General features: G+C 70.1%; 108 protein-coding genes, 1 tRNA gene and 1 pseudogene (1 of these 110 only partly in view). 85 read left to right on the top strand and 25 right to left on the bottom strand.

Annotated elements, in window-relative coordinates; translation table 11 throughout:
• Positions 1-21, bottom strand: the beginning of a protein-coding gene (locus tag CEY15_RS03305; protein WP_095717290.1) for a pyridoxal phosphate-dependent decarboxylase family protein. The gene continues 1,470 nt to the left of window position 1, outside the view; 21 of the gene's 1,491 nt are visible here — the first part of the coding sequence; its start codon is at positions 19-21; the stop codon falls past the left edge of the window.
• 210 nt (positions 22-231) lie between these two features.
• Here CEY15_RS03305 and CEY15_RS03300 point away from each other — a divergent pair, with 210 nt between their 5' ends.
• The 5 genes from CEY15_RS03300 to CEY15_RS03280 are packed head-to-tail and all read left to right on the top strand — an operon-like array spanning position 232 to position 5,319.
• Positions 232-1,323, top strand: coding sequence for an iron-siderophore ABC transporter substrate-binding protein (locus tag CEY15_RS03300; RefSeq protein WP_095717289.1), 1,092 nt, complete (start codon positions 232-234; stop codon positions 1,321-1,323).
• Positions 1,324-1,326: 3 nt separating this feature from the next.
• Positions 1,327-2,445, top strand: coding sequence for a FecCD family ABC transporter permease (locus CEY15_RS03295; RefSeq protein ID WP_095717288.1), 1,119 nt, complete (start codon positions 1,327-1,329; stop codon positions 2,443-2,445).
• Complete coding sequence (locus CEY15_RS03290) at positions 2,442-3,506, top strand: FecCD family ABC transporter permease (RefSeq protein WP_245847179.1); 1,065 nt, start codon at positions 2,442-2,444, stop codon at positions 3,504-3,506. The genes CEY15_RS03295 and CEY15_RS03290 overlap by 4 nt, the downstream gene beginning before the upstream one ends.
• On the top strand, positions 3,506-4,399 hold the full coding sequence (locus tag CEY15_RS03285; protein ID WP_245847176.1) for an ABC transporter ATP-binding protein: 894 nt from the start codon (positions 3,506-3,508) through the stop codon (positions 4,397-4,399). The genes CEY15_RS03290 and CEY15_RS03285 overlap by 1 nt, the downstream gene beginning before the upstream one ends.
• Positions 4,396-5,319 (top strand): siderophore-interacting protein, encoded by a 924-nt coding sequence (locus tag CEY15_RS03280; protein ID WP_217987071.1) that lies wholly within the window; start codon positions 4,396-4,398, stop codon positions 5,317-5,319. The genes CEY15_RS03285 and CEY15_RS03280 overlap by 4 nt, the downstream gene beginning before the upstream one ends.
• Before the next feature lie 13 nt (positions 5,320-5,332).
• On the opposite strand, the gene CEY15_RS03275 is transcribed toward CEY15_RS03280, so the two are convergent.
• The 3 genes from CEY15_RS03275 to CEY15_RS03265 all read right to left on the bottom strand — a co-directional run bounded on the left by CEY15_RS03275 (position 5,333) and on the right by CEY15_RS03265 (position 7,932).
• Complete coding sequence (locus CEY15_RS03275) at positions 5,333-6,076, bottom strand: phosphodiesterase (RefSeq protein WP_245847174.1); 744 nt, start codon at positions 6,074-6,076, stop codon at positions 5,333-5,335.
• A 99-nt stretch (positions 6,077-6,175) separates the two neighbouring features.
• A complete protein-coding gene (locus tag CEY15_RS03270; RefSeq protein WP_095717285.1) occupies positions 6,176-6,997 on the bottom strand; it encodes an ABC transporter ATP-binding protein in 822 nt (273 codons plus the stop codon).
• Positions 6,997-7,932, bottom strand: coding sequence for an ABC transporter substrate-binding protein (locus tag CEY15_RS03265; RefSeq protein ID WP_245847170.1), 936 nt, complete (start codon positions 7,930-7,932; stop codon positions 6,997-6,999). The genes CEY15_RS03270 and CEY15_RS03265 overlap by 1 nt, the downstream gene beginning before the upstream one ends.
• A 60-nt stretch (positions 7,933-7,992) precedes the next feature.
• Between CEY15_RS03265 and CEY15_RS03260 the strand changes: the two genes are divergently transcribed.
• Positions 7,993-9,066, top strand: coding sequence for a FecCD family ABC transporter permease (locus CEY15_RS03260; RefSeq protein WP_095717283.1), 1,074 nt, complete (start codon positions 7,993-7,995; stop codon positions 9,064-9,066).
• Complete coding sequence (locus CEY15_RS03255; RefSeq protein ID WP_095717282.1) at positions 9,063-10,133, top strand: FecCD family ABC transporter permease; 1,071 nt, start codon at positions 9,063-9,065, stop codon at positions 10,131-10,133. The genes CEY15_RS03260 and CEY15_RS03255 overlap by 4 nt, the downstream gene beginning before the upstream one ends.
• 36 nt (positions 10,134-10,169) lie before the next feature.
• On the opposite strand, the gene CEY15_RS03250 is transcribed toward CEY15_RS03255, so the two are convergent.
• Genes CEY15_RS03250 through CEY15_RS03240 form a run of 3 tightly spaced genes read right to left on the bottom strand, consistent with a single transcriptional unit; the run spans position 10,170 to position 12,177 of the window.
• Positions 10,170-10,769, bottom strand: a complete 600-nt coding sequence (locus CEY15_RS03250) for an energy-coupling factor transporter transmembrane component T family protein (RefSeq protein WP_095717281.1) — start codon at positions 10,767-10,769, stop codon at positions 10,170-10,172.
• A complete protein-coding gene (locus tag CEY15_RS03245) occupies positions 10,770-11,549 on the bottom strand; it encodes an energy-coupling factor ABC transporter ATP-binding protein (RefSeq protein ID WP_176475003.1) in 780 nt (259 codons plus the stop codon). It lies immediately after the preceding gene.
• A 25-nt stretch (positions 11,550-11,574) separates the two neighbouring features.
• Entirely contained in the window at positions 11,575-12,177 is a 603-nt protein-coding gene (locus CEY15_RS03240; RefSeq protein ID WP_095717280.1) for a biotin transporter BioY, read from the bottom strand.
• Positions 12,178-12,348: 171 nt separating this feature from the next.
• Between CEY15_RS03240 and CEY15_RS03235 the strand changes: the two genes are divergently transcribed.
• On the top strand, positions 12,349-13,593 hold the full coding sequence (locus CEY15_RS03235) for a hypothetical protein (RefSeq protein WP_095717279.1): 1,245 nt from the start codon (positions 12,349-12,351) through the stop codon (positions 13,591-13,593).
• Between the two features lie 98 nt (positions 13,594-13,691).
• Here CEY15_RS03235 and CEY15_RS03230 read toward each other — a convergent pair whose 3' ends face one another.
• Complete coding sequence (locus CEY15_RS03230; RefSeq protein WP_017836088.1) at positions 13,692-14,150, bottom strand: Hsp20/alpha crystallin family protein; 459 nt, start codon at positions 14,148-14,150, stop codon at positions 13,692-13,694.
• Positions 14,151-14,397: 247 nt separating this feature from the next.
• Here CEY15_RS03230 and sfnG point away from each other — a divergent pair, with 247 nt between their 5' ends.
• The 3 genes from sfnG (at position 14,398) to CEY15_RS03215 (ending at position 18,077) form a co-directional block, all read left to right on the top strand.
• Positions 14,398-15,573 carry a dimethylsulfone monooxygenase SfnG gene (gene sfnG, locus CEY15_RS03225; RefSeq protein ID WP_095717278.1) on the top strand — a complete coding sequence of 392 codons (1,176 nt, stop codon included), beginning with the start codon at positions 14,398-14,400 and terminating at the stop codon, positions 15,571-15,573.
• A 72-nt stretch (positions 15,574-15,645) separates the two neighbouring features.
• On the top strand, positions 15,646-16,869 hold the full coding sequence (locus tag CEY15_RS03220; protein ID WP_095717277.1) for an acyl-CoA dehydrogenase family protein: 1,224 nt from the start codon (positions 15,646-15,648) through the stop codon (positions 16,867-16,869).
• The gene (locus tag CEY15_RS03215) at positions 16,869-18,077 is read left to right on the top strand and encodes an acyl-CoA dehydrogenase family protein (protein WP_095717276.1); all 1,209 of its coding nucleotides are present in this window, start codon (positions 16,869-16,871) and stop codon (positions 18,075-18,077) included. Before CEY15_RS03220 ends, CEY15_RS03215 begins: the two co-directional genes overlap by 1 nt.
• Positions 18,078-18,166: 89 nt before the next feature.
• Here CEY15_RS03215 and CEY15_RS03210 read toward each other — a convergent pair whose 3' ends face one another.
• From CEY15_RS03210 to CEY15_RS03195, 4 genes are all read right to left on the bottom strand, one after another.
• Positions 18,167-19,681, bottom strand: coding sequence for a lamin tail domain-containing protein (locus CEY15_RS03210; RefSeq protein ID WP_095717275.1), 1,515 nt, complete (start codon positions 19,679-19,681; stop codon positions 18,167-18,169).
• A gap of 169 nt (positions 19,682-19,850) precedes the next feature.
• Complete coding sequence (locus CEY15_RS03205) at positions 19,851-20,537, bottom strand: YceI family protein (protein ID WP_095717274.1); 687 nt, start codon at positions 20,535-20,537, stop codon at positions 19,851-19,853.
• A gap of 69 nt (positions 20,538-20,606) precedes the next feature.
• Positions 20,607-21,236 carry a response regulator transcription factor gene (locus CEY15_RS03200; protein WP_095717273.1) on the bottom strand — a complete coding sequence of 210 codons (630 nt, stop codon included), beginning with the start codon at positions 21,234-21,236 and terminating at the stop codon, positions 20,607-20,609.
• Positions 21,233-22,459: a sensor histidine kinase gene (locus CEY15_RS03195; protein ID WP_095717272.1), complete on the bottom strand. Its 1,227-nt coding sequence runs from the start codon at positions 22,457-22,459 to the stop codon at positions 21,233-21,235. Before CEY15_RS03195 ends, CEY15_RS03200 begins: the two co-directional genes overlap by 4 nt.
• Before the next feature lie 154 nt (positions 22,460-22,613).
• Here CEY15_RS03195 and CEY15_RS03190 point away from each other — a divergent pair, with 154 nt between their 5' ends.
• Both CEY15_RS03190 and CEY15_RS03185 read left to right on the top strand, forming a co-directional pair.
• Positions 22,614-23,654 (top strand): FtsX-like permease family protein, encoded by a 1,041-nt coding sequence (locus CEY15_RS03190; protein WP_095717271.1) that lies wholly within the window; start codon positions 22,614-22,616, stop codon positions 23,652-23,654.
• Positions 23,655-23,719: 65 nt separating this feature from the next.
• On the top strand, positions 23,720-24,466 hold the full coding sequence (locus CEY15_RS03185) for an ABC transporter ATP-binding protein (protein ID WP_095717270.1): 747 nt from the start codon (positions 23,720-23,722) through the stop codon (positions 24,464-24,466).
• Here the strand turns inward: CEY15_RS03185 and CEY15_RS03180 are convergent.
• On the bottom strand, positions 24,463-24,822 hold the full coding sequence (locus tag CEY15_RS03180) for an Rv2640c family ArsR-like transcriptional regulator (RefSeq protein WP_017836078.1): 360 nt from the start codon (positions 24,820-24,822) through the stop codon (positions 24,463-24,465). The two genes, CEY15_RS03185 and CEY15_RS03180, sit on opposite strands and share 4 nt — an antisense overlap.
• A 101-nt stretch (positions 24,823-24,923) precedes the next feature.
• Between CEY15_RS03180 and CEY15_RS03175 the strand changes: the two genes are divergently transcribed.
• The 24 genes from CEY15_RS03175 (at position 24,924) to CEY15_RS03060 (ending at position 47,678) form a co-directional block, all read left to right on the top strand.
• Positions 24,924-25,382 (top strand): ArsI/CadI family heavy metal resistance metalloenzyme, encoded by a 459-nt coding sequence (locus CEY15_RS03175; protein WP_095717269.1) that lies wholly within the window; start codon positions 24,924-24,926, stop codon positions 25,380-25,382.
• Positions 25,383-25,523: 141 nt separating this feature from the next.
• Positions 25,524-26,864, top strand: coding sequence for a histidinol dehydrogenase (gene hisD, locus CEY15_RS03170; protein WP_095717268.1), 1,341 nt, complete (start codon positions 25,524-25,526; stop codon positions 26,862-26,864).
• Positions 26,861-27,997 (top strand): histidinol-phosphate transaminase, encoded by a 1,137-nt coding sequence (locus CEY15_RS03165; RefSeq protein WP_095717267.1) that lies wholly within the window; start codon positions 26,861-26,863, stop codon positions 27,995-27,997. Before hisD ends, CEY15_RS03165 begins: the two co-directional genes overlap by 4 nt.
• Positions 27,994-28,617, top strand: a complete 624-nt coding sequence (gene hisB, locus CEY15_RS03160) for an imidazoleglycerol-phosphate dehydratase HisB (RefSeq protein ID WP_017836074.1) — start codon at positions 27,994-27,996, stop codon at positions 28,615-28,617. The genes CEY15_RS03165 and hisB overlap by 4 nt, the downstream gene beginning before the upstream one ends.
• Positions 28,618-28,624: 7 nt before the next feature.
• Entirely contained in the window at positions 28,625-29,872 is a 1,248-nt protein-coding gene (locus tag CEY15_RS03155; RefSeq protein WP_095717266.1) for an MFS transporter, read from the top strand.
• Complete coding sequence (gene hisH, locus CEY15_RS03150) at positions 29,869-30,531, top strand: imidazole glycerol phosphate synthase subunit HisH (RefSeq protein ID WP_095717265.1); 663 nt, start codon at positions 29,869-29,871, stop codon at positions 30,529-30,531. Before CEY15_RS03155 ends, hisH begins: the two co-directional genes overlap by 4 nt.
• A 22-nt stretch (positions 30,532-30,553) precedes the next feature.
• A complete protein-coding gene (locus CEY15_RS03145; protein WP_095717264.1) occupies positions 30,554-30,871 on the top strand; it encodes a hypothetical protein in 318 nt (105 codons plus the stop codon).
• Positions 30,871-31,626, top strand: coding sequence for a bifunctional 1-(5-phosphoribosyl)-5-((5-phosphoribosylamino)methylideneamino)imidazole-4-carboxamide isomerase/phosphoribosylanthranilate isomerase PriA (priA, locus tag CEY15_RS03140; RefSeq protein ID WP_095717263.1), 756 nt, complete (start codon positions 30,871-30,873; stop codon positions 31,624-31,626). The genes CEY15_RS03145 and priA overlap by 1 nt, the downstream gene beginning before the upstream one ends.
• Positions 31,627-31,686: 60 nt before the next feature.
• On the top strand, positions 31,687-32,601 hold the full coding sequence (locus CEY15_RS03135) for an inositol monophosphatase family protein (RefSeq protein WP_095717262.1): 915 nt from the start codon (positions 31,687-31,689) through the stop codon (positions 32,599-32,601).
• Positions 32,602-32,608: 7 nt separating this feature from the next.
• Positions 32,609-33,382 (top strand): imidazole glycerol phosphate synthase subunit HisF, encoded by a 774-nt coding sequence (gene hisF, locus CEY15_RS03130; RefSeq protein WP_095717261.1) that lies wholly within the window; start codon positions 32,609-32,611, stop codon positions 33,380-33,382.
• Positions 33,379-33,732: a phosphoribosyl-AMP cyclohydrolase gene (gene hisI / locus CEY15_RS03125; protein WP_017836067.1), complete on the top strand. Its 354-nt coding sequence runs from the start codon at positions 33,379-33,381 to the stop codon at positions 33,730-33,732. The genes hisF and hisI overlap by 4 nt, the downstream gene beginning before the upstream one ends.
• Before the next feature lie 4 nt (positions 33,733-33,736).
• The gene (locus CEY15_RS03120) at positions 33,737-33,916 is read left to right on the top strand and encodes a tautomerase family protein (protein ID WP_017836066.1); all 180 of its coding nucleotides are present in this window, start codon (positions 33,737-33,739) and stop codon (positions 33,914-33,916) included.
• Positions 33,913-35,481, top strand: a complete 1,569-nt coding sequence (locus tag CEY15_RS03115; RefSeq protein ID WP_095717260.1) for an anthranilate synthase component I — start codon at positions 33,913-33,915, stop codon at positions 35,479-35,481. The genes CEY15_RS03120 and CEY15_RS03115 overlap by 4 nt, the downstream gene beginning before the upstream one ends.
• Positions 35,478-36,149: a TIGR02234 family membrane protein gene (locus tag CEY15_RS03110; protein ID WP_245847168.1), complete on the top strand. Its 672-nt coding sequence runs from the start codon at positions 35,478-35,480 to the stop codon at positions 36,147-36,149. Before CEY15_RS03115 ends, CEY15_RS03110 begins: the two co-directional genes overlap by 4 nt.
• Before the next feature lie 72 nt (positions 36,150-36,221).
• Complete coding sequence (trpC, locus tag CEY15_RS03105; protein ID WP_095717258.1) at positions 36,222-37,034, top strand: indole-3-glycerol phosphate synthase TrpC; 813 nt, start codon at positions 36,222-36,224, stop codon at positions 37,032-37,034.
• Positions 37,035-37,101: 67 nt separating this feature from the next.
• The gene (trpB, locus tag CEY15_RS03100) at positions 37,102-38,397 is read left to right on the top strand and encodes a tryptophan synthase subunit beta (protein WP_095717257.1); all 1,296 of its coding nucleotides are present in this window, start codon (positions 37,102-37,104) and stop codon (positions 38,395-38,397) included.
• Positions 38,394-39,185 carry a tryptophan synthase subunit alpha gene (gene trpA / locus CEY15_RS03095; RefSeq protein ID WP_095717256.1) on the top strand — a complete coding sequence of 264 codons (792 nt, stop codon included), beginning with the start codon at positions 38,394-38,396 and terminating at the stop codon, positions 39,183-39,185. Before trpB ends, trpA begins: the two co-directional genes overlap by 4 nt.
• Complete coding sequence (gene lgt / locus CEY15_RS03090) at positions 39,182-40,075, top strand: prolipoprotein diacylglyceryl transferase (RefSeq protein WP_095717255.1); 894 nt, start codon at positions 39,182-39,184, stop codon at positions 40,073-40,075. The genes trpA and lgt overlap by 4 nt, the downstream gene beginning before the upstream one ends.
• Before the next feature lie 46 nt (positions 40,076-40,121).
• Positions 40,122-41,540 carry a pyruvate kinase gene (gene pyk, locus CEY15_RS03085; protein WP_095717254.1) on the top strand — a complete coding sequence of 473 codons (1,419 nt, stop codon included), beginning with the start codon at positions 40,122-40,124 and terminating at the stop codon, positions 41,538-41,540.
• A gap of 177 nt (positions 41,541-41,717) precedes the next feature.
• Positions 41,718-42,440, top strand: a complete 723-nt coding sequence (locus CEY15_RS03080) for a M23 family metallopeptidase (RefSeq protein WP_095717253.1) — start codon at positions 41,718-41,720, stop codon at positions 42,438-42,440.
• A gap of 184 nt (positions 42,441-42,624) precedes the next feature.
• A complete protein-coding gene (locus CEY15_RS03075) occupies positions 42,625-43,710 on the top strand; it encodes an S-(hydroxymethyl)mycothiol dehydrogenase (RefSeq protein WP_095717252.1) in 1,086 nt (361 codons plus the stop codon).
• Complete coding sequence (locus tag CEY15_RS03070) at positions 43,707-44,366, top strand: MBL fold metallo-hydrolase (protein ID WP_017836056.1); 660 nt, start codon at positions 43,707-43,709, stop codon at positions 44,364-44,366. The genes CEY15_RS03075 and CEY15_RS03070 overlap by 4 nt, the downstream gene beginning before the upstream one ends.
• Before the next feature lie 17 nt (positions 44,367-44,383).
• Positions 44,384-47,152: a cation-translocating P-type ATPase gene (locus tag CEY15_RS03065; protein ID WP_095717323.1), complete on the top strand. Its 2,769-nt coding sequence runs from the start codon at positions 44,384-44,386 to the stop codon at positions 47,150-47,152.
• 76 nt (positions 47,153-47,228) lie between these two features.
• Entirely contained in the window at positions 47,229-47,678 is a 450-nt protein-coding gene (locus CEY15_RS03060) for an SRPBCC family protein (protein WP_095717251.1), read from the top strand.
• A 114-nt stretch (positions 47,679-47,792) separates the two neighbouring features.
• Here the strand turns inward: CEY15_RS03060 and CEY15_RS03055 are convergent, their stop codons facing one another.
• A complete protein-coding gene (locus CEY15_RS03055) occupies positions 47,793-49,640 on the bottom strand; it encodes an MDR family MFS transporter (RefSeq protein ID WP_245847165.1) in 1,848 nt (615 codons plus the stop codon).
• Positions 49,640-50,107, bottom strand: a complete 468-nt coding sequence (locus CEY15_RS03050; RefSeq protein WP_176475002.1) for a MarR family winged helix-turn-helix transcriptional regulator — start codon at positions 50,105-50,107, stop codon at positions 49,640-49,642. The genes CEY15_RS03055 and CEY15_RS03050 overlap by 1 nt, the downstream gene beginning before the upstream one ends.
• Before the next feature lie 406 nt (positions 50,108-50,513).
• On the opposite strand from CEY15_RS03050, the gene CEY15_RS03045 reads away from it, so the two are divergent.
• The 19 genes from CEY15_RS03045 to CEY15_RS02960 all read left to right on the top strand — a co-directional run bounded on the left by CEY15_RS03045 (position 50,514) and on the right by CEY15_RS02960 (position 70,313).
• Positions 50,514-51,188 carry a GntR family transcriptional regulator gene (locus CEY15_RS03045; RefSeq protein WP_095717249.1) on the top strand — a complete coding sequence of 225 codons (675 nt, stop codon included), beginning with the start codon at positions 50,514-50,516 and terminating at the stop codon, positions 51,186-51,188.
• A 34-nt stretch (positions 51,189-51,222) separates the two neighbouring features.
• Positions 51,223-52,119 carry an isocitrate lyase/PEP mutase family protein gene (locus CEY15_RS03040; protein WP_095717248.1) on the top strand — a complete coding sequence of 299 codons (897 nt, stop codon included), beginning with the start codon at positions 51,223-51,225 and terminating at the stop codon, positions 52,117-52,119.
• On the top strand, positions 52,116-53,537 hold the full coding sequence (locus tag CEY15_RS03035; protein WP_095717247.1) for a dihydroorotase: 1,422 nt from the start codon (positions 52,116-52,118) through the stop codon (positions 53,535-53,537). Before CEY15_RS03040 ends, CEY15_RS03035 begins: the two co-directional genes overlap by 4 nt.
• Positions 53,534-54,217, top strand: a complete 684-nt coding sequence (locus tag CEY15_RS03030; RefSeq protein WP_095717246.1) for an isochorismatase family protein — start codon at positions 53,534-53,536, stop codon at positions 54,215-54,217. The genes CEY15_RS03035 and CEY15_RS03030 overlap by 4 nt, the downstream gene beginning before the upstream one ends.
• 236 nt (positions 54,218-54,453) lie before the next feature.
• Complete coding sequence (locus CEY15_RS03025; RefSeq protein WP_095717245.1) at positions 54,454-54,840, top strand: cupin domain-containing protein; 387 nt, start codon at positions 54,454-54,456, stop codon at positions 54,838-54,840.
• Positions 54,837-55,697: an MBL fold metallo-hydrolase gene (locus CEY15_RS03020; RefSeq protein ID WP_095717244.1), complete on the top strand. Its 861-nt coding sequence runs from the start codon at positions 54,837-54,839 to the stop codon at positions 55,695-55,697. Before CEY15_RS03025 ends, CEY15_RS03020 begins: the two co-directional genes overlap by 4 nt.
• Positions 55,698-55,723: 26 nt before the next feature.
• Positions 55,724-56,869 (top strand): sugar ABC transporter substrate-binding protein, encoded by a 1,146-nt coding sequence (locus tag CEY15_RS03015; RefSeq protein ID WP_095717243.1) that lies wholly within the window; start codon positions 55,724-55,726, stop codon positions 56,867-56,869.
• Positions 56,870-56,871: 2 nt separating this feature from the next.
• Complete coding sequence (locus CEY15_RS03010) at positions 56,872-58,428, top strand: sugar ABC transporter ATP-binding protein (protein ID WP_095717242.1); 1,557 nt, start codon at positions 56,872-56,874, stop codon at positions 58,426-58,428.
• On the top strand, positions 58,425-59,462 hold the full coding sequence (locus CEY15_RS03005; RefSeq protein ID WP_095717241.1) for an ABC transporter permease: 1,038 nt from the start codon (positions 58,425-58,427) through the stop codon (positions 59,460-59,462). The genes CEY15_RS03010 and CEY15_RS03005 overlap by 4 nt, the downstream gene beginning before the upstream one ends.
• A 102-nt stretch (positions 59,463-59,564) precedes the next feature.
• A complete protein-coding gene (locus tag CEY15_RS03000) occupies positions 59,565-60,377 on the top strand; it encodes an alcohol dehydrogenase catalytic domain-containing protein (RefSeq protein ID WP_342744884.1) in 813 nt (270 codons plus the stop codon).
• 17 nt (positions 60,378-60,394) lie between these two features.
• Positions 60,395-60,607: a hypothetical protein gene (locus CEY15_RS19055; protein ID WP_342744883.1), complete on the top strand. Its 213-nt coding sequence runs from the start codon at positions 60,395-60,397 to the stop codon at positions 60,605-60,607.
• Between the two features lie 82 nt (positions 60,608-60,689).
• The gene (locus tag CEY15_RS02995) at positions 60,690-62,171 is read left to right on the top strand and encodes an aldehyde dehydrogenase family protein (protein WP_095717240.1); all 1,482 of its coding nucleotides are present in this window, start codon (positions 60,690-60,692) and stop codon (positions 62,169-62,171) included.
• Entirely contained in the window at positions 62,168-63,280 is a 1,113-nt protein-coding gene (locus CEY15_RS02990) for an alkene reductase (RefSeq protein WP_245847163.1), read from the top strand. The genes CEY15_RS02995 and CEY15_RS02990 overlap by 4 nt, the downstream gene beginning before the upstream one ends.
• 21 nt (positions 63,281-63,301) lie before the next feature.
• Complete coding sequence (locus CEY15_RS02985) at positions 63,302-64,057, top strand: SDR family NAD(P)-dependent oxidoreductase (protein ID WP_095717239.1); 756 nt, start codon at positions 63,302-63,304, stop codon at positions 64,055-64,057.
• Entirely contained in the window at positions 64,054-64,809 is a 756-nt protein-coding gene (locus tag CEY15_RS02980; protein ID WP_095717238.1) for an SDR family NAD(P)-dependent oxidoreductase, read from the top strand. The genes CEY15_RS02985 and CEY15_RS02980 overlap by 4 nt, the downstream gene beginning before the upstream one ends.
• Positions 64,810-64,896: 87 nt before the next feature.
• Positions 64,897-66,291 (top strand): FAD-dependent oxidoreductase, encoded by a 1,395-nt coding sequence (locus CEY15_RS02975; protein ID WP_095717237.1) that lies wholly within the window; start codon positions 64,897-64,899, stop codon positions 66,289-66,291.
• Positions 66,288-67,658: an MmgE/PrpD family protein gene (locus tag CEY15_RS02970; RefSeq protein ID WP_095717236.1), complete on the top strand. Its 1,371-nt coding sequence runs from the start codon at positions 66,288-66,290 to the stop codon at positions 67,656-67,658. The genes CEY15_RS02975 and CEY15_RS02970 overlap by 4 nt, the downstream gene beginning before the upstream one ends.
• Positions 67,655-69,070 (top strand): MmgE/PrpD family protein, encoded by a 1,416-nt coding sequence (locus tag CEY15_RS02965; RefSeq protein ID WP_095717235.1) that lies wholly within the window; start codon positions 67,655-67,657, stop codon positions 69,068-69,070. Before CEY15_RS02970 ends, CEY15_RS02965 begins: the two co-directional genes overlap by 4 nt.
• Positions 69,071-69,266: 196 nt before the next feature.
• Complete coding sequence (locus CEY15_RS02960) at positions 69,267-70,313, top strand: pentapeptide repeat-containing protein (RefSeq protein ID WP_176475001.1); 1,047 nt, start codon at positions 69,267-69,269, stop codon at positions 70,311-70,313.
• An 89-nt stretch (positions 70,314-70,402) separates the two neighbouring features.
• On the opposite strand, the gene CEY15_RS02955 is transcribed toward CEY15_RS02960, so the two are convergent.
• Positions 70,403-70,479: transfer RNA gene (locus tag CEY15_RS02955), tRNA-Leu, on the bottom strand.
• A 79-nt stretch (positions 70,480-70,558) separates the two neighbouring features.
• Here CEY15_RS02955 and polA point away from each other — a divergent pair.
• Positions 70,559-73,342: a DNA polymerase I gene (polA, locus tag CEY15_RS02950; protein ID WP_176475000.1), complete on the top strand. Its 2,784-nt coding sequence runs from the start codon at positions 70,559-70,561 to the stop codon at positions 73,340-73,342.
• Positions 73,343-73,407: 65 nt separating this feature from the next.
• Here polA and CEY15_RS02945 read toward each other — a convergent pair.
• A pseudogene (locus tag CEY15_RS02945) lies at positions 73,408-74,205 on the bottom strand (IS630 family transposase); the annotation flags it as partial.
• A 135-nt stretch (positions 74,206-74,340) separates the two neighbouring features.
• Here CEY15_RS02945 and CEY15_RS02940 point away from each other — a divergent pair.
• Genes CEY15_RS02940 through CEY15_RS02930 form a run of 3 tightly spaced genes read left to right on the top strand, consistent with a single transcriptional unit; the run spans position 74,341 to position 76,990 of the window.
• Positions 74,341-75,243, top strand: coding sequence for an ABC transporter substrate-binding protein (locus CEY15_RS02940; protein WP_095717233.1), 903 nt, complete (start codon positions 74,341-74,343; stop codon positions 75,241-75,243).
• An 8-nt stretch (positions 75,244-75,251) separates the two neighbouring features.
• On the top strand, positions 75,252-76,232 hold the full coding sequence (locus tag CEY15_RS02935; protein WP_095717232.1) for an amino acid ABC transporter permease: 981 nt from the start codon (positions 75,252-75,254) through the stop codon (positions 76,230-76,232).
• On the top strand, positions 76,229-76,990 hold the full coding sequence (locus tag CEY15_RS02930) for an amino acid ABC transporter ATP-binding protein (protein ID WP_095717231.1): 762 nt from the start codon (positions 76,229-76,231) through the stop codon (positions 76,988-76,990). The genes CEY15_RS02935 and CEY15_RS02930 overlap by 4 nt, the downstream gene beginning before the upstream one ends.
• 27 nt (positions 76,991-77,017) lie before the next feature.
• Here the strand turns inward: CEY15_RS02930 and CEY15_RS02925 are convergent, their stop codons facing one another.
• Positions 77,018-77,872: a class I SAM-dependent methyltransferase gene (locus CEY15_RS02925; protein ID WP_095717230.1), complete on the bottom strand. Its 855-nt coding sequence runs from the start codon at positions 77,870-77,872 to the stop codon at positions 77,018-77,020.
• 43 nt (positions 77,873-77,915) lie between these two features.
• On the opposite strand from CEY15_RS02925, the gene rpsA reads away from it, so the two are divergent.
• Both rpsA and coaE read left to right on the top strand, forming a co-directional pair.
• Positions 77,916-79,397 carry a 30S ribosomal protein S1 gene (gene rpsA, locus CEY15_RS02920; RefSeq protein ID WP_095717229.1) on the top strand — a complete coding sequence of 494 codons (1,482 nt, stop codon included), beginning with the start codon at positions 77,916-77,918 and terminating at the stop codon, positions 79,395-79,397.
• 159 nt (positions 79,398-79,556) lie between these two features.
• Positions 79,557-80,639 (top strand): dephospho-CoA kinase, encoded by a 1,083-nt coding sequence (gene coaE, locus CEY15_RS02915; protein WP_095717228.1) that lies wholly within the window; start codon positions 79,557-79,559, stop codon positions 80,637-80,639.
• A gap of 144 nt (positions 80,640-80,783) precedes the next feature.
• Here coaE and CEY15_RS02910 read toward each other — a convergent pair whose 3' ends face one another.
• Together CEY15_RS02910 and CEY15_RS02905 are read right to left on the bottom strand one after the other, a co-directional pair.
• Positions 80,784-82,334, bottom strand: a complete 1,551-nt coding sequence (locus CEY15_RS02910; RefSeq protein WP_095717227.1) for a DUF4185 domain-containing protein — start codon at positions 82,332-82,334, stop codon at positions 80,784-80,786.
• Positions 82,334-83,752, bottom strand: coding sequence for a DUF4185 domain-containing protein (locus CEY15_RS02905; RefSeq protein WP_095717226.1), 1,419 nt, complete (start codon positions 83,750-83,752; stop codon positions 82,334-82,336). Before CEY15_RS02905 ends, CEY15_RS02910 begins: the two co-directional genes overlap by 1 nt.
• 120 nt (positions 83,753-83,872) lie before the next feature.
• Between CEY15_RS02905 and uvrB the strand changes: the two genes are divergently transcribed.
• On the top strand, positions 83,873-86,008 hold the full coding sequence (uvrB, locus tag CEY15_RS02900; protein ID WP_095717225.1) for an excinuclease ABC subunit UvrB: 2,136 nt from the start codon (positions 83,873-83,875) through the stop codon (positions 86,006-86,008).
• A 92-nt stretch (positions 86,009-86,100) separates the two neighbouring features.
• Positions 86,101-86,550 (top strand): universal stress protein, encoded by a 450-nt coding sequence (locus CEY15_RS02895; protein ID WP_095717224.1) that lies wholly within the window; start codon positions 86,101-86,103, stop codon positions 86,548-86,550.
• Between the two features lie 51 nt (positions 86,551-86,601).
• On the opposite strand, the gene CEY15_RS02890 is transcribed toward CEY15_RS02895, so the two are convergent.
• From CEY15_RS02890 to CEY15_RS02875, 4 genes are all read right to left on the bottom strand, one after another.
• Positions 86,602-87,033, bottom strand: coding sequence for a DUF732 domain-containing protein (locus CEY15_RS02890; RefSeq protein ID WP_095717223.1), 432 nt, complete (start codon positions 87,031-87,033; stop codon positions 86,602-86,604).
• Positions 87,030-89,396, bottom strand: coding sequence for a HelD family protein (locus CEY15_RS02885; RefSeq protein ID WP_095717222.1), 2,367 nt, complete (start codon positions 89,394-89,396; stop codon positions 87,030-87,032). The genes CEY15_RS02890 and CEY15_RS02885 overlap by 4 nt, the downstream gene beginning before the upstream one ends.
• Before the next feature lie 162 nt (positions 89,397-89,558).
• The gene (locus tag CEY15_RS02880) at positions 89,559-90,587 is read right to left on the bottom strand and encodes a DoxX family protein (protein ID WP_095717221.1); all 1,029 of its coding nucleotides are present in this window, start codon (positions 90,585-90,587) and stop codon (positions 89,559-89,561) included.
• Positions 90,588-90,768: 181 nt separating this feature from the next.
• Entirely contained in the window at positions 90,769-91,470 is a 702-nt protein-coding gene (locus CEY15_RS02875; RefSeq protein ID WP_095717220.1) for an MBL fold metallo-hydrolase, read from the bottom strand.
• A 146-nt stretch (positions 91,471-91,616) separates the two neighbouring features.
• Between CEY15_RS02875 and uvrA the strand changes: the two genes are divergently transcribed.
• Positions 91,617-94,655, top strand: a complete 3,039-nt coding sequence (uvrA, locus tag CEY15_RS02870) for an excinuclease ABC subunit UvrA (RefSeq protein WP_095717219.1) — start codon at positions 91,617-91,619, stop codon at positions 94,653-94,655.
• A gap of 58 nt (positions 94,656-94,713) precedes the next feature.
• Here the strand turns inward: uvrA and CEY15_RS02865 are convergent, their stop codons facing one another.
• Positions 94,714-95,124 (bottom strand): DUF1844 domain-containing protein, encoded by a 411-nt coding sequence (locus CEY15_RS02865; protein WP_095717218.1) that lies wholly within the window; start codon positions 95,122-95,124, stop codon positions 94,714-94,716.
• 317 nt (positions 95,125-95,441) lie between these two features.
• Between CEY15_RS02865 and infC the strand changes: the two genes are divergently transcribed.
• The 20 genes from infC (at position 95,442) to tyrS (ending at position 114,688) form a co-directional block, all read left to right on the top strand.
• Positions 95,442-96,062, top strand: a complete 621-nt coding sequence (gene infC / locus CEY15_RS02860; protein ID WP_095717217.1) for a translation initiation factor IF-3 — start codon at positions 95,442-95,444, stop codon at positions 96,060-96,062.
• A gap of 93 nt (positions 96,063-96,155) precedes the next feature.
• Positions 96,156-96,350 carry a 50S ribosomal protein L35 gene (gene rpmI / locus CEY15_RS02855; RefSeq protein ID WP_007630819.1) on the top strand — a complete coding sequence of 65 codons (195 nt, stop codon included), beginning with the start codon at positions 96,156-96,158 and terminating at the stop codon, positions 96,348-96,350.
• A 67-nt stretch (positions 96,351-96,417) separates the two neighbouring features.
• On the top strand, positions 96,418-96,798 hold the full coding sequence (gene rplT / locus CEY15_RS02850; protein ID WP_095717216.1) for a 50S ribosomal protein L20: 381 nt from the start codon (positions 96,418-96,420) through the stop codon (positions 96,796-96,798).
• 11 nt (positions 96,799-96,809) lie between these two features.
• The gene (locus CEY15_RS02845; protein ID WP_095717215.1) at positions 96,810-97,652 is read left to right on the top strand and encodes a TrmH family RNA methyltransferase; all 843 of its coding nucleotides are present in this window, start codon (positions 96,810-96,812) and stop codon (positions 97,650-97,652) included.
• The gene (locus CEY15_RS02840) at positions 97,649-99,310 is read left to right on the top strand and encodes an ABC-F family ATP-binding cassette domain-containing protein (RefSeq protein WP_095717214.1); all 1,662 of its coding nucleotides are present in this window, start codon (positions 97,649-97,651) and stop codon (positions 99,308-99,310) included. The genes CEY15_RS02845 and CEY15_RS02840 overlap by 4 nt, the downstream gene beginning before the upstream one ends.
• A gap of 129 nt (positions 99,311-99,439) precedes the next feature.
• Complete coding sequence (gene pheS / locus CEY15_RS02835) at positions 99,440-100,495, top strand: phenylalanine--tRNA ligase subunit alpha (RefSeq protein WP_095717213.1); 1,056 nt, start codon at positions 99,440-99,442, stop codon at positions 100,493-100,495.
• A gap of 41 nt (positions 100,496-100,536) precedes the next feature.
• On the top strand, positions 100,537-103,026 hold the full coding sequence (pheT, locus tag CEY15_RS02830; RefSeq protein ID WP_095717212.1) for a phenylalanine--tRNA ligase subunit beta: 2,490 nt from the start codon (positions 100,537-100,539) through the stop codon (positions 103,024-103,026).
• Positions 103,019-103,843, top strand: coding sequence for a bifunctional hydroxymethylpyrimidine kinase/phosphomethylpyrimidine kinase (gene thiD / locus CEY15_RS02825; protein WP_095717211.1), 825 nt, complete (start codon positions 103,019-103,021; stop codon positions 103,841-103,843). The genes pheT and thiD overlap by 8 nt, the downstream gene beginning before the upstream one ends.
• A gap of 80 nt (positions 103,844-103,923) precedes the next feature.
• Entirely contained in the window at positions 103,924-104,661 is a 738-nt protein-coding gene (locus tag CEY15_RS02820; RefSeq protein ID WP_095717210.1) for a DUF2786 domain-containing protein, read from the top strand.
• 69 nt (positions 104,662-104,730) lie between these two features.
• Complete coding sequence (gene argC, locus CEY15_RS02815; RefSeq protein ID WP_095717209.1) at positions 104,731-105,768, top strand: N-acetyl-gamma-glutamyl-phosphate reductase; 1,038 nt, start codon at positions 104,731-104,733, stop codon at positions 105,766-105,768.
• Positions 105,765-106,247: a hypothetical protein gene (locus CEY15_RS02810; protein ID WP_095717208.1), complete on the top strand. Its 483-nt coding sequence runs from the start codon at positions 105,765-105,767 to the stop codon at positions 106,245-106,247. Before argC ends, CEY15_RS02810 begins: the two co-directional genes overlap by 4 nt.
• Positions 106,244-107,179: an acetylglutamate kinase gene (argB, locus tag CEY15_RS02805; protein WP_095717207.1), complete on the top strand. Its 936-nt coding sequence runs from the start codon at positions 106,244-106,246 to the stop codon at positions 107,177-107,179. The genes CEY15_RS02810 and argB overlap by 4 nt, the downstream gene beginning before the upstream one ends.
• Positions 107,176-108,390 (top strand): acetylornithine transaminase, encoded by a 1,215-nt coding sequence (locus CEY15_RS02800; RefSeq protein WP_095717206.1) that lies wholly within the window; start codon positions 107,176-107,178, stop codon positions 108,388-108,390. Before argB ends, CEY15_RS02800 begins: the two co-directional genes overlap by 4 nt.
• A complete protein-coding gene (gene argF / locus CEY15_RS02795) occupies positions 108,387-109,328 on the top strand; it encodes an ornithine carbamoyltransferase (RefSeq protein WP_095717205.1) in 942 nt (313 codons plus the stop codon). Before CEY15_RS02800 ends, argF begins: the two co-directional genes overlap by 4 nt.
• On the top strand, positions 109,328-109,822 hold the full coding sequence (locus CEY15_RS02790; protein ID WP_176474999.1) for an arginine repressor: 495 nt from the start codon (positions 109,328-109,330) through the stop codon (positions 109,820-109,822). Before argF ends, CEY15_RS02790 begins: the two co-directional genes overlap by 1 nt.
• 53 nt (positions 109,823-109,875) lie before the next feature.
• Positions 109,876-111,075 carry an argininosuccinate synthase gene (locus tag CEY15_RS02785; RefSeq protein WP_095717203.1) on the top strand — a complete coding sequence of 400 codons (1,200 nt, stop codon included), beginning with the start codon at positions 109,876-109,878 and terminating at the stop codon, positions 111,073-111,075.
• Complete coding sequence (gene argH / locus CEY15_RS02780; RefSeq protein WP_095717202.1) at positions 111,072-112,511, top strand: argininosuccinate lyase; 1,440 nt, start codon at positions 111,072-111,074, stop codon at positions 112,509-112,511. Before CEY15_RS02785 ends, argH begins: the two co-directional genes overlap by 4 nt.
• A 5-nt stretch (positions 112,512-112,516) precedes the next feature.
• Complete coding sequence (locus tag CEY15_RS02775; RefSeq protein ID WP_095717201.1) at positions 112,517-112,738, top strand: Trm112 family protein; 222 nt, start codon at positions 112,517-112,519, stop codon at positions 112,736-112,738.
• Positions 112,735-113,385, top strand: coding sequence for a DNA-3-methyladenine glycosylase (locus CEY15_RS02770; protein ID WP_095717200.1), 651 nt, complete (start codon positions 112,735-112,737; stop codon positions 113,383-113,385). The genes CEY15_RS02775 and CEY15_RS02770 overlap by 4 nt, the downstream gene beginning before the upstream one ends.
• A 31-nt stretch (positions 113,386-113,416) precedes the next feature.
• A complete protein-coding gene (tyrS, locus tag CEY15_RS02765) occupies positions 113,417-114,688 on the top strand; it encodes a tyrosine--tRNA ligase (RefSeq protein ID WP_095717320.1) in 1,272 nt (423 codons plus the stop codon).
• The last annotated feature ends 317 nt before the right edge of the window (positions 114,689-115,005 follow it).

The raw sequence follows: 115,005 nt of genomic DNA, 5'->3' as shown, positions 1-115,005 counted from the left end.
ACTCAACAGATGTTCGTTCACGGGCGCTCCGACCGATCGGGGACATGGATACCGGCGAACCGTAGAAGGCAAGGCTAGCCTAATCAACCCCAGGGTGATATGAATCACGTTGTGGCCCAGGCCTGGTGGGACTGCAGAGGGTCGCCCTTGCGCCGCGGTACTCCACGGCCCTACTGTTTCCCCGATAAGGTAAGCCATGCCTAACGGCCACGAGCCCACTTCGGAGACCCCATGAGTTCAACCGCCCTCCCGTTCCGTCAGCGAACGGTCGACACTCCAGGCCGCGCACGGGTGGTGCTGATCCTGACCGCGATCGTCGCCGTACTGGCGGTTCTGGCCGGGTGCACCACCGGTTCAGTGGGTGAGTCGCACGACTCGGGCGCGGCATCCGAGGTCGAGCGGGACGGGGAGTTCCCCCGCACCATCACTCACGCCTACGGACAGACGGAGATCACCGAGCCGCCCCAGCGGGTGGCCACGATCTCCTGGGTCAACGCCGACGTCTCGCTGGCGCTGGGCGTGGTGCCCGTGGGCATGCCGCGGAATTCGTTCGGCGGGAACGCCGGCGGATCGACCGATTGGTTCGACGCCGAGCTCGAGGCTGTCGGGGGCCAGATGCCCGAGCTGTACTCGGAGACGGACGGCATCAACACCGAGGCCATCGCCGCCCTCCAGCCCGACATCATCCTGGGCGCCTACTCGGGGATGACCGCCGAGGAGTACGAGACCCTGTCCAAGATCGCGCCCACCATCGCGATGCCCGAGGGCGACGTCGCCTTCGGCACCCCGTGGCAGGAGTCCACGCGCCTGATAGGCGAGGCGCTCGGTCGCTCGGAACGCGCCGAGGAGCTGATCGACGAGGTCGAGGGCCAGATCGCCCGGGTCGCCGACGACAATCCGGGTATCCGGGGGACGACCTTCATCTATGGGACGGTCGACCCCGGCGCGGCGGAGAAGATCTATGCCTTCACCGACGTGGACAACCGACCACGGTTCCTCGAGCAGTTGGGGATGGTCCAGGCCCCCGTGATCTCCGAGGCCTCGACCGGCGCCGCCGACCAGTTCGCCGTGACCTGGTCGCCTGAACGGGCCGACGAGCTGGTCTCGGACATCCTGGTCACCTACGCCGCCTCCCCCGATGTCCGCGCGGCGATCGAGGCGGACCCCTTGCTGGGCCGCATCCCCGCGATCGAGGCGGGCCGGATGGTGGTCCAGACGGACGAACAGCAGGTGTTGTCCATCTCGGCCGCGTCTCCGCTCAGCCTGCCCTGGGCACTCGACAACGTGGTCCCGGACATCATCACCGCCGCGGAGCAGAACTGACCGATGCAGGTGACCGCGACGAGCCGGGTCGACCCCGCCACCGCGGGGCCGTCCGCGGTGCCCGCGAGACCCACTGCTCCGGGGCGCCGCCGCGTGGTGGCGGGCTGCGTGACCGCGGCGGTGCTCTTCGTCGCCTCGGTGGCCGCGTCACTCTTCCTCGGTTCCCGGTCGGTCGATCCCGCTGTCGTCCTGTCGGTACTGGCCGGACTGCCGTCCCAGGTGATGTCCGGCGATCTCGCGGCGGCCGTGGCGCCCGGGGCCGGAGCGGGAATGGACGAGGCGGTGGTGAGCGCGCGCGTCCCCCGCACGATCACCGCGATCGTCGTGGGTGCCGCACTCGCGGTCGCCGGCGCCGGGTTGCAGGGCGCCACCCGCAACCCGCTCGGTGACCCGGGACTTCTCGGCTTGACCGCGGGAGCCGCCCTCGGAGTGGTGCTCGGGTTGGCTCTGGTGCCCACCGCCGGCCCGACCTCGGTCGCGATCTTCGCCGTCATCGGGGCTCTCGCCGCCGGGATGGTGGTCGTGGGGGCCGGGAGACTCGGTGCCGATTCCGGCACCGGCCTGGTCCTGGCCGGAGCGGCCGTGACCGCCGGGTGCACGGCGATGACCGCGTCGTTGGTCATCGCGCTCCCCGGGGTGCTCGACCGGTTCCGTTTCTGGGGACTGGGGTCGGTGGCCCGCTCCGGCGCCCCGGAGATCACCGCCGCGTTGCCGTTCATCCTCCTGGGCCTCGCCCTCGTCCTCGCCGGGGCGGCGTCGCTCGACGCGCTCGCGCTGGGCGACGACCTGGCGCGCGGTCTCGGGGTGGGGCCGGTGGCCGGCCGGGCGGTCGTCCTGGGGGGCGTGGTGATCCTCTCCGGGGTCGCCACCGCGTTGGCGGGCCCGATCGCCTTCCTCGGGCTCCTCGTCCCGCATCTGCTGCGGCGGCTCGTCGGCGTGGGTAATCGGGTGGTCCTGGGATTGTCCGTGGTCATCGGCCCCGTCGTGTTGCTCCTCGCCGACACCGCGGGGCGCGTCATCGCACCACCGGGCGAGATCGCCGTCGGGGTGATGACCGTGGCGATGGGCGTGCCGTTCCTCATCGCGATGCTGCGCCTGAACCGGGGGGTGAGCGCCTCATGAGTGCCGCCGTCCTCGACCGGCCTGCAGACGAGGTGGCCGACACGGAAGAGGTCATCCGTCGACTCGCCGCCACCCGCCGCAACCGCACCCTGCTCGTCGTACTCGGGCTCGTCTTCGCCCTGTTGGCGGCCATGGCCGTGCGCGTGCTCCTGGGCAGGTACACGGTGACCGTCCCGGACTTCCTGGCGATCCTCGGTGGCGCGACCATCCCGGGCGCCACCTTCGTGGTGATGGAGGACAAACTTCCCCGAGCGGTCCTCGGCGCCCTGGCCGGTCTGGCGTTCGGCGCCTCGGGGGCGCTGTTCCGGCGAGTCCTGGGCAACCCGCTCGCCAGCCCCGACATCCTGGGCATCTCCCACGGGGCGTCGGCCGGGGCGGTCGCGGGGATGGCGTTCTGGGGACTACGCGGGGTGGCGATCATCCCCGCGGCGCTCCTCGGGTCCGCGGTGGCCCTGGCGATCGTCCTGAGCGCGTCCGCGGGGCGCCACACCGGAATCGTGGGCCAGCGGTTCCTCCTCGGCGGGGTGGCCGTGGCCGCGCTGGGCACTGCTGTGGTGACCCAGCTCATCGCCCGGTTGCCTCTGGCGGGTGCCCAGGAGGCCGCGGTCTGGACCGTTGGTTCTCTTTCCGGTGCGTCCGGCCAGCGGATCGTCTGGCTCACGGTCGCCCTGGTGTTCCTCCTGCCCCTGGCACTCTGGCTCCACTCCGCCCTGCGGCCCGCGGAACTGGGCCCCGAGCTCGCGGTGGGCCTGGGCTCCCGCCCCGTACCCACGCGTGCGGGCGCCCTCGGCGTGGGCACCCTGCTCGCGGCCGCCGCGACCGCCGTGGCGGGTCCGCTCGCCTTCGTGGCCCTGTTGTCCACGCCGATCGCCACCGCCCTCGGCCGCGGACGCCCCCACATCGTGGCCGCCGCACTCACCGGCGCGGTGATCGTGGTGGTCGCCGACATCGTCGCCTCCGAGGCCCTGGCCACGGTGGACCTGCCCACCGGTGTGGTGACCGGCGCGCTCGGCGCCCCCGCCATGCTCTGGATCCTCCTGCGCTCCCGAAAGGTCGCCTGATGAGTGTCACCACCCACGTCACCCCCGACGCGACGACGATGCCCCACGGTGTCCCGCCCGACCCTGACCCCGCGTTCCGCCTGCGCGGGCTGACTCTGGGATACGGCACTGACCCCGTGATCCGCGAGCTGGACCTGGACATCCCCAGCGGCCGCACCACGGTGTTCATCGGGGCCAACGGCTGCGGCAAGTCCACGATCCTCCGGGCGCTGGGCCGGCAGCTCACCCCACTGGCCGGATCGATCGAGGTGGCCGGGCGGGACCTGGCCGGCGTCAGAGCTCGCGAGCACGCCAGGGCCGTGGCGTTCCTTCCGCAGTCACCGCTGGTTCCGGAGGGCCTCACCGTGGCCGAGTTGGTGGCGCGCGGTCGCCACCCGCACCGACGCTGGTGGGGGCCCGGGGACCAGGACGAGCCCGCTGTCGCCGAGGCACTGGCACTGACCGGAACTGCGGGTTTCGCCCATCGTCGCGTCGACGAGCTCTCCGGCGGCCAACGCCAGCGGGTGTGGGTGGCGCTGGTTCTGGCCCAGGCGACCCCGACCCTGCTCCTGGACGAGCCGTGTTCGTTCCTCGACCTGGCCCACCAGATGGACGTGTTGGACCTGGTCCGGGATCTCCCGCTACCCGCGGGGTACGAGCCGGAACCGGGTACCCCGGGGCCGGGACGCCGAACGGTGGTGGCCGTCCTGCACGAACTCACCCTGGCCGCCCGCGTGGCCGACCACCTCGTGGCCGTGGCCGAGGGCGGGGTCGTGGCCGCGGGCCCGCCCGACCAGGTGATCAACCCCGAGACCCTGCGCCGGGTGTTCGACCTGGAAGCCGACATCATCAGCGACCCGCTCACCGGCCAGCCGGTGGTGCTGCCGCGGGGACGACGAAAGGGGACAGTATGACAGCGATGGCCGTGGAGGCTCCGATCCTCGTCGCGCAGACCCGGGTGGTCCGAGTACGTGCGCTGGGGGAGTCGTTCCTCCGACTGGTGTTGGCCGGCCCGGACCTGACCAGGTGGTCGCGGGAGGTGGTGGACCCGGGGACGGTACGCGACGCGTACTTCAAGGTGTTCGTCCCCCCGCCTGGCGGGCAGGGGATCGTCCCCGACCCGGACGGCATCCGCGAGTGGCTGGCCCTGCCCGAAGAGGACCGTGGGTGGATGCGGACCTACACCGTGCGCCGGGCCGACACGATGACCCTCGACGGTGCGCAGGTCCCCGCGTTGACCGTGGACGTGGTGGTCCATCCCGGAGAGGACGAGGGGCCGGGGTCGGGATGGGCGCGGTCGGTGCAGGCCGGGGACACGGTGCACATCGCCGGTCCGGGGCTCGGACACGCTCCGTGGGCGGCGTGGAACCCGGGTGCCGCAGGTCGGGTCGTGTGTGCGGGAGACGAGACCGCGGCGCCGGCCCTGTTGTCGATCGCCGAGGAACTCGCCGCGGAACCCCGGGGGGCGAGGGACGTCCAGATAGTTCTCGAGCTGCCGACCTCGGCCGACGTGCTCGCGTTGTCGGCCGAGGCACCCGAGTCGGTCACGCTGCTTGCGCGATCCGGCGAGCGGGGACACGCCCTCGTGCACCACCTCGCCGCAGTGTTAAGCGTGGGTCAGGAGTGCGTCGAGTCGGTCCTCGACGGACGCCGCCCCGCCGAGCGGGAGTGGCAGACCGCCACCACCGTCACCGCCGGGGATCCCTACGTGTTCCTGGCAGGGGAGGCAGCACTGGTCCGGGCGATGCGACGACTCGCCGTCGACGGGGCGGGGATGCCCAAGCGGGCCGTGTCGTTCATGGGGTACTGGCGCCGGGGCGCGGCCGAATCCTGAACCGGTCGACCGATCAGGTCGCCTCCGGCCCCTCGTCGGGTGCGGGATACGACGGGTGCCGCAGAGCGCCGAGCAGGCGCGGATACCGCGATCCGGGCAGGCGGTTACCCACGGGGTCGAAGTGCAGGTTGTCGTCGTCGTCCTCCCAGGTGTCGACCGACAGTCGACCCAGGGTCTCCCACCTGCCCAGGGGGGTGGCGTGCTGGAGCGTCCACGTGCCGCCGTCGCCCGTGGGGATCGCGGCCAGCAACAACTGGCGGCCCGCGATCCGCACGGGGAACATCGACGTCATGGTGCGCCCGGTCGTCCGCCAACCCGCGGTGAGCACATAGCGGGTGAGCGGACCCATGCCCGTGCTCGCGAGCAGGATGTCCACCGGACTATCCGCGTGGACGCGGATGGCCATGCCGCCGATGTCGGGGACGATGTCCGGCAGACCCACGGCGCGCGAGAACCGGACCGTCGCGGGCCACCTGCCCGTGATGTCCAGGAGCGGCGAACCCGTCCGACCCACCCCGGTGACGCTCAGGGTCGCGTGAGCGACGACGCCCCGGGGGTGCAGAGCCTTGGGGCGGGCCAGGCGCGTCACCGCCGCCGCGGCCCCGAACGCCGAGCCGACCATTCCGGCGACGGGCGACGAGCGCACGGCCAGCTCCGTGGAGGGCCTCGTGGACTGCTCGACGGAAGGCTCCGGGCGAGGACTGCCGGGAACGCGAATGGAGCTGTTGCGGGTGGCTCTCCGATGGGTGCGGGGCATGATCGCCACGATACTCAGCGGCGGTCGGGTCCGGCCCGCCTCCGGACCGTCGGTCTCGCCCACTCACCGGGCCGAGGACCCGCGCGGCTAGGTGGGGGGTCAACCACGGCGACGTCGGTCGAGGGGGACGACGGTGGGGGTCCCGGTGACCGCGTCGGGGACGACGAGGCTGGGCAGATCGAACACCTCCTCGACCAGTGTCGCGGTGAGCACGTCGCCCGGCGGGCCGGCGGCGACCACACTCCCGTCCTTCATGACGACCAGGTGCGAGGCGTAGCGGGCGGCCTGGTTGAGGTCGTGGAGGACCGCGACGACCGTGCGACCGGACTCGTGTTGGTCGCGCAGGAGGTCCAGCACGCCGTACTGGTGTGAGATGTTGAGGTAGGTCGTCGGCTCATCGAGCAGCAGTACCGGCGTCTGCTGGGCCAGGAGCATGGAGATCCACACCCGTTGCCGCTGGCCGCCCGACAGTTCGTCGACGAAACGGTCTGCGAGCTCGGTGACGGATGTGGCGGCCATCGCCTCCGCCACGGCGGCATCGTCTCCCAGACTCCACTGGCGCAGCGGGCTGTGGTGTGGATGCCGACCACGGGACACCAGGTCACCCACGCGGATCCCCTCCGGCGTGACCGCCCCCTGCGGTAACAGGCCCACCCTGCGGGCGACCTCGCGGGTGCGCAGACGACTGATGTCCCGGCCGTGCAGAAGAACCTGGCCCCGGTCAGGTGTGATGACCCGGGCCAGTGCCTTGAGCAGCGTCGACTTGCCGCACGCGTTCGGCCCCACGATCACCGTGAAGGCGCTGTCGGGGATACTCAGATCGAGATCCGTCGTCACGACCCGGCGCTCGTAGGCCAGCCGCGCCCCCTCGGCCGTCAGGGGAGCCGGGTGGTCGAGTGGGGTCGAGACAGCGCGTGACATCACCCCAGGGTCTGCTCGACGTCGTCGAGGATCTCGGCTGCGCCGAGGACGCCGATGCCGATCATCCACGTCTCGTCGTCCACCTCGTAGGTCTGACCGTCCTTCACCGCGGGGATGTCGTTCCACAGGCCGGTCACCGTCGCCATCGTGGTGGCCGAGGGATCGCCACCGGGGTTGGTGAAGAACACGACCTCGCCGTCGATCTCTTCGTACAACTCCGGGGAGAGCTCTGCCATCGAGTATTCGTTCAACTCACGGTCGCCCAGTTCGAAGCCCATGTCGGACAAGATCGAGCCCGAGAACGTCTCCGGTCCGTAGAGACGGAAGTTGTCCGGCCGGAAACGGACGATCGAGAGCGTCGTCCCCTCGGCCCCCACCGCGGTCCCGACCTCGGCAATCCGGGTGTCGAGGTCGCCGATCAGCTTCTCCATCTCGTCCGATTCGTTCATTGCGGCGGCGGTGATGCGGGCCTGCTCCTGCCAGTCGGTTCCGGAGTTCTCGGAGAACACCGTCGGAGCGATACCGGAGAGCTCGTCGTAGATCGCCTCGTGCCGCACCTTCGCGCCGATGATCAGATCCGGGGCGAGGGCCGCGATCCTGTCGATGTCGGGTTCCGAGGTGAGACCGACCAGCTCGGCGTCGACCTCGCCGAGGTAGGGCGGGGCGCCGGTGCCGGCGCTGGACTCGGTGATGCCGACCGGAGTGTGCCCCAGAGCGATCAGGGCGTCGAGGTGCGGGGAGTCGAGCACCACGACCCGCTCAGGGGCGGCCTCGACCGTGGTCTCGCCCATCGCGTGGGTGACCGTGTACGCGTCCTGCGCCGAGGATTCGGGGGAGTCCTCCGTTCCCGAGCAGCCGGCGAGGGTGACGACGGAGGCGACGGCGAGGGCGAGGAGGGACGGCACTGCACGGCGCCGTCGGAGGAAAGTGCTCATGAAAGAGAATCAAACCATAGCGAGGAAAGGCTTACCTAAGCGGTCGGATACAGTTCCACCGTGGCTGTGAGACCGACGCGGAGTGACCCCGCCGTCCCACCGGAGATCGACGGGGGACCCCGGGGCCGCATACGCGGTGAGGTCGTGGTCGTGGTCGGGGTGCTCGTGGCGCTCGTCGTGCTCGCACTCGCGGTGGTGGCCAGTTTCGCGATCGGGGCCCGCTCGATCCCGCCCGATGAGGTGGTCGAGGCGCTCCTGGGGCGGGGATCGCTGAGCGTGGTGGGGATCGTGGGCGAGCTCCGCGTCAACCGGACCGTGCTGGGGCTGGTCTGCGGGGCCGCGCTGGGGGCCGCCGGGGCGCTGATGCAAGCGGTGACGCGCAACCCGATCGCCGACCCCGGAATTCTCGGTGTCAACGCCGGTGCGGCACTCGGGGTGGTGGTCGGAGCGGCCGTCACCGGAGGCCTGGGCCTGGCGTCCACCGTCTGGTTCGCCCTGGTCGGAGCAGGCCTCGCCTCGGCCGTGATCCTGGTTCTGAGTGCGTCGTCGATGGCGGCGTCGTCACCGGTGAGACTCACGCTGGCCGGCGTCGCCCTGGCTGCCACCCTGTCCGGCATCAGTCAGGCGTTCGTCGTCCTCGACGAACAGATCCTCGACGCATACCGCTACTGGCAGGTCGGCTCGCTCACCGCTCGACCCGTCGACGAGGTGCTCGGCGTGGTCCCGCTGATCGTGGGGGGCGGGATCATCGCACTGCTCCTCCTACGCGGCCTGGACGCCATCGCGCTGGGGGACGACTCCGCCATCTCGCTCGGAGTCCGCCCCGGGTGGGTGCGGGTCTGGAGCCTGGTCGCCGTGGCGCTGCTGGCCGGGACGGCGACCGCGCTGGCCGGCCCGATCGGTTTCGTGGGCTTGATCATCCCGCACCTGGCGCGGGGGTTGGTCGGCCCCAGCCTGCGGCGGGTGGTTCCGCTGTCGATGGCGCTCGCACCCGCGCTGCTCCTCGTCGCGGATGTGATCGGCCGCGTGATCGGAGGCGGCGCCGAGACTCCCGCGGGCGTCGTGACCGCCTTCATCGGCGCGCCGCTACTGATCGTCTACCTGGCGTCCGGCCGACGGGTGGGGGTGACGTGAGGGCATCGGCCCCGCCCCGCGGTGCGACGGGCACCGCCGCCTTGCCGACGGGCGAGAGGGTCCTGCGGCTGGGCGGGTACTCGGTGCGGTGGGATGGCAGGACCGCGTGGGTCACGGTGGTCCTGGCCTTGGCGACCTGTGTCCTGATCGCGGGGTCGCTGCTCATCGGGGAGTTCCGGGTCACCGCCCCGGACGCGGTCGCTTCATTGTTCGGTGACGCCCCCGACAGGACGACCGGATTCTTCGTCACCGAACGCCGGCTGCCGCGGGCGCTGATCGCCGTCGTCGTGGGCGCCAGCCTGGCGGCGTCGGGAGCCGTCTTCTGCGCGCTCACCCGCAACCCCCTCGCCAGCCCGGACATCATCGGCGTCACGCAGGGAGCCTCGGCCGGTGGCGCCACAGTGATCCTGGTGACCGGGGGATCGATCGCCCAGGTCGGGCTGGGCGCGCTGATCGGCGCCGCGATCACGGTGGGGCTCATCGTGGCGTTGACCTGGTGGCGGGGGTTGAGCGGCGCTCGCCTGGTCTTGGTCGGTGTCGCCCTCGGGGCACTGGCAATGGCGTACGTGGCCCATCTGCTCTCGCGGGTGTTCGTGGCGAGCGCCGTGACCGCCCAGATCTGGCTCACCGGCTCGCTGCAGGGCCGGGGCTGGGCGGAACTCCGTCCCGTTCTGTTCTTCCTCCTGCTCTCCGCCGTGGTGATCTGGAGCCAGGCCCGAGGGCTGCGGGCGTTGGCATTGGGTGATGAGGCGGCCATCGCGCTGGGGGTCCGGATGCGCTCCACGAGGGTCATCCTGCTGTCCGCTGCCACGCTGCTGGCGGCCGTCGCGGTGGCAACCGCCGGGCCTGTCGCGTTCGTGGCGCTGGTGGCCCCCCACGTCGCTCGACTTCTCACCCGAACGGACCGGGTGCTCCCGGCGGCACTGTTGGGCGGCCTGCTGCTCCTGGTGAGCGACCTGGTGGCACAACACGCCTTCCCGCTACCCATCCCGGTCGGGGTGGTGACCGTGGTGATCGGAGGCATGTTCTTCCTGGGACTGCTGTGGCGCGAGGGTCGGCGTCGCTGACCCGGTCGGCGGGGCCGAGGGGAGCGCCGGGGGAGCTCAGTCGTCGACTCCGCGGGCCGCCAACGCGTCACCGAGTTGGTCGGCCGTGGTGAGTGCTCCGAGCACCGTCGGCACCACCAGCGCCCGGATCGACATGCCCAGCCCGCGGGCCTTGCGGGCCTCGGTCACCTGGCGTAGCTGGCGGGCGAGCAGGGGGATCGCGCGGATGGTCAACACCAGCACGAGCGCCACGCGATCCGGTGAGACGCCTATGTGCCGCAGCGGCCGGGCGGCCCGGGTGACCGCGTCGAGCATGTCCGAGACCTTGGTGGTCAGCGCGACCAGACCCGCGATGGCGACCGCCACGAGCAGCGCGCCGCTCACCCGGACCGCGGTGTCGAGGTCGGCGACGATCCACTGCAGCACCAGGATCGCGATCAGCATCGGCAGCACGGGACGAACCTGGTCCCAGGCGGCGCGCGGACGGATCCGCCCGATCGCGTAGAGCGCGGAGGCGAACCCCAGTGCGGGCAGGACGTGCCAGGCCTGCCCCACCGACAGTGACACCGCGAGGATCAGGGCGCAGACCAGGAGGATCTTCAGCCCCGCCGGCAGACGGTGGAGCAGCGAGTGTCCGGGTTGGTAGGTGGCGAACACCTAGGTCTCCTGGTCCGAGCCGGCCCCCGTGCCCGGACCGGGCCCCGAGCCCGAATGCAACGCGATCCGGCGGTACCCGGACAGCGCGGCCGCGGGGGCGTCGTCGATCACCACCCGGCCACCGTCCACCACCAACACGCGGTCGAAGTCGGCGACCAGATCCAGATCGTGGGTCACCACCACGAGTTGTTGGGGGAGCCCGGCGAAGGTCTCGGCCACCAGCGCGCGGTTGCGCAGGTCGAGCAGGGTGGTGGGTTCGTCGGCCACGATCACCGAGGGCTCGATCACCAGCACCGCCGCCAGGGCGAGGAGTTGCTTCTGGCCGCCGGACAAGAGGTGGCAGGGGTGATCGGCGTGGTCGGCGAGGTTGTACGTGGCGAGGACCTGCTCGACCCGTCGTCGTCGATCCTCGCGGCTCAGGCCCGACCGACGAAGGGAGAAGTCGACGTCCTCCGCCACGGTGGGCATGACGATCTGGGTGTCGGGATCGGTGAAGCAGAAGCCGACCCGGCGGCGGACCTGGGATCCCTTGCGGCGCGTGTCGAGGCCGTCGACGGTCACCGTTCCCGAGGACGGCACGACCAGCCCGTTGATCATGCGCGCGAGCGTCGACTTGCCGCCGCCGTTGACGCCGATGATCCCGATGCGCCTCTCGGACAACACCAGATCGATGTCGGCGAGGACCGTCCGGTCACCGTAGGAATGGCTGACGCCGTCGAAACGGATCTCGGTGCCGCGGTGCTCGGCCTCTCGGGCGCGGGTCACGCGGGCGCCCGCCACGCGGGCACCTGCCACACGGGGTCGGTCACGTCCGGGACGGACGCTGTCCGCGGAGTGGCGCGATCAGTCCGGGTCGGGCCTTGTGGACCTGGACGGCGACGACGGCCGTGATGACCGCCTTGAGAAGGTCGCCGGGCACGAAGACACCGTTCGCCGCGATCGCGGCCGTCAGGGTCAGCTCGGTGCGGATGAGCATGCCCACCACGCCGAAGGCGTAGATGACCACGATGCCACCGAGGATGTTGATGAGCAGCCCGGGGATCAGGCGGTAGCGGGGCATCATCAGGGCGGTGAGAAGCCCGATCACGACGACGGCCGGGAGCCAGCCGAGGAGGAATCCCGCGGTGGGGCTCGCCAGTGCGGTGAGTGTGGTGCGACCGCCGGCAAGGACGGGGAGCGCGAGACCGATGACGATGACCGCAAGCACCGAGAGCAGGCCCTTGCGCCAGCCGAGAAGCGCACCGGCGAGCATGACGCCGAGCGTCTGCAGCGTGATCGGTACGCCCGCGGAGCCGATGCTGATCTGACCGGGTAGGCCGAGGACGACGATGAGGGCGGCGAACACCGCGATCTGGGCGAGATCTCGGGTTGCGCTCCGGGTCGGGGCCCGATCGATGGAGGTGCTCACGTGGACTTCCTTGTCACCTGGAGAGTAGATCGACACTGTACGCCGTTCATTGTCGTCCCTGACCCGCCGATTCCCGTCATCGGGGTGCGCGATACCGCGTGTCCGACCATGGGGGCGCTCCCGGTGCCATAGAGTGATACACATCACATTCGGCGGTTCAGGGGACAAGAGATGAGTCGATCCCAGCGTGTCTTCGGCCAGGTCATCGCCGTCGTCATGGTGGGCGCCCTGTCGTTCGTCCATCAGCCCGCCGTGGTCAGCGGGCAGGCGTACGCCGTCTACACGGACGTCGTGGCGGACAATCCCCACGGTGAGTTGCCCGGTGGGTTCTCCACCGCCCTGACCACCGACCGCGAGGAGCTGGCCGCGGCACTCGCCGTGGTGCGCGCGGCGGGCGTCGCACCGGAGCGATACGCGACCCTCACGCGCCAGTACTGGCTGACGGTCGGTGCGGAGAATGCCGGGATAGACCTCGATGCCTGGGCGCCGGAGAGGGGGCTGGAGGCGAACCTGGAGACGGTCGACAAGGTCTATGTGAACTATCTGCGTCTCTACGGCATGCACGACGGGTTCTGGTGGACCGGGATGGCGGGGCTGGCCGGGATGTCGTTCGCGGCCGGGTTCTGGGACCTCGACGAGGTGGGTGGGGTGCTCGACGTACCCGGGGTTCACCAGGCTGGAACCGGGATCGGTGAGGCGTTGGGCGGCGTGCCGTGGGAGCTCGCGGCGCAGATGCCGCGCGATGTGCGACTGCTGGCCACGGCGGGCCCGACTCTCACGCGCTCCGACGTGGACTGGTACCTGCACCGGCTGCTGATCATGCAGCGCAACATCTTCATGGACATGGTGCCGATGCACGAGGCCTACCTGGCGGGGGGCATTCCTGCGGTTAGGGAACTCGCGGCCGGCGGGGCGTACGACGACTACGTGCTCGAGGCCTGGCAGAGGCTCGACGAGGGCTCGCCTGACGGCAGGTCGGAGGCGCTGCTGCGGATGGCGTCGCGGGAACAGAACCAGATCATCGCCGACCAGTGGGACGCTACGGCGGTGGGCCGCGGGGACTTCGGTCGGGTGCTCACCTATCTCACCACCGTGGGCGGTGCCCCCGACATCCCCGGGGCCTCCACCCTGGGCGAGTTCCGGCCGCTGACGGTGAGGGCCGACGTCAACGGTCAGCAGACGGCGCTCCACACGCCTCTGCCCGCGTTCAACTGGGCCGACCGGGAGCCACGCTGGGAGTACATCGAGCAGGATCTCGTGCCGGCGTTCCGGTCGCTCGTGCGCGACCGGCCGGCGGAGGCGCCGGGCTACCTGGACGTGGGCTTCCGGCCGCGGGCCGAGCAGAACCGGATCCTCGCGCGGCTGCCGGTCTTCGCCGGGCAGATGACGACGGGATGGGCGATCGGGCCGGGATGAGGGCCCGCCCCGGCGGTCAGTCCGACGGATCGAGCAGACCGCCGCCCCGACCTCGGGCGAGGTCGGGGCGGCGGTCGGGGGGATCGGAGGGTCGGTGATCAGCTGCCCAGGTCGGCGGAGCCCTCGACGATCTCGGCCTGCTCGGCCTTCTGGGTGCCGTGGGAGACGGAGATCTTGCGCGGCTGGGCCTCCTCGGCCACCGGGATGATCAGACGCAGGACGCCGTCGCTGTAGTCGGCCTCGATCTTGTCGGTGGCCAGGCCCTTGCCCATCGCGAGCTGCCGGGCGAACGTGCCGGTCTGGCGCTCGTGCATGAGCCACTGGGCATCCCCCTCGGCGGGCGCACGACGTTCGGCGCGGATCGTGAGGGTGCGGTCCTCCACGTCGATGTCGATGCTGGAGGGGTCGACCCCCGGCATGTCGATCAGGCCGACGAAGCGATCGCCTTCCTTGTAGAGGTCCATCGGGAGGGAGGTGGAGGCGGTCGCGCTGCGCAGCCCCTCGCCCAGGAGGCGATCGAGCTCACGGAACGGGTCGAAACGGTTACTGGTGGCCATGACGGTCTCCTTTTCGGACTGGTCGGGGTGCGCCCGGTGTCTCCGGGATCGCACACGGTTCAACTCACCGCCGTAGTTGAGTATTCCCGGCTCAGGTCTCGGAGTTCTCGACGACGCGCAATAGCACCACGGAGATCCGAATCGTCGACATCGACGGACCGGGTACGCACACTGACCGCACCGGACAGCACCGCGAACGAGCAGGTCCGGTCATCACCACCACCATTCGAAGGAGTCCTGATCCGTCATGCCCGATATCAGTCCAGAGCGCCAGTTCGAGACCGCTTCCGCCCCGTTGCAGTTCGCCTACTGGGTCCCCAATGTGAGTGGGGGGCTCGTCGTGTCGAGGATCGAGCAGCGCACCGACTGGGGCTACGACTACAACCGGCGGCTGGCGGTCACCGCGGAGGACAACGGGTTCGACTACGCCCTCACCCAGGTGCGGTACATCGCGTCCTACGGAGCGGCGTTCCAACAGGAGTCGACGAGCTTCTCGCTGGCGCTGCTTCTCGCCACCGAGCGACTCAAGGTCATCGCCGCCGTCCACCCGGGCCTGTGGCAGCCGGGGGTCCTGGCCAAGTGGCTCGCCACCGCGGACCTGATCTCGAACGGTCGCGCCGCGGTCAACGTGGTCTCCGGGTGGTTCAAGGACGAGTTCACGAAACTCGGCGAACCCTGGCTCGAACACGACGAGCGGTACCGGCGCGCCGAGGAGTTCATCACCTATCTCCGCACGATCTGGACCGACGACCACGCGGAGTTCCACGGCGACTTCTATCGCCTGCACGACTTCGATCTCAAGCCCAAGCCGCCCGCCCTTCCCGGCCGACCCCATCCCGAGATCTTCCAGGGAGGCAACTCCACCGCTGCCCGGGCGATGGCGGGCAGGGTCTCCGACTGGTACTTCAGCAACGGCAAGGACTTCGACGGCCTGACCGAGCAGGTGGTCGACGTGACCACCGAGGCCGCTCTGCACGGTCGCACCGTCAGGTTCGGACTCAACGGGTTCCTCATCGGTCGTGACTCCGAGGCCGAGGCCCGCGATGTGCTCCGTGAGATCGTTGACAAGGCCGACCGACAGGCCGTCGAGGGGTTCCGCTCCGCCGTCCGCCAGGCAGGCAGCTCGACCGCCGACGGCAAGGGCATGTGGCAGGACTCGGAGTTCGCCGATCTCGTGCAGTACAACGACGGTTTCCGGACCGGGCTGGTCGGCACCCCCGAGCAGATCGCCGAACGGATCGTCGCCTACAAGACCCGAGGCGTGAACCTCTTCCTCCTCGGCTTCCTCCACTGCATCGACGACGTCGAGTACTTCGGCGCGAACATCCTCCCGCTCGTCCGCGAGCTCGAAGCGGATCTGCTGTCCAGCGGGCGGCTGGAGTCGGAACTCGCCCGACACGGCGTCCTCACCTCGTCATCCTGAACCGGCGCGTCCTGATCCGCCCGTCCCGACCTGACTCTCCCCACCGATTCCCGAACCCCAGAGGAACCACCCATGACCTCCACCATTGACGCCATCAACACCAGCCAGTACGCCGCTGAGAACCGAACGGACTTCGAGGACGCCCTCCGGCGGGCCGATCTCGTCGCCGCCGAACTGGGCGCGACCGCCGCTGAACGCGACCGCGCCAACGGTTTGCCCACCGCCGAGATCGATCTGCTCCGCCGACACGACCTGCTCCAGGTGGGCGAGCCCGTCGAATCGGGCGGCTCCGGGCTGTCTTTCGCGCAGTCGCAGCAGATCACCCGCCGCATCGCGCGCGGCGACACCTCCATCGCCCACCTCATCGGCTATCACTTCGCCCAACAGCGCATCCCGCACCTGTTCGGAACGCCCGAACAGGCCGGGGCGCTCTCCCGCCGTAACGCGGAGGAGAAACTGTTCTGGGGCGGGGTCCAGAACCCGCGGGGTGCGGACGGGTTGGAGCTGACACGGGACGGCGATGCGTTCCGACTGAACGGCCGACGGACCTTCGCGTCCGGCGCGAGCGTGGCCGACCAGCTGTCGGTCACCGCCTCCTTCGAGGGGGATCTGGTGTTCCTGACCCTCCCGACCGACCGCCCCGGGTTCAGGCCCGAGGGGGACTGGGACGCCATCGGCCAACGCCTGACGGACTCCGGAGGGGTGGAGTTCCGCGACGCCCGGGTGGAACGTCACGAGATCCTGGGCGATCCGGACACCCCGCCCGGCTTCTCGCCCTACCAGACCCTGGTGACGCACCACTGGCAGCTGGCCTTCGTCAACTTCTACATCGGTACCGCCGAAGGCGCGTTCACCGAGGCCCTGGACTGGACGCGGCTCCACGCGAGCCCGTGGGAGACCTCCGGGCTCGACTCGGCGACCGAGGACCCGTACATCCTCGAGCTGGTCGGCGAGCTACGAGCACAGATCACCGGCGCGGCGCTCCTGGCCGACCGCGCCGGCCAGGCGCTGCAGGACGCCCTGGACTTCGGCCCGGGACTCGGCGCGGACCAGCGCGCCGATACCGCGATCGCGATCGCCGAAGCCAAGTACGCCACCACCAAGGTCTCGCTCGAGGTGGCCTCCCGACTGTTCGAGATCCAGGGGGCGAGGGCCACCACCAGCGCCTACGGCTTCGATCGGCATTGGCGGAACCTACGCACCCACACCGTGCACGACCCTGTGGCCTACAAGGCGCGCGAGATCGGAGACTGGACGCTGAACCGCACGGCTCCGGCCTTCACCCTCTACAGCTGATGACGGGCGCTGTCATCGGCGGCGGGACTGTCACGAGCGAGCGGGCCATCGCGACGGCCCGCGCGCTCGCCCCAGAGATCGCCCGGGGAGCGAGCGCGCGGGACGCGGAGAAGGCGTTGCCTTTCGACCAGGTGGACGCGTTGTCGTCCGCGGGTCTGTTCGCGCTCACGGTGCCGGCGGAGTACGGAGGTCCGGGTCTGCCCGTCTCCACCGTCGCAACCGTCACCGCCACGATCGCCGCCGCCGACGCGAGCGTCTCCCAGATCCCGCAGAGCCATTACACCTTCCTCGACGCCGCCCGGCGCGAGGGTTCGGACGTCCTGCGCCAGTGGATCTTCGAGCGTGTGCTGGGCGGGGCCCGTGTCGCCAACGCCCAGACCGAGATCGGGGGGAGGACGACGAGGGACGACTCGACCGCACTGCGTCGGAGCAGAGGCGGATTGGTGCTCTCGGGGACCAAGTACTACTGCACAGGTGCGGTCTTCGCGGACATCCTGGCCGTCCGCGCGGTCGGGCCTGACGGTCGCGCGGTCATCGCCTACATCCCGGCGGATGCTCAGGGCGTGTCCATCGGCACGGACTGGGACGCGCTCGGCCAACGCACGACCAGCAGCGGGACGGTCATCCTGGACGACGTGGAGGTGGACCCCGATCTGGTGCTGGACTTCACGGGGCTACTGGACCGGCCGAGCACGTACGGGGCCCGCGCGCAGCTGCTGCACGCCGCGATAGACACCGGCATCGCGCGGGGTGCGGTCGACACCATCGCAGGCCTCGCCGGCAGGGCCAGGCCGTGGTTCGAGGCCGGCGTCGACCGGGCGGCCGACGACCCCCTGCTCATCGCGCAGGCCGGTGACCTCGAACTGGCAGTGCGGTCAGCGGAGGCGCTTCTCGTGGTCGCTGGGGATCGCATCCACCACGCCGAGACCATTCCCGGCCCCGAGACGGTGTCCGGTCCCGAGGCCATCGCAGAGGCGTCCCTGGCCACGGCCGCCGTGAAGGTGGCCGCGGGTCGAGCTGCGCGTCGGGCGGGTTCGGAGCTGTTCGACTTCGGAGGCACGCGCACCGCCGCCGGATCGGCCACCCTGTCCCGGTACTGGCGCGACGCCCGAACCCACACCCTTCATGATCCGGAGAGGTGGAAGCTCCACCACCTGGGCCGGTGGGCCCTGGGCCGGGTTCGGCCGCCGAGTCACGGCACTCTCTGACCGGGGCTCGGGTGCGGACGGGGCAGGGCCCGGCCACCCTGGTTGGTGGCCGGGCCCTGCCGGGTTGCGTCAGTGGCGATCGTGTCGGCTCAGAGGGACCGAATCATAGTCGGCAACAGGGTCGGCGCGTCGCCCAACGATCCGAAGACTGGATGGAGGCCCGCGAGCGAACCGAGGACGGTGTCCAGGTCGTCGAGCGACCCGTCAACGGTGTCGTCGTCCTCCACGGTGCACTCGCCGGCCTCGGAAACGGCAGTGCGCAGGCCGACCCCTGCGGTGGCCCCGTCGTCGGCCCACAGGAACCGGACCCGTTCGGCGGTGCCGGTGGCGCCTCCCATGAGGCACTCGACGGTCTCGCGGTGGGAGCCGAAGCCCTCGTTGGCGAGGTTGGGCATTCCGGCCGGCCGGGCGTGGACGGTGCCGTCGGTGACGAACCCGGTCCCATCGAAGGTCATCTCGAGCGACCGTCCTTCGCACACTTCGTCACACAGCACGCGGAGTACGCCGTCGACCTCGTCATAGTCGAGAGCCATCACGCCGGAGAACGGCGAGGTGTAGCTCTGCTTCTCGGTCACCGCACCCCCGGCACCCAACGTCACGACGTGGACCTTCCCGGTCCCCTCCACGCCCACGGCGAAAGCTCCGCCGAACACCTCGGGCAGGTACTCGACGGCCTCGAGACCGGCGTTCGCACCGAGCGGGCCGGTGAGCGCGGCCAGGGAGTACTCGTCGGTGGCATCGAGGGTGCCGGAGTCGCGATCGGTGGGCAGGACGAATCGCAGGATCGAGGGACGACTGATCCGGCTGTCCTCGTTGTCCCGCTCGGTGGCCACGTAGACGGCCCCGTCCGGTCCCACGGTGACGCCCTCGGCATCGGGCAGCCCCGAGCCGTCGGGGTACTTCAGGACGAAGGTGCGCGCGAGCGAGTACGTGCCGGCGCCCGGGTCGTAGGCCAGGACGTAGAGCGTGCCGGAGCCGTTGTTCACCACGTAGGCGGTGCCGTCGGCCGCGATGTCGACGCCGGACATGTCGTCGTCCTCGGCGAAGTCGCCCCCCAGCGCGACGGGGGTGATCGTCAGCGGGTCGAAGGGCCACGGCGACGTGACGACCGGATCCTCCTCGTCGGCCGAGACGTTGCGGGCGTTGCGGGTGGGCTCACCGGTCACCGCGAACTCGCCCGTCATATCCGGGATGCGACCCCAGGTGGTGGGTGAGTGGCCCGACCAGGTGGTGGAGTCGACGATCTCGCCGCCCGCGTCCCGGAGGATCACCGAATCGTTGCCGCCGAGCCCGAAGTAGTCCGGGTCCACATCGGTGTAGACGGACCAGTATCCGCCGGACTCGATTGTGGTCCCGTCGGGGATGACGATCGGGTCGTGCGTGGGGTCGTCGTCGATCAGCGTCCAGCCAGAGATGTCCACGTCCTGCTCGGTGTCGAGATTGGCCAGCTCCACCCAGTCGCCCACGGCATCACCGTTGGACTCGACCTCGTTGATCACCACCGTGGGGGCGGGCGAGGCGGGCGTGGCGGCAGGGACGCCGATGGCCGCTCCGGCGGCGAGGGCGACCGTGAGGACGCCTGAGCTGAGGGTTCGTACGCGCATCGAGGGCCTTTCCTGGGCAATGGCTGAGTGACTGACCAGGTGACCGTAGGAGGGCCAGGTGCCGGGTTCCTGTCGGCCGGGTGGCGACGAGCTGAACAGTCGTTGCTACCGGCCGCCGCAGACCTGCACGTGGGCTCGGTCCGGGACGCGTCACGAGACCGATGCGCGGCTAGCGTCGGGCCAGGCTCACCAGGAAGTCGATCGTTCCGGACGGTTCCACGGCGACGAAGCCGAGGCTCGGCGGCTCCACCCCGACCTCGGCCCAGGTGAGGGGGACGGCGCCGGAGGCGATCAGGTTGTCTCCCGTCCTCAGGACGGTCACCTCGATCTCCTCACGCACGGTCGTGCCCTTGATCGTCAGGTCGATCTCCATCGGGATCGACGCCGTCGTGCCGTCCGTCGGAACCGAGGCCAGATCGACGGGCTCGGCCACCGTGAGTGTCGCGAAGGGATGGGCCCCCGCGTCGAGGATCTGCGGTGAGCGGGCCTGTTCGTCGCGCCGGTCGATGTCCGTCTCGATTCCCGCCACCTGCACGTCGAAGGAGGCGGACTCGAGCACGGTGCCGGAGATCGTGGCCTCCCCGCTGACCTCGCTGGTGCTCCCGACGACGGTCACCGGCTCCCCGCGCAGGATCTCGTCGACCGTGTATCCGGCGGACGTCTCGTTGGGTGCGGTCCCCGGGACCACCACCCACGAGCCGTCCAGATCCCCGGTCGCGGCCTCGGCCCCGTCGATGGAGACGGTCGGGGCCGGGGCGTCGTCGCCACCGCGGGCCGCCCTGTAGAGGTAGGGCGCGGCGATGACGACGACGATGACGACGACGAGGGCGCCGATGATCCAGGGGAGTCTCCGCATGGGACGAGCTTAGGAAGTCCGGCGGGCCGGCGGATGAGGTCGGCGGTTAATGCCGCGAGATCCGCCGCCTCACACCACTCCGAGCTCGCGGGCCCGAGCCACCGCTGCCGTCCGGGACGTCACCCCGAGTTTGTCGAAGACATGCACGAGGTGCGTCTTGACCGTCGCTTCCGACACGTTCAGGGACGCCGCGACCTGCCGGTTGGTCTCGCCCGTCGCCACCGCTCTCAACACGTCCACCTCACGGTCGGTCAACACCGGCCGGGGGTCCCGGAGCCGGGTCATCAGCGTGGCGGCGACGGAGGGGGAGAGCGCGCCCTCCCCGGCCGCGGCGGCGCGGACGGCGGCCAGCAGCTCGTCGGGACCAGCGTCCTTGAGGAGGTATCCGCAGGCCCCCGCCTCGATCGCGCCGATGATGTCCGCATCGGTGTCATGGCTCGTCAGCACCAGGACCTGCGGCGGAGATTCCAGTGCACGTAGCCGCCGGGTCGCCCTGACCCCCGCGGAGGCGTCACCCGCGAAGCGCAGGTCCATGAGCACCACGTCCACGTCGCCGATCCGCGCCCGCTCGACAGCGCCGTCAGCGGTGGGGACGTCGGCCACCACCTCGATGGCAGGGTCCGATGCGATCAACGCGCGAAGTCCCGTCCGGACCACTGTGTGGTCGTCGGCGATCAACACCCGCACCGTCGCGTTCATGCCCCCGACCCTCCCACGGCCGTCGGGAGCACGGCTCGGATCGTGGTCCCTTCGCCCGGCTCGGAGACCACGCTGAACTCTCCTCCCAGCCCTGACACCCGACGCGCCATCCCGTCCAGACCGAACGATGCGGTGGGCCGCGGCGCGGCGACGTCGAAACCCCGACCGTCGTCGCGCACCTCGAGCGCGACCGCGGTGGATGACCCGGTCAGCGTCACCTCCACCCTCGAGAGTGAGGAGTGTGTGACCGCGTTCGCCAACGCCTCCTGCGCTACGCGGACGAGTACGGCGGCGACCTCAGGGGGAGGGTCGACATCGAGGGAGCAGTCCGCGGCCACCTCGATCCCCGGATGCTCCGCGCGGGTCCGCTCCGCGACCCGGCCCAGTGCGCCCGCGAGCGACACGCCGTCGAGCGGAGCGGGGCGTAGCGCGGCGATGAGGCGGCGGGTCTCGGTGAGGTTCTCGCCGGCCACCTCTCGCGCGAGGCGGGTCTGGTCGACGGCAGGGTGCGAGGGGTCCGCGCGCTCCACGGCGTGCAGCAACATCCCGATGCTCGCGAGCCCCTGCGCCACGGTGTCGTGGATCTCGCCGGCCAGGCGGGCCCGCTCGGCTTCCCGGCCCACCTCCCGCTCCCGACGAGCCAGCTCGGAGCGGGTCCTGACCAGCTCAGCGATCACCTCGCGCCGTGCCCGGGACTCCCGATCGAGCGCCCGGACGCCGGTGCCCAGTCCCACCGCGACGAGCGCCCCCACCGCGGGTCCCACGACCCCGGCGGGAGTGAACCCCCCGTGCATCCCCAGAGCCACCACCGCTACCGCGGCGAGCAGCGCCACCGCCGCGATCCCGGCCCACACACCCAGGAGGAACTGAGCCAGGAAGAACAGCGGGAACGCCAGGTAGGCGGCCTCCGGGACTCCCGCCACCAGGACCGCCCACAGCGCCAGCACCGCGGCGAGCCACCACAGTCTCGCGGTCCGGCCGGTCCCGCGCAGGCGGTCCCACACGCTCCCCGCCAGGTACACGACGGTGAAACCGACCGCCGCGCCCACGGCTACGAGGTCCAGCTCGCCGGCGGTGTCCCGGTGTGCGCTGATCAGGGTGAACGCGAGCAACGCCGCCACGAGGGTGTGCAGGGCCACCTGCAGTTGGGTGAAGACCGCGCGGACTCCGGCCGACTCGGGAGGCAGCTCTGCGCTCGCTCGGGGGCGGGAAGGGCCGGTCACCCGGTCGACGCTAGCCGTTGCCGTCGCCCCGGGCATCCATCGAAGGATGGACGCGGCACTCCACCGTCCTGCTGCGCGAGACCATCCGCCAGGGCGATTCGGGAGATGCCGCCGGCGACGAACCTGGAGGCACACCACCACGAGAGGGAACCCCATGTACTTCGCACTCCGCGACCTGCGCACCGCGCGAGGTCGCTTCGCGCTCATCACCGGTGTCGTCCTGCTGCTCTCGGTGCTGGTCGCCGGCCTGCTCGGGCTCACCGCGGGCCTGGCACACCAGAGCGTGTCGGCGCTGCGGGCCCTCGGCAGCGGAGACTCGTCGTTCGTCCTGCCCGCCGACGAGAACGGCGCCGTCGACCTCGATCGCGCGGCTTTCACCGAAGGTCAGCTGAACGACGTCACGGCCGCCGATCCCTCGGCCGTTCCCGTGGGCGTGGCCCGCATCCGCGTGGACGACGGGAGCGAGACCGGGGTCTCGGCCGTCGCCGTGGGGCTGGGCGGTTCCGTGGGATCGCTGACCCCGCCTCCGCCGGGCGAGGTCCTGGCCTCTACGGGCGTCGGCGACGAGGTGGGTGCCGGCGCGACCGAGCTCAGGGTCGACAGCAGCGCTCTGCGCGTCACCGGAGGGGTCGGCGACCTGTGGCACTCTCACACCCCCGTCGTCGTCACCGACCTGGCCACGTGGCACGAGCTCGCACCGCGAGGTGGGGCGGCCACGACTGTCGCCGTCTCGTCCGCGGAATCGGTGTCACACGCCGGTCTGACAGTGGTGGACCCCGACGGGCTGGTGTCCTCGCTGCCCTCCCATCGCGCGGAGAACACCTCGCTCAACACCATGACGTTCATGCTGCTGGCCGTCACCGCACTCGTGGTGGGCGCGTTCTTCGCGGTCTGGGGTATGCAGCGTCGCCGCGACGTCGCGGTGATCAAGGCGCTGGGCGGGTCCACCACCGCAGTGGTGCGAGACGCGGTGGGCCAGGCGGCGATCGTCCTGGCGGTGGGCATCGGCGGTGGCGTGGGGATCGCCGCGCTGTTCGGGGTGGTCGCGCCAGGGGCGGTGCCCTACGTCGTCTCGCCCGCCACCACCGTGCTCCCCGCCGTGCTCCTGGCCGTTCTCGGGCTGGCCGGGGCCGCCGTCTCCCTGCGGCCCGTCGTCGCCGCTGACCCCGCCACCGCACTCGGATCGCTCCGGTGAGTCGAATCGCCCGCCGCGACGGCGCGACGTCGTCGTCACACCACCTACGTCTCAAGGAGAAGCCCATGTCGCACGCCCCTGTCCACGGCGCCGCTGACCTCGACCCCACCGCGACCGCCGGGTTGCGGATGGAGGACGTCGTCCTGACCTACCCGGACGGCGACGGTCGGCTCACCGCCGTCGACCACGTCTCGTGCGGGATCGACAGAGGCCGCAGTCTCGCGGTGACCGGACCCTCCGGCTCGGGCAAGTCGAGCCTGCTGGCGGTGGCGGCCACGCTCACCCCGCCCGACTCCGGCCACGTGTGGCTGGCCACCCGCCACGGCGAGGTGGACCTGGCGGCGGTGAGCGCCCGACGGGCGGCCGAGCTGCGTCGGACGGAGATCGGCATCGTGTTCCAGCAGTCCAACCTCGTCGAGTCGCTCACCGCCCGCGAGCAGCTCGAGGCCATGGCCTGGCTCGGGAAGCGCCCGTCGCGTGCCCGCCGGACCGCGGTGCGGGAGCGAGCCGACGATCTGCTGGACAGGGTGGGTCTGGGGTCGATGGCCGGTCGGTCCGTGGGAGGCCTGTCGGGAGGTCAGCGCCAGCGCGTGGCGGTCGCACGCGCGCTGGTCAACGGGCCGTCGCTTCTCCTCGCGGACGAGCCGACCAGTGCGCTGGACTCGGAATCGGGCGCAGCGGTGGTGGACCTTCTGCTGCGCACCGCGCAGGAGTTCGAGGTGGCGTTGATGCTCGTCACCCACGACGAACGGGTGGCGGCGCGGTGTGATGCCCGCATCCACCTGGTGGACGGGGCGGTCCGGTCCGGCTAGGTGCAGCAGTTCGGGTCGAGCGCGGCGCGCAGGGCGTCGATCGCGGACCCCCGGGCACGGTGGAACACGCTCATCCCGCGACGCTCCGACTCGATCATCCCGGCCTCGCGGAGCCGGCCCAGGTGATGGGAGGTGGTCGACTCCGCGACGCCGGTCGCGGCGGCCAGATCTCCTGTGCGGACCTCGCCGTCGTCACTGGTGAGCAGGAGTGACAGCAGCCGGATCCGGACCGGGTCGGCGAGGGCCTTGAGACGCAGCGCGATCTCCACGGCGTCCTCGTGGCCGATCGGTCCCGCCGATACGGGCGCGCAGCAGACCGGCGAGCTGACGTCGAGGAGGGGCAGGGCCTTGGGCATGTCCGCGAGTGTAGCCCGGGTTCTTGACGAATATCGAAAAGGCTGCTTTCGTGGGCGAAGCAACAATTTAGATATTCATCGCAGAGGTAGGGGTTACGACCATGTCCCGTGTACAACTCGCCCTCAATGTCGACGACGTCGACGAGGCCGTCCGGTTCTACTCAACGCTCTTCGGCGTCGAACCGGCCAAGCGCAAGCCCGGTTACGCCAACTTCGTGGTGGAGCAGCCGCCGCTCAAGCTGGTCCTGCTCGAGAACCCGGGCCAGGGGGGCTCGCTCAACCACCTGGGCGTCGAGGTCGAGTCCAGCGAACAGGTCCACGGCGAGATCGAGCGACTGACCGACGCCGGACTCTTCACCGACGAGGAGATCGGCACCACCTGCTGCTTCGCCACCCAGGACAAGGTGTGGGTCACCGGCCCCGGGGGCGAGCGGTGGGAGGTCTACACGGTCCTGTCCGACTCGGAGACGTTCGGAACGTCGCCGGTAGCGGGTGGCATCAACAGGAACGACGACGACGAGGCCGGCGCCGACTCCGAGGGTGGCGTGTGCTGCGCGTGAGCGGCTGGAGGGTGTGGCCGACCGCGTCCCCGACACCCGGGAGGGTGGTGTGAGGGGAAACCCGGCGTGGGCAGACCTAGACTAGATCGGGGTCGTCGGCCGGTTGGTCGACGACCCGTGATCCCACGGAAAGGCCACACCATGCTCTCCCGCATCGACCTGCGCGGTCGCACCCTCGGTACCGCCGAGCTGCGCCGCACACTCCCGCGAGGCGCCGCCGACGTCGACTCCGTCGTCGACACCGTCCGCCCGGTGGTCGAGGCGATCCGGGAGCACGGGGCCTCCGCCGCGCTCGACTACGGCGAGAAGTTCGACCTGGTCCGGCCCACCTCGGTGCGGGTCCCCGCCGACGTCATCACCGAGGCCGGCGAGACCCTCGACCCCGCCGTGCGATCGGCACTGGTCGAGGCGATCCGCCGCGCGCGGATCGTCCACTCCGCCCAGCGGCGCTCGGACACCGTCACCGAGGTCGCCGCCGGCGGCTTCGTCACCGAGAAGTGGGTGCCCGTCGAGCGGGTGGGCCTCTACGTCCCCGGTGGCAAGGCCGTGTACCCGTCGAGCGTCATCATGAACGTCGTGCCGGCGCAGGTCGCGGGCGTCGGCGCGCTCGTGGTGGCCTCCCCGCCCCAGGCCGACTCCGGCGGGTGGCCGCACCCCACCATCCTCGGCGCGTGTGCCCTGCTCGGGGTCGACGAGGTCTGGGCCGTCGGCGGCGCCCAAGCCGTGTCACTGCTCGCCTACGGTGGCCAGGACACCGACGGCCGCGAGCTCGAGCCCGTCGATATGGTCACCGGCCCCGGCAACGTCTACGTCACCGCCGCCAAGCGGCTGTGCCGCAGCGTCGTGGGTATCGATTCAGAGGCCGGCCCCACGGAGATCGCCGTCCTCGCCGACCACACGGCCGACCCGGTCCACATCGCCTACGACCTCATCAGCCAGGCCGAGCACGACCCCGACGCGGCGAGCGTGCTGGTCACCGACTCCGAGCAGCTCGCCGACGCCGTCGCGCGGGAGGTCGAGGCCCGCTACACCGTCACCCTCAACTCGGACCGCGTCCGCGACGCTCTCGAGGGCCCGCAGTCGGGAATCGTCCTGGTCGACGACATCGACGCCGGGTTGCGCGTGGTCGACGCGTACGCGGCCGAGCACCTGGAGGTGCAGACCCGTGACTCGGCAGGTGACGCCGCCCGGGTGCGCAACGCCGGGGCGATCTTCGTGGGCGCCTACTCCCCGGTCCCGCTCGGCGACTACGCGGCGGGATCGAACCACGTCCTGCCCACCTCGGGGACCGCGCGTCACTCGTCCGGGTTGAGCGTGCAGACCTTCCTGCGCGGTATCCACGTCATCGACTACGACCGCGCCGCGCTCAAGGAGATCGCCCCGACCGTCGTCGCGCTCGCCGACGCCGAGCGGCTGCCGGCCCACGGCGAGGCCGTCCGGGCCCGCTTCGAGGACCTCACCGCCGAGGAGGGGGAGAAGTGAACGACACCCCCCGTCGCGGCGTCGGCCTGGACGCGCTGCCACTCCGCGAGAACCTCCGCGGCATGAGCGCCTACGGAGCCCCGCAGCTCGAGGTGCCCGTCCAGCTCAACACCAACGAGAACCCGCACCCGCCCAGTGCGGCTTTGGTGGCCGACATCGCGGAGGCGGTCTCCGGGGCCGCGGCCGACCTCAACCGGTACCCGGACCGGGACGCCGTCGAGCTGCGTACCGACCTCGCCGCCTACCTCACGGGACAGACCGGGGTCGAGGTGGACGTGGACATGGTGTGGGCGGCAAACGGGTCCAACGAGATCCTCCAGCAGCTGCTCCAGGCCTTCGGTGGGCCCGGGCGCAGCGCGATGGGGTTCGTCCCGAGTTACTCCATGCACCCCATCCTCGCGGCGGGCACGGACACCGGGTGGATCCCGGTCGACCGGGGCGCGGACCTGTCGATAGACGTCGAGGCCGCGCTGGCGGCGATCACCGCGCACCGCCCCGACGTCCTCTTCCTCACCACGCCCAACAATCCGACCGGCCACGTGATCGAGCTGGACGACCTGCGGCGGTTGATCGACGCGGCACCCGGGATCGTCGTGGTCGACGAGGCGTACGCGGAGTTCTCCCCGTCGCCCAGCGCGTGCACGCTCCTGGCCGAGTACCCGGCGACTCTCGTCGTCTCGCGCACCATGAGCAAGGCGTTCGCGTTCGCCGGAGGGCGGCTCGGGTACTTCGCGGCCGACCCCGCGTTCGTCGAGGCCGTGCTGCTCGTCCGGCTGCCGTACCACCTGTCTGTGATCGCGCAGGCCGCTGCCGGCGCCGCGCTGCGGCACGCCGACGAGACCCTGGCCTCGGTCGCCCTGCTGGCCGAGGAGCGCAAGCGTGTCACCGCGGGACTGGAGGCACTCGGGTACGACGTGCTGCCCAGCGAGGCCAACTTCGTGCTCTACGGACCCTTCGAGGATGCGCGCCGCGCCTGGCGCCGCTACCTCGACTCCGGCGTGCTCATCCGCGACGTGGGCATCCCCGGCCGTCTTCGTGCGACCATCGGGCTGGAGAGCGAGAACGACCGGCTGCTTCAGGTGAGCGCGGAGCTGGCGGGAACAGAGATCACCACCACGAGGGAGAGACGATGAGCGAGCAGGGTGGACGAGTGGGTCGCGTCGAGCGCACCACAAAGGAGTCATCGATCGTCGTCGAGATCGACCTCGACGGCACCGGTCGGACGGAGATCGCCACCGGCGTCCCGTTCTTCGACCACATGCTCACCGCGTTCGGTCAGCACGGCGCGTTCGATCTCACGGTCCGCGCGACGGGCGACGTCGAGATCGAGGCGCACCACACCGTCGAGGACACCGCCATCGTGCTGGGCCAGGCGCTCGGGGAGGCACTGGGCGACAAACGGGGCATCCGCCGGTTCGGCCAGTGTTCGATCCCCATGGACGAGACCCTCGCCGAGGCGGTCGTCGACGTCTCGGGCCGCCCCTACTGCGTCCACAGCGGAGAGCCCGACGTCATGATCGGGTACGTCGTCGTGGGGCACGACAGCGCCCCGTACGGCACCGTGCTCAACCGGCACGTCTTCGAGACCCTCGCGTCACACGCCCGAATCGCGCTGCACGTCCGCGTGCACTACGGGCGCGACCCCCACCACATCACCGAGGCGGAGTACAAGGCCGTCGCCCGGGCGCTGCGCGCCGCGGTCGAACCGGATCCGCGCATCAGCGGGATCCCCTCGACCAAGGGCGCCCTGTGATGGCGAAGTGACACAGAGCGTCACGAAGCCGGGCGGGTTCGCACAACTGGCCCGGACCCGCGGTGTGCCCGCGGCGTTCATCCTGGTCCTGCTCGCGTTCGGTGGCTTCTCGCTGCTCCTGCCCGTCGTGCCTCTCGCCGTGCTGCGGGGAGGGGGGAGCGAGCTGGTCGCCGGCGCGACCACCGGTGTGTTCTTGACGGTCACCGTGCTGGTCCAGCTGCTCACCCCGCGGATCACCGCGGCGATCGGGTACCGGTGGGTGCTCGCGAGCGGCAGTGCGCTCCTCGGTCTGCCGTCGGGTCTGCTCGCCCTGTTCGACGGGCCGTTCGCGGTGCTGGCGGTCAGTGGTGTCCGCGGGGCGGGCTTCGGCATGATGACGGTCGCCGGCTCCGCGCTGGTCGCGGAACTCGCGCCACCCGGGATGCTCGGCCGCGCCACCTCACTGATCGGCCTCGCGGTGGGGATCTCCGAGGCGATCTTCCTGCCCGTCGGGCTGTGGCTGCTGGAGGTGTTCGGTCTTGCCACGGTCGCCTGGGGCGCGACCGCCTTCGGTGTGGTCGGACTGCTCGCCGCGGCACGACTCCCTGATGTGCATCCGGCACCCGCGAGACCTTCCGACCCGTCCGCACTGGGCCGCCGGGCGATGATCGTGCTGCTCGCCGGGCCGTTCCTCGTCATGGTGGCGGTCTCCCTGCCCTACGGTGCCGCCGCGTCCTTCCTCTCACCCGCCCTGGACTCGATCGTCTCGGGGAGCGGAGCGGTCGTCGCGGGGGTCGGTCTGGGGCTCCTCGGGGTGGGCGTGATCGTCGGGCGCACCTTCGCCGGCCTCGTCTCCGATCGGCGCGGCCCCGGCGCCCTGGTCTGGCCCGGACTCGGGTTCTCGGCGCTCGGCATGGCCGGCATCGCCGGACTGCTCACGCTGTCGGCGAACCCGTGGTGGTTCATCGCCCCCGCCGTGGTGTTCGGGCTCGGGTTCGGCGCCGTGCAGAACGAGGCGCTCGTCGGGTCCTTCGAGCGGATGCCGCGCTCGCGTCTGGGGACCGCGTCCGCCTCGTGGAACATCTCCTTCGACGCGGGCACGGGCCTCGGATCGGTGGTCATGGGAGCGGTCGCCGGGTTCGGCTACGTGGTCCTGTTCATGGTCGCGGCCGGAGTCGTCCTCGTCGTGGGCGGCCCCGCGGCGGTGGGTGCCCGGCGCACCCGGCCCACGCGTGATCTGACCGTGCCACACCGGGACGATAAAGTGGGGTCATGACCTCACTGGCCCCGCGGGTGGCGCTCCTCGACTACGGCTCGGGCAACCTCCGCTCCGCCCACCGCGCACTGGAGCGTGTCGGTGCCCGGGTCGAGCTCACCTCCGACCCCGGGGTGGCCACCGAGGCGGACGCCCTCGTCGTCCCGGGGGTCGGCGCGTTCGCGGCGTGTATGGAGGGCCTCCGGGCCGTCAAGGGACCACGGATCATCGGCGAACGCCTCGCCGGTGGGCGCCCCGTCCTGGGGATCTGCGTCGGAATGCAGGTCATGTTCGAGCGGGGGACCGAGTTCTCGGACGGCGAGCACGCCGAGTCCGGGGCGGCGGGATGTGGCGAGTGGCCCGGTGTCGTGGAGCGGTTGGAGGCGCCGGTGTTGCCGCACATGGGGTGGAACACCGTCGAGGCGCCCGAGCGCAGTGTCCTGTTCTCCGGAATGCCCGCCGACGAGCGCTTCTACTTCGTCCACTCGTACGGTGTGCAACGGTGGGCGATGGAGCCGTCCGACCACCTGACCCCGCCGGAGGTCACCTGGGCCCGGCACGGCACGCGGTTCGTCGCCGCCGTGGAGAACGGCCCCCTGTCGGCCACCCAGTTCCACCCCGAGAAATCGGGTGACGCCGGCCTGCATCTGCTCGAGAACTGGATCCGGTCCATTGCCTGACCGCCGGGCTCGCCCGGCGCCCGTGTCGTTCGCGGCCCTCGCGCTGGGGGTCTGCGGTGCGGGAGTGGTGTCCCTCGGCCTGACCGCGCTGGCGGTGGCGCTTCTCCCACTGCCGCCGGTCGGTCTGGCCGTACTCGCCGTGGTCGGTGTCATCGTGACCGTCGTGGCGATGGGTGTGGTGTCCACTCGTCTCACCGACCGGGCGATCCGTGCCGAGTACGGAGACGAGCCCGGGAACGAGGCGGAGGTCCGGCGCGGGGCGCACGTCGGGGAGCCGTCGCACGCGTCGGGACCGGCCGAGGGCGATGGGGAGCCGCCACGAGCCGACGGACTACGCTGATGCCCGTGACCAACGCTTCTTACCTCGAACTGCTGCCCGCCGTGGACGTCGCCGACGGGCAGGCCGTCCGTCTGGTGCAGGGGGAGGCCGGCACCGAGACCTCGTACGGATCTCCGCTCGAGGCCGCGATGCAGTGGCAGCGGGACGGCGCCGAATGGGTCCACCTGGTGGACCTCGACGCCGCCTTCGGTCGCGGGACCAACCGCGAGCTCCTCGCCGAGGTCGTCGGTGCACTCGACGTCAAGGTCGAGATGTCCGGGGGGATCCGCGACGACGACTCGTTGGAGGCCGCGCTCGCGACCGGCTGCGCCCGGGTGAACCTGGGGACCGCCGCGCTGGAGAACCCGGAGTGGTGTGCGTCCGCGATCGCCCGCCACGGGGACCGCATCGCGGTGGGCCTGGACGTGCGCGTGATCGACGGTGAACCCCGACTCCGTGGCCGCGGGTGGGTGTCCGACGGGGGCAACCTCTGGGAGGTGCTGGAGCGTCTCGACAAAGACGGCTGCGCGCGGTACGTCGTCACCGACGTCTCCAAAGACGGGATGCTGAACGGTCCGAACCTCGAGATGCTCTCCCAGGTGTGTTCGGTCACCGGTGCGCCCGTGGTGGCATCCGGAGGAGTGTCGTCCGTGGCGGACCTCGAGGCCATCGCGACGCTGGTGCCCGAGGGCGTCGAGGGCGCGATCGTGGGCAAGGCCCTCTACGCGGGCCGTTTCACCCTCCCCGAGGCGCTCGCCGCGGTGAGCGCCCGCTGAGCTTCCGGTGACCAGCCGGTGGCTCCATCCGACCGTTTGACCTCGAGCAGGAGGCCCGAGATGACCGATCAGACCGGAAATACCCTGCCGACGGACTTGCCCGTCGACCCCGCGGAGGCGCTCGCACTGGCGGCTCGCGTCCTCGAGGAGGTCACCCCCCGCTTCGTCGAGGGGTTGGGGGCCGAGGGCACCCGCGTCAAGGGCTCGCGCAACGACTTCGCGACCGAGCTCGACCTCGAGCTCGAACGCCGGATCTCCGACGCGCTGCGCGAGGGGACCGGCCTCGAGGTGCACGGGGAGGAGTACGGCGGCCCGCCGGTCAACGAGGGGACCCTCTGGGTGGTCGACCCGATCGACGGCACGGCCAACTACTCCCTCGGCATCCCCACCACCGGCATCCTCGTCTCGCTGGTCCACGAGCGGCAGCCCGTCCTGGGGCTGACCTGGCTCCCGCTCCTCGGACTGCGCTTCACCTCCCTCGCCGGGGGCCCGCTGAAGGAGAACGACGAGGCGATCCCGCGGATCGCCGACGTCTCCATCCGCGACGTCGCGCTGGGCCTCGGGTCGCTCAACACCGGCGCCCGCACCACCTACCCGCCGGCCTACCGCCGGGAGGTGTTCGAGCAGCTCACCCTCGACGCCGCCCGCACCCGCAAGTTCGGGTCGACGGGAGTCGACCTGTCGTTCGTGGGCTCGAGCCGGTTGTCCGCCGCGGTGAGCTTCGGCAACTACGCCTGGGACAACGCGGCGGGCGCCTCCCACATCCGCGCGGCGGGTGGAGTGGTCACCGACCTGGCTGGCGAGCCGTGGTCGATCGACTCCCAGTCGATCCTCGCGGCCGGCCCGCGGGCCCACTCGGAGGTGCTCGGCACCATCCGCGAGCTGGGCGAGCCCGGGAATTTCTTCGAGGCCGGCCGTCGCCGGGCCACCCCCGGACCCGACGGCAACCGCCCGTGGCTCGACGGGGAGCGGTGACCCGGGCATGACACTCGCCACCCGGGTGATCCCGTGCCTCGACGTCGACGCGGGCCGCGTGGTCAAGGGCGTGAACTTCCACGATCTGCGGGACGCCGGGGACCCGGTCGAGCTCGCCGCCGCCTACGACGCGCAGGGTGCGGACGAGTTGACCTTCCTCGACGTCACCGCCTCGTCCTCGGGCCGCGGAACCATGCTCGACGTGGTCACCCGTACGGCCGAGCAGGTCTTCATCCCACTCACGGTGGGCGGCGGGGTTCGTACCGCCGAGGACGTGGACCAGCTCCTGCGCGCGGGCGCGGACAAGGTCAGCGTCAACACCGCCGCGATCGCGCGCCCCGAGCTCCTCGAGGAGCTCAGCAGGCGCTTCGGTTCACAGTGCATCGTCCTGTCGGTCGATGCGCGGACGGTCCCCGGGGGCGAGGCCCCCACGCCGTCGGGATGGGAGGTCACCACCCACGGTGGACGTCGGGGCACCGGCATCGACGCCGTCGAGTGGGCCCGTCGCGGACAGGACCTCGGCGTCGGGGAGATCCTGCTCAACTCGATGGACGCCGACGGCACCAAGGCGGGTTTCGACCTGGACATGGTCCGTGCGGTGCGCGCGGCGGTGACCATTCCCGTGATCGCCTCGGGCGGGGCCGGCGCGGTGGAACACTTCGCCCCGGCCGTCGAGGCCGGAGCCGACGCGGTACTCGCGGCCAGCGTCTTCCACTTCGGTGAGATGACCATCGGCGACGTCAAGAAGGCCATGGCGGCCGAGGGGGTCACGGTCCGATGAGCGATCCGGTCCTGGACCCGTCCGTCGCCGACCGTCTCACGCGCACCGCGGACGGGCTGATCGCGGCGGTGGTGCAGGACGCGTCCGACGGCCGGGTCCTCATGATGGCGTGGATGGACGACGCCGCCCTCGCCGAGACCCTGGCCACGCGGCGTGGGGTGTACTACTCGCGCTCGCGGGGGACGCGGTGGGTCAAGGGGGAGACCTCCGGCCACGTGCAACACGTGCGCAGCGTGGAGATCGACTGCGACGGCGACACCGTGCTGTTGCGGGTGGATCAGACCGGGGCCGCCTGTCACAACGGAACGCGGAGCTGTTTCGACACCGACACACTCCTCGGGGAGGAATGATCCTGTGCCCTTCATCCAGATCAATCAGCTCGACGGGATGGACCCGCAGTCCAAGGCGCGCGTGATCGAGGCCGTCACCGCCGCGTACGCCGAGGCATCGGGCAAGGACCCGGCCAAGGTGTGGGTGCACGTCAACGACATGCCGCGTGACTCGTTCGGGATCGGCGGCCGGGTCGTCGGATGAGCACCAGGACCACGACCTTCGAGCAGTTCCGGGCGCTCGCCTCCGGCCACCGGGTCGTCCCCGTGGTGCGCACGGTGCTGGCCGACTCCGAGACCCCGTTGTCCGCGTACGACAAACTCGCGGCCGACCGACCCGGAACCTTCCTCCTCGAGTCGGCCGAGCACGGCCGGTCATGGTCACGGTGGTCCTTCATCGGCTGTGGCTCGGCCGCGGCGCTGACCGTCGACGGGGCGGGTGAGGCCACGTGGTGGGGACACGTGCCCGCGGGGGCACCGACGGGCGGGGACCCGCTCGACGCCCTGCGCCGGACCCTCGACCTGCTGCGAACCGACCAGATCGCGGGCCTACCACCGCTGACGTCCGGGCTCGTGGGCTATCTCGGCTACGACATCGTGCGCCGACTCGAACGCATCACCCCCGACACCGCCGACGACCTGCACGTTCCGGAGTTGGTCCAGATGCTGGCCACCGACCTGGCCGCGTTCGACCACCACGAGGGCCGGATCCACCTGATCGCCAACGCCGTCAACTGGGACGGGAGCGACGATCGGGTCGAGCAGGCCTACGCCGACGCGGTGGCCAGGGTGGACGCGATGACGGCGAGGCTCGCGGCGCCCGGCGGCGGCGGGGTCAGCGTGTTCGACACCCCGGACCCGCAGGTGACCCGCCGCACCGACGAGTCGACATATCACGCGCGGGTGGCCGAGATCATCGAGCAGATCTACTCCGGGGAAGCCTTCCAGGTGGTGCTCAGTCAGCGCTTCGAGGTCGACACCTCGGCCTCGCCGAGGGACGTCTACCGCATCCTGCGCACCACCAACCCGAGTCCCTACATGTACCTGATGACGGTTCCGGACGGCAGCGGGGACGACGGCTTCGGTGGCACCGCGTTCACCATCGTGGGATCGAGCCCCGAGGCCCTGGTCACGGTGAAGGACGGGCTGGCCACGACCCACCCGATCGCCGGGACCCGGCCGAGGGGTGACGACGACGAGCACGACGTCCTGCTGGCCAAGGACCTGGTGGAGGACGCCAAGGAGAACGCCGAACATCTGATGCTGGTCGATCTGGGCCGCAACGACCTCGGCCGGGTCTGCGAGCCGGGCTCCGTCGTGGTGACCGAGTTCCGTCAGGTCGAGCGGTACAGCCACGTCATGCACCTGGTCTCCACGGTGACGGGTCGCCTGGCGGAGGGCCGCACGGGCATCGACGCCGTCACCGCCTGCTTCCCGGCGGGCACCCTGTCGGGCTCGCCCAAGCCCCGCGCGCTGCAGATCATCGAGGATCTCGAGGACACCCGTCGCGGCGTCTACGGGGGAGTGGTCGGATACCTCGACTTCGCCGGGAACACCGACCAGGCCATCGCCATCCGGTCCGCCGTGCTCAAGGACGGCACCGCCTATGTCCAGGCGGGGGCCGGGATCGTGGCCGATTCGGTCGCGGCCTCGGAGGACCAGGAGTGCCGCAACAAGGCCATGGCCGTCCTCCGGGCCGTCGCGGCCGCGGACACCCTGCGGCCCGCGGGGCCCACAGGTGGAACCAACCCCACGGGGGTGGGTCGGTGAGCCAGAGCACACGTCTTCGCCTCCCGGTGGCCCTGCTGGTGCTCGGAGCCGCCCTGCTATGGATCGCCTCCCGCATGGTGTGGCTGGACGTGGTCGCGTTCAACGATCAGTCGGGCGAGGTCCGACGGGCCCTGACGGGCTCCCAGTGGCAGCCCGCGTTGGTCGCGGTGGCGTTGGGTGCCCTGGCCGCGGTGGCCGCCGTGGCCCTGGTGCGGGGAACGGGGGCGCGGGTGGTCGGCGCCGTCATCGCCCTGCTCGGCCTGGCCACCGGCGCGGTGCTGTTCTCTGCCGTCGGCGGGGTGGACTCCGGCCGCGTGCACTCGACGGTGACGGGCGAGGAGGAGTTCGGCCGCACCAACGCGGGCCCGGGCTCCACCGACGCCCAGGCGATCCCGGAGTGGTCGGAGATCACCGAGATCTCGACCCGCCCGGCCGGGCCGGCGCTCACCGGGGCCGGGGCGGCGGCACTCCTCGCCGCGGGTGCGGTTCCCATGATCTGGCCGGCCCGGAGGGTCAAGCGCGACGATCGCTACGTGACCCCCGCCGCGCGCCGCCAGGACCGCGGGACCGGCGAGTCCGCCGCGGACACCGGCACTGACCTCTGGCAGGAACTCGACGAGGGTCGCGATCCCACGGGTGATCCCGGAGAGAGCGGGTCCCGATTCTGAGAACCCCATGTGCTGCCTCTATTGTTGATCTCGATCACACTTCCTGCCCGAACACTGCAGAGGGAGGTCACGGTGGGTACCGTGCTCGACTCGATTATCGACGGGGTCCGCGAGGACGTCGCGGCCCGCGAGGCTGTCATCGACCTCACTGCGGTCAAGAAGGCGGCCCGGTCGGCGCCGGAACCGCGTGACGCGCTCAAGGCGCTCCGGGGTGCCGGGGTCGGCGTCATCGCCGAGGTCAAGCGCGCCAGTCCCTCGAAGGGGCCGCTCGCCGAGATCCCCGACCCCGCCGTGCTGGCCCGGATGTACGAGGAGGGCGGGGCCCGCGTCATCTCCTGCCTGACCGAGGAACGCCGGTTCAACGGCAGCCTGGCGGACCTGGACGCCGTCCGCCGCGCCGTCGACATCCCGGTCCTCCGCAAGGATTTCGTGGTGGGCCCGTACCAGATCCACGAGGCCCGGGCGCACGGCGCGGACCTCGTGCTGCTCATCGTGGCCGCTCTGGAGCAGGACGCGCTGGTGTCCCTGCTGGACCGGACGGAGTCGCTCGGGATGACGGCACTGGTGGAGGTGCACACGGAGGAGGAGGCGGACCGCGCCCTCGAGGCCGGCGCCACCGTCATCGGTGTCAACGCCCGGAACCTCAAGACCCTCGAGGTCGACAGCGACGTGTTCTCCCGCATCGCTCCCGGCCTGCCGTCCGGGGTGGTCAAGATCGCCGAGTCGGGCGTCCGTGACGCGTCGGACCTCCTGGCGTACGCCAGCGTGGGCGCGGACGCGGTGCTCGTCGGCGAGGGCCTGGTGACCAAGGGCGACCCGCGCGCGGCGTGCAACGCCCTGGCCACGGCGGGTTCCCACCCGTCCTGCCCGCAGGGACCCCGCTAGGCCCCCGTCGCACGCTTCCGGCAGACTGGGAGCCGTGAATTCTAACGAGCTGACACCGCTGCCCTCGATGGGAGACGTGCTCCGGACGACGACCGGACACGAGCCCGACCAGCGAGGCCACTGGGGAGCGTTCGGCGGCCGCTACGTCCCGGAGGCGCTCATGGCGGTCGTCGACGAGGTCGCCGACGCCTACGCCAAGGCCCGGGCGGACGACGCCTATCTCAACGAGCTCGACCGTCTCCAGCGCGACTACTCGGGTCGTCCGTCGCCGCTGTACGAGGCGGGGCGTTTCGGGGCCGAGATCGGCGCCCGTGTCTTCCTCAAGCGCGAGGACCTCAACCACACCGGATCGCACAAGATCAACAACGTCCTCGGCCAGGTGCTCCTCGCGCACCGCATGGGTAAGAAGCGGGTCATCGCCGAGACCGGGGCCGGCCAGCACGGCGTCGCCTCCGCCACGGCCTGCGCCCTGCTCGGGCTGGAGTGCAAGATCTACATGGGTGCGGTGGACGTCCGTCGTCAGGCGCTCAACGTCGCGCGGATGCGTCTGCTCGGCGCGGAGGTCGAGGCCGTGGAGGTCGGTTCCGCGACCCTCAAGGACGCGATCAACGAGGCGATGCGGGACTGGGTCTCCCGGGCGGACGACACCTACTACGCGTTCGGCACCGCCGCCGGCCCGCACCCGTTCCCCGCGATGGTCCGCGACTTCCAGCGGGTCGTGGGCACCGAGGCGCGCGCCCAGATCCTGGAGCGGATCGGGCGCCTGCCCGATGCCGCCGTGGCGTGCGTGGGCGGTGGGTCCAACGCGATCGGGTTGTTCCACCCGTTCATCGACGACTCCTCGGTCCGCCTGGTGGGCTGCGAGGCGGGCGGCGACGGCGTGGCGTCCGGTCGCACCGCCGCGACCGTGAACGCCGGGAGGCCGGGCGTCTTCCAGGGCTCGTACGCGCACCTCATGCAGGACGAGGACGGCCAGACCATCGAGTCGCACTCGATCTCGGCGGGACTGGACTACCCGGGCGTCGGGCCCGAGCACTCGTACCTGTCCGACATCGGTCGCGCCGAGTACCGGCCGGTGACCGACACCCAGGCGATGGACGCGTTCGCCCAGCTGTGCCGCACCGAGGGGATCATCCCCGCGATCGAGTCCGCCCACGCGATCGCCGGAGCGGCGCAGCTCGCCGCCGAGGGCGTCGACCTGATCCTGGTCAACGTCTCGGGTCGCGGTGACAAGGACGTCGACACCGCCGCCCGGTGGTTCGGTCTGTTGGGCGGGGGGACCCCACCCGAGGCCGGGGTGGACTCGAGCCGGGGTGCCGACGACGGCGAGGGCGACTACGCGGACGGGGGAGTCGAGGGATGAGCGTTCTGAGCGAGGTCTTCGAGCGGTGCCGTGCCGAGAACCGGGCCGCCCTCATCGGCTACTACCCGGCGGGGTACCCGACGGTCGAGGGGTCGATCGAGGCCGTGCGGACGATGGTCGCGGGCGGGTGCGACGTCATCGAGGTGGGTATCCCGTACTCGGATCCCATGATGGACGGTCCCACCATCCAGGCGGCCGCGGACGTGGCGCTGGAGGCCGGCTTCCGGATCCGGGACACCTTCGCCGTGATCCGGGCCGTCGCCGAGGCCGGCGCGGTCCCGGTCGTCATGAGCTACTGGAACCCGATCCTCCAGTACGGCGTCGACCGGTTCGCGGAGGACCTCGCGGCCGCCGGCGGGACCGGGGTCATCACACCGGACCTCATCCCCGACGAGGCGGAGGACTGGATCGCCGCCACGGACGCACACGGGATCGACCGGGTGTTCCTGGTCGCGCCGTCGTCGACGCCCGAACGGCTGGCCATGACGCTGTCCCATACGAGCGGTTTCGTCTACATCCAGGCGGTCATGGGTGTGACCGGAGCGAGGGACGTGGTCTCCGACGCGCCGCGCACCCTCACCGCACGGGTCCGTGAACACTCGGACCTCGCGTGCGGCGTCGGACTCGGGGTGCGCAACGGTGACCAGGCCGCGGAGATCGCCTCCTATGCGGACGGCGTCATCGTGGGGTCCGCCCTCATCACCGCGGCCACCGAGGGGGGCCAGGCCCTCGCCCGGCTGACGGCCGAACTCGCGGCGGGCGTGCGTCGGCCGGGGGCGGGCTCGTGATCCCGAGCCCGCCCCAGGGGGTCTGGGAGCTCGGGCCGTTCCCGCTGCGCGCCTACGCACTGTGGATCATCCTCGGCATCGTCGTGGCCATCTGGTGGGGTGAGAAGCGATGGGTCGCCCGTGGCGGGCGCGAGGGGGTCGTGCTCGACACCGCGCTGTGGGCCGTCCCCTTCGGTCTCGTGGGTGGTCGCCTCTACCACGTGGCCACCGACTGGTACCGCTACTTCGGGGAGGGCAGGAACCCGGTCGACGCGCTGAAGATCTGGGACGGCGGTCTGGGGATCTGGGGCGCCGTCGCGCTGGGCGCGGTCGGCGCCTACATCGGCCTGCGCCAGCAGGGCATCCGGGCGATCGGTGCGTTCGGCGACGCGGTCGCCCCGGGCATCGTCCTGGCACAGGGGATCGGGCGCCTGGGGAACTACTTCAACCAGGAGCTCTACGGTCGCGAGACGGACGTGCCCTGGGCGCTGGAGATCTACCAGCGCTACGACGAGACCTACGGGTACTCCGAGACCATCGGTCGCTCCACCGGGCAGGTGCTCGCGACCGTGCACCCCACGTTCCTCTACGAGTTGCTCTGGAACGTCCTGGTGGCCGTGGCGCTGGTGGTGATCGATCGCAGGTTCCGCCTCGGACACGGACGGCTCTTCGCCCTCTACGTGGCCCTGTACTGCTTCGGCCGGTTCTGGGTGGAGTTGCTGCGTGCGGATGCGGCGACCGAGATCCTCGGGTTGCGGATCAACACGGTCGTCTCGGTCGTCGTCATGGTGGCCGCACTGATCTACGTCTGGCGGGCACGCCGGGGCCGCGAGGACCCGTCGGACCTGCGTGCCCCCGAGGACCTGACCGGCGGGTCCCCGGAGGACGCACCCCCGTTGGCCGGCCGTTGACGTTGCGTTAACCGGTCATCCCGGTGAGGGGACTAGATTGGTACGGGTGAACCGTCGTACCAAGATCGTCTGCACCCTGGGTCCCGCCGTCGCGTCGGAGGCCGGCATCCGTGAACTCGTCGATGCCGGGATGAACGTCGCCCGGCTCAACTTCAGTCACGGAGACCATGCCGACCACGAGGCCAACTACCGCTGGGTCCGCAAGGCCTCCGACGAGTCGGGGCACGCCGTCGGTGTGCTCGCGGACCTCCAGGGCCCCAAGATCCGGCTCGGCCGCTTCCTCGAGGGCCGCCACGAGTGGGCGGAGGGCGACGAGGTCGCCATCACCGTCGCGGACGTGGAGGGCACCAAGGACCGGGTCTCCACGACCTACAAGGGGCTGGCGACCGACGCCCGACCCGGCGACCGGCTGCTCGTGGATGACGGCAACATCGGCCTGACCGTCCAGCGGGTCGAGGGCGACGACGTCCACTGCGTGGTCACCGAGGGGGGCACGGTCTCCAACAACAAGGGCGTGTCCCTCCCGGGGATGAACGTCTCGGTTCCGGCGCTGAGCGAGAAGGACATCGCGGATCTGCGCTTCGCCCTCGCGCTGGGTGTCGACTTCATCGCCCTGTCCTTCGTCCGGTCGCCGGCGGACGTCGACCTGGTGCACGAGATCATGGACGAGGTCGGGGTGCACGTCCCGGTGATCGCCAAGCTCGAGAAGCCCGAGGCGGTCAAGAACCTCGAGTCCATCGTCCTGGCCTTCGACGCGATCATGGTGGCCCGCGGCGACCTGGGCGTGGAGCTTCCCCTGCAGGACGTTCCGCTGGTCCAGAAGCGGGCGATCCAGATCGCGCGGGAGAACGCCAAACCGGTCATCGTGGCGACCCAGATGCTCGAGTCCATGATCACCAACTCGCGGCCCACCCGGGCGGAGGCGTCCGACGTCGCCAACGCCGTGCTCGACGGGGCCGACGCCGTGATGCTCTCGGGTGAGACCTCCGTCGGCAAGTACCCCATCGAGGCGGTACGGACCATGTCGTCCATCGCCCTCGCGGTCGAGGCCGACTCCACCGCCGCGCCGGACCTCGTCCACATCCCGAGGACCAAGCGTGGGGTCATCTCCTACTCGGCCCGCGAGATCGGGGAGCGGCTGGGCGCCAAGGCGCTCGTCGCGGTGACCTCGACCGGGGACACCGTCCGCCGGCTCGCCCGCCTGCACAGCCACCTGCCCCTCATCGCCATCACCGGCGATCCGCGCATCCGGAGCCAGTTGGCTCTCACGTGGGGAACCGAGACGTTCCTGACCGACCGGGTCCACGAGACGGCGGAGCTCGTCAAGGTGACCGACGAACTGTTGCTCCCCCTCGAGGGGTACAACGAGGACGATCTCATCGTGATCGTCGCGGGCAACGTGCCGGGCGTCGAGGGGTCGACCAACTTCATCCTCGTGCACAGGATGGGCGAGGCGGACCACTGATCACCTTCGGGTAACAACTCGGTAGCGCCGGTGAGCACCCGCTCACCGGCGCTTTTGTTTCTGTTCGTGCTTTTGACGTGACAGGGCCGAGATACATCTGTTACCTTTTTGGAGGCCACCGGGGAAGCCGGTCGGCCCGCCGCTTCGCCAACGCACCGAACTCCGAGGTTTCCCCTGATGTCCGACGCCACTCGAATCACCTTCACCGAGCTCGCCGATCGACTCGGTGTGGCCGGCTCCGGCGCGACCGCCGGCCGCCACCGTGCCGCCCGTTCCGCGAGCGGCATGGGCCGCATCGTCGCCGGCGCCGTCGCCGGTGCCGCTCTCACGGGTGGCGTCGCGATGGCCGCGGCCCCCGCCGCGTCCGCCCAGTCCGCCGACATCGACGTCAACCAGCTCGGCCAGATGGCCCAGGAGTTCGCGCAGGGCATCGGCCTGAACGAGGCGCAGCTGCGGGAGTACGCCATCGATCCCGCGATGTTCGGTTCGCTCGGTTCGCCGTCCGCCGCCGTCGGCGATGCCCACGCCCCGACCTTCGGCCCCATCACCTCGGGCTTCGGTCCGCGCTGGGGGACCTTCCACAACGGCACCGACTTCGGTGCCCCGATCGGTACGCCGATGTTCGCCGCCAAGTCCGGCACGGTCGTCGCCGCCGGCCCGGCCTCGGGCTACGGACTGTGGATCCGCATCCAGACCGACGACGGGTACCTGCTCGAGTACGGCCACAACGACCAGAACTACGTCTCGGTGGGCCAGCGCGTCCACGCCGGTCAGGTCATCGGCACCGTGGGCAACCGCGGGTACTCGACCGGCCCGCACCTGCACTTCGGCGTGCGCAACCCCGCCGGCCAGTGGATCGACCCCGTGCCGTGGCTGCGTGCCAACGGCGTCGCCGTCTGATCGGACCCCTCGAGCAGACCGCTCGACCCGCCGGAGCCCCGGACACCACAGGTGTCCGGGGCTCCGGTCGTTTCGCGTGCAGACGAATGGCCGGTCCTGCATATGTGGCAGGGTGGACGGGGTCCGGACCGGGGCTCCGCCTGATCCGGCCCCGAGCCGAACCGACCTCGAGGAGAAACTGGGTATGTCACAGACCGTCAGGGGCGTCATCGCCCGTACCAAGGGTGCGGATGTCGAGCTCGTCGACGTCGTCGTCCCCGATCCGGGACCGAACGACGTCGTCGTCCGCGTGCAGGCGTGCGGCGTCTGCCACACCGATCTGGCCTACCGCGACGGCGGCATCAACGACGAGTACCCCTTCCTGCTCGGTCACGAGGCCGCGGGGATCGTGGAGACCGTCGGTGACCGGGTGACGCACGTGGCCGAGGGCGACTTCGTGGTGCTGAACTGGCGCGCGGTCTGCGGCGAGTGCCGGGCCTGTAAGCGCGGCCAGCAGCAGTACTGCTTCGCCACGCACAACGCGTCCAGGAAGATGACCCTCACCGACGGCACGGAGCTCAGCCCGGCGCTCGGTATCGGTGCGTTCATCGACAAGACCCTCGTCCACGAGGGGCAGTGCACCAAGGTGGACCCGGCGACCGATCCGGCCGTCGCGGGACTGCTGGGCTGCGGCGTGATGGCCGGCCTCGGGGCCGCGGTCAACACGGGCAACGTCACGCGCGGCCAGTCCGTCGCCGTGATCGGGTGCGGCGGTGTCGGCATCGCCGCGGTCGTGGGTGCCCGCCTGGCGGGGGCCTCGACCATCGTCGCCGTGGACCTCGACGACACCAAGCTCGAGTGGGCGCGCGAGTTCGGGGCCACCGACGTGGTCAACTCCTCCGGCACGGACCCCGTGGCCGCCATCCAGGAACTCACGGGCGGCTTCGGCGCCGACGTGGTGATCGACGCGGTCGGTCGGCCCGAGACCTACGAGCAGGCCTTCTACGCCCGTGACCTCGCGGGCACGGTGGTCCTGGTGGGCGTGCCCACGCCCGAGATGCGGCTGGAGATGCCGCTTCTCGACTTCTTCGGCCGCGGGGGTTCGCTCAAGTCCTCCTGGTACGGCGACTGCCTCCCCGAGCGCGACTTCCCGATGCTGGTCGACCTGCATCTGCAGGGGCGGTTGCCGCTGGAGAAGTTCGTCAGCGAACGCATCGGCCTGGACGCGGTCGAGGCCGCGTTCGGCGCCATGAAGTCCGGATCCGTCCTCCGATCGGTGGTGACCCTGTGAGCGAGACGTACACGAGTGCCGGCAATGCCGGTGGACTGCGTATCGAGAAGGTTGTGACGAGCGGCGTCTTCGCCCTCGACGGCGGCGAGTGGGAGGTGGACAACAACATCTGGATCCTCGGGGACGACTCCGAGGTGTACGTCATCGACGCCGCCCATACCGCCGGGCCGATCATCGACGCGGTGGCCGGGCGCACGGTCAAGGGCATCCTGTGCTCGCACGCCCACAACGACCACATCACCGTCGCCCCGGAGCTCGCCCGCGAGCTCGACACGAGGGTCTTCGTCCACCCCGGCGACCAGATGCTGTGGGAGGAGACCCACCCGACGGTCGCCCACGAGGACCTCGAGGACGGGCAGGTCTTCCAGATCGCCGGGACCTCGTTCACGGTCATGAACACCCCAGGCCACTCGCCGGGCTCGTGTGTCTTCCACGTCCCCGAGGCGGGCGTCCTGTTCTCCGGCGACACCTTGTTCTCCGGAGGGCCCGGCGCCACGGGACGGTCGTACTCCGATTTCCCGACCATCATCACCTCGATCCGGGACCGCATCCTCACCCTGCCCGCCGAGACGCTGGTCCACACCGGCCACGGTGACGGCACCAAGGTGGGCGAGGAGTCTCCGCATCTGGAGGAGTGGATCGCCCGGGGCAGCTGACCGGGCACGATGGGGGGATGACGACGACGGACCGCGCCCCGGAGACGGACCGGCGCACCCCCTGGCACACACTGTCCACCGCAGAGGTGGTCTCCCGCCTCGGCGCGGGGTCGAACGGCCTGACCCGCGCCGAGGCGTCGCGTCGTCTCGCCGAGCACGGTCCCAACACCCTGCCGGTGGCGGCCGGGGTGCCGGCCTGGAGACGGGTCCTGCGACTGCTCCGCGACCCCATGATCATGGTTCTCGCGGTGGCCGCCGTGGTGAGCGCCGTGATCTCGCGCGAGTGGGAGACCCCGGTCGTCATCCTCCTGGTGGTGGTGCTCAACACCGTGCTGAACTACGTGCAGGAGACGCGGGCCGAGGAGAGCCTGGCCGCGTTGCGCGACATGGCGGTGCCGCACAGCCGGGTGGTGCGGGACGGCGCCGAGGTGGAGGTGGACAGCGCGGATCTCGTCCCGGGGGACGTCGTGGTGGTGGAATCCGGCGACAGGGTCCCCGCTGACGGTCGCGTTCTCGAGGCGTCCCGGTTCCAGGTGGCGGAGTCGGCCCTGACCGGCGAGTCGGTCCCCGTGGACAAGACGGCGGGAGCGGTGGCCGCCGCGGACGCGCCGCTCGGTGACCGCACCGGCATGGTGTTCATGAACACCGAGGTCACCCGCGGTCGGGCGCGCGTGGTGGTCACGGGGACCGGTGAGCGCACGGAGATGGGGGCGATCGCCGAGCTGCTCGGCGGGGCGGGCGGTGAGCAGACGCCGCTCCAACGGCGGATCGGGGTCCTGGCCCGGGTCCTCACCGTGATCGCGCTGGTCGTGGTGACGCTGGTGATGGGGATCGGACTGGTGCGCGGGCAGTCCTGGGAGGACATGCTCCTCAGCGCGGTCTCGCTCGCCGTGGCCACCATCCCGGAGGGCCTCACCGCCGTGGTGGCGTTCACCCTCGTGATGGGCGCCGCGAGGCTCGCCCGTGAGGGGGCGATCATCAAGAACCTCGCGGCGGTGGAGACCCTCGGGTCGACCAGCCACATCGCCACGGACAAGACCGGGACCCTCACCCTCAACGAGATGACCGTGACGCGGATCGTCGCGGGCGGTTCCGCCTACACCGTCACCGGGACCGGATACGAGGCGACCGGCACGGTCCTGTCGTCCGATCCGGATGCCGTTCCGGACCTCCGGAGGGCGGCGGTCGCCATGACGCTGTGCAACGACGCGATCGTGACCGACGGCGAACTCGTCGGCGACCCCACCGAGGGCGCTCTCCTCGTGGCCGCCACCAAGTGCGGGCTCGACGTGGAGGGACTGCGTGCCGCACGGCCGCGGGTGGCCCAGGTGCCCTTCGACTCCGACTACAGGTTCATGGCCACCGTCAACCGCTCACCGGGCGGGGAGCTCGCGCTCAGCGCCAAGGGCGCGACCGGTGCGCTGCTGCCCCGGTCGACCCACGTGTGGAACGGCACGGACGCCGTGGAGCTCACCGACGAGCTGCACGAGGCGATCCGTCTCGCGACCGATGAGCTGGCGGAGCGGGGCCTGCGGACCCTGCTGGTGGCGGGGCGCCCGTTCGAGTCGGTATCAGGCGAGGACGGATCCGGCGAGACCGGAGTAGATGAGAGCGTGCTCCTCGACGAGGTGCGCGGCCTGACCGTGTTCGCGGTGGTCGGCATCGTCGACCCGCCCCGGTCCGAGGCCGCCGAGGCCATCCGGGTGGCACGCGAGGCGGGCATCTCGGTTCACATGATCACCGGCGACCACCTCGTCACGGCCTCGTCGATCGCCCGTGACCTGGGGATCGAGGGGGAGGCGCTGCGAGGGGTCGATCTCGACGGGATCGACGACGACGAGCTGACCGGACGTGCCCCCGGCCTGGGAGTCCTGGCCCGGGTGTCCCCCGAGCACAAGATCCGGATGGTCCGGTCCCTGCAGTCCGGCGGGGACGTGGTGGCCATGACCGGGGACGGCGTCAACGACGCCCCCGCGCTGAGTCAGGCCGACATCGGGATCGCGATGGGGATCACCGGCACCGACGTGTCCAAGGGTGCGGCCGACATGGTGCTCACGGACGACAACTTCGCCACCATCGTCTCGGCCGTCGAGCAGGGCCGCGGCATCTACGACAACATCGTGAAGTTCGTGAAGTTCCAGCTCACCACCGCGTGGGCGTTCGTTCTGGTGTTCCTCGCCAGCGGGCTGTTCGGGTTGGCGGCCGTGCCGTTCACCGCCCTGCAGGTCCTGCTGGTCAACATCGTCATGGACGGCCCGCCTGCCATGGCGCTGGGCGTGGAGCCCGTGGAGAAGAACGCGATGCGGCGGCCGCCCCGACCCGCCGACGAGCAGATCCTCACCCCGTCACGACTGGTACGGATCCTGTGGCTGGGCGTGGTCATGGCCACCGGGACACTGCTGGTCCTCGCGTTCGCGGAGACGCTGTTCCCCGAGCGCGCGGGCGTGCCGTTGTTCGCCACCACCCTCGCCTACGCCGCCTTCGTGTTCTTCCAGGTGTTCAACCTGATGAACGTCCGCTCCACGGACGGCTCGGTGTTCTCCCGGGACATGGCGCACAACGCCCCGATCTGGGTGGCACTGGCGGCGGTCCCGCTGCTGTTGGTGGCCGTGGTCCAGGTGCCCTTCCTCCAGGGGATCTTCGACACCACCCCGCTGCACGCGGACGAGTGGCTGTTGGCGGTCGCGGTGGGCTCGTCGATCCTCTGGCTCGAGGAGCTCCGGAAGATCGGGGCGAGGTGGCGTGCTCGGCGGCAGGAGGGATCGGGCACGATGGTGGTGGTCTGACGCGCCCCTGTCGAGGGCGCCGCCACCGGCGATTCCGGCGGGCGCGACGTGGTCAGGCAGAGGAGGAGTCACGATCATGGGCAGGGTCACCGCCAGCAACACCATCGTCATCGAGGCGCCCGTCGCGACCGTGACGGCCGCGATCGCGGACTACGCCCAGGTCCGTCCCCGGATCCAGCCCGAGCAGTTCACCGCGTACAGGTTGATCGAGGGCGGCCAGGGGCACGGCACCGTGGCGGCGTGGAACCTCCAGGCCACCAAGAAGCGCAGCCGGGACGTCAAGGCCACGGTGACCGTGGACGAGGCCGCGGCGCACTGGTCGCTGGTGGAGAAGGACGCCAATTCGTCCATGGCCACCACCTACACGGTCCGCGAGGCCACCGGCGGTGCGCTGGTGGAGATGACCACGTCGTGGGACGGGGCCGGGGGAGTGGGCGGGTTCTTCGAGCGGACCTTCGCCCCGGCCGGGCTCAAGCGGATCCAGCACCAGTTGTTGGCCAACCTCAAGGCCGACGTCGAGGGGTAGGCCCCGAGCGTGGAGCCGAGGGGTAGGCGCCGGGCGTGGAGCCGAGGGGTAGGTCCCGAACCAGGCGCCGGGGGGTAGGCCCCGGGCTTGGAGCCGCGGGGTAGGCCCCGGTGCTCAGCGGTCCGGGTTGTCCGGAGCCTCCCTCGCCGTCGTCGTGACCGATTCCCCGGGCTCGGCGGTGGCGGTCGCGGTGACGTCCACACGCTCGGGTGTGGCCCCACCGGTGGCCACCTCGGCCGACGCGAGGTCGGTTCCCGACGGGGCCGCCGCCGCGGCGGCCTCGCGGGCGGCCTCGGCCTGGGCCGAGCCGGTCCGGAGCACGATCGGTGGCAGGAAGGCCAGGACCACCGAGGCGACGACGGCGAGGATGCCGGCGACCAGGTAGATCTCCGACATGCTCAGCGCGTAACCCTGTTCGAAGGGGTGGGCCACCAGCTCGGGCAGGCGGTTGATGACGGACGAGTCCTTGGTGACCGTCTCGAGCGCGCCCGCGCCCGCGCCCGATGCCGGGTCGGCGAGGGCCTGCACGATCCCGAGAGCCTCCGGGTCCGCGCGCAGCACCGGGTCGGCCAGGCCCTCCTGCACACCGCGGGCGAGGGTGCCGTCTGCGCCCGCCTGCTGCAGCTCGCTGGTGATGGAACCCCCGACCCGGCTGAAGAGGATCGACAGGAACACGGCCACCCCGGCGGTGCCGCCGAGCTGGCGGAAGAAGGTCGCGGACGCGGTGGCCACGCCGATCTCGCGAGGGCTCACAGCGTTCTGCACGATCAGGGTGAGCGGCTGCATGCAGTTGCCCAGGCCGATTCCCAGCACCAGCATGTAGGCCATGACCAGGGTCAGCGAGGTGTCGGCGTCGATGGTCCACAGCAGGAACAGCCCGACGGCCGAGATGGCGGTGCCGAGGATCGGGAACTCGCGTACCCGGCCGGTCTTGGAGATGAGCTGACCGGACACGATCGAGGCGCCCATCATGCCCGCCACCAGTGGCAGCATCATGAGGCCGGATTCCATGGGGTCGGCGCCGTGCACGATCTGCATGTACAGGGGCAGGGTCATCATCCCGCCGAACATGGCCATTCCCACGATCACCCCGCCGGCGGTGACGATCGCGAAGGTGCGGTCGCGGAACAGACGCAGTGGGATGAGAGCCTGGTCGCCGGCCCGGGCCTCGACGATGAGGAACAGGCCGATCCCGGCCAGACCCACGAGGTAGCAGGCGAGTGCGGACGGGGACCCCCAACCCCAGGAGTTGCCCTGCTCGGCCACCAGCAGGAGCGGTACCAGGCCGACGACGATGGTGGCCGCGCCCGCCCAGTCCACCCGGTGGTCCACGCGGACGTTCTTGACGTTGAGGGTGATCATCACGAGGGTCAGCGCGATGGCGCCGATGGGGACGTTGATGAGGAAGATCCAGCGCCAGCCGTCGATGCCGAAGATCGTCTCCACGCCGGCGAAGAAGCCGCCGACGACCGGTCCGATGACGGAGGACGAGGCGAACACCGCGAGCATGTAACCCTGGTACTTGGCACGGTCGCGCGGCGGGATGATGTCGCCGATGATCGCCAGGGAGAGCGACATCAGTGCGCCGGCGCCGAGTCCCTGGATCCCCCGGTACAGCGCGAGGGTGTACATCGAGTCGGCGAGCGTGCACAGCAGGGAACCGAACACGAAGATCACGATGCCGATGACGAAGAACGGTTTGCGCCCGTAGATGTCCGAGAGCTTGCCGTACAGCGGTGTCGAGATGGTCGAGGTCATCAGGTAGGCGGTGGTCACCCACGCCTGCGCGTCCAGGCCCTGCAGATCGTCGGCGATGGTCCTGATGGCTGTCGACACGATGGTCTGGTCCAGGCTCGCGAGGAACATCGCGGACATGAGGCCGGCGAGGATGACCAGGATCTGACGATGAGAGAACTCGCCGTCCTCACCGGCCTGGGTCGTGACGGGTGCGCGGTCGGTCATCAGTTCTCCTTGGCGGACGTGAGGGCGTCGATCTCCGCGCGCAGCGAGTCGGCGAGTCGGGTCAGCCCCTCGTCCAGGGAGGCAGCCTGCTCGGGAGTCCAGTCGGCGAGCACGCCGGCCATCCACTGGCCTCGTCCGGCGAAGACCCGGGTGACGAGGTCGCTTCCCTCGGAGGTGAGGGTGACGACGCTCGCACGCCCGTCATCGGGGTCGGGGACCTTGGCGACCAGGCCGAGGGTCTCGAGGTGACGTACCTGACGGCTCACCACCGAGATGTCGGTGTGGACGCGGTCGGCGAGGGCGGTGACCCGTCCGGGTTCGTCGTGGATCGCGAAGAGCAGGGGGTGGGTCGACGGCTCGAGCGACTCGTGGAGTCGCGGCGCGGACATGTTCAGTGCCCTGAGCATCTTGACCACCCGGGACAGGTCGACAGCCAGTTTCCCGCCCTGTTCGGCGTCTATCGCCACCGTGACCTCCTCGGTCCTCGATTCAATTGCTTGCTGCAAGCAAGTATAAGGGCGAATGTGGGACACGGCAACAACGGGGGCCTCGGCCCGGTCGGGGAAGGGGGTCGGACCCGCTCGGTCTTCCTGGCGGATGCCCGGCCGCATCGGCGTTAACATCAACCCGGGCCATTGCGCGCCTGCTCCGCGACGGGCGTGGAGTGCGGGAGGGCTGCGGGTGGGCCCGCGGAAGCGGTCGACCAGATCGGTACGTCGCTAACTGTTGACAGTTGACAGAGATGTGCATCACAATAGGTGTGACCTGAACGGTGGTGCTCAAGGGGATCGAGTACGTCCTACTGGGGACCGCCCGGTTGAGTTGACCGGCGCCTCCGCGGTGAGAGTGATCGAGTCGAATAGAGGAGTAGGGATGAAGAAGTCCGCGAGTGCCCCTTTGACCAGGGACGGGACGTTCGCCCGTCGGACCGAGGAGCGGGTTCGGGAGATGATCCTCGACGGCACGCTCCCTCCCGGGGAGCGGTTGAACGAGGTGTCCATCGCCGAGGTACTCGGGATCAGCCGGGGGCCCCTGCGCGAGGCCATCCAGCGACTGGTGGGCGAGGGTCTGCTGACGATCGTGAGCCACCGCGGCGCCTTCGTGAAGACGTTCGAGCCCGGTGAGGTCGACGATCTGTACGAGCTCCGTACCGCGCTGGAGACACACAGTGTCCGTCTCGTGTGCCGGAGGGCGACCGACGAGGAGTTGCGGGAGCTCGAGCAGCTGGTCGGAGAGGCGGGGGAGGAGCTGTCCCAGGATCCCGACCGCCCGTATCCCGCCGACCGGGACCTCCACACCCGGTTGACGTGGATGAGCGGCAACGACGCACTGGCGGCCGCGACGGTCGAGGTCCAGCGCCAGATCTCCCTCGCGAGGCAGACGTCGGCCAAGAAGCCCGATCGAGCCCGGGAGGCGCTCGCCGAGCACGAGCGACTCGTCGCGGCGATCGTCGAGCGCGATGAGGACCGTGCGGCGGAGATCCTGAGACTGCACCTCGACAAGGCACGGAAGAGCGCCGTGGACGCACTGGGGATCACATCCGAATAGCGGCTCAGACGGGCCAGGAAAGGTGCAACAACCCATGACGACAACACAGAAGTTGCGAGGCCTCCTCGCATCAGGAGGGCTCCCGTTGATGGTGCCGGGTGCTCCCAACGCCCTCACCGCCCGGGTGGTGGAGGACACGGGGTTCGAGGCCGTGTACGTGACCGGCGCGGGGGTGACCAACTCCTACCTCGGGGCACCCGACCTCGGACTCATCACCCTGAGCGAGTTGGTGGGTCACGTCAACGCGATCGCCGATGCCGTGCAGATCCCGGTGGTCGTCGACGGCGACACGGGCTTCGGCAACGCGCTGAACGTGCAGCGCACCGTCCGGCTCATCGAAGGGGCCGGGGCGGCCGCCCTCCAGCTGGAGGATCAGGTCAGCCCCAAGAAGTGCGGCCACTTCACCGGGAAGGAGGTCATCTCGGCGGACGAGATGGTCGGGAAGATCAAGGCCGCTGTCGACGCCCGTAGAGACGACGACTTCGTGATCATCGCCCGGACGGATGCCCTGGCCATCGAGGGGATCGACGAGGCGATCGACCGCGCGGGCCGGTACCTCGAGGCGGGGGCGGACGTGCTCTTCGTCGAAGCCCCCCGGGACGTGGACCAGATGCGCAGGATCACGACGAGTGTCCCGGGGATCCACATGGCCAACATGGTCGAGGGTGGTCTGACCCCGCTGCTCCCGCGGGAGGAACTGGGTGAACTCGGTTTCGCCGTGGCCCTCTACGCGAACGCGGCCATGCGGGGCGCGGTGGCCGGGATGCGCCAGGTGATGAACCACCTCGCGGAGGTCGGGGACACCCGGGATGCCGGCGAGCTGATGATCAGCTGGACAGACCGTCAGGCCCTGGTGCGCAAACCCGAGTTCGACGAGCTCGACACGAAGTACGCGGTGGCGCGGAACACGGAGAATGGAGCAGTCGTATGACCACGTATGACCTTCGTCTGCACGGCGGCGACGTCTTCCTCAACGGGGAGGGAGTCCGCCGGGTGGACCTACTCGTCAAGGACGGGACGATCGCGGGGATAGTGACCCCGGATGCCGAGGTCGAGGCCGCCGAGGTGGTGGACCTCCACGGTAAGCTCGTCCTCCCGGGGGCGATCGATCCGCACGTGCACCTGGGAAAGGACATCAGGGTCCCCCGCGATCCCGATGACGCCCTCCTGGAGTCCGCGTCGGCCGTGGCCGGCGGCGTCACCACGATGCTGGTCTATCTGATGAGCGGCGAGTCCTATTCGGATGTGCTCCCCGGGTCCCGCGACGTGATGTCACGTGACTCCCACGTGGACTTCGGGTTCCACATCGTCGTCGGTTCCGAGGCGCACTACGAGGAGATGCCGCACTACATCGACGAGTTCGGTGTCTCGAGCTTCAAGTTCTTCATGAACTTCTGCGGTGAGGAAGGCGCGTACCTCGGGCTCCCCGGCAACGACGACGGCTACATGTACGACGTGCTGGGCATGGCCGCCGATCGCGGGGCCATGATCAACCCCCACCCGGAGAACATCGAACTGGTCTGGAAGCTCAAGGGCCGTCCGATCGACGAGTCCCGCGGCCCGTTGCACGCCTGGAACATGTCGAGGCCGTCGTTCGTCGAGGCAGAGGCGGTGCAGAGGGTCTCGTTCATGGCGCAGGTCACCGGCGCGTCCATGTACTCGGTCCACACCAGCAGCGCGCTGGCTCTCGATGCGGTCCTGCGTCAGCGGGAGTCCTACGAGAACCTCTTCGTCGAGACGTGCACCCAGTACCTGACCCTGACCACCGAGACCGATCCCGGGCCGGGAACCTACGGGAAGGTCAACCCTCCGCTCCGCGAACCGCGGGACCTCGAGGCGTTGTGGACCGGACTGGCGAACGGCGACGTCGACACCGTCGGCTCCGACCACAACGCCCGGCACCGCACGCACAAGGAGAAGGACATCTGGAAGGCCAGTGCGGGCTTCCCCGGGGTGGGCGGCGTCCTGCCCCTGACCCTGACGGAGGGGTTGCGCCGAGGGGTCCCGCTCGACCGGCTCGTGAACGCCACCTCCACCAGGTCCGCGCAACTGTTCGGCATGTACCCGAGAAAGGGCACGATCCAGGTCGGATCGGATGCCGATCTCGCGGTGGTCGACCTGTCGGGAGAGACCGTGATCGAGGCGGCGACCCAGCACTCCGCCGCCGAGTACACGCCCTGGGAGGGGACGCGGGTACCGATGCGGGTCGTGCACACCCTGGTCCGTGGGCACTTCGCGATGCGCGACGGTGAACTGTCCGCGACGACCACCGGCGAGTACATCGAGCGTCCCCACAGCGGCGAGACGGCACTCGCCGAACTGACCAGTCTCCCGAAGGAGGAGCGATGAACGAGTCCTCGACGATCGATGACCTCACCCGCCGACGGTACGAGGCCGCGGGCTTCGGCCGGCCGGTCGGCCTGGGCCGTCGTCCCGGTCTGCTCATCATCGATGTGCAGTACCGCACCGTGGGAACCACCCCGATGCCCTTCGACGACGCGCTCGGGGAATTCCCCACGAGCTGCGGTGAGGTCGGCTGGCAGGCGGTCGGCCACATCGAACGCCTGCTCGCGCTGTTCAGGGCGAAGGGGTGGCCGGTCCTCTACCCCCACGTCGCTCCCAAGAAGGAGTACGACCAGGGCGCCCTGGGGGCGAAGGTTCCCGGGATCATGTCCATCCCGGAGAAGGGCTACGAGTTCGTGGCCGAGGTCGCTCCGCGGGACGGCGACGTCCTGCTGCCCAAGCGCCACCCGAGCGCGTTCTTCGGCACGCCGCTGGCCAGCTATCTGGTCCAGGCGGATGTCGACTCGCTCGTCGTGACCGGATGCACCACCTCGGGATGCGTCCGGGCCAGCGTCGTCGATGCCTTCTCGTACAACTACAAGGTCGCGGTCCCCTCGGATGCGGTGTACGACCGGAGTCCGACGGTCCACGAGGTCAACCTCTTCGACATGGCCCAGAAATACGCTGACGTATCCACCACCGACGCGCTCCTGAGCGCGCTGGACGGGGTTCCCGCGCGCCACTGACGGCCCGGGCTCGTGCGGTGAGGGTGACCGGGGCCGCGGCCTCGAGTCGGAATCGCCGCAGGTAGACGGTGTTTCATCCGCGTGTCCGGCCCGGCCGGGCGTTAACACGATGGAAACCGCATACGGCCAGAAAACTGTTGACAGTTAGCAGACGACAGAATAATGTGGGTTCCGTCACAAAGGGCGGTCCGCAGTGGCAGCCCGCACGGGTGCCTCAATGGAACAGGAGAGGTCCGATGAGCTCGTTTCGAGCACGATGGGACGACCTTCCCGAGAGGGAAGTGCTGACCAACAATTTCCGTACCGCGATGACCGGTAAGGAGACCGGCGTCAACCGGATCCGCTGGATCCACCCGACCGTCGTCCCCACCCACTCCCACCCGGATTGCGAACAGACGGTGATCGTCACCAAGGGGAGGATCATCTTCACCGTCGAGGACGACGAGTTCACCCTCGAGCCGGGCGAGATCGCCATTCTTCCCCGCAATGTTCCCCACGGTGGCCGCAGCATCGAGGGTGAGGCGGAGTTCATCGAGATCTTCGCCCCCACCCGCATCGAGAACCTGCTCGGTTTCGTCGGGTCCTCGTCCATGCCCGATCCGGACGAGGGGACGGGCGCATGAGCGTCACGCAGGTCAGCCCGCACGTCCACGTGGAGACCGCGTACCTGGGATCCAACAACTCGATCATCGTGGGCACGGACGGGGTCGCGCTGGTCGACACCCCGCACAAGCCGGCCGACGCGCAGGCATGGCGACGGGTCGTCGACGGCTTCGGGACCACCCGCTTCGTGGTCAACACGGACCATCACCCCGATCACACCATCGGGAACTTCTGGATGGGTGGAGAGGTCGTCTCCCACCGCGGGACCCGCGATCGGCTCCTGCGGGATGCGCCCACCGAGGAGTACCTGCGGGACCTGTTCGAGGTCATCGACCCGGACGCGGTGGATCTGCTCCCGTCCTATTCCGTGCGCGTCCCCGAGGTGGTGTTCCAGGACCGTCTCGATCTGCACCTGGGCGACGTCCATCTCGAACTCCGCTTCCAACCCGGACACACGGCGAACAGCCTGCTCGCCTACCTCCCCCAGGACGGCGTGATCTTCACCGGCGACATCGTGTGCGAGTCGAGCCTCCCGTCGTTCCAGGACTGCCGCCTGTGGGACTGGTTCGACGCGATCGACGCCGTCGAGTCCTACGACTTCGACGTCCTCGTCCCCGGACACGGTGAGGTCACCGACCGCAGCGCGGTCGAGCGGTACCGCCAGTGGGGACGGGACGTGGCGGGGGAGGTCGCCGCCGCGATCGACGCCGGACAGACCCTCGAGCAGGCCTGCGATGAGATCCGGTTCGAGGATCTGATCCACGTCGGGAACGAGGACTACACCGGTTATCCGGATCCACTGATCGAGATGTTCCAGCGCAACTCGATCGCCCGTATCTACCACGACCTTTCCGAGCGGCCCGAGCTCGCCCGGTAACGACCCCCTCAAGTGATGGAGAAGACATGAAGATCAGCAAGTCCATAGTGGCTGTCGCTGCCGCCACCACCCTCGTCCTGGCCGGATGTGGAGCGGATTCCGGGTCGGACGGTGGCTCCTCCGGCGCCTCCGCCGACGGCGCCGCGCTGGCAGAAGAGGCCGCGGCCATGGTCGACGAGTACCGGGCCGTTCCCACCCCCGACGACCTCGGAACCCCGATCGACATCAGCGAACTCGAGGGCGAGACGATCTACAGCATCCCGATCGACAGCGGCGCGGAGTTCTACGCCGACGGCGAGGCGGCCATGGCCGCCGTCGCCGAGGAGGCCGGCGTCGACTTCGTGACCTTCCCCTCCGACGGCACTCAGACGTCGTACCAGCAGGGAATCCAGCAGGCGATCAACGCGGGCGCCGGCGCGATCCTGCTCAACGGGCCCCTGCCGGAAACACTGGGTCCGCAGATCGACGCGGCCCGGGACGCCGGCATCCCGGTGGTGCCGCTGCACATCAACGACATGGAGAGCGGAATCTCGGAAGGCCTCGAGTACGAGGCGTTCGCACCGTTCAACCTGGCCGCGCGGTTGATGGCGCTCGACGCGATCGCCCACCACGAGGGCGCCCCCGTGAACGCGCTGATCATCCAGTCCTCGGAGACCGGCCCGGCCGCGGGAATGGTGGAGACGATGCAGGAGACGCTCGACGAGTTCGGCCCCGAGGGCTCCAAGGCCAGTGTGATGAACGTGGCCGTGCCCCAGTGGTCGACCCGGATCCAGGACGAGGTCCAGTCGAATCTGCTCCGGGATCCGACGATCAACACGGTGCTGCCCATGTACGACAACATGGCGACCTACGCATCCCCCGGCATCCAGCAGGCCGCCGCCGGCCGCGACGTGCCCATCTTCACCTTCAACGGGACCCCGTCGATCCTCCAGATGGTCGCCAACGGGACGGTCGCGATGAACGTGGCCGAGAACCCGGACTGGGTGGCGCACGTCAACATGGACACCGCGTTCCGGGCGATGCTCGGTGAGGAGCCCATCGAGGGCGTCTCCGGGCCGGTCCGCGTCATCGACGAGACCAACGTGGACGAGACCGGGAACCCGCCGCGCAGCGGTGAGGGTTTCGGCGACGAGTACCGCGACGCCTACCGCGAGCTGTGGGGACTGATCTGATCATGACCGCCCAGCATCCACCCTCCGCGGACCCGGCGCCTCTCCTCGAGATCCGTCAGCTCACCAAGTCGTTCAACGGCGTGTCCGCGTTGAGCGGAGTCGACCTGGCGATGTATCCCGGGGAAGTGCACGGTCTGCTCGGCGCGAACGGCAGTGGCAAGTCGACCCTGATCAAGGTTCTCGCCGGGGTCCATGACGCCGACGGGGGCGAGGTCACGGTGCACGGGACGCGGGTGTCGACCCCGTTCGGTGCCCGCGGCCTCCGTGATCACGGACTGGGATTCGTCCACCAGGATCTCGGACTGGCCCCCTCCGGAACCGTGCTCGAGCACATGGCCTTGGACTCCGGTGGAACCTCGGTGGGGCTCAAGCGGGTGCCGTGGGGCCGGGAGCGAGAGCGTGTCAGCGAGCTTCTCGACCGGTTCGGGATCGACATCCACCCGGATGCGACGATCGACATGCTCACTCCCGTCCAGCGCGCCATGTTGGCGGTCGTCCGGGCCGTGGGTGGGCAGGAGCTCAAGTCGGAGCCGGGACGTCCCCAGATCCTGGTCCTCGATGAGCCCACCGTCTTCCTGCCGCGGCAGGAGGTGGACGTGCTCTTCGCGGTTCTGGACCGCCTGCGCGACCGCGGCGACGCGGTGTTGCTCGTGTCCCACGACCTCGACGAGATCCTGCAGGTCACCGACCGGGTGACCGTCTTCCGGAACGGGGGACTGGCGGGAACACGCGAGACACGGGGCGCCACTCGGGATGATCTGGTGAGCCTGATCCTCGGATCCAAGGCAGAGCATCTGACCAAACACGACGCCGTGGTCGACTCCGATGCGCCGCCCGTCCTGGCGGCCCGCGCCCTCACCGGGGAGCGGGTCCACAACCTCGACCTCGAGGTCTACGCGGGTGAGGTGGTGGGCGTGACCGGACTGGCCGGCTCCGGGACCGAAGAGCTTCCCGACCTCCTCTTCGGGGCGAGGGCGGCCAAGTCGGGATCCGTCGAGCACCAGGGTGCTCAGGTGCACGACCCCACACCGGCTCGTTCCATGGACGCGGGGGTCGTCCTCATCCCCGCGAACCGCAAGGAACAGGGTGGCTCCCTGGAGCTCAGCGTCCTGGAGAACATGTCGCTGCCCTTCCTCGGCCGTCGCGCCGGCGGTGCGCTGATCGACTGGGCCGGACTGCGTCGACAGGCCGACGAGACGCTCGCCCGTCTCCGGGTCAAACCACAGGACTCCTCGGCGATGTTCGGGCACCTCAGCGGCGGAAACCAGCAGAAGGTGCTGATCGGGAAGTGGATGGACACGCAACCGACGGTCATGTTGCTCAACGAGCCGACCCAGGGCGTCGATGTGGGCGCGCGTCGCGAGATCTTCAAACTCGTCCGCGAGGCCACCCAGAAGGGCATGGCGGTGCTGTGCGCCACAACGGACTACGAACAGCTCGTCGAGATGGCCGACCGGGTCGTGGTCCTCGACCAAGGTGAGATCCGAGCAGAACTGCGCGGAGATCACATCACCAAGGACGCCCTCGCGTCCGCCGTCTATTCGGAGGAAGTGGCATGACCGCCTCGGAGAAGAACCATGCGGGAACGGCGACCGCCTCCCGTCCGCCGTCGCAGGCGGTCAAGAGGCCGGCGCAGCCTGAGCGATTCGCGCTCCTGGGTGTGTGGGTCGTCCTGATCATCGCGTTCAGTGTCCTGGCCCCTCAGACGTTCCCGACCACGGCGAACGTCGCCAACATGCTCGGTTCGCAGGTCGTCCTGCTGATCCTGGCACTCGGACTGGTGTTCCCGCTGCGCGCGGGAGACTTCGACCTGTCGGTCGCGACCACCCTCAACATGTCGATGGTGTTGGTGGCCGTCCTCAACGTCAAACAGGGGTGGAACATCTGGGCCGCGGTCCTCGTCGCGATACTCGCGAGCCTCGTCGTCGGGGTCGTCAACGGGTACATCGTCACGAAGTTCGACATCCACTCGTTCATCGTCACGCTCGGCGTGGGGACCGTCGTCCAGGGCTTCATCTACTTCATCTCGGGATCGGTCACCATCAGTGGCATCGACCGCGAGCTCACGGACGCGGTCCTCACCCGACCGTTCCTGTCGGTTCCGATCGGGTTCTACTACGCGGTGATCCTGTGCCTGTTGGTCTGGTACATCTTCGACCACTCGGCCTTCGGCCAGAGGCTGCTCTTCGTCGGTCAGGGCAGCGAGGTCGCCCGACTCAACGGCGTCAACGTCAAGGGACTGCGCTGGCGGGCGCTCATCATCTCCTCGGGCTTCGCCGGTCTCGCCGGTGTGGTCTACGCGGGCACCACGGCCAGCGCGGATCCCGTCTCGGGGGGCGCGTTCCTCCTCCCGGTGTTCGCGGCGTGCTTTCTCGGTTCGACCGTTCTCAAGATCGGGCGCTTCAACCCCTGGGGCACGTTCATCGCGGTGTACTTCCTGGTCACCGGGATCACCGGACTGCAGCTCCTCGGCGCCCAGCAGTACGTGCAGGAGCTCTTCTACGGCGGCGCTCTGGTCATCGCCGTCATCCTGTCCAAGGTCATCCGCACCCGCGGTGAGCGGATCCGCAGGACACAGGTCCAGAACGCGTAGTCACACCACCGTCCACCTCGGGCCGAGTCCGGCCCGGCGTCCCCGGGCACTCGGGACGGCACCACACCACCGGCCTCCGGTCGGCAACGGAAAGGGAACACAATGAAGGCACGCGGAGCAGTAATCCACCAGGTCGGCGGCCAGTGGGAGGTCCAGGACCTCGAGGTGAGTGAGCCTGCCGAGGACGAGATCCTCGTCAAGGTGATGGCCAGTGGCCTGTGCCATTCCGACGACCACTTCGTCACCGGCGACATCCCGGTGAACCTGCCCATGGTCGGTGGGCACGAGGGCGCCGGCATCGTCGAGAAGGTCGGCTCGCGCGTCACCCGGGTCAAGCCCGGCGACCACATCGCCACACTGTTCATCCCCGCCTGTGGGGTGTGCAAGTACTGCGTCCGGGGTCAGAGCTACATCTGTAACAACGGCGCCGGCATGGAGACCGGGATGGCGATGGACGGCACGGCCCGGTTCCACGACACCGACGGGAACCCGATCGGCGGAGTGACCCGGCTGGGGTCGTTCTCCAACTACCTCGTCTGCCACGAGACGCAGGCGGTCAAACTGCCCGACGACATCCCGTTCGACCTCGCGTGCCTGGTCTCGTGTGGTGTGGCGACCGGTTACGGTGCCGCCGTCAACGCCGCTCCGGTCCGGCCCGGAGACGTCGTCCTGGTCATGGGTCTGGGCGGCGTCGGCGCCAACGCGGTCCAGGGCGCCAAGCACGCCGGAGCCGATCACATCATCGTGGTGGACCCGGCCGAGAACAAGATGGAGCTCGCCGCGGGCTTCGGTGCCACGGCGGCCTTCACCTCCATCGACGAGGCCCGCCCGCTGATCGCCCAGCTGACCAACGGACAGGGCGTGGACGTCACCATCGTCACGGTCGGCCGGGTCGACGACACGAGCGCTCGCTGAGCGTGAGCCCCCAGGACATGACGAATCTCGCCAAGTCCATCAAGGGCGTCATGTACGGCAACTGCCGTCCCCTGGGCGACATCCCGCGGCTCTTCGACATGTACCGCACGGGCAGCATCAAGCTCGACGAACTGGTGACCACCCGATACAAGCTGGACGACATCAACCAGGCCGTCGAGGACATGCACGCCGGCCGCAACATCCGTGGCGTCGTCGTCCACGAACACTGAGAACGGTCGCACTCCCCACCAGGGTGACCCCTCCCCGCTCACCGCGACCCGGTGGCACACACGCAGCTACGTAAGGAATGTGATGACGACTTCGCAGAACCAGCCCGACGCCGGCAGGCCGATCGAACACACCCGACTGCACATCGGCGGGGAATGGGTGGACGGCCTCGCGGGCGCTGAGTTCGACACCGTCAATCCCGCCACCGGCGAGGCGTTCGCCAGAGTGGCGGAGGGCCGTGCCGAGGATGTCGACCGGGCCATCGCAGCAGCCCGGGAGGCGTTCGAGAACGGGCCGTGGTCGAGGATGAAGCCCAAGGAGCGCGCCGCCGCGATCTGGCGACTCGGCGACCTGCTCCTGGCCGACGCCGAGGAGATGGCCCGGGTGGAGACCCTCGACCAGGGCAAGCCGTACCTCGCGGCCCGGGACGGCGACGTCCCCACGGCCGCCGGTCTGTACCACTACATGTCCGGCTTCGCGACCAAGATCGAGGGTGAGACGATCCCGATCTCCGCTCCGGGCGAGTACCACACCTACACGCGGCGCGAACCCCTCGGCGTCGTCGGCCTGATCGTGCCGTGGAACTTCCCTCTCGTCATCACCGCCTGGAAGCTGGCGCCGGCCCTCGCGGCGGGCAACACCGTGGTGCTCAAGCCCGCCGAGGCCACCCCTCTCTCGGCGCTGCGCCTGGCCCACCTCGCCCTCGAGGCCGGCATCCCTCCCGGGGTCCTCAACGTGGTCAACGGTTTCGGACCGACCGCCGGGCAGGCGATCTCCGAGCACCCCGGTATCGACAAGGTCTCGTTCACCGGCTCGACGGCCACGGGTCGCAGGATCCTCGACGCCGCGGGCGGCAACCTCAAGCGCGTCACCCTCGAACTCGGTGGCAAGAGCGCGAACATCATCTTCCCGGACGCGGACCTGGACAAGGCCATCGCCGGCTCGGCCAACGCGATCTTCTACAACGCGGGACAGGCGTGCGCCGCCGGTGCGCGGTTGTACGTCCACGACGACGTGTACGACCGGGTCGTGGACGGGCTCGTCGCCGCGGCGGAGGCCATCTCGGTCGGCGACGGGTTCGACCCCACCAGCGAGATCGGACCCGTGGCCAGCAAGACCCAGTTCGACACCGTCTCGTCCTACCTCGAGGTCGGACGCTCCGAGGGCACCGTCCTCACCGGCGGCTCGCGCAAGGGCGACCGCGGGTACTTCATCGAGCCCACCGTCCTCGCGGATGCGGGCCAGGACTCGAGGATCGTCAAGGAGGAGATCTTCGGTCCGGTGGTGGTGGTGTCGCGGTTCAGTTCTGAGGACGAGGTCGTCGAACTCGCCAACGACACCCGGTACGGGCTCGCGGCCGGGATCTGGACGGGCAGCGTCGGCCGGGCACATCGTGTCGCCGCGAAGCTCCGGGCGGGCACCGTGTGGGTCAACACCTACGGGATCTTCGACCCGAGCATGCCCTTCGGCGGCATGAAGGAGTCGGGCTGGGGCCGGGAGATGGGCCACGAGGTCCTGCACGACTACACGGACCTCAAGACCGTGTGCGTGGACATCGCCGAGTGAACGGGACCGGTGAGATCGTGAACGCACAGGCCACGGAGTCGTCACTGCTGTTCGAACCGTGGCGGCTCGGTCGCATCGAGCTGGCGAACCGCGTCGTGATGGCTCCCATGACGCGGAACCGCGCAGACAGGGCCGGAGTGCTTCCGGACTCGGCGGTGACCTACTACCAACAACGCGCCGGTGCGGGCCTCATCGTCTCGGAGGCCGCCCAGCCCTCCGCGGCGGGGCAGGGCTACCCCGGGACGCCCGGAGTCCACGACGACCGGCAGGAAGCCCAGTGGGCGAAGGTCACGGACGCGGTGCATGCCAGCGGTGGGAAGATCTTCTGCCAGCTCATGCACACGGGGAGGATGAGCCACGAGAGCTTCATGCCGCCCGGTGCGAAGGTGGTCGCGCCGAGCCCGATCCGCGCGGAGATCGAGGTCGAGACCATCGACCGCGTGATGGTCCCGGCGCCCGTGCCGACCGAGCTCGACCAGGACGGGATCGACGGGATCATCCGAGACTTCGCGGACGCCTCCGAGCGGGCCGTGCGCGCCGGGATGGACGGGGTGGAGATCCACGGGGCCAACGGTTACCTGCCCCACCAGTTCCTCTCCCCGGGGACCAACCACCGCACCGACGCCTACGGGGGCAGCCCGGAGGCCCGGTCTCTGTTCGTGGTGGAGCTTCTGCGCGCGGTCTGTGACCGGATCGGTCACGACCGGGTGGGGCTGCGGATCTCGCCCGGAGGCCAGTTCAACGACATGGCGGACAAGGGCAACGACGAGACGTACCTCTCCCTGATCGACCAGATCGACGAACTGCGGATCGCCTACCTGCATACGTTGCGTCGCCGGTCGACGCCGCTGCACGAGCAGCTCCGCGGACGGTGGAGTACCACCTACATGTTGAACACCGGATTCCACGGGCCCAGCGAGCGGGAGGACCTCGAGCCTCTCCTGGAGGCCGGGCAGGCCGACCTGGTGAGTGTGGGCAGATTGTTCATCTCCAACCCGGACCTGCTCGAACGGTGGCGGCACGGGATCGAGCGGGTGGAGTGGGACGAATCCACCTTCTACACCGGCGGCGACACCGGGTACATCGACTACCCGGCCGTACAGCACTAACGACCTCGTCAGGAGAACACCATGTCCGAACAGAGAACGATCCCGGCCCCACTCGGCGGCAAGGTGGTGGTGGTGACCGGAGCGGCCACCGGAATCGGCGCCACCGCGGTCGAGGTCCTCCGCGCGCAGGGCGCCACCGTCGTCGGGTGGGACCTGGCGGGTACGCCCGAGGCGGGTCCGCTCGACCTCACCGACCCCGCCTCGGTGCAGTCGGCCGCGCAGGCCGTGCTCGCCGACCACGGCGCGGTGGACGCGCTGGTCAACTGCGCCGGGGTGATCACCGCGAACCTGCCGTTCGAGCGCGTCGACCCGCAGGACTTCCTCAAGTGCTTCAACGTCAACGTGATGGGCATCGTCCATGCCAGTCAGGCGCTGCATCCGGCGTTGACTGCCTCGGGTGGCGCGATCGTCAACATCGCCTCGCAGGCGGCTCTGGTGAGTCTGCCCGACCAGTCGGCCTATTCGGCGTCCAAGGGCGCCGTCGCGGCGCTCACCCGGTCGATGGCGATCGACTGGGCCCCGGCGGGTGTCCGGGTGAACGCCATCTGCCCGGGCTTCACCCTCACCCCCATGGCCAAGCAGCAGATGACCCCCGAGTTGGACGCCGCCGTGTCGCGCCGGGTCCCGTTGGGGCGGATGTTCGAGACCGAGGAGATCGGCGCGGTCATCGCGTTCCTGGCCTCTCCCGCGGCCTCCGCCGTCACGGGTGTCGTCATGCCGGTCGACGGCGGCTGGACCGCCGGTGAGCCGGCGCTCCCGATGGGTGGTGCGGAATGAGTGGTCGTGGCACCGCCTATGTGTCGGGCGCGAGTTCCGGGATCGGCCGGGGAGCGGCGGTGCGCCTGGCGGCGGACGGCTACCGGGTCGTCCTGCTGGGCAGGAACGAGGCCAGGCTCGCCGAGGCGGCCGCGGAGTGCGGTGAGGACGCCCGTTACGCGGCCTTCGACGTGACCGACCCAGCCGCGGTCGAGAACACTCTGCCTGCCCTGATCGACCAGCACGGACCGCCCACGGCCGTGTTGCACAACGCCGGGCAGACGATCGTCGGGGCATTGGATCAGCTCACGCCAAACGAGTGGCAGCGCCAGATGGACGTCAACCTCACCAGCATCTACGCGCTGAACCGGCACCTGTGGCCTGCCATGGTCCCGGGCGGGGGCAGCATCGTCCTGGTGGCGTCGACGGCGTCGTTCGCCGCGTTCCCCCAGGACGCCGCGTATGTGGCCTCCAAGGGAGCCGTGCTGGCCCTCACCAAGGCGATGGCCCTCGACGGGGCTCCCCACGGCATCCGCGTGAACGCCGTGTGCCCAGGCTTCATCCTGACCCCCAACCTCCAGGGCTTCTTCGATTCCCAGGACGACCCGTCCGGGGCTGCCGGCGGCGCCGCCGCTGCCGCCCCGTTGGGCCGGATGGGGAGTCCGGAGGACGTCGCCGGGGCGATCTCCTTCCTCTTCTCGCCCGATGCGGCCTTCGTGACCGGTACGCCGATACTGGTCGACGGCGGCCTCATGGCGAGGGTGCCCGGTTAGGCAGCGGGACCAGGTCACACGGCCGGCGGTCGTGACGACCGGATAACACTCGACTCACCGATGTAGAAAGCAACAGGTTCCGTTCAGATGGTCAATGAGGTCTCATCCCAGTCCGACGTCGACGCCGAGGTCGATATCGACGTCGTGGTCGTCGGAGCAGGCGGAGGCGGTCTGACCGCGGCCCTCGCGGCCGCGGACTCCGGCGCATCCGTGGTCGTACTCGAGAAGCTCGACGTCCCCGGCGGTAACACCGCGCTGTCCACCGGATCAGTGCCGGGCGCCGGTACCCGCCAGCAGAGCGAGGCGGGTGTGGAGGACGACGCCGAGCGAATGACGGCGGACCTGCTCCGGCAGAGCGGACCGCACGAGGCCGAGCATCTGACCAGACGGCTGGCCCGGTCGTCGGGTGGGCTGGTGGACTGGCTCGTGGACACCCACGGGATCAACCTCAAGTTGATCATGGAGTACAAGCACGTCGGCCACTCGGTCAACCGGCTGCACGCCCCGCCGTCCCGTCGTGGTCAGGACCTGGTCGATGACCTGGTGGCCGCGTGCGGCCGCGCGGGCGTCGAGGTGGTCACCGGAAACCCCGTCGCGGGTCTGCTCGTGGAGGACGGAGTCGTGCGCGGCGTCCGGGTGGCCGGGGAGCGGGTGCAGGAGTACACGCTGCGCTCCCGTGCGGTCATCCTCGCCGCCAACGGGTTCGCGGCCAATCGCACCCTCGTGGGTGAGTGGGCACCGGAACTGGTCGGGCTCGAGTACTTCGGTGCACCGGGATCGACGGGGGAGGCGATCGAGTGGGGGCTGGAGCTCGGCGGCGAGATGGACAACCAGGCGGCCTACCAGGGGTACGCCGCGGTGGCCTACCCGTACGGCAACATCCTGTCGTGGACCACGGTCGAGAAGGGTGGGGTGCTCATCGACTCGACCGGTAGCCGGCTCGGCGACGAGATCGTCGGGTACTCCGGCTTCACGACCGAGGTCCTGGCAGGTCAGGGACCTATCTGGGCGGTGTTCGACACCCGGATCAGGGATGTGACCTCGCTCGAGGACGAGTTCCGCGACCTCGTCGAGATGGGCGGTGCCAAGGAGTGTGTGACGACCACCGAGCTCGCCGCGGTGACGGGCGCACCGGAGGACGCGGTGATCCGGACACTCGAGAACTACGAGGCGGCGGCGCGGGGAGAGCGCCCCGACGAACACGGGCGGAGTGAGTTCGCCATGGCGCCGCTGGAGCCTCCCTACGTCGCGGTCCGGGTCACCCCGGGGTTGTTCCACACCCAGGGTGGGCTCCGGATCGACGACGAGGGACGGGTGCTGCGTGCTGACGGCTCCACCATCCCGGGTCTGCTCGCCGTGGGTGGCGTCGCGGCCGGCGTGAGTGGTCAGAGCGGAGGGCGCGGGTATTCGTCGGGCAACGGGTTGCTCACGGCGATCGGTCTGGGTCAGCTGGCCGGTGCCGCCGCGGCGGCCGCCAGATGAGCGGCGCTCCGGGGTGGATCGAGTGGCGTGACCGCCTCGCCGACCGGCTGTCGGGTGATCCGGTCGGCGCCGACCCACGTCTCAGGCGCAAGGCCGCGCTGGTACTCGTCGACGACCTCGCCGCGATGGTGTTCGGTCGACAGCACGACGAGATCCGGACCTTCGCCGACGCGATGTCCCGTGGTGACGTGCGCGGCGAGGCCACCGTCGTCGCGGGTGGCCGTGCCCCGCGCGAGCGGGCCGCAGCGGCGAACGCCGTCGCGGCGGGATGGGACGAGCTGGACGAGGGGTACCGGCCCGCGACGTGTCATGGAGGGCTGTACGCCATTCCCGCGGCGATGGCCGAGGCCGAGGTCACCGGTGCGTCGGTCGACGACCTGCTCAACGCGGTGGTCGTGGGGTACGAGGTGGCCACCGCGGTGGCCAGGGCGTTTCCGGCCCCTCGTCCTCTGACCCTGCATCCGCACGCCACTCTGTCGCCGATCGGCGCCGCCGCGGCGGTGACCTGGCTCCGGACGCGGAGCGGTGGGGCCGTCCTCGGGGCGGTGGACGCGGCGGCCACCATGAGCATGGCCGGCCAGTTCCGTCACGCCACGGTGGGAGCCCAGGTCCGCAACGTCTGGGCCGGGGGAGGAGCTGTGCTGGGATTCCTCGCCTCCGACGCCGCCGCAGCCGGACTCCGCGGGGACGCCGTCACGCTGTTCGACGTCTTCGGTTCGACATATGGGCAGAGCGTCGATCCCGCAGAGCTGGCATCCGAGCGCGACACATGGGCCATCATCGACGGCTACCACAAGCGTTACGCCGCCTGTCAGTACACCCACGCCGCCCTCGAGTGTGCGCTGGAGATCACCGGCGGAGCGCCGCTCCCGTCCCCCGAGGACGTCGTGGCGATCGAGGTGGCCACCCATCCGCTGGCGATGGCCCTCGACGACCGCGCCCCGACCACGGCACTCGGCGGCAAGTTCTCCGTTCCGCACGTCGTCGCGGCGGTCCTGGCGTCCGGGTCCGGTGACGCCCGCGTCTTCGCCTCCGGCGGTCTGGGCGACCCCACTGTCGCGGCACTGCGTGATCTGGTCCAGCTGACGCCGTACGACTCCCTGCCGGAGCCGCCTCACGACCGTCCCGCCAGGGTGACGGTCCGGTACGCCGACGGGTCGCGGCGCGACGCCGAGTGCCTCAGCGCCGTCGGCGGTCCGGACAGGCCATTGGGCGAGGCCGAGGTGCTACAGAAGGCGGCGGACCTCACGTCCGGGCACCTTCCCGACTTCGCCGGAGTCGCAGCGCAGATCGTGAACGGCGGGGTGGCGGGGGACGAGCCCTGGGCGGCAGTCCTGGCCTCACTCATCCCGGAGGTCGGCCGATGAACTCGACCCCGACTCCTGTGTCTGACAGCGAGAAGTCTCTGTCTGAGAAGCTCGTGGCAGCGGCCGCGGAGGCGATGACCTCGGTCCCCGACACCGTCCTGGCGTCCGCCAGGCTCCATCTGCTCGACAGCCTGGGCGTCGGGATCCTGGGATCCGTCAGCGGTCCTGTCAGGACAGTCACCAGCATCGCCGACTCGTCCGGTCACGGCCCCTGCACCGTACTCGGACGACTGGACGGCGCACCGGCCCCGGTCTCGGCTCTGGCCAACGGTGCCCTCATCCACTCCCTGGAGTTCGACGACACCCACGTCGCCTCGGTGATGCACGGGAGTTCGACCCTGACGTCGGCGGCGCTGGCCGCGGCCGAGTCCAGTGGCGCGGACGGCGACCGGATGACCGCCGCCTATGCCGTCGGGTGGGAGGTCCTCATCCGGATGGGCCTGGCCAGCCCGGGAACCCTGCAGTCCCGCGGCTTCCAGACCACGAGCGCCGCCGGCCCGTTCGCCGCTGCACTGGTGTCGATCCTGATCCGAGGGGACACGGACAACGGCGCCGACGCCCTCGGCATCGCCGGCAGCCAACCCGGCGGAACGTTCGCCTTCCTCGCGGAGGGGGCGACGGTCAAGGCCGCACAGCCGGCGTGGGCCGCACACTCGGGACTGTGGGCGGCGGAGCTCGCCCGGGCGGGGATCACCGGGCCGTCGAGAGTGCTCGACGGCGACCACGGCTTCTACACCTTGTTCGCGGACGACCCCGGAGCGCCGGCCAGGCTCGACGCGTTGTTGGGCGACCTCGGTGAGAAGTGGCACCTCCCGGACGCCGCGTACAAGCTGATCCCGTGTTGTCACTTCATCCATCCGTTCGTGGAGGCCGTCGAGCAGTTGCTCGCGGAGGGCCTCCGGCCGGCCGACATCGACAGTCTCCACTGTCACGTCCCCACCGGGGCCGCACCGGTGATCGCCGAACCGTGGAGTGCCAGACAGTCACCCCCGAGCGGACACGATGCGCGGTGGAGCCTCCCGTACGTCCTCGCGGCTCGGTTGGTGGACGGCGAGGTCAGGAACTCCCTGTTCACCGACCCGATCGGTGGGCAGCGGGCCGCGGTGGCCGGCCGGATGACCTACGAGCTCTGGGATGATTCCGGGTTCCCCGCCCGGTACCCGGCCCGTGTCGACGCGCGGACCACAGACGGTCGCGTTCTCACCGCAACGGTCCGCGACGTCCTCGGAGGGGCCGGGCGGCCGGTCCCCGAAGAGGCGATCCGCGCGAAGGCCGACCGGAACCTGCGTCTGGCGGGTTGGACGGCGGACGAGGCCGCAGGGTTGATCGAACTGCTGCTGGACACCCCGTCCCTCGATCTCCCCGCGCTGAGCGCCCGGTTACGGGGGGCGGACGGGGCCGGCCACCGGTAGCGGTCCAGGCAGCGTCGCCCGGCCTCGTCGTCCAATCGAGTAACGCTCATGGGTCCGCGAGATCCGTGGTAACCATTGGCGTAGTCACGGGGGTCTTCCCCGGTCGAGGGCCAGAGCGTCAGGAATCCCACCGATTTCCACGTCTGTCATGTGCTTCGGGTCAGTATCAGGGCGGGGCGCACTACGGGTGGGCGTCGTGGCGCTCGTCGTCGCGGCGTTGCTCTGGCCTGCGCTGCCCGCGGCGTATGCCGCTCCGGCGGACCCGATCGTGGACAGCAGCGGTGTCACCGTCCCCGGGTGCACCCTGCCCTATGTCCAAGGCGTGAATGCCAGTTGCTTCGGTGCGGACCTGAGTGGCTACGACCTCTCCACCCCACCGTTCGTCGACGTGCTCTGGGTGAGTGGAGAATTCGAACGCGTGAACATGGAGGGGCGCGCATTCCCCGTAGGCACCGATTTCTCCGGTGCTGACCTGGCTGCCGCGAATCTGCGATCGGTCTCCGCCGTCGGCGCGTACTTCACCAATGCCGGTATGCAGATGCTGGACGCGACGGGCGCAGTCCTCACCGGTGCCCGGTTGTGGCAGACCAACGCACGGGACGCGACATTCGCTGACGCCGATCTGACCAACGCACAGTTCAACATGGCCGACCTGACGGGTGCGGACTTCACGGGCGCGGATCTGACGGGTGCGAGGATCTACGCCGATGTCACAGGCGCGATCTTCACCGACGCCATCGGGGTTGACCTGGCGGGTTCCACCGGGACGCCGCTGGCAGGCCCTCCCGGGTACACGCCTCCGCCCCCGGCGCCGGACAGTGGACCGATCTCACTGGCAGCAACGGCGGAGAAGGGGTACGCCGCGTGGTCGCTGAAGACCACCTGGACGAACAGGTCCAGCACGTCATCGTTCGACTGCTCCTTCGAAGCCCGTCCGACCGACGCTGATGGCACCTACAACAACCTCGCTCCGTACCCGGGGCCCACTGTCACCGTATCGCCGAACAGTACGGTCGAACTGGTGCAGAACGCGGGGGTCGGACCGCTCGGTATCGAGTGGCAGTGTGAGGGCGGGGACGGCACCACCGACAGTCGCCTGTTGTCGACGACGGCCTACCTGGGTCTCGTACCTCCTACGCGGGTGACGATTCCGGCACCCGACCCCGATCTCTCCACGCCGCCTCCCGTGGTCCCGGCGCCCGGATCCGGATCGTCGGTTCTGGCACTGTTCGGAAGCAGCTAGGCCGGAGAATACGTGCCAACCAGAGGAGTTCGACGGAGATCTCCGTTGCCTCACACCAGCCGATGACTTCGGCATGAGCTGCGGCGTAGTGGTGCCCCCGGTCGGACTCGAACCGACACTGGACGGGTTTTGAATCCGTTGCCTCTGCCAATTGGGCTACGGGGGCGAACGCGGCGAGCCGCTGGTCGGAAAGTCTAACCGACGACCGGTGAGCGGCTGTCCGACGCCCGCCCTAGAGTGGCCGTGTGAGCACCACGAGCCAGACCGCCGAAGCCAGTTCCGCCGCCACCACCGCGTCCACCGACGCCGCCGAGGCACACGGGCCCACCCGTCTGTTGCTCCTCGACGGGCACTCGCTGGCCTTCCGCGCGTTCTACGCGCTTCCCGCGGAGAACTTCTCCACGGCCTCCGGGCAGCACACCAACGCGGTCTACGGATTCCTGTCGATGGTCGCCAACCTGGTCACCACCGAGGAGCCCACCCACCTGGCGGTGGCGTTCGACGTCTCCCGGGCGACCCTGCACCGGACGGCCGAGTACCCGGAGTACAAGTCGACGCGCTCGGCGGCCCCCGAGGAGTTCAAGGGACAGGTCGAGCTGATCCAGGAGGCGCTGGTGGCACTCGGGGTCCGCACCCTGTCCCTGGAGGGCCACGAGGCCGACGACATCATCGCGACCCTGGCCACCCAGGCGGCAGGGGCCGACACACTCATCTGCACGGGGGACCGCGACGCGCTGCAACTGGTCTCCGACGCGGTGACCGTCCTCTACCCGGTCAAGGGAGTCTCGGAGCTCGCCCGCTTCACCCCCGAGGCGGTGGAGGCCAAATACGGGGTGACCCCCGCTCAGTACCCGGACGTCGCCGCGCTGCGGGGCGACACCTCCGACAACCTCCCCGGCGTGCCCAAGGTCGGCGACAAGACGGCGGCGAAGTGGATCGTCCAGTACGGCAGCCTGTCGGAACTGATCGCGCACGCGGACGAGGTCAAGGGCAAGGTGGGGGAGAGCTTCCGCGAGCACCTCCCGCAGGTGCAGCTCAACCGCCGCATCACCGAACTCACCCGGGACCTCGACCTCGGCGTCCAGCTGGATGAACTCACCAGGCGCCTGCCCGAACGGGCGGACGTCAACGCCCTGTTCGACCGGCTGGAGTTCGGTCCCCAGGCCCGCGACCGGTTCCTCTCCGCGTTCCTCCCGGAAGGCGCACCCGAGCCGGTGCCGGAGATCGAGATCGAGCAGGCCGCCGTCCTGCGGGCGGGCGAGGTCTCGGACTGGCTGGCGGCCCACGCGCCGGCCGGGAGTCGGCACGGCCTCGTCGTCGTCGGTCCCTCACGACCGGGCGCGGGGGATGCACAGTCGGTCACCGTGGCCGCGGCGGGCGGAGCCTCCGGACACATCGACCTCGCACGGATCGGCCCCGCCGACGACCAGGCTCTACAGGCGTGGTTGGCCGACGACGCGGTGTCGAAGGCGGTACACGATGCCAAGGCCGCGACCCACGCGCTGATGGGCCGGGACCTCCGCCTGGGCGGTGTGACGCTGGATGTGGCACTCGCCGCCTATCTCGTCCGTCCCGGTCAGCGCAGCTACGGATTGGCGGAGTTGTTCCAGCGCCACCTGCAGCGTGAGCTCCCGGAGCCCGAGGCGGCGGAGAAACAACTGTCGCTGCTGGACGAGGTCGACGAGTCGGAGGCCGAGCAGCAGGCGGCCAACTCGGCGGCGACCCGCGCCCGGGCCGTGATCGACCTCGCCGAGCGCCTCGACGTGGAGCTGGAGCAGGTGCACGGTGCGCAGCTGCTCGCGGATATGGAACTGCCGCTCGTGCCGGTGCTCGCGCGGATGGAGTCGATCGGAATCGCGGTCGACTCGTCGGCCCTGGACGACCTCCGCGACGGGTTCGCCGACCGTGGGCGTGACGCGGCGGAGGCGGCCTACGCCGCGATCGGGGGCGAGCAGATCAACCTCGGTTCGCCCAAGCAGCTCCAGGTGGTGCTGTTCGACACCCTGGGCATGCCCAAGACCAAGAAGACCAAGACGGGGTACACCACCGACGCCAAGGCGCTGGAGGAGCTTCTCTCCAAACAAACCGGGGACACCCCGGGACGGGCCTTCCTCGAGGCACTGCTGCTGCACCGCGAGGCGACCAAGATGCGCACCACCGTCGAGGGGCTGATCAAGTCCATCGGGGACGACGGGCGCATCCACACCACGTTCAACCAGACGGTCGCCGCGACCGGGCGGTTGTCCTCCACCGATCCGAACCTGCAGAACATCCCGGTCCGCACCGAGGACGGCCGACGGATACGCAGGTCGTTCGTCGTGGGCGAGGGCTACGACTGCCTGCTCACGGCCGACTACAGCCAGATCGAGATGCGCGTGATGGCGCACCTGTCCGGTGACGAAGGACTGATCGAGGCGTTCCGGACCGGCGAGGACCTGCACTCCTTCGTCGGCTCCCGGGCGTTCGGGGTGCCGATCGACCAGGTCACCCCCGAGCTCCGGCGCAGGGTCAAGGCCATGAGCTACGGGCTCGCCTACGGGCTCAGCGCGTTCGGGTTGGCCGCGCAGCTCGGCATCAGCCAGACCGAGGCCCGCGAGCAGATGGACGCGTACTTCTCCCGCTTCGGGGGAGTCCGCGACTACCTGCACGCGGTGGTGGACCAGGCCCGACGTGACGGCTACACCGAGACGCTGTTCGGTCGTCGGCGCTACCTGCCCGAGCTCAACTCGGACAACCGGCTCAAGCGCGAGAACGCCGAGCGTGCGGCCCTCAACGCCCCGATCCAGGGCACCGCCGCGGACATCATCAAGGCGGCGATGCTCAAGGTGGACGCGGACCTCGACGAGCGGGGGCTGCAGAGCCGTCTGTTGCTCCAGGTCCATGACGAACTGGTGCTCGAGGTGGCGAAGGGCGAACTCGAGGAGGTCCGCGAGCTCGTCGTCGACCGGATGTACTCCGCCATCGAACTCAACGTCCCGCTGGACGTCTCCACGGGCACGGGGCCCGACTGGGACTCCGCGGCCCACTGAGTAACCAGTGGGTAACCACTGACGCCAAAAGCGGGCGGTGCGTTTTGTGGTGCTCGACGTATGCCCTAGTGGTCCGCATTTGAAGTCTTCTTACGGTTGGCTTTCTTGAGGACTTCGTCGGCGGTTTTCGTCCAGACGAAGGGGTGGGATCGGTGGTTCCAGCCGTCGATGAAGGCGCGGATCTTCGCGTTGAGGTCCTTGACGGATGTAAAGATCCCACGGCGGATGGCCTGGCGTTCGACGATGCCGAACCACACCTCGACCAGGTTCATCCACGACGCGTGGGTGGGTGTGAAGTGGACCTTGAACCGGGGATTTTCGGCCAGCCAGGCCTTGACGTTTGCGTGCTTGTGGGCGGCGTAGTTGTCCATCACCAGGTGCAGCTCAACTGGCTGACCGTCGGCATCGACGACATGACGGTACGCCCGCTCGATCTGCTTCAAAAACGCCAGGAACTCCTGGTTCCGGTGACGCGGTTTGAGTGCGGCGGTGACCTGACCGGTGGCGATGTCCAGCGCCGCGAATAGGGTGCTGGTGCCGTGCCGGACGTAGTCGTGGCTGCGCCGCTCGATCAGGCCGGGCTGCATCGGCAAGATCGGCTGAGTACGATCCAGTGCCTGGATCTGGGACTTCTCATCCACGCACAACACGATCGCGTTCTCCGGCGGCGCCAGGTACAGGCCGCAGATGTCGGTGACTTTGCCGACCAGCTCAGGATCGGTGGAGAACCGGAACGACTCCGAGCGCCACGGCTTGATCCCGTAGGCACGCCACGCCGTGACCACCGTCGAGGCCGAGACCTTCAACCGGGACGCCAGCAGCCGCGACGACCAGTGGGTCACGCCCAGAGACTTCGGCGCCGGGACGCAACATCAATGCCGGGGCAGGTCGATTCGCCATGCCCCATGATTTCACAAACCCAACTGTAAAACTACTTCACACGCACGACACTAGGTTCATTGCCGATTCGGCTACCCGACGCCTGAAAGGGCACGCACATGACCCTCACCTCACGGCGCGGCCTCCGTGCCGCACTGGCACTGACCGCCACCGCGGCCCTCGCGCTCACCGGCTGCACCACCAACACCGAGGGGCCCGAGGACTCGGGAGAGCCGAGGCAGGAGGTCTCGCTCGAGACGGACGACGAGATCGCCGCCCTCGTACCGGCCGAGATCCGCGAGAAGGGCGTGCTGGTGATCGGCACCAACCCGCCGTACGCGCCCAACGAGTTCAAGAACGAGCGGGGCGAGATCGTCGGCTTCGACATCGACGTGATGACCGCCGCCGCCCAGCTCATGGGATTGCGTGCGGAGTTCCGCGAGTCCGACTTCGAGAAGATCATCCCCGCCATCGAGGGCGGCACCATGGACATGGGCGCCTCGTCGTTCACCGTCAACGACGAGCGGCTGCAGACCGTCGACTTCGTCACCTACTTCGAGGCCGGCATCCAGTGGGCATCGGCGGCGGGCACCGACCTCGACCCCGACGACGCGTGCGGCCTGAGCGTGGCGGTCCAGCGCACCACGGTCTCCGACCAGGAGGACGTGCCCGCCCGCAGCGAGGCGTGCGTCGCCGCCGGCAATCCCCCGATCGAGAAGGTCCAGTTCGATTCCCAGGACGAGGCCTCCACCGCCGTGGCGCTCGGCAAGGTCGACGCCATGTCCGCCGACTCGCCCATCTCGGCGTACGCCGTCAAGCAGTCCGAGGGCAAGATGCAGCTGGCCGGGGACGTCTTCGACTCCGCCCCCTACGGTTGGCCCGTGCGCAAGGGGTCCGAACTGGCCGCCGCGCTCGAGGCCGCAGCCGACAAGCTCATCGAGACCGGTGACTTCGAGAAGATCGCCCAGAACTGGGGCCTCGAGGACGGGTTGATCGACGACGCCGAGATCCGGAAGGGCTGAACCGGTCGGTGAGCACCGCGCAGAACCGCGCCTCGGCCCCCCGAGACGCTCCTGACCCCATCGAGGCGGTGCCGCTCCGGCACCCGTGGCGGTGGGTGTCGGCGACCATCGTCCTGGTCCTGGTGTTCCTGTTCATCTGGGGCGCCGCGACCAACCCGGCCTACGGCTGGGGCACCTACGGCCGCTACCTGTTCGACACCCGGTTCGGCATGGCGGTGTTCTACACCATCGCGCTGACGGTGCTGTCGATGATCCTCGCCGTCATCCTGGGGGTCATCCTCTCGGTGATGCGGATGAGCAGCAACCCGGTGCTCAAGGCCGTGGCCTGGGTGTACCTGTGGATCTTCCGCGGAACACCCATCTACGTCCAGCTGCTGTTCTGGGGCCTGATCTTCACGCTGTACCGGCAGGTCCAGTTCGGCATCCCCTTCACCGACTTCCAGATCGTGCGCTTCGACGACACGATGGTGTTGTACTCGGCGTTCTGGCTGGCGGTGGTGGGTCTGGCCATGAACGAGGCCGCCTACATGGCCGAGATCGTGCGGGCGGGTATCTCGTCCGTTCCGGAGGGCCAGGCCGAGGCCTCCACCGCGCTCGGCATGTCGTGGGGACAGACGATGCGCCGGACGATCCTTCCGCAGGCCATGCGGGTGATCATCCCGCCGACCGGCAACGAGTTGATCTCGATGCTCAAGACCACCTCACTCGTCGTGGCCATCCCGTTCTCCGGCGAGCTCTACGGTCAGGCCCGCGACATCTCCGGGGTCAATTTCCAGCCGATCCCGCTGCTGCTGGTCGCAGCCACCTGGTACCTGGTGATCACCAGTGTGCTCATGGTGGGGCAGCACTTCCTGGAGAAGAAGTTCTCCCGCGGCGCCACCCGCCAGCTCACGGCGAAGCAGTTGCGGGCGCTGGCCGAAGCGGACGGCCTCACCCCCTCCGGGCTCGCCGCGGCCAGAGGGACCGACCAGTCGGGAGGAATGCCATGACTCCGATGGTCAGGGCCGAGCAGGTCTGCAAGAGCTTCGGCTCGCTGAGGGTGCTCAAGGGCATCGACATCGAGGTGGCCGCCGGGGAGGTGCTGTGCCTGGTCGGGCCGTCCGGGTCCGGCAAGTCCACCTTCCTCCGGTGCATCAACCACCTCGAGCGTGTCGATGCCGGTCGGTTGTACGTCGACGGCGACCTGGTGGGGTACCGGGAGAAGGGCGACAAGCTCTACGAGATCTCGCCCCGGCACGCGGCCAGGCAACGCCGGGACATCGGGATGGTGTTCCAGCACTTCAACCTGTTCCTGCACCGCACCGCCCTGGAGAACGTCATCGAGGCGCCCATGTTGGTCAAGGGCGAGTCGAGGGCCGAGGCCACGGAGCGGGCCAGGGTCCTGCTGGAGAAGGTCGGGCTCTCGGCGAAGGTGGACGCCTATCCGGCCCAGTTGTCCGGTGGTCAGCAGCAGCGGGTGGCGATCGCCCGCGCGCTGGCGATGGAACCCAAGCTCATGCTGTTCGATGAGCCCACCTCCGCGCTGGACCCCGAGCTGGTCGGTGAGGTCCTGGGCGTCATGCGGGATCTCGCGGACGCCGGAATGACCATGATCGTGGTCACCCACGAGATGGGTTTCGCCCGGGAGGTCGCCGACACGATCGCCTTCATGGACGACGGAGTCGTGGTCGAGGCCGGGCACCCGTCCGAGGTGCTCGGGGCGCCCCGGCACCAGCGGACGCAGGACTTCCTGTCCAAGATCCTGTAGCCGGCCCCACGGTCGTGTCGCCGGCGGTCAGGGGAGAGTGGCCACGAAGATCGCGGTGCCGGGGAAGATGCTGCCGCGCAGCGGGCTCCACTGCCCCCATTCACGGTCCAGCCATTCCGGCCACTCGGGCTCGATCAGGTCCCGGACCACGAACCCGGCACCGACCAGTTCCCGGATCCGGTCACCAGCCGTGCGGTGGTGTTCGACGTAGGTGAGGTCGCCCTCCTCGTCGTACTCGGTGTAGGGCGTGCGGTCGAAATACGGGAACGCGGCCACGAGTCCCTCGGGGCCCGGATCGTCACGGAAGATCCACCGCATCGGGTGGTTGACCGAGAAGACGAACCGTCCGCCGGGACGGAGCACCCGTGCCGCCTCCGCCATGACCCCGGCGGTGTCCGCCACGAAGGGGATCGCCCCGAACGCGGAGAACACGACGTCGAAACTGTCGGCGGCGAACGGCAGGCGGCCGGCATCGGCCTGGATCAGCGGCACCCGGGCCGCCGGACCCGTCGACCTGCCCGCCGCCTCGGCGCCCTCGCGGAGCATCCCGGCGGAGAGGTCGACGGCGACGGCGCGGGCCCCGCGGCCGGCGATCCACCGTGAGCACGGCGCGGAACCGCAGCCGACCTCCAGGACGTCGCGGCCCGCGACGTCACCGAGGAGAGCCCAGTCGCCCTCGTGGAGTCCCTCGGGGCACCACACGAACTCCCCATCGGGGGAGTGGGCACCGAGGAAGTCGCCGTGTTCGTCGTGGTACTCGACCGCTTCGGTGTCCCACCACGTGCGGGAGGCGCGGACGGACTCGCCGTGGTCGGGGGGGTTTGTGGACGTCACGCTGGCAGAGTACAGTTGACCGTCGCGTGCGTACACGCTCGCGAACATCTGTCCACCTACGATTCCTATCCACTCCGGAGCACCCCACCCTATGACCACCAAAACCACCTCGCCGCAGGTAGCCGTCAACGACATCGGCTCCGCGGAGGACTTCCTCGCCGCCATCGACGCCACGATCAAGTACTTCAACGATGGCGACATCGTCGAGGGCACGATCGTCAAGGTCGACCGCGACGAGGTCCTGCTCGACATCGGATACAAGACCGAGGGTGTCATCCCCTCGCGCGAACTTTCCATCAAGCACGATGTCGACCCCGGTGAGGTCGTCGAGGTGGGCGACGAGGTCGAGGCCCTGGTCCTGACCAAGGAGGACAAGGACGGCCGTCTGATCCTGTCCAAGAAGCGCGCCCAGTACGAGCGCGCCTGGGGCACGATCGAGGAGCTCAAGGAGAAGGACGAGGCCGTCAAGGGCACCGTCATCGAGGTCGTCAAGGGTGGCCTGATCCTCGACATCGGCCTCCGTGGCTTCCTCCCCGCCTCCCTGGTGGAGATGCGCCGCGTCCGCGACCTCCTCCCCTACGTGGGGCAGGAGCTCGAGGCCAAGATCATCGAGCTGGACAAGAACCGCAACAACGTCGTGCTCTCGCGTCGTGCATGGCTCGAGCAGACCCAGTCCGCGGTCCGCTCCGAGTTCCTGCACCAGCTGCAGAAGGGCCAGGTCCGCAAGGGCGTCGTGTCCTCGATCGTCAACTTCGGTGCGTTCGTCGACCTCGGTGGCGTCGACGGTCTCGTCCACGTGTCCGAGCTGTCCTGGAAGCACATCGATCACCCGTCCGAGGTCGTCGAGGTGGGCCAGGAGGTCACCGTCGAGGTCCTCGACGTCGACCTGGACCGCGAGCGCGTCTCGCTGTCGCTCAAGGCCACCCAGGAGGATCCGTGGCGGCACTTCGCCCGGACCCACGCGATCGGTCAGATCGTGCCGGGCAAGGTCACCAAGCTCGTCCCGTTCGGCGCGTTCGTGCGTGTCGACGAGGGCATCGAGGGCCTCGTCCACATCTCCGAGCTGGCCGAGCGCCACGTCGAGGTCCCGGACCAGGTCGTCACGGTCAACGACGACGCCATGGTCAAGGTCATCGACATCGACCTCGACCGTCGCCGTATCTCGCTCTCGCTCAAGCAGGCGGACGAGGACTACACGGAGGAGTTCGACCCGTCGAAGTACGGCATGGCCGACAGCTACGACGAGGCCGGCAACTACATCTTCCCCGAGGGCTTCGATCCCGAGACCAACGAATGGCTCGAGGGCTTCGAGAAGCAGCGTGAGGAGTGGGAGAACCGCTACGCGGAGGCCGAGCGTCGTCACAAGATGCACACCGGTCAGATCGAGAAGGGTCGCGCCGCTGCCGCGGAGGCCGCGGAGGCCGCGCCGACCAACTACTCGTCCGAGTCCGCCCCGTCGTCGTCCCGTCCCGCTGCTGCGGAGACCAGCAGCCCGGCCGAGTCGACCGGTGGTTCGCTGGCGTCCGACGAGCAGCTGGCCGCACTGCGGGCGAAGCTCGCCGGCGGTGAGTGACCTCGCGGTCTGACGGCGCCACGGGCGCCTGACGGCCCGGACCACGGCCCCGGACGGTCGTCCCACCACGGTGGGTCGCCGACCGGGGCCGTGGTCTATTTGTGCCGGGGGAGATGCCGCGGCGGCCGGGGGAGACCCCGGTCACCTAGACTTCGACCCATGCTGATGGTGGGTCTGACCGGTGGAATCGGAGCCGGCAAGTCGACGGTGACGGCAGTGCTCGCGGAGGCCGGTGCGGTGATCGTCGACGCGGACCGGATCGCGAGGGAGATCGTCGAACCGGGCACCCCGGGTCTGGCCATGCTCGTCGCCGAGTTCGGCGACGACATCGTGGGGCCGGACGGCGCTCTCGATCGGGCCGCGCTCGCCGCTCGTGCCTTCGTCGACGCGGAGCGGACCGCCGCACTCAACGCGATCACCCATCCGCTGATCGGGGAGCGCACTGCCGAACTCTTCGGTTCGGCGCCCGAGGACGCGATCGTCGTCCACGACATGCCCCTGTTGGTGGAGGGCGGGATGACTCCCGCCTACCACCTGGTGATCCTGGTGGACACCCCGGCGGAGATCCGACTCCGGCGACTGGTGGAGCAGCGGGGTATGCCGGAGGACGACGCCCGCGCGCGAATGTCCCGTCAGGCGACGGACGAGGCCCGTCGGGCGGAAGCCGATGTCCTGATCGACAACTCCGGCGACCGCGAACCGGTTCGGGAGATCGTCCGGATGCTCGTCGAGCTACGGTTGCGGCCCTTCGAGCACAACCTGCGGACGGGCACACCTGTGGTGGGGGACCGGACAGTGGTGCCGTTCCGGCCGGAATGGGCGGCGGAGGCGGCGAGGGCGACGGCGAGGTTGCGTCACGTGCTGGGGGACGTCGCGACCCGCATCGATCACGTGGGCCCCACCGCGGTCGACGGTCTCGATGCGCCGGACATCGTGGACCTGCAGGTGACGGTGCCCAACGAGGCGACCGTGGAGCGTGCGCTGGCGCTCCTGACCGGAGCGGGATACGTCCGGGACCGCTCCGCCGAACGTCCTCTCCTGCACTGGTGTGACCCCGCCCGGCCGCTCGAGGTGTCGATCCTCGCCGAGGACGATCCGGAACACGAGTTCGCCCTGCTGATAGCCGAGGCCATCGGATCGGATCCGAGCGCGCGGGTGGAGTACTCGGAGATCCTCCGCCGGGCCGACCGCGAGGAGACCCGGGAGTGGGAGCGGACCCTCTGTGAGGCGTCGGACAGCTGAGGGGTCACCTCGACGCGGTCACCTCGCCCTGCTCACCCCACAGTGGTCACCCCGCTGAGCTCACCCGACAGTGGTCACCCCGCTGAGCTCACCCGACAGTGGTCACCCCGCTGAGCTCACCCGACTATGGTCACTCCGCCGCGGTCACTCCGTCGGGACCGCGCCGCCGACGAGCTCGGACACCGGCACGTGCCTGATCACCTCGGTGGCCGCGGGCCCGGCGGGGGCCGCGGCCCTGCGGAGTGCGGGCGGGAAGACCTCGGACAGGCTGGTGCGCACGAGGAACACGTTGTAGGCATTCCAGGTGGTGACCAGGTAGTACAGATCCTCACCCTGGGCCCACGGGTGCATGAACGCGCCGTAGACGCCGGGGAGCACGGAGTAGTCCACCAGGACGGTGGGCCCGGTCCAGGGGCCCTCCGGGCGGTCCGCGGTGCGGAGCACGACCGAGTTGTAGCCCTGGGAGTACATCGCGGCGTACTTGCCCAGGTAGTCGTTCCACATCACGGAGAGCTCGCTGGCCGGGCGGGGCAACACCGGCTCGGCATCCGAGGGGTCGGCCACCCAGTCCGTGCCGTCCCAGTACCGGTAGGCGGCCGGATCGAGGAGTCCCGCGGTCGGCGGTGCCCCGCCGGTTGCGTCGAGGTCCTCCGCCGACGGGGACCCTGCGAGCGGTACGCGGGCGAGGATCGCGGAGCCCTGCCGCCCGGACGGCGTCAGATACTCGTAGAGGTACTCGCCGGTCCTGAGGTAGGAGCTCATCTGCGAGTCCCGCCAGACGGGGTCCACGGGGGGTGCGCCGTCGCCGACCGGGACCGCGGAGGTGATCGGCCGTGCCAGGGCGGGCACGACGGCCCAGTTCTCGCCGTTGTCCGTCGAATAGGCCAACCCCGAGTAGTTGGTGGTCCACGACCCCGGTTGGCCCCAGTGGGCGACCGACATGAAGCGCAGGTACTGGACTCCCTCGACCGCGATCCCCGCGGTCGGGATGATCGTGACCTCCCCGGGTAGTCCCGACCGGGGAACGATGGACTTGGCCAGGCCGTCGGGACCGGTGGCCGCGGAGTCGATCCGCACTCCGTCGCCGAGGTCGGTGTCACCCGACCGGAACAGGACGTTCGACCGCCACTGGCTCCCGGGGACGGTGCAGTCACCCATCGTGTCCCCGAAGGCCATGAGGATCTCCGGTTCGGTGGCGTGCCCGTTGTCCCACATGATGCCCAGATCGGTTCCGGCCACCCCGTAGCGGCTGATCGACTCGGTGGGACTCGTGGGCCCCGTGACGAGCTGGAGGAACCGGGTGGGGCCGCGGAGGACGGGGACGGTGCCCTCCTCTCCGGTGATCCAGGGGGGCATCCCGTAGACGGACCCGGTGACAGTGTTCAGTGAGCCGGAGAGCCCGTTGCCCAGGGACCCGGTCTCGAGTTGCCGGACGAGTGACCCCGAGCGGTCCGCCGAGCCCATGGCCCGCGAGGCCGATCCGAGTGGACCGGCGGACGCCGAGCCGGTGGACCCCAGCGAACCGCCCGCCATGCCGGCGCCGGTCTGGTTCTCCAGCAGAGAGCCGAAGTTGCCGAACATGACGCTGCACGGGCCGGCCGTGGCGGTGCCGGCCCCGATGCCGGCGAGCGTGGTGACTGACGCCGAGACGGCGACGAGTGCCGCCGCGGCCAGTCGCGGCATCGCCCGGCTCATCAGGCCCTCGGGATGGGGAGACGGTCGACGAGAACGGTCTCACCGGTCTCGGCCGGATCCGGGGTGTCGCGGGTCCAGCTGTCGTCCGCGACGCGCATCCGGGTGGTGGCGCCCGGCAGGGTCCGCGCGGGGATCTGGTTCAGGTCGGTCTTCATGAGGAAGACGTTGTAGGCGTCCCAGGTGGACATGGTGAAGTACAGGTCGGACCCGACCGTCTCGACCGCCGGGCTCCACGGGTGGATGAAGGCCCCGTACAGGGTGGGCACGTGCCGGTACGACAGGAGGATGTCCTCTCCGGACCAGGGCCCCTCGGGCGTCGCGGCCTGCCGCATCACGATGTCGTTGTTGCCGTTGGTGTACAGGGTGATGAAGCGGCCCAGCCGGGCGCTCCACGAGACGGACAGTTCGCTCACGCGGGGAGGGATCACGGTCGCCGCGGAGCGGTGGTCGCGGCCCCACCCCGCCCCGTTCCAGAACTCGTATGCGGACATGTCCCTGATGGAGCGCTCCGGCACGCGGGCGAGTGTCACCGCGCCGCTGCGGCCCGGCGGGGTCAGGTATTCGTAGACGAAGCCGCCGTGCTTGAGGAACGCGCTCATCTGACCGGCGGTGTGGGTCGTGAACGGGGCCCCGAGGTTCGCCGGTATGAGCCGCGCGCTCCCGGTCCCGGTGCGGGCGGTGCCCGCCACCGGGGTCCAGTTCTCCCCGTTGTCCCCCGAGGCCGCGAGGGCCGAGTAGTTGGTGACCCACTCGCCGGGGTCGCCCCAGCTGGCGACGGACATGTACCGGAGGTACTGCGTACCGTCCACCTCCACACCGGCGGTCGGGATGACGGTCACCTCGCCGGGCAGGTTCGAGCGGGGGAGTATGGACTTGGCCAGACCGGCCCGCTCCATCGGCGCGTCGTCGATCCGCATCCCGTTCGACAGCGTGCGGTCGGAGGAGCGGAACAGGATGTTGCTGCGCCACTGGGTGCCGGGTAGCCGGCAGTCGCCCATCGTGTCACCCAGGGCCATCATGATCTGCGGGTTCGAGGCGTTCCCGTTCTCCCACAGGATGCCCAGGTCGGTGCCGGAGATGCCGAACCGTTCGACGGTCCTGTTGGGGCTCGTGGGTCCCGTGAGCAGCTCCACCGTCGTGGTGCGGCCCTGGAGGACGGGGATGTAGCCACTCGCCCCGTTCGCCCACGGGGTCGCCGGGGTCGCGACCGGCGTGGCGGCGGATCCGGAGAGGGAGCCCGATCCGCCGATCCCGCCGGTCCCGCCGGCCGGAGGCCACGGGTCACACGGTGCGGCCGCCGCGACGGGTGACAGCACCGACAACGCGCCGATCGCGAGTGCGGCGACCGTGCCCGCCGCGAGGGGTGAGGGTGTCCGCCGGGAAAGACGGGGACGACGACGAGGGGTGTTCCGGGACACGGCTTCTCCAGACGAGGGCAGCGAGTTGAGGGGAGCTCCAGTGCAGAGTAATAGCAACCTGAGGCGCCGGAGGTCTTTCGTCGAGAGGCGGGGGTGCGCGACGACTCGTAAGCTGGCGGTATGGCTTTCGCGACCGAGATCCCCGACGACGGGATCCCCGCAGACCCGACCGTCCTCTCCTATTCCGAGTTCCGTCCCATCGGGGATGTCGAGCGCACCACCGACCGGTTCGAGGTGGTCAGCGAGTTCGTCCCGTCCGGGGACCAGCCGACGGCGATCGCCGAGCTCACCGAGCGGCTGGGGCGGGGAGAGCGGGACATCGTGCTGCTCGGGGCCACCGGTACCGGTAAGTCCGCCACGACGGCCTGGCTCATCGAGCAGGTCCAACGGCCGACCCTGGTGATGGCCCCCAACAAGACCCTCGCCGCGCAGTTGGCCAACGAGTTGCGGGAGATGCTCCCCAACAACGCCGTCGAGTACTTCGTCTCCTACTACGACTACTACCAACCCGAGGCGTACATCGCCCAGACGGACACCTTCATCGAGAAGGACTCGTCCATCAACGACGACGTGGAGCGGCTCCGGCACTCCGCGACGTCGTCGTTGCTGTCGAGGCGCGACGTCGTCGTCGTCAGTTCGGTCTCGTGCATCTACGGTCTGGGCACACCACAGTCCTACCTGGACAGGTCCGTCTCCCTGGCCGTCGGCCAGGAAGTCGAACGCGACCGGTTGCTGCGGTTGCTGGTGGACGTGCAGTACGAGCGCAACGACGTCTCGATGACACGCGGGACGTTCCGCGCCAAGGGTGACACGGTCGACATCATCCCCACCTACGAGGAGCTCGCCGTGCGCATCGAGTTCTTCGGTGACGAGGTCGACGCCCTCTACTACATCCATCCCCTGACCGGAGACGTCGTCCGGAAGGTCGACGAGGTACGGATCTTCCCCGCGACGCACTACGTCGCCGGACCCGACCGCATGGCCAGGGCCATCGCCTCGATCGAGGAGGAACTGGAGGTGCGGCTGGCGGAGCTGGAGAACCAGGGCAAACTCCTGGAGGCCCAACGACTGCGGATGCGCACCTCGTACGACATCGAGATGATGCAGCAGGTCGGATTCTGTTCCGGCATCGAGAACTACTCGCGGCACATCGACGGTCGCGCAGCGGGCAGCTCCCCGGCCACGTTGATCGACTACTTCCCCGAGGACTTCCTCACGGTCATCGACGAGTCCCATGTGACCGTTCCCCAGATCGGCGCGATGTTCGAGGGCGACGCCTCCCGCAAGCGCAATCTCGTGGACTTCGGTTTCCGGCTCCCGTCAGCGCTCGACAACCGACCGCTCACCTGGGAGGAGTTCTCCGACCGGGTCGGTCAGACCGTGTACCTGTCGGCCACCCCCGGCGCATACGAGATGGGACGGACGGGGGGCGAGTTCGTCGAACAGGTCATCCGTCCCACCGGGCTGGTGGACCCCAAGATCGTCGTCAAGCCCACCAAGGGGCAGATCGACGATCTCCTCGGTGAGATCCGCGCCCGGGCCGATCGCGACGAGCGGGTGCTGGTGACCACCCTGACCAAGAAGATGTCCGAGGACCTCACGGACTACCTGTTGGAACTCGGTGTGCGTGTGCGCTACCTGCACTCGGAGATCGACACCCTGCAACGGGTGGAGCTGCTCCGCGACCTGCGACGCGGCGAGTACGACGTCCTGGTGGGCATCAACCTGCTCCGGGAGGGACTCGACCTCCCCGAGGTCTCGCTGGTGGCGATCCTCGACGCCGACAAGCAGGGTTTCCTCCGGTCGGCCACCTCGCTCATCCAGACCATCGGCCGTGCGGCCCGCAACGTCTCCGGCGAGGTCCACATGTACGCGGACTCCGTCACCGAGGCGATGCGACAGGCCATCGAGGAGACCGACCGTCGACGCGAGAAGCAGGTCGCGTACAACACCGAGCACGGCATCGACCCGCAGCCCCTGCGGCGCAAGATCGCCGACATCCTCGACAGGGTCGGGGAGGACAAGGACGGGGAGTCGTCCTCCGATCCGCGGGACCGCCCCGAGCTCGTGGGTGCACGGGCGGCGGGGGAGTCGGCGCGGCCACGGAAGGAACTCGAGAAGCTCATCGGGGAGATGACCGAGCAGATGATGTCGGCGGCCACGGACCTACGGTTCGAGTTGGCGGGACGGCTCCGGGACGAGATCGCCGAGCTGCGCAAAGAGCTCAAGGGGATGCGCGAGGCGGGAATCGACTGACCCGTCACTGTGACGTCGCGCGCTTACCGGGCACGGCGGGGACCCACGCGCACTACGCTGGGTAGAACTTGTTGCCGACGAGAGGAAGAGAATTGAGCGCCTACAAGAAGGTGGTCGTGGGTACGGACGGCTCGGAGTCGTCCTACCGGGCCGTCGATCGTGCCGCGTCGCTTGCCGCCGACGAGTCCGCGACCCTCGTGATCGCCTGCGCCTACGTGCCCGCCGATCCGCGTTCGGTCAGCCAGGCCGCCGATCAGCTGGGCGACGACGCCTATCAGATCCGCGGTGACAACCCGGCCGAGGACATCGTCCGGACCGCCAGGGACCGGGCGGTCGCCGCAGGGGCGTCGACGGTCGAGGCGCGCACCGTCAAGGGCGCGCCGGTCGAATCGCTCATCAAGCTGGCCGACGAGGTGGACGCGGATCTGCTCGTCGTGGGGAACAAGGGCCTCAACTCGCTGACCGGCCGGCTCCTGGGGTCGGTGCCCGCGGATGCGGCCCGCCGGGCCGTCTGCGACGTGCTCATCGTCCACACGACCTGAGCCGGCGGGCGACCCGGGTCCGGGCGACCCGGATCGGTGAACCGGGGAGCGTCAACCGCAGAGGTGGGCCCGGCTCGCATCGATGATGGCCCGGCCCACCTCCGCGGTGTCGCGCTCCGGATCCTGCGCGGCGATCGCGCTGGTGAGCGGGCGGAGGTGATCGAGGATGGTCTCGGTGTCGGACCCGTCGGAGATGCTCCGACAGATCCCTATCCCCACCTCGACGGTGGTGGCCGCGGTCATCTCCGTGGGTAGTCCGAACGCCGTCAGGTCGTCGAGGAAATCCTGCTCGCTGCCGTTCCTGGCAGGGCCTCTCGGGCCGACGGCGGCGGGCCCCCCGGCCTCGGCCTCGGCGCCCTGACCGGTGGTCTCCGCCCTCACGGTCCGGTCGGTCGCCTCCTCCGCGGGCCCGCAACCGCCGCCCACCGCGAGGACCGCGCACAACGCCACGGCGGCCGGGATCCGCACCGCGTGGTCGCTCATGCGCTGAGCTCCTCTGTGTCGTCGGAGACGGACTCGCGGATCCGTGAGAGCAGTGGCCCGAACCGACCGGGCTGGACGAGGACCAGTTCCTGGGTGGCGCGGGTGGCCCCCACGTACAGATCCTGGAGCCCCTGCGGCGAACGTCCGAGGACGTGCTCCGGATCGACCACCACCACCACGTCGAACTCGAGTCCCTTGGCCAGGGCCAGGGGGAGGACCGAGGCGTCGGGGCGCGCCGCGATCACGGCGTCCCTGAGGGCGGCGATCCCGGGGGCGTTCTCGTGCCCGAGGTCATCGGGGAGGAGCACGGCCACGGCCCGGTCCTCCGGCACGAGGGAGACCTCGTCGGCCACCACCCGGCCCACCGAGCCCGTGTCGGTCTCGAGCCACGCGACAGGCCGTCGTCCCGCACGTACCGGGCGCGGCGAGGTCGCCCCCGGGTCGATCTGCGCGAGCAGCTGTTCCGCGACCGCGGAGACGGTCTCCGGGGTGCGGTAGTTGACGGTGAGCTCGCAGAGGACCCACCGGTCGTCCACGTACGGCGAGAGCGCGTCCTCCCACGAGTCGATGCCCGCAGGGCTGGAGGTCTGGGCGACGTCCCCGACGAGGGTCATCCAGCGATTGGGGGAGCGGCGCATCAGCGCGCGCCACGCCATGGCGGACAGCTCCTGCGCCTCGTCGACGATCACGTGACCGAACGCCCACGTCCGATCCGCGCCGGCACGATCCGCGACGGTGAGGTCCGAGTCCGCACTGTGCCGCCGGGCGAGCGACTCCGCGTCGACCACGTCGTACGCCATGAGGACCTCCGGGTCCAGGTCGTCCTCGATGTCCTGGACCGCCGACCCGGTGAGGATCTCGAGCGCCTCCTCCGCCTGACGGACCTGTTCGGCCCAGGCTCGGTCCGCCTCGTTGCCCTCCTCGGTGGGGTCCTCGCCCAGCAGTTCGGCGAGTTCGTCGAGGAGCGGGACGTCGGCCACCGAGAACGCCCCACCGTCGGCGCGGAAGAGGGCCTCCTGGTCCTCGGCCACATAGTCGCCGGCCGCCTCGGAGATCCGCTCGCGGCTGGAGAACAGGTCGGCCAACAATTGCTCCGGCCGCAGGGTGGGCCACCACTCGTCGATCGCGGCGAGGACCTCGGGCGCGCGTTCGACCTCGGTGCGCAGCGCGGCCCGGTCCTCCGCGTCCAGCAGCGGCCGGGCGGGGTCCCCGAGATCCCCGACCCCGTCGCCCTCGGGGGACCAGGCGGCGTCCTCCGCGTGCCCGACGGGATCGGTCAGGGACGCCACGTACTGCTCCGTGAGAGCGTCGATGATCCTCGCCGCGAACGTGGAACGCGCCTGGTTGTGCGGTCGCCGCGTCATCCGGGCCCGGCCGCGGGCGGCGCGGACCACGTCGGGCGTGAGGACGAGGTCGTGTCCCTCGCACCGCACCACCACGTCCGCCCCCGGGGCGAACTGGCGGGCGCGGACGGCGGCCTTGAGGATGTCGACCATGTCCGCCGAGCCCTTGACCTCCTCGCCGCGGAGAGTCTCCGAACCGGTGGCACGGACCCCGGGGTAGAGGTCGGCGAGTGTGCGCAGGACGACTCCCGACTCGCCGAGCGACGGCAGGACGCGTGCGATGTAGTCGAGGAACCGCGCGTTGGGCCCCACGATGAGCACTCCGCTGCGGTCGAGCCTCCGGCGGTGCGTGTAGAGCAGGTAGGCCGCACGGTGAAGGGCCACGGCGGTCTTCCCCGTCCCCGGCCCGCCCTGGACCACCAGGACACCGGCGTGGGGGTTGCGGATGATCTCGTCCTGCTCGCGTTGGATGGTCGCGACGATGTCCGTCATGTGAGCGGAGCGCGCGCTGTCCAGGGCTTCGATCAGGGCGGATTCCCCCACGACGTCGTCGTGATCCTCCGGCACCTCACCGTCGACGGGTGCGGTGAGGTACTCGTCGTGGACCCCGATGACCCTCCTGCCGATCGTGCGGAGATGACGACGACGGTGTGCGCCCTCGGGGCGGGCGGTGGTGGCCAGATAGAACGGGCGGCTGTGGTCCGCGCGCCAGTCCAGCAGGAGCGGGGTGAGGTCCTCGTCGTCGTCCCTCAGTCCCACGCGCCCGATCCTCCGGACCTCTCCGTCCTCCATGTCCAGCCGACCGAAGTACAGGCCCAGGTTGGCGGCGTTGAACGCCGCCAGCTCCGACGAATAGAGCCGCGCGAACGACTCCCGCTCCGATCGCGCCTGAGGAGTTCCCCCCGTGCCCCGGAGGACGGCGTCGAGGCGGGCCCGGGTGTCGGCCCGGAGTTCCTCGAGACGATCGAGGAGACGGCCGAGGTGGCGCTGTTCCTCGTCGACGGCGTCGTGTCCCGTCATGCGCGCTCCTCTCGGGTGGGGACTGCGCATCGGGTGGGTGTACCGCGCAGTGCAGGACAACCAGGCTACCGGGTCTCGCGCAGGGCCCACCGACGCCGACGACCCCGCCCGTGGGGGCGGGGTCGTCGACTTCCGGTGCGCGGGCACCGGGGGAGCGGATCGTCAGGGCCGGATGGCGGCCGCGGCCTTGCTCCGGGCGCGGTCACTCGTCTTCTTGGCGGTGGTGACCTTCTTCCGGGCGTCCTTCCGGGCCTTCTTCTTGGCCGACTCGACGGACTTTCGGAGGTCCTTGGTGTCCACCTTGTCGGCGCGCGCGGCGGCGACCTCCCGGACGTGGGCCGCGCGGTCGCGGGCGACCTCGCGGGTCTCCGCGGCCTGTTCGGCGGCGACGTGGGCGGCGACGCCGGCCTGGTCCCTCACCTGGGCGGCGATCGGGGCGGCCTGCTTGCGTGCCGCCGCGGTCCGCTCACGGAGGAGCTCGGCGACCTCCGGGGCCTTCGCCCGGACCACGTCCGCGACGCCGGACGCCTGACCACGGACCTGGTCGGCGACCTCGGGGGCCTTCTCGCGGACGGTGTCCGCGACTTCGGGGGCCTTGTCCTTCACGGAGTCGGCGACACCGCGGGCGTGGTCGGCCACGTTGTGGGCGACCCCCGCGATCGCGGCGCCGGCGGCCACGGACTCGGCCTTGGCGCCGGGCAGCTTGGCCGAGACCTTGTCCCCGGCCTTGCGGGCACGCCACGTCAGGCCCGGCTGGCCGGCGGTGTCGACCGACGCGAGCAGGAGCGCACCGAGCAGGGCGACGTCGGTCGCCAGACCGGTGGTCTTGCGGCTCTTGGCGGCGGGGTCGGACTCCGCCCAGAAGTCGTTGCGGGTGACGGTCGTGGGCAGGTGCGACGCCGTGAGGGCGAGGGCCGACAGGCGGGGGGCCTTGCCGAGCGCGAACAGCACACCGGCACCGACCTTGACTCCCGCGAGAGCCTTGACCAGGGTCTCGGTGTCCTTGGTGACCGGCGGCACGGAGGTCGTCACGTGCTCGTTGACGGCCTGCTCGCCCTTCTCCACCAGGGGTGCGGCCTTGTCCACGAGCGGGGCCGCCTTGGCCACATGGGCCTGCGGATTGCGTAGCGTCTCCACGCCGTCGATGACGAACACCGTGGCGAGCATGGGTCGTGCGAGTCGTCGGATCATCGTTCCTCCTGGGAATTGGGATGCGTGGTCGAACCTAGTGAAAACCCCGGCCCGGCGCCTCCGGTCGGAGGATCGTCCCCCGCCACGGACCCTACGGACCTGTGTGATGCGCTGGGACGATCAGCTGTGACGGGGGCCGGATAACGATTCTGATCGGCCGGTCGGTCGGTGCCGTCGGGCGTCACCAGCCGCGCTCTCGCCACGTGCCGAGGTTCGGACGCTCGGCCCCGAGCGTGGTGTCGTCCCCGTGCCCGGGGTGGACTACCACGTCGTCCTCGAGCACGGCGAAGACCCGGGACTCGAGGTCGTCCATGAGGGTGTCGAACTGCTCCCGGGTGCCCGTCTTGCCCGGTCCGCCGGGGAAGAGGGAGTCCCCGGGGAACAGGTGGGTCCCCTCCTCGGTGCGGAGGAGGAGCCCGATGCCGTCCGGGGTGTGACCCCGCAGGCCGATCACCCCGAGGCGCAGGTCCCCCACGACGAGCTCGTCACCGTGGGAGACGTGGCGGTCGGTCGGTACGTGGATGTCCCCGGCGTCACCGGGTGAGGCGATGGTGGTGAGGCCGAGGGCCTCGACGGTCTCCGACAGGCCGATCCAGTGGTCGGCGTGCAGGTGGGTCGTGACCACCTCTCTCACCCCGGGGGCGTGCGCCTGCAGGTGCGCGATGAGCTGGGGGGCGTCGTTCGCGGCGTCGACGAGGAGTGCCGCGCCCGTCGAGACGGACTCGATCACGTAGACGTTGTTGTCCATCTCCCCGACGGAGATCTTGGACAACCGGGCCGGGCCGACGGTCCAGCGCTCACCGGTCAGGCGGCCACCCAGGCGGCCGGAGTAGCCCTCGGTGAGGGTGATGTGCTCGGGGACGGACTCGGTGGGATTCGACATAATTGCAGGCTACTGGCGGCGACGGCGGTTCGGGGTGGTAAGCGTGTCGGGGTTCGTTGGTACCTTCGTCTGCGGGACGGCGGCCATGCGGCGCGCACGGCCACCGCCACGGGTCCGTGGCGACATCCCCCTCGGAAGGAGTACCCATGGTGGACCGTCTGGTCGTCCGCGGCGCACGGGAACACAACCTCAAGGGCGTGGACATCGACGTCCCGCGCGACTCCCTGATCGTCTTCACGGGTTTGTCGGGCTCCGGCAAGTCCTCGTTGGCCTTCGACACCATCTTCGCCGAGGGGCAGCGTCGGTACGTCGAATCCCTCTCCTCCTACGCGCGCATGTTCCTCGGTCAGATGGACAAGCCGGACGTCGACTTCATCGAGGGACTCTCCCCGGCGGTGTCGATCGACCAGAAGTCCACCAACCGGAACCCCCGGTCGACGGTGGGCACCATCACTGAGGTCTACGACTACCTGCGTCTGCTCTACTCGCGGGCGGGTGTTCCGCACTGTCCGACGTGCGGAGAGGTGATCTCGCGTCAGACCCCTCAGCAGATCGTCGACCAGATCCTCGAGGGGGAGGAGGGCGCCAGGTTCCAGGTGCTGGCGCCGGTCGTGCGCACCCGCAAGGGCGAGTTCGTCGACCTCTTCGCCCAACTCGCGGCCGACGGGTACAACCGCGTGCGGGTGGACGGAGAACTCCACACCCTCGCGGAGCCGCCGACGCTCAAGAAGCAGGAGAAGCACGACATCGAGGTGGTCGTGGACCGCCTCGCCGCCAAACCGTCCTCCCGCCAGCGGCTCACCGATTCCGTCGAGACCGCGCTGGGACTGGCGGACGGGGTGATCGTCATCGACTACGTTGACCTCGACGAGGCCGACCCCGGCCGGCGGCGCCGGTTCTCCGAGCACATGGCCTGCCCCAACGGCCACCCGATCGGGCTCGACGACCTGGAACCCCGCGCGTTCTCCTTCAACTCCCCCTATGGCGCCTGCCCGGTCTGCGACGGGCTCGGCTCGCACCTCGAGGTGGACCCCGACCTGGTGATACCCGATCCCGAGCGGTCGTTGGCGGACGGCGCGATCGCCCCGTGGTCGGGAGGCCAGAGCGCCGACTACTTCCAGCAGTTGCTCTCGGGACTGGCCGACGACCTGGGCTTCGACCTGCGCACCCCCTGGCAGGACCTGCCCGCCAAGGTGCGCAAGGCGGTGCTCGGAGGGGCGTCGACGAAGGTCCGGGTGCGGTACAAGAACCGCTACGGCCGGGTCCGGACCTACGACGCCAAGTTCGAGGGCGTCATGTCGTTCCTCAAACGCCGACTGGAGCAGACGGAGTCGGAGTCGCAGAAGGAGCGCTACCAGGGGTACATGCGGGAGGTGCCGTGCCCCGCCTGTGAGGGGACCCGTCTCAAGCCGGAGATCCTCGCCGTCACGATGACCGGCCCCGGCGGGCGTGACCGGTCGATCGCCGACATCTCCCGGATGTCGGTCGCGGACTGCGCCGAGTTCCTGGACGGCCTCGAACTGGACTCCCGCCAGGCGATGATCGCCGGCCGGGTCCTCAAGGAGATCCAGGCCCGCATGGGTTTCCTCCTCGACGTGGGACTGGACTACCTGTCCCTGGACCGGGTGGCGGGCAGCCTGTCCGGCGGGGAGGCCCAGCGCATCCGGTTGGCCACCCAGATCGGGTCCGGTCTCGCCGGCGTGCTCTACGTGCTCGACGAGCCGTCCATCGGTCTGCACCAGCGGGACAACCGTCGCCTGATCGACACTCTCGTCCGGCTGAGGGACCTGGGGAACACGCTGCTCGTGGTGGAGCACGACGAGGACACCATCCGCGCGGCGGACTGGATCGTGGACATCGGACCCCTGGCCGGCGAACACGGCGGACGGGTGGTGCACTCCGGGGACTACGAGGGGCTGCTGGCCAGCGAGGAGTCGCTCACGGGTGACTACCTGGCGGGGCGGCGGTCGATCGCGGTGCCCGACACGCGGCGTGGACTGAACCCGGAGAAGATCCTCCACGTGCGCGGGGCACGCGAGAACAATCTCAAGAACGTCGACGTGGTGTTCCCGGGCGGTGTGCTGTGTGCCGTCACCGGCGTGTCCGGCTCGGGCAAGTCCACGCTCGTCAACGACATCCTCGCCACCTCGCTGGCCAACCAGCTCAACCGGGCGCGCCAGGTTCCCGGACGGCACTCCCGCATCGACGGGGTGGAGTCGTTCGACAAGCTGGTCCAGGTGGACCAGTCACCGATCGGTCGCACCCCGCGGTCCAACCCGGCCACGTACACCGGGGTGTTCGACAAGATCCGGACGTTGTTCGCGGCGACCACCGAGGCCAAGGTCCGGGGCTACAAGCAGGGGCGGTTCTCGTTCAACGTCAAGGGCGGCCGTTGCGAGGCGTGTCAGGGGGACGGCACGCTCAAGATCGAGATGAACTTCCTGCCGGACGTCTACGTCCCGTGCGAGGTGTGTCACGGCGCCCGGTACAACCGCGAGACCCTCGAGGTGCACTACAAGGGCAAGACCATCGCCGAGGTGCTCGACATGCCCATCGAGGAGGCGTGCGAGTTCTTCGAGCCGATCACCTCGATCCACCGGTACCTCAAGACCCTCTCGCAGGTCGGCCTGGGGTACGTGCGTCTGGGCCAGTCGGCACCCACGCTGTCCGGCGGTGAGGCGCAGCGGGTCAAACTCGCGGCCGAGCTGCAGAAGCGGTCGAGTGGACGGACCGTCTACATCCTCGACGAGCCCACCACGGGTCTGCACTTCGAGGACATCACCAAGCTCCTCCTGGTGATCCAGGGGCTGGTCGACAAGGGCAACACCGTCATCGTGATCGAACACAACCTCGACGTGATCAAGAGCGCCGACTGGGTGATCGACATGGGGCCCGAGGGTGGCGCCGGCGGTGGCGTCGTCGTGGCCGAGGGCACCCCCGAACAGGTCGCGGCGGTGCCGGAGAGTCACACCGGTCGCTTCCTCGCGCAGGTCCTCCCGGTCACGCAGGAGGGCCCGGAGGGATCCCGGACCGTCCCGGCGTCGGTCGGTGGTGCGCCCGCCAAGAAGGCGGCGGCGAGCAAGGCCGCGGCCACGAAGGCGCCCGCGAAGAAGGCGCCCGCGAGGAAGACGGCGGCGGACAAGACCGCGGCCAAGGCGGCACGCAAGGCACGGGCCCTGCGCTGACCCGACGCCGGAGGGTGCGACCGTGGCGTCGCGTACCCCGGCGTCGGGCAGTCGGGGGTCAGTAGACGGGGCCGGTGAACTTCTCGCCAGGACCCTCGCCGGGCTCGTCGGGGAACGCGCTGGCCTCGCGGAACGCGCGCTGCAACCCCTGGAGTCCATCCCGCACCACGCTGGCCTGCGGCCCGAGGTACTCGGCGGACCCGGTCACGAGTCCGGCGAGCGAGGTGATCAGCTTGCGCGATTCGTCGAGGTCGAGATGCGGGCTCGCGGTCGGGTCGTCGTCGGACAGCCCCAGCTTCTCCGCCGCGGCGCTCATCAGCACGACGATCGAGCGGAAGATGATCTCCTGGGCGGGGACGTCGGCGAGTTCGACGATCTCGACCTCGCGGGCGTCGAGATGGTCCTCGAGAGAACTCTCTGCGGTCGCGTCGGCGGCGGGATCTGTGGACGCGGGGTGGTCGGTGTTCATGCCGAACACTGTCCCACGGGCCGGGCGACTCCGGGCGGTCGGACCGGTTTGGGGGTCCCCGGGAATCCTGGTAGAGTTCTGCTCCGACTGTGGGAATCCGCTTCGTGGTGGGTTCCGACGTCCAAGAGGAGCCCGATCTCCCACCATCCGACGCCCTGGGTTGTTTGATGGTCACCACCCCCGACGAGGGGTCTGCGAGCGTATCGCGGAGACGTCTCGTCGACGGGTGAGGAGTGAGAGGCCCCCGGTATCCGTGCCGTGGGGCCTTCTCGGTATCGCCGGTGTGTCCGGTGGTGCCGTGGGTACCTCGAGGGCGGATGCGCGACCGCGCGAGCGGTCGCGGACAGAGCACCATCTACCGAGGAGGGCCCATCAGCGCCGAAGCACGTATCAACGAACGAATCCGTGTCCCCGAAGTCCGACTCGTCGGCCCCGGGGGCGAGCAGGTGGGGATCGTTCGCGTCGAGGATGCACTTCGTCTGGCCCTGGAGGCCGATCTGGACCTCGTCGAGGTCGCGCCCACCGCGCGCCCGCCGGTCTGCAAGATCATGGACTACGGAAAGTTCAAGTACGAGGCGGCGCAGAAAGAGCGCGAGTCGCGGAAGAACCAGCAGCAGACCGTGGTCAAGGAGCAGAAGCTCCGGCCCAAGATCGACACCCATGACTACGAGACCAAGAAGGGGAACGTCGTCCGTTTCCTCGAGAAGGGCTCCAAGGTCAAGGTGACGATCATGTTCCGCGGTCGCGAGCAGTCCCGCCCCGAGCTCGGGTACCGGCTGCTCCAGCGCCTGGCGGACGACATCACCGAATACGGATACGTCGAGACCAGTGCCAAGCAGGACGGCCGCAACATGACCATGGTCGTCGCCCCCCACAAGGGCGCCAAGACCCGGGTCAAGGCGCAGGAGTCGAAGGTCACCGACCCCGCCTCGGAGTAGGACTCCGGCACCACACCGACCACCGGACGCACGTCGTCCGCTCACCCGAGACCCCGCCGGTCTCCGGGACGAACCATGTGAGGAAGACCGATCATGCCGAAGATGAAGACCCACAAGGGCACCGCCAAGCGTTTCCGGAAGACCGGGACGGGCAAGCTCGTGCGCCAGCAGGCCAACCGCCGCCACATCATGGAGAAGAAGCCCACCAAGCGCACCCGTCGTCTCGACGGTCGCACGGACGTCGCCCCGGCCGACGTCCCCCGCATCAAGCGGCTCCTCGGGCTCTGAGCCCTCTCCCATACGTAGTACTTCCGGTCGCCGTGAGGTGACCACCCAGATCAGTGAGGATTGACCAGTGGCACGCGTGAAGAGGGCAGTCAACGCCCAGAAGAAGCGTAGGACCGTACTCGAGTCCACCAAGGGCTACCGCGGGCAGCGTTCGCGGCTGTACCGCAAGGCCAAGGAGCAGATGCTCCACTCGATGACCTACAGCTACCGTGACCGTCGCGCGCGCAAGGGCGACTTCCGGAAGCTGTGGATCACCCGCATCAACGCGGCGGCCCGCGCCAACGACATGACCTACAACCGCTTCGTCCAGGGCCTCAAGCTCGCGGGCGTCGAGGTGGACCGCAAGGTGCTCGCCGACCTGGCCGTCACCGACCCGGCCGCCTTCACGGCGCTCATCGAGGTCGCGCGCAAGGCCCTGCCGGCCGACGTCAACGCGCCGGCTGCCTGACGTCTGCGAATGTGACGCACAGCACCCTGCCCGGGGAGGGCACCGGACGACCCGCGGATCCGTTCACCGAACGGACACCGCGGGTCGTTTCCGCATCCAAGCTCCACCGCGCGGCCGCCCGACGCAAGGCCGGGCGCTTCCTCGCGGAGGGGGCCAACTCGGTCGAGTCGGCCCTGACGACCGGGGCGGCGATCGAGGTGTTCTGCGGCCCGGACTCGCTCGACCGGTTCGCCACCCTCGTGACCACCGCATCGGCATCCGGGGTCACCGTCTCCGTGGTGACCGACCGTGCGATCAGGGCGCTGTCGGACACCGTCTCGCCCACGGGCATCGTGGCGCTGTGCCGGTCGGTCGTCCGCGGCCCCGGGGACCCGGACGAGGGGTCTGTGCGCCTCGTCGCGGTGGGCCAGGCGCTGGCCGAACCGGGGAACGTCGGCACCCTCATCCGCGTCTCGGACGCACTCGGCGCCGACGCCGTGTGGCTCACCGGGGGCGCGGTGGATCCGGAGAACACCAAGGCGGTCCGCGCCTCCGCCGGCAGCCTCTTCCATCTCCCCGTGGTGCGCGGGATCGCCGAGACGGACCTGGTCGACCGCGCCCACCGGCTGGGCCTCCAGGTCGCGGTGGCCACCGGCGACGGTGAGGTGGACATCGAACACGCCGACGACGTGCTGTCCCGGCCGACCGCGTGGGTCTTCGGAAACGAGGCGCACGGCGTCCCCGACGCGCTGGCCGACGCTGCCGACGTCCGCGTGCGCATCCCCCTCCGCGGGCGGGCCGAGAGCCTGAACATCGTCACCGCGGCCTCGATCTGCCTCCACACCAGCGCGCGCCTGCAGGCCGCCGCCTCGTGACCGCCACCCTCACCGCCCGCGGCCTGGGAGCCTCACGAGGTGCGCGGACCCTGTTCGCCGGTCTCGACCTCGTCGTCGCCGAGGGTGACGTCTGGGGGCTCACCGGACCCAACGGCGCCGGCAAATCGACTCTGCTCCACGCCCTCGCCGGCGCGCCCGACGCCGAGATGTCGGGGACGGTCACCGTCAGCCCACCGCACGCGACGGTGGGGTTCCTCCGTCAGGAGGTGGAGCGCCACGACGACGAGGAGGTGCGCGACTTCCTTCACCGCGCCACCGGGGTCGCCGACGCGCAGGAGCACATGGACGCACTCGCGCTGCAGATGGCGGACTCGGACTCGGCCGCCGACGCCTACGGCGACGCCCTCGAGCGATGGTTGGCCCTCGGCGGTGGAGACCTGGACGAGCGGATCCCGGTGACCGCCGCCCGGCTCGGATTGGACGTCGCCGTTCTGGGTCTGCCGATGTCGGCGCTCTCGGGCGGCCAGGCCGCCCGTGTCACCCTCGCCGCCGTGCTGCTCAGCCAGTACGAGATCCTGCTGTTGGACGAGCCGACCAACGACCTCGACCTGGCGGGGCTCGCGGTGTTGGAGGACTTCATGCGGACCGAGCGGCGTCCGATGGTGGTGGTCAGTCACGACCGTGAGTTCCTGGCCAGGTGTGTGACCGGGATCGTCGAGCTCGACTCGGCCCAGCGGCAGATCACGGTGTTCGACGGAGGATACGAGTCGTATCTCGCCGAGCGCGCGCTGGCGCGGCAGCGGGCGCGCGAGGCATACGAGGAGTACGCGGGCCGGGTCGGTCAGCTCAAGGACCGCATGCAGACCCAGAAGACGTGGCTCGACAAGGGCGTCCGCAACACCATGCGCAAGTCGGGCGGCAAGGATGCCGAGAAGGACAAGCACATCCGCAACCGGGCCGGCCAGCGGTCGGAGAAGCAGGCCGCCAAGATCTACCAGACCGAGCGTGCGATGGAGCGGCTCGACGTGGTGGCCGAACCGCGCAAGGAGTGGCAGCTGCAGATGGAGATCGCGACCGCGCCCCGGTCGGGGTCGGTCGTGGCGGTGTTGTCCGACGCCGTCGTCCGCCGCGGTGACTTCGCGCTCGGTCCGGTGACCCTGCAGATCGACTCGGGGGACCGGGTGCTGATCTCCGGCGCCAACGGGTCCGGCAAATCCACGCTGCTGGGCCTGCTCGCGGGAGATCGGCTCCCGGACACCGGGCGGGTGAGCACGGGAGCCGGCGTCGCGGCGGGTCGCGTCGACCAGGCCCGCGCGGAGTTCGGTGGCCCGGGGCCCCTGCTGGACACGTTCTGCGTGGCCGCGGACCCGGCGGGTCTGGACCCCACCGAGGGTCGGACGGTGCTGGCCAAGTTCGGACTGGGCGGCGAGCACGTCGCCCGGTCGTGCGCGTCCCTGTCCCCGGGGGAGCGGACCAGGGCGGCGCTGGCCCTGCTCCAGCAGCGCGGCGTCAACCTGCTCGTGCTGGACGAGCCCACCAACCACCTGGACCTACCCGCGATCGAGCAGCTCGAGCAGGCCGTGGAGGCCTTCGACGGCACGGTCCTGCTGGTGACCCACGACCGGCGGATGCGCCAGGGTTTCCGGGGGACCCGCGAGCTCGTGGTGGACTCCGGGGCCGTTCACGAGGTGCGTTAGCGGGTGACCCCTCGCGGCGAGGGGGTACGCGCAGGTGGGCCGGGGGGTCCGATCCCGATCGACTAGTCTGTTGCGGGATGCCGCCGGCGGTCGCCGGAGATCGCCGTGACGGGGAGGACGAGAGCACAGGTGAGCGAAGACACGAGCGCTGTCGAGGTGCGGATCGACGAGGAGTCGCTGGCCGGGTACGCGGCGGAGGCCGAGGCGGCGTTCGCCGCCGCCACGGACCTGGACGCCCTGGCCGCCGCCAAGACCGCCCACCTGGGCGACCGCAGCCCGATCGCGCTGGGACGCCGGACCCTCGGGTCGCTGCCCAAGGAGCAGAAGGCCTCCGCCGGAAAGGCCGTCAACGTGGCGCGGGGCAGGGTCCAGCAGGCCTATGACGCCCGCCTCGCCGAGCTGCAGGCGGAGCGTGACGCCGCCGTCCTCGTGGCCGAGACCCTGGACCTGACCGTGCCGTCGGGTCGGGCTCCGGTGGGCGCCCAGCACCCCATCACGATCATCACCGAGCAGGTCGCGGACGTGTTCGTGGCGATGGGCTGGGAGATCACCGAGGGCCCGGAGGTCGAGGCGGAGCACTACAACTTCGACGCCCTGAACTTCCTCCCGGACCACCCCGCGCGCACCCTGCAGGACACCTTCCACATCGCTCCCGAGGGCAGCCGCCAGGTGCTGCGCACCCACACCTCGCCCGTGCAGATCCGGACGATGCTCGATCGGGAGCCGCCGATCTACGTGGCCTGCCCCGGACGGACGTTCCGCACGGACGAGCTCGACGCCACCCACACCCCGGTGTTCCACCAGGTGGAGGGGTTGGCGATCGACAAGGGGCTGACCATGGCGCACCTGCGCGGTGCGCTCGACGCCTTCGCCCGCGCGCTCTTCGGACCGGAGACCCGTACCCGGATGCGGCCCAACTACTTCCCGTTCACGGAGCCCTCTGCCGAGGTCGACGTGTGGTTCCCGCGGAAGAAGGGCGGCGCGGGCTGGGTCGAGTGGGGCGGGTGCGGGATGGTCCACCCCAACGTGCTGACCGCCTGCGGCATCGACCCGGAGGTCTACTCGGGGTTCGCGTTCGGCATGGGCCTCGAGCGCACCCTGCAGTTCCGCAACGGACTGTCCGACATGCGGGACATGGTCGAGGGGGACGTGCGGTTCTCGCTGCCCTTCGGCATCCGCGCCTGACCCACCGCCCCTTCCACCCGAGAAGAACAAGGACCCCCACAGTGCGAATTGCGCAGTCCTGGCTGACCGAGATCCTGCAGCGGGCCAACGACGGTTGGTCGGTGACCCCGGCCGAGCTCGACGCGGGGTTCGTGCGCGTCGGCCTCGAGGTCGAGGGCGAGCCGGAGCAGTTGCCCGAGATCTCGGGACCGCTCACGATCGGTCGGGTCAGCAGTATCGAGGAGCTCGAGGGGTTCAAGAAACCCATCCGCTTCTGCCTGGTCGACGTGGGTGCCGGCGAACCGCAGCAGATCGTCTGCGGGGCGCGGAACTTCGAGGCGGGCGACCTGGTGGTAGTCGCGCTGCCCGGAACCGTTCTTCCCGGTGGGTTCGAGATCGGCAGGCGGAAGACGTACGGCAAGCCCAGCGAGGGCATGATCTGCTCGGCGTCCGAGCTGGGGATCGGATCCGACCACAGCGGCATCATCGTCCTGGCCGAGAACACGGCGGAGCCCGGCGACCCGGCCGGGCCGGTCCTCGACGCCGGGGCGGCGGGACCCGACACCGTCATCGAGCTCAACGTCACCCCGGACCGCGGGTACTGCCTGTCGGCGCGCGGCCTGGCCCGCGAACTCGCGTGCGGATTCGGCCTGGACTTCGCCGATCCCGCCGTCGAACAGGGCCTCGGGTCCGAGGGCGAGACCTGGCCGCTCGAGGTGACGGAGGAGTCCGGCGCCCGCCGGTTCGCCCTGCGCCGGGTCACCGGAGTGGACCCCACCGCGCGGACACCGTGGTGGATGGCCAGGCGGCTGCTGCTGTCGGGCGTGCGCCCGATCTCGCCGGCGGTCGACGTGACCAACTACGTCATGCTCGAGCTCGGGCACCCGATGCACGCGTTCGATGCCGCGACGCTCGAGGGCGGTCTCGTCGTCCGCCGGGCGCGGTCCGGGGAGGTGCTCACGACCCTCGACGACGTCGAGCGGACGCTGGACCCCGAGGACGTGGTGATCTGCGACGACCGCGGGCCGATCTCACTGGCGGGTGTCATGGGCGGCGCGAGCACGGAGGTGTCCGGGCAGACCGCGGACGTCCTCCTCGAGGCCGCCGTGTGGGACACCCTCGCGGTGTTCCGGACGATCCGCCGTCACAAGCTCCCCAGTGAGGCGGGCAAGCGGTACGAGCGTGGTGTCGACGCCGCGGCCACGATCGCCGCACTGGACCGGGCGGCGACTCTGCTCGCCGGGATCACCGGCGGCACGGTCGAGGCCTCGCTCACCGACATCGGTTCCGCCCCCGTCATGCCGACCATCGCGTTCGATGAGGGCAGGCCCTCCCGCGTCGCCGGCGTGGACTACCCGACCGGCACCGCGCGCCACCGCCTGGAGCAGGTCGGGTGCACGGTCACCGGGGACGACGAGGTGCTGCTCGCGGTCACCCCGCCGACCTGGCGACCGGACCTCACGCTGCCCGCGGACCTGGTGGAGGAGGTCCTCCGCCTCGAGGGGTTGGAGAACATCCCGTCGGTGCTGCCGACGGCGCCGGCCGGCCGCGGGCTGACCGCGTTCCAGCGCGGGCGTCGTGCGGTCGGCCACGCCCTGGCGGCGGCCGGGCACGTCGAGGTTCTCACCTCGCCGTTCTGTGATCCGTCGGTGTTCGACGCCATGGGACTGGACGACGACGACGAGCGGCGCAGGACGATGTCCGTGGTCAACCCCCTGGAGAGCGAGAAGGGGCATCTCGCCACCACGCTCCTGCCGTCGCTGGTGGAGATCGCCCGGCGCAATCTCACCCGCGGCACCCGCGACCTGTCGCTGTTCTCGGTCGCGCAGGTCTCCTTCCGCACCCCCACCACCGGGGCGGTCGGGATGCTGCCCGTCGACCGCGAGCCGACGCCGCAGGAGAGGGACTCGCTGACGGCCTCGCTGCCGGAGCAGCCCCTGCACGTGGCCGCCCTCTACACCGGCAGGCGCGAACCGGCGGGTCATGCCGCGCCGGGCCGTGACGCCGACGCCCTCGACGCGGTCGAGGCGGCCCGGATCGTCGCCCGTGCGCTCGGGGCCGAGGTCGAGGTCCGTGCGGCCGAGTACGCACCGTGGCATCCGGGCCGGTGCGTGGAGGTCCTGGTCGACGGCACCGTGGTCGGCCACGCCGGAGAGCTGCACCCGGCCGCGTGCGAACGGCTCGGCCTCCCCGCCCGGTCCTGCGCGGTCGAGCTCGACCTCACGGCGATCGGGGCCCGTGAGGTCCTGCCCGCGCCGTCGATCTCGGCCTACCCGGCCGTCAACCAGGACGTCGCGCTCGTGGTGGAGTCCTCCGTGCCGGCGTCCTCGGTCGAGGCGGCCCTGCGCTCGGGCGGCGGGGATCTCCTGGAGAGCGTGCGACTGTTCGACGTCTACACCGGCACCCAGCTCGGTGAGGGTCGCAAGTCCCTGGCGTACGCCCTGAGCTTCCGGGCGGACGACCGGACGCTCACCGAGGACGAGGCGACCCGGTGGCGCACGGCGGCGGTGGAGGCCGCGCAGGCGGCGGTGGGGGCGACGCTCCGTGGCTGAGCCGACCGGGGTCCCGAGGGTCCTGTGCATCGCCGGTACCGACCCGTCCGGCGGCGCGGGCCTGCTCGCGGACGTCAAGTCCGTCGCCGCGATGGGCGGGTACGCGATGGGGGCCGTCACCGCGGTCACCATCCAGAACACCCTCGGGGTCAGCGGCGTACACGCGGTACCCGTCGAGACCGTGGTCGCCCAACTCGACGCGGTGGCGGACGACGTGCGGATCGACGCCGTCAAGATCGGCATGCTCGGCGAGGCCTCCCTCGTCGAGGCGGTGGGGGACTGGCTGCGTCGCCGGAGACCCCCGAACGTCGTCCTCGACCCGGTGATGGTCGCCACCACCGGGGGCAGGCTCGCCAGCGACGACGCCTCCCGCATGCTCCGCGACCTGGTCCCGCTCGTCGATCTGGTCACCCCCAACGTCCCGGAACTCGGTGTCCTGTGCGGGGAATCCACCGCGGGCAGCATCGAGATGATCGTGGAGCAGGCCGAACTCGTCCACGAGCAGACCGGGTGCTCGGTGCTCGCCACGACCGGCGATCTCGAGGACGGCAGTGCCGAGGACGTCCTCGTCCGCTCGGCGGGCGGGTGGCGCACGACCCTGCGACTCCCGTTCGTCCGCGTGGACACGCCGCACACCCACGGGACCGGGTGCTCGCTGTCCTCCGCCCTGGCCACTGCCCGGGTGGCGGCCGATGACTGGGAGGCCGCGTACCGGCGGGTCCGTCCGTGGATGGACGGCGCCCTCCGGGGCGGGCTCGATCTCGAGGTGGGCCGGGGGGCCGGGCCGCTCGACCACACCTGGTTCCTCCACCACTGATCGCCCGGGACCCGCCCCTCTGTCGTACACCTGTGCGAATATTCGGCTCACCACACAGCCGAGACCACCGGGAGTAGCCCATGTCCACCACGCACACCGCCTCCGCCGGGTCCTCCGCCGCGAAGGCGCTCGACCGGGTCCGCAAACTGTTCGCCAAGGCCGAGAGCGTCGCCGGAACGCCGGAGGCCGAGGTGTTCCTCGAACGGGCCTACGGGTTGCTCGCGAAGTACGGCGTCGACGAGGCTCTGGCGAGATCGGGGCCCGATGCGCGACCCGCGGAAGTGACCGTGTTCGATCACGTGGTCGCCGGGAGATACCAGCCGGACCAGGTGGGACTGGTGGCATCGCTGGCCGCCGCGATGCACTGCCGGGCCGTCACCTCCACCCGCGGTGACGGCGCGAGGGTCGTCCACATCGTGGGGGTGCGTCGGCACGTCGAGCGGGTGGGGATGCTCGCCGGCGCGCTCACGGGGGTCATGCTCGCGGCGGCAGCGCACCAGCGGCCGGCTCCCGGCGTCTCGCCGGTCACGCACCGGAAGTCGTTCATGACCGGCTTCGCCTTCGAGGTGGTACGCCGACTGGCCGCGGCCGAACGCGGAGCCGTCGCCGGGAGCGGGGACGCGGTCGGGGCGGGACTCGTCCTGAGGTCGGACGCCCAGCGCGCGGATTCCGAACTACGGCGCCGCTTCCCCTCGGCGGTCCGTGGTGCACGGCGGAGGGTGGGTTCCTCGGGGATCGAGGAGGGGCGTCGCGTGGGCGGATCAGTGGATCTCGGACAGAGCCGCTTCGGCGGGGGACGGCGTCAACTCGGAGCCTGACCGGCCCGGGATCGTCGCGGCCGGCACGTCGGTGTGCAAAAGATTGCAAGCTGATGCATACTTGTGCGCATGGCAATCAAGGTAGCGGTCGCAGGTGCGTCGGGTTACGCGGGAGGGGAGTTCCTCCGCCTGCTCCTCGGGCACCCCGCGCTGGAGTCGGGCGAGATGGAGATCGGAACCCTCGCCGCGGGGTCCAACGCCGGGCAGCCGCTGGTCGAGCACCATCCCCATCTCCTGCCGCTCGCGGAGCGCGTCCTGGTCGAGACCAGTGCGGACACCCTGGCCGGGCACGACGTCGTGGTCCTGGGACTGCCGCACGGGCACTCCTCGGAGATCGCCGAGCAGCTGGGACCGGACGTCCTCGTCGTCGACCTGGGTGCGGACTTCCGGCTGTCCGACGCCTCGGACTGGGAGGCCTACTACGGGTCCGCGCACGCCGGCACCTGGCCGTACGGTCTGCCCGAACTCCCCGGCGCGCGTGAGGCGCTGCGTTCGACCCGCCGCATCGCGGTGCCCGGGTGCTTCCCCACAGGGGCGAGCATCGCGCTGTTCCCGGCGGTGGCGGCCGGACTGGTCGACGCGTCAGGGGTCACGATCGTCTCGGTCACCGGTGCCTCGGGCGCGGGGAAGTCCGCCAAGGTCCCGATGCTCGCCTCGGAGGTCATGGGCTCGGCAAAGGCGTACGGCGTCACGACCCACCGCCATGCGCCCGAGATCACCCAGAACCTGCGGGCGGTCACCGCGGCGCCGGTGTCGGTGAGCTTCACCCCGGTCCTGGCCCCGATGGCCCGGGGCATCCTCACCACCGCGGTCGCCCCGACCACGGCGACGGCGGGGGAGTTGCGGCGGGTGTACGCGGAGGCGTTCGACCACGAACCCTTCGTCCACGTGCTCCCCGAGGGTGTGCAGCCGATGACCGCCTCGGTGCTCGGGTCCAACGCGGTGCAGCTCGGCATCGAGGTGGACGAGCGGGCGGGGCGCGCGGTGTTCACCGCGGCGATCGACAACCTCGCCAAGGGCACCGCCGGTGGGGCGATCCAGTCCATGAATCTGGCACTCGGACTGCCCGAGACGGCAGGACTCAGCACGGTCGGCCTCGCCCCGTGAGTGCGGGCATCCTGTCCGGCGCGGTGTCCGGAGGCCGCACCCACGGTCTCGAATCGTGGTCCGATCCGGTGCGCAACGACGCGGTGTTCTGGGTGGCTCCCGCGGGCGCGACGGCCGTGTTGGAGGTCGAGGGCGAGGGAACCGACGCCGCGGAGTTGCGGTGGAGCACACTGAGCGCCGAGGTCCCGTCGATCCGCGCGGTCGTCCTGCTCGACGGCCCGGGTGCCGGAGTCCCCGGAGAGGACTTCACCTTCACGCACTCCGTCGCCGAGGACGTCGCCCGGATCGTCGGCTCCCGGTCGGGTTCCGAGGTCGGACCGATCGAGGTGCTCGTCTTCCGACCGGACACCGATCACACCCCGTGGCCGGAACCCGCACCCACGGCGGACGGGGTGGAGTTCCGGTTCCGCCACCGCGGCGGTGCCGGCGTCCGTCTCACCCTGACCGTTCCCGACCAGCCCGAAAGAGGACTGACATGACCACCGAGATGAACGACGGGTCGACCGAATTGACGCCGTTCGTCCGTGCCCACGTCCTCGCCGAGGCGCTGCCGTGGCTGCAGAAGTTCCACCACAAGATCGTCGTGGTCAAGTACGGCGGCAACGCGATGATCGACGACCAGCTCAAGGCGGCGTTCGCGGCCGACATGGTGTTCCTCCGGACCTGTGGCCTCAAGCCGGTGGTGGTCCACGGGGGCGGCCCCCAGATCACGTCGATGCTCGGCCGCCTGGGGATGGAGGGCGAGTTCCGCGGGGGATTCCGTGTGACCACCCCCGAGGTCATGGACATCGTCCGCATGGTGCTGTTCGGCCAGGTCGGCCGAGAACTGGTGGGGCTCATCAACGCGCACGGCCCGTACGCGGTCGGGATCTCCGGAGAGGACGCGGGCCTGTTCACCGCGGTCCGACGGACGGCGATGGTGAACGGCGAACCGACCGACATAGGACTGGTCGGCGACGTCGAGTCGGTCGACCCCCGTGCCGTCCTGGACCTCATCGAGGCCGGCCGGATCCCCGTCGTGTCCACCATCGCCCCGGATGCCGACGGCACGGTCCACAACATCAACGCCGATTCCGCCGCCGGCGCACTGGCCACCGCGCTCGGCGCCGAGAAGCTCGTCGTCCTCACCGACGTCGAGGGGTTGTACACCGATTGGCCGGACCGGTCCTCGCTGGTCACGCACCTCGGGACCGGTCCCCTCGAGCGGGTGTTGCCGTCTCTCGAGAGCGGCATGGTCCCCAAGATGGAGGCGTGCCTGCGCGCGGTGCAGGGCGGGGTGCGGGCGGCCCACGTCATCGACGGGCGCGTCGAACACTCCGTGCTGCTCGAGGTTCTCACCGAGGGCGGCATCGGCACCATGGTCACCGAGGGTGACCACGAGATCCGCACGCCGGCAGGAGGAGCGAGATGACCGGGACCGACACCATGTCCCTCACCGCACGGTGGGACAGCGCGCTCATGCGCAACTACGGCACCCCGCCGCTCGAGCTCGTCTCGGGCCGGGGCGTCACCGTCACCGCCTCGGACGGCCGCGAGTACGTGGACCTGCTCGGCGGGATCGCGGTCAACTCACTCGGTCACGCGCATCCGGCGGTCGTCGACGCGGTCAGTCGCCAGGTCGCCGAGCTCGGCCACGTGTCCAACCTCTACATCCACCCGACGGTGGTGGCGCTGGCCGAGCGCCTCGAGTCACTGCTGTCGGTGGACGAGCCCGTCCGCGCCTTCTTCTGCAACTCGGGCGCGGAGGCCAACGAGGCCGCGTTCAAGATCGCCCGTCGGACGGGGCGGTCGCGGATCCTCGCGGCGGAGAACGGTTTCCACGGCAGGACCATGGGCGCTCTCGCGATGACGGGTCAACCCGCCAAACGCGAGCCGTTCGAACCGATGCCCGCAGGGGTCGAGTTCTTCCCCTACGGCGACACCGCCGCGCTCACCGCTCTCGTCGAGCAGGCTCCCGGGGACACGGCCGCCGTGATCGTCGAGCCGATCCAGGGCGAGGGAGGGGTCGTCGAACCCCCCGAGGGCTTCCTGGCCGACGTGCGATCGTTGTGCAGCGAGCACGGGATCCTCATGATCGTCGACGAGGTCCAGACCGGGATCGGTCGTACCGGGGCGATGTTCGCCACGCGGCGGGCCGGCGTGGTCCCCGACGTGATCACCCTGGCCAAGGGCCTGGGCGGCGGGCTGCCGATCGGCGCCTGCCTGGCGGTCGGTGCGGCCGGCGAGCTGCTCACCGCGGGCCAGCACGGGACCACGTTCGGCGGTAACCCCGTCGCGTGCGCGGCCGCCCTGGCCGTCCTCGACACGATCGAGTCCGAGGACCTGATCGCGCACGTCGACCGACTCGGGAAGATCATCGCCGCGGAGATCGAGTGCCTGGATCACCCGCTGGTCGACCACGTGCGGGGGAGGGGACTGCTGCTGGGCGTCGTGCTCACCGCCCCGCTCGCCAAGGCGGTGGAGGGGGCGGCCCGGGAGGCCGGGTACCTCGTCGGTGCCACCACCGCGGACGTGGTCCGACTCGCCCCGCCGCTCGTGCTGACCGAGGAGCAGGTCGCCCGGTTCGTCGCCGGGCTCCCAGGCATCCTCGACGCCGCCACCCCGAAGGAGGCCACCTCATGACCGCCGCATCGTCGTCGGTGCGGCACTTCCTGAGGGACGACGACCTCAGCCCCGCGGAGCAGGCCGAGGTCCTCGATCTGGCGATGCGGCTCAAGGCCGCCCCGTTCTCGGCCCGCCCGCTCGAAGGGCCGCGGTCGGTCGCCGTGATCTTCGACAAGACCTCCACGCGGACCCGGTTCTCGTTCGACGCGGGGATCGCCCAACTCGGTGGGAACGCCATCGTCGTGGACTCCGGATCCACCCAGATGGGCAAGGGTGAGACCCTCTCCGACACGGCGAGGGTGATGTCGCGCTACGTCGAGGCGATCGTCTGGCGCACCTACTCGCAGGACGGGCTCGCCGAGCTCGCCGCGCACTCGGACGTGCCCGTCGTCAACGCCCTGACCGACGAGTTCCACCCGTGCCAGATCCTCGCGGACCTGCTCACCATCCGCGAGAACTTCGGTCGCACCGCCGGCCTGCGCGCGGTGTATCTCGGCGACGGTGCGAACAACATGGGGCACTCGTATCTTCTCGGGTTCGCGACCGCGGGAATGCACATCACCATCGCCGCGCCGGAGGGATACCAACCAACGGGGCAGGTGGTGTCGGACGCCGAGCGCGTGGCGGCGGGGACCGGCGGCTCCGTGAGGATCACGACTGACGTCGACACGGCGGTGGCCGGGGCGGACGTCCTCATCACGGACACCTGGGTGTCGATGGGGATGGAGGACTCGGCGACCGACCGGCTCCGCGACCTGGCCGGTTACCAGTTGGGCCAGGAGTCCGTCGACAGGGCGTCCGACGACGTGATCGTCCTGCACTGCCTTCCCGCCTACCGCGGCAAGGAGATCGCGGCCGAGGTCATCGACGGCCCCCGCAGCCGCGTGTTCGACGAGGCCGAGAACCGACTCCACGCGCAGAAGGCGCTGCTCGTGTGGCTCATGGAGCGGTCGTGATGACGGTGGGGACGGTCAGCAGGACCGCCAGGCACGCCCGGATCGCCGAGATCCTCCAGCGCCGACCCGTCCGGAGCCAGACCGAACTGGCGGAGGCCCTGGCCGAGGAGGGCATCGCGGTCGCGGTGGCCACCCTGAGCCGGGATCTCGACGAGCTCGGGGCCGTCAAGCTCCGGGCCGCCGACGGAGGCGCGGGCCGTTACATCATCCCGGAGGACGGCAGCCGGGCCCCGGGGATCCCCGGGGGCACGGACAGGCTCGGCAGGCTGCTCGGCGACCTGCTGGTCTCGGCGGACCACAGTGGCAACATCGCGGTCCTGAGGACCCCGCCCGGCGCCGCGAACTTCCTGGCGAGCGCCCTGGACCGCGCCAACCTCGACGACGTGGTGGGGACCATCGCCGGGGATGACACCATATTCGTGATGGCCCGTGAACCCGTCGGAGGCGCCGAGCTCGCGGACCGGCTCGCCTCCCTCGCCCGACGCCCACTCTGACATCCACGACCCGACCCCAGACCTTAGAGATCCGAACCATCAAGGAGCACACCATGTCCGATCGCGTAGTCCTCGCCTACTCCGGCGGCCTCGACACCTCTGTCGCCATCAGCTGGATCGGCAAGGAGACCGGAGCCGAGGTCGTCGCCGTCGCCATCGACCTGGGTCAGGGCGGTGAGGACATGGAGGTCATCCGGCAGCGCGCACTGGATTGCGGCGCCGTCGAGTCGATCGTCGTGGACGCCCGCGACGAGTTCGCCGACGAGTACTGCGCCCCCACGATCAAGGCCAACGGGATGTACATGCGGGAGTACCCGCTGGTCTCGGCGATCTCCCGCCCGCTGATCGTCAAGCACCTGGTCACGGCGGCCAAGATGCACGGCGGTACCTCCGTCGCGCACGGCTGCACCGGCAAGGGGAACGACCAGGTCCGCTTCGAGGTGGGCTTCGGTGCGCTCGCCCCGGACCTCGAGGTGATCGCCCCGGTCCGCGACTACGCCTGGACGCGTGAGAAGGCCATCGAGTTCGCGGAGCAGAACGAGATCCCCATCAACGTGACCAAGAAGTCCCCGTTCTCGATCGACCAGAACGTCTGGGGCCGCGCGGTGGAGACCGGTTTCCTCGAGGACCTGTGGAACGCCCCCACGAAGGACGTCTACGACTACACCGAGGACCCGACCCTCAACTTCGCCGCTCCCGACGAGGTCACCGTCACCTTCTCGGAGGGCATCCCGGTGGCGATCGACGGGCGCAAGGTCTCCGTGCTCGAGGCCATCGTGGAGCTCAACCGCCGGGGCGGGGCCCAGGGCGTGGGGCGGCTGGACATGGTCGAGGACCGGCTCGTCGGTATCAAGAGCCGCGAGGTGTACGAGGCGCCGGGCGCGATGATCCTCATCACCGCGCACAAGGCGCTCGAGGACGTCACCCTCGAGCGTGAGCTGGCGCGGTACAAGTCCGGGGTCTCCGACCAGTGGTCGAACGCGGTCTATGACGGCCTGTGGTTCTCCCCGCTGAAGTACGCCCTCGATGCCTTCATCGACAACACCCAGCAGCACGTCTCCGGGGACATCCGGATGGTCCTGCACGGTGGTTCCATCGTCGTCAACGGTCGTCGTTCCGACTCCTCGCTCTACGACTTCAACCTCGCGACCTATGACGAGGGGGACTCGTTCGACCAGAGCTACGCCAAGGGCTTCGTGAACCTCCACGGTCTGAGTTCCAAGATCGCCGCCAAGCGGGACCTCGGGCTGTGAGCGACGCCGACCGGCAGGACGACCGGCACGGCACCAACGCCGGAGCACTGTGGGGTGGCCGCTTCGCGGGCGGGCCCGCCGAGGCGATGGCCGCACTGAGCAAGTCCACGCACTTCGACTGGGAGCTGGCCCCGTACGACATCAGGGCCTCCAAGGCCCACGCCAGGGTCCTGCACCGCGCGGGGTTGCTCTCCGGTGCGGACCTCGACGCGATGCTGGACGGTCTGGACCGCCTCGCCGCGGACGTGGATTCCGGCGCGTTCGGCCCGGCAGAAACGGACGAGGACGTGCACGGGGCCCTCGAACGCGGTCTGATCGACCGGGTGGGTGTCGAGGTGGGTGGGCGCCTCCGTGCCGGCCGGTCCCGCAACGACCAGGTCGCCACGCTGTTCCGGATGTGGTTGCGTGACGCGGTGCGTGAGGTTGCCGGGGGTGTGCTCGACGTGGTCGACGCGCTCGTGGCGCAGGCGGACGAGCACCCCGAGACCGTGATGCCGGGCAAGACGCACTTCCAGGCGGCCCAGCCGATCCTGCTCTCGCACCAGCTCCTGGCGCACGCGCAGCCGTTGCTGCGGGACGTCGATCGGATCCGCGACCTGGACCGCCGTCTCGCGGTGTCTCCGTACGGTTCGGGCGCTCTGGCCGGGTCGTCCCTCGGACTGGACCCGGACGCGATCGCGGCGGAGCTCGGCTTCGACCGCGCGGCGGACAACTCGATCGACGCGACGAGCTCGCGGGACTTCGCGGCCGAGGCGGCCTACGTCCTCGCGCAGATTGCTGTCGATCTCTCCCGTCTGGCGGAGGAGGTGATCGCCTGGTCGACCCCGGAGTTCGGGTACGTGACCCTGGCGGACGAGTGGTCGACCGGTAGTTCGATCATGCCGCAGAAGAAGAACCCGGACGTCGCGGAGCTGATGCGCGGCAAGACGGGTCGGTTGATCGGCAACCTGACCGGGCTGCTCGCCACCCTCAAGGCCCAGCCGTTGGCCTACAACCGGGACCTGCAGGAGGACAAGGAGCCGGTCTTCGACTCTGTCGCCCAGCTCTACCTGCTCCTCCCGGCGATGGCCGGCATGGTCTCGACCCTGACGTTCCACCCGGAGCGTCTCGCCGCGCTCGCCCCGGCCGGATACACGTTGGCCACCGACATCGCGGAGTGGATGGTCCGTCAGGGCGTGCCGTTCCGCGTCGCCCACGAGGCGGCCGGGGAGTGCGTGCGGGTGGCCGAGTCCCGCGGCGTCGGGCTGGAGGAGTTGACCGACGACGAGTTGGCGACCGTCGACCCGGCGCTGACGCCCGACGTCCGCGACGTGCTCACCGTGACGGGATCGATCGCGTCACGGAGCGCACGCGGCGGCACCGCCGGCACCGCCGTGGCCGAACAACGGCGGCGGCTGGGAGAGATCCGTGACGAGCTCGCCCACTGGGTAGGGTGAGCGCCATGTCCGTCATCGATGCCCGTCTGCTGGAGATCCTCGCCTGCCCCGAGGACAAGGGCCCGCTCCTCCTGGCGGGCGACGACACGCTCTACAACCCGCGCCTCCGCCGCGCGTACCGGATCGATGACGGTATCCCGGTCCTACTGGTGGAGGAGTCACGTCAGGTGGATGACGCCGAGCACGCGGACCTGCTCGCCGCCGCGGGCGGAGCTCCACAGGAGTGACCCGGCGGTACGCCGGGGCGGACCCGTTCCGCACGCTGCTCCGCGAAGCGGACCCGGCCGGGGCCGCGCGCGCACTGCTCGGGGGTGTCCTGACCCATGACTCCGTCTCGGTCCGGGTGGTCGAGGTGGAGGCCTACGGCGGACCGGTCGACTCAGCCCATCCGGATCCCGCCGCGCACACCTGGCCGGGTCCGACCCCGCGAAACGAGGTGATGTTCGGCGACGCCGGTCACCTGTACGTCTACCTCAGCCACGGGATCCACCGGTGCGTCAACATCACCTGCCGCCCCGTGGGCGAGGGCGGCGGGGTACTGCTGCGCGCCGCCCGGGTGGAGGGCGGACACCGGGTGGTGGACGACCGCCGGCCGGGGATACCCGTGGAACACGCGGCCCGCGGGCCGGGGAATCTCGGCAAGGTGTTGGGCATCGATCTCTCCCACCGGGGAACGGATGTCCTCGACCCGACGTCGTCGGTCACCTTCCGTCCCGATCCGGTACCCGAGTCGCAGATCCGGTCCGGCCCCCGGGTGGGTGTCTCCCGTGAGGCGGAACGACCCTGGCGGTTCTGGCTGGCGGGCGCCCGGGAGGTCTCCGCCTACCGGCGCAGTCCACGCGCGCCGAGGGTGGCGGACCCCGCCCCGTGGTAGCCCACCGCGTCGATGGGGAACAATGGCACACGTGACTTCCAACATCCTCGAAGACCTGCAGTGGCGGGGGCTCATCGCGCAGTCGACCGACCTCGACGCGCTCCGTGCCCATCTCGACGAGGGCACCGTGTCGTTGTACTGCGGCTTCGATCCCACCGGTCCGAGCCTGCACGCAGGTCACCTGATCCCGCTTCTCACCCTGCGGCGGTTCCAGCTGGCCGGGCACCGGCCGATCGTGCTGGCCGGGGGAGCGACAGGGATGATCGGCGACCCCCGCGAGGTCGGGGAGCGCACCATGAACACCGCAGACACCGTGGCCGAGTGGGCCGAGCGCATCACCGGTCAGCTCGAGCTCTTCGTGGACCTCACCGAGGGGCCCGTGGGCGCCCGGGTGGTCAACAACATGCAGTGGACCGGTCACCTGACCGCCATCCAGTTCCTCCGCGACGTCGGCAAGCACTTCTCGCTCAACACCATGCTCGGGCGTGACACGGTCAAGCGTCGTTTGGACGGTGACGGGATCTCGTACACCGAGTTCTCCTACATGCTCCTGCAGGCCAACGATTTCGTGCAGCTGCGTCGCACCATGGGGTGCACGCTGCAGATCGGCGGCTCCGATCAGTGGGGGAACATCGTCGGTGGCGTCGATCTGAACCGCCGGATGGACGGGGAATCGGTGCACGCGATGACGGTTCCCCTGGTCACCTCGTCCGACGGGAAGAAGTTCGGCAAGTCGACGGGCGGTGGGAGCCTCTGGCTCGACCCGGCCCTGACCAGCGCTTACACCTGGTACCAGTACTTCCTCAACACCTCAGATGCCGACGTGGTCCGCTACCTGCGGTGGTTCTCGTTCCTGGGCCGGGAGGAGATCGACGAGTTGGACGCACTCACCCGGGAGAAGCCGCACCTGCGGGCGGCGCAGAAGCGCCTGGCCGAGGAGATGACCACGATGGTGCACGGGGTGGCGGCCACGGAATCGGTGCAGGCGGCGTCCCAGGCACTGTTCGGACGCGGAGAGTTGACCGAGCTCGACGAGCGGACCCTCCGTGCCGCGCTCGAGGACGCCGGCGCGGTCGAGCTGGGATCCGACGGGCCGAGGACGATCGTCGATCTGTTGGTCGCGTCCGGTCTGTGCGAGAGCAAGGGTGCGGCGCGACGTGCCGTCGGTGAGGGCGGCGCGTACGTCAACAACCAGCGCGTCGACGATGTCGAGTGGGCGCCCGCGACGAGCGACCTCCTGCACGGGGCCTGGCTGGTCCTCCGGCGCGGCAAGAAGAACCTGGCCGGGGTCCGGATCCACTGATCCGGGGGGGTAGGGGGAGACGGCGCCGGTACACACCGGCGCCGTCTCGCATTTCTCCCGTTGACCTGGCGATTTGCGTTTGGGTTCACGTCTGCGTAACTTATTGGAAGTCGCCGAGAGCGAGCCCGGACCGAGAGGCCCGGGCCGAGGTAGGTGGCGGTTTTCAGATGGTTGTGCGGACCCCGGTTTTGACTTGGTGGGTCTGTGTGGCTAGGCTGGAGAAGTTGCCCCGAAATGGGTGGCGAAGAGTGTGAGTCCCTCGTGATCCGGTGGTCGGTGACTGTCCGGGGAGCGGTGTGGTGGTGTTGTTTGAGAAC

This window comes from Dietzia natronolimnaea, assembly GCF_002289575.1.
Taxonomy (GTDB): Bacteria; Actinomycetota; Actinomycetes; order Mycobacteriales; family Mycobacteriaceae; genus Dietzia; species Dietzia natronolimnaea_A.
Note: the sequence above shows the minus strand (reverse complement) of the source record. Positions and strands in the feature narration are given on the sequence as shown.

Bases quoted from the DNA above. Each gene is read 5' to 3' on its own strand.
- CEY15_RS03300 (WP_095717289.1), top strand. From the start codon at position 232: ATGAGTTCAACCGCCCTCCCGTTCCGTCAGCGAACGGTCGACACTCCA.
- CEY15_RS03295 (WP_095717288.1), top strand. From the start codon at position 1,327: ATGCAGGTGACCGCGACGAGCCGGGTCGACCCCGCCACCGCGGGGCCG.
- CEY15_RS03290 (WP_245847179.1), top strand. From the start codon at position 2,442: ATGAGTGCCGCCGTCCTCGACCGGCCTGCAGACGAGGTGGCCGACACG.
- CEY15_RS03285 (WP_245847176.1), top strand. From the start codon at position 3,506: ATGAGTGTCACCACCCACGTCACCCCCGACGCGACGACGATGCCCCAC.
- CEY15_RS03280 (WP_217987071.1), top strand. From the start codon at position 4,396: ATGACAGCGATGGCCGTGGAGGCTCCGATCCTCGTCGCGCAGACCCGG.
- CEY15_RS03275 (WP_245847174.1), bottom strand. From the start codon at position 6,076: ATGCCCCGCACCCATCGGAGAGCCACCCGCAACAGCTCCATTCGCGTT.
- CEY15_RS03270 (WP_095717285.1), bottom strand. From the start codon at position 6,997: ATGTCACGCGCTGTCTCGACCCCACTCGACCACCCGGCTCCCCTGACG.
- CEY15_RS03265 (WP_245847170.1), bottom strand. From the start codon at position 7,932: ATGAGCACTTTCCTCCGACGGCGCCGTGCAGTGCCGTCCCTCCTCGCC.
- CEY15_RS03235 (WP_095717279.1), top strand. From the start codon at position 12,349: ATGAGTCGATCCCAGCGTGTCTTCGGCCAGGTCATCGCCGTCGTCATG.
- CEY15_RS03230 (WP_017836088.1), bottom strand. From the start codon at position 14,150: ATGGCCACCAGTAACCGTTTCGACCCGTTCCGTGAGCTCGATCGCCTC.
- sfnG (WP_095717278.1), top strand. From the start codon at position 14,398: ATGCCCGATATCAGTCCAGAGCGCCAGTTCGAGACCGCTTCCGCCCCG.
- CEY15_RS03220 (WP_095717277.1), top strand. From the start codon at position 15,646: ATGACCTCCACCATTGACGCCATCAACACCAGCCAGTACGCCGCTGAG.
- CEY15_RS03215 (WP_095717276.1), top strand. From the start codon at position 16,869: ATGACGGGCGCTGTCATCGGCGGCGGGACTGTCACGAGCGAGCGGGCC.
- CEY15_RS03210 (WP_095717275.1), bottom strand. From the start codon at position 19,681: ATGCGCGTACGAACCCTCAGCTCAGGCGTCCTCACGGTCGCCCTCGCC.
- CEY15_RS03205 (WP_095717274.1), bottom strand. From the start codon at position 20,537: ATGCGGAGACTCCCCTGGATCATCGGCGCCCTCGTCGTCGTCATCGTC.
- CEY15_RS03200 (WP_095717273.1), bottom strand. From the start codon at position 21,236: ATGAACGCGACGGTGCGGGTGTTGATCGCCGACGACCACACAGTGGTC.
- CEY15_RS03190 (WP_095717271.1), top strand. From the start codon at position 22,614: ATGTACTTCGCACTCCGCGACCTGCGCACCGCGCGAGGTCGCTTCGCG.
- CEY15_RS03185 (WP_095717270.1), top strand. From the start codon at position 23,720: ATGTCGCACGCCCCTGTCCACGGCGCCGCTGACCTCGACCCCACCGCG.
- CEY15_RS03180 (WP_017836078.1), bottom strand. From the start codon at position 24,822: ATGCCCAAGGCCCTGCCCCTCCTCGACGTCAGCTCGCCGGTCTGCTGC.
- CEY15_RS03175 (WP_095717269.1), top strand. From the start codon at position 24,924: ATGTCCCGTGTACAACTCGCCCTCAATGTCGACGACGTCGACGAGGCC.
- hisD (WP_095717268.1), top strand. From the start codon at position 25,524: ATGCTCTCCCGCATCGACCTGCGCGGTCGCACCCTCGGTACCGCCGAG.
- hisB (WP_017836074.1), top strand. From the start codon at position 27,994: ATGAGCGAGCAGGGTGGACGAGTGGGTCGCGTCGAGCGCACCACAAAG.
- hisH (WP_095717265.1), top strand. From the start codon at position 29,869: ATGACCTCACTGGCCCCGCGGGTGGCGCTCCTCGACTACGGCTCGGGC.
- priA (WP_095717263.1), top strand. From the start codon at position 30,871: ATGCCCGTGACCAACGCTTCTTACCTCGAACTGCTGCCCGCCGTGGAC.
- CEY15_RS03135 (WP_095717262.1), top strand. From the start codon at position 31,687: ATGACCGATCAGACCGGAAATACCCTGCCGACGGACTTGCCCGTCGAC.
- hisF (WP_095717261.1), top strand. From the start codon at position 32,609: ATGACACTCGCCACCCGGGTGATCCCGTGCCTCGACGTCGACGCGGGC.
- hisI (WP_017836067.1), top strand. From the start codon at position 33,379: ATGAGCGATCCGGTCCTGGACCCGTCCGTCGCCGACCGTCTCACGCGC.
- CEY15_RS03115 (WP_095717260.1), top strand. From the start codon at position 33,913: ATGAGCACCAGGACCACGACCTTCGAGCAGTTCCGGGCGCTCGCCTCC.
- trpB (WP_095717257.1), top strand. From the start codon at position 37,102: ATGGGAGACGTGCTCCGGACGACGACCGGACACGAGCCCGACCAGCGA.
- trpA (WP_095717256.1), top strand. From the start codon at position 38,394: ATGAGCGTTCTGAGCGAGGTCTTCGAGCGGTGCCGTGCCGAGAACCGG.
- CEY15_RS03080 (WP_095717253.1), top strand. From the start codon at position 41,718: ATGTCCGACGCCACTCGAATCACCTTCACCGAGCTCGCCGATCGACTC.
- CEY15_RS03075 (WP_095717252.1), top strand. From the start codon at position 42,625: ATGTCACAGACCGTCAGGGGCGTCATCGCCCGTACCAAGGGTGCGGAT.
- CEY15_RS03065 (WP_095717323.1), top strand. From the start codon at position 44,384: ATGACGACGACGGACCGCGCCCCGGAGACGGACCGGCGCACCCCCTGG.
- CEY15_RS03060 (WP_095717251.1), top strand. From the start codon at position 47,229: ATGGGCAGGGTCACCGCCAGCAACACCATCGTCATCGAGGCGCCCGTC.
- CEY15_RS03055 (WP_245847165.1), bottom strand. From the start codon at position 49,640: ATGACCGACCGCGCACCCGTCACGACCCAGGCCGGTGAGGACGGCGAG.
- CEY15_RS03045 (WP_095717249.1), top strand. From the start codon at position 50,514: ATGAAGAAGTCCGCGAGTGCCCCTTTGACCAGGGACGGGACGTTCGCC.
- CEY15_RS03040 (WP_095717248.1), top strand. From the start codon at position 51,223: ATGACGACAACACAGAAGTTGCGAGGCCTCCTCGCATCAGGAGGGCTC.
- CEY15_RS03035 (WP_095717247.1), top strand. From the start codon at position 52,116: ATGACCACGTATGACCTTCGTCTGCACGGCGGCGACGTCTTCCTCAAC.
- CEY15_RS03030 (WP_095717246.1), top strand. From the start codon at position 53,534: ATGAACGAGTCCTCGACGATCGATGACCTCACCCGCCGACGGTACGAG.
- CEY15_RS03025 (WP_095717245.1), top strand. From the start codon at position 54,454: ATGAGCTCGTTTCGAGCACGATGGGACGACCTTCCCGAGAGGGAAGTG.
- CEY15_RS03020 (WP_095717244.1), top strand. From the start codon at position 54,837: ATGAGCGTCACGCAGGTCAGCCCGCACGTCCACGTGGAGACCGCGTAC.
- CEY15_RS03015 (WP_095717243.1), top strand. From the start codon at position 55,724: ATGAAGATCAGCAAGTCCATAGTGGCTGTCGCTGCCGCCACCACCCTC.
- CEY15_RS03010 (WP_095717242.1), top strand. From the start codon at position 56,872: ATGACCGCCCAGCATCCACCCTCCGCGGACCCGGCGCCTCTCCTCGAG.
- CEY15_RS03005 (WP_095717241.1), top strand. From the start codon at position 58,425: ATGACCGCCTCGGAGAAGAACCATGCGGGAACGGCGACCGCCTCCCGT.
- CEY15_RS03000 (WP_342744884.1), top strand. From the start codon at position 59,565: ATGAAGGCACGCGGAGCAGTAATCCACCAGGTCGGCGGCCAGTGGGAG.
- CEY15_RS19055 (WP_342744883.1), top strand. From the start codon at position 60,395: ATGACGAATCTCGCCAAGTCCATCAAGGGCGTCATGTACGGCAACTGC.
- CEY15_RS02995 (WP_095717240.1), top strand. From the start codon at position 60,690: ATGACGACTTCGCAGAACCAGCCCGACGCCGGCAGGCCGATCGAACAC.
- CEY15_RS02985 (WP_095717239.1), top strand. From the start codon at position 63,302: ATGTCCGAACAGAGAACGATCCCGGCCCCACTCGGCGGCAAGGTGGTG.
- CEY15_RS02980 (WP_095717238.1), top strand. From the start codon at position 64,054: ATGAGTGGTCGTGGCACCGCCTATGTGTCGGGCGCGAGTTCCGGGATC.
- CEY15_RS02975 (WP_095717237.1), top strand. From the start codon at position 64,897: ATGGTCAATGAGGTCTCATCCCAGTCCGACGTCGACGCCGAGGTCGAT.
- CEY15_RS02970 (WP_095717236.1), top strand. From the start codon at position 66,288: ATGAGCGGCGCTCCGGGGTGGATCGAGTGGCGTGACCGCCTCGCCGAC.
- CEY15_RS02965 (WP_095717235.1), top strand. From the start codon at position 67,655: ATGAACTCGACCCCGACTCCTGTGTCTGACAGCGAGAAGTCTCTGTCT.
- CEY15_RS02940 (WP_095717233.1), top strand. From the start codon at position 74,341: ATGACCCTCACCTCACGGCGCGGCCTCCGTGCCGCACTGGCACTGACC.
- CEY15_RS02930 (WP_095717231.1), top strand. From the start codon at position 76,229: ATGACTCCGATGGTCAGGGCCGAGCAGGTCTGCAAGAGCTTCGGCTCG.
- CEY15_RS02925 (WP_095717230.1), bottom strand. From the start codon at position 77,872: ATGTTCGCGAGCGTGTACGCACGCGACGGTCAACTGTACTCTGCCAGC.
- rpsA (WP_095717229.1), top strand. From the start codon at position 77,916: ATGACCACCAAAACCACCTCGCCGCAGGTAGCCGTCAACGACATCGGC.
- coaE (WP_095717228.1), top strand. From the start codon at position 79,557: ATGCTGATGGTGGGTCTGACCGGTGGAATCGGAGCCGGCAAGTCGACG.
- CEY15_RS02910 (WP_095717227.1), bottom strand. From the start codon at position 82,334: ATGAGCCGGGCGATGCCGCGACTGGCCGCGGCGGCACTCGTCGCCGTC.
- uvrB (WP_095717225.1), top strand. From the start codon at position 83,873: ATGGCTTTCGCGACCGAGATCCCCGACGACGGGATCCCCGCAGACCCG.
- CEY15_RS02890 (WP_095717223.1), bottom strand. From the start codon at position 87,033: ATGAGCGACCACGCGGTGCGGATCCCGGCCGCCGTGGCGTTGTGCGCG.
- CEY15_RS02885 (WP_095717222.1), bottom strand. From the start codon at position 89,396: ATGACGGGACACGACGCCGTCGACGAGGAACAGCGCCACCTCGGCCGT.
- CEY15_RS02880 (WP_095717221.1), bottom strand. From the start codon at position 90,587: ATGATCCGACGACTCGCACGACCCATGCTCGCCACGGTGTTCGTCATC.
- CEY15_RS02875 (WP_095717220.1), bottom strand. From the start codon at position 91,470: ATGTCGAATCCCACCGAGTCCGTCCCCGAGCACATCACCCTCACCGAG.
- uvrA (WP_095717219.1), top strand. From the start codon at position 91,617: ATGGTGGACCGTCTGGTCGTCCGCGGCGCACGGGAACACAACCTCAAG.
- CEY15_RS02865 (WP_095717218.1), bottom strand. From the start codon at position 95,124: ATGAACACCGACCACCCCGCGTCCACAGATCCCGCCGCCGACGCGACC.
- infC (WP_095717217.1), top strand. From the start codon at position 95,442: ATGCGCGACCGCGCGAGCGGTCGCGGACAGAGCACCATCTACCGAGGA.
- rpmI (WP_007630819.1), top strand. From the start codon at position 96,156: ATGCCGAAGATGAAGACCCACAAGGGCACCGCCAAGCGTTTCCGGAAG.
- CEY15_RS02820 (WP_095717210.1), top strand. From the start codon at position 103,924: ATGTCCACCACGCACACCGCCTCCGCCGGGTCCTCCGCCGCGAAGGCG.
- argC (WP_095717209.1), top strand. From the start codon at position 104,731: ATGGCAATCAAGGTAGCGGTCGCAGGTGCGTCGGGTTACGCGGGAGGG.
- argB (WP_095717207.1), top strand. From the start codon at position 106,244: ATGACCACCGAGATGAACGACGGGTCGACCGAATTGACGCCGTTCGTC.
- CEY15_RS02800 (WP_095717206.1), top strand. From the start codon at position 107,176: ATGACCGGGACCGACACCATGTCCCTCACCGCACGGTGGGACAGCGCG.
- argF (WP_095717205.1), top strand. From the start codon at position 108,387: ATGACCGCCGCATCGTCGTCGGTGCGGCACTTCCTGAGGGACGACGAC.
- CEY15_RS02790 (WP_176474999.1), top strand. From the start codon at position 109,328: ATGACGGTGGGGACGGTCAGCAGGACCGCCAGGCACGCCCGGATCGCC.
- CEY15_RS02785 (WP_095717203.1), top strand. From the start codon at position 109,876: ATGTCCGATCGCGTAGTCCTCGCCTACTCCGGCGGCCTCGACACCTCT.
- CEY15_RS02775 (WP_095717201.1), top strand. From the start codon at position 112,517: ATGTCCGTCATCGATGCCCGTCTGCTGGAGATCCTCGCCTGCCCCGAG.